The sequence below is a fragment of the Frigoribacterium sp. NPDC087798 genome (assembly GCF_044742985.1).
Taxonomy (GTDB): Bacteria; Actinomycetota; Actinomycetes; order Actinomycetales; family Microbacteriaceae; genus Frigoribacterium.
In genome coordinates this window covers 1-112,618 of record NZ_JBIUVP010000007.1, presented here as the reverse complement: position 1 = coordinate 112,618, position 112,618 = coordinate 1, and the positions used below count along the sequence as shown (strand labels likewise).

Here is a 112,618-nt window from a genome sequence, read left to right as displayed (position 1 = left end):
TACCAACGCGCCGCCGACGAGCGCCGGCATCTACGCTGTCATTCGGCCAGGCCCGATTCCGCCGGCCTTCAGGACCTCGAATCTGGCGGGTGGGAGGCGCGACTTCACGGAGCCACTAGCGCTCCTCGCTGACCAGTGGGTCGAAAAGTGCCAGGTCCTGTGCATCGGCTTGGCGAGGTCGAGGTCGCGCCGCACAGTCCTCCGACGTCGGCTCAGCCAGTACCGACGAACCGGCGCGGGAGCGGAAGACAACCACGCGGGCGGAGTTCGGGTGTTTCAGCTGGTAGACGCAGCTTATTTGAGAGTCTGTTGGCGCGCGTCTTCTGACTCGGCGGCGCTGCTGCGACAGCAGTGGGTCACGAGTGCGGTTGACTAGCCGGGATCGCGCGTCGGGACGGCCTAATTTTCGATGCTCCGCCATGATTAAGCGATGATCACCGTCGTCCCGGACACGAACGCGCTCTTCGGGCACGAGTGGATGACGTCGGTCGCGGGCAGGAATCTCGTCGATCTCGTGAAGTCGGGCAAGTGCCGGGTGGTGCTACCTCGGGTCGTCGTTGACGAACTCGATCGGCAGGATCGCAAGACCCTCAAGTCGAAGCGTGACAAGGCCAAGGTGGTGCTGAGCGAGGTCGGAGATGACATCAGCGCGACCGCGATCGACGAGGCGTTCGACCGCCTCGGAGCGAAGACGGATGCTTCGCGCGATAGGTTGCTCGCAATGAGCGGCGTGAGCGTGACCTCAGTCCCAGAGGACCGCACTCGGGCGCTCGTGGATCGCGATCTCGCAGCGCGCCGCCCGTTCATGGAGACCCTCGGCGGCAAGAAGTCCTACGGATTCCGCGACGCCGTGATCTGGGAGATCGTCCTGGACGTAATGGACGAGGACGCGACCGTAGACCCGGTTTTCTTCGTGTCGGCGGACAAGGGGTTCATCGACGACGACGATCCAAAGGAGTTGCATCGCCACCTGCTCGAGGATCTCGACGCACGAGGTATCGCCCGAGATCGCCTGGTACTGGCCGAGAAGGTCGCGAACGTCGTCGAAGACGTTCGTGCGGCGGTCGCCGAAGCCGAGGCACGGGCAGCCGAAGCGCTAGCCGCTTCGACGCCAACTGATGACGAGGCACATCGGTTGGCGTCTCTGCTTCGCGGGTACGCGTTCGACGCTACTCGTCGGGCCGAGCTGGTCCGCGTGGCTACAGAAGCTCTCGACGAGCTGGTTGGTCAGCCGATGGACGAACAACTGACCTACGGCGGCGACTACGGGCTGCCGGACTGGGTGCAGTTCGAGCTTCCCGAGATCGGAGGGGACCTCTCCATCTACGGATACGACCTCGATTCCGACTTCGAGTTCGATGCACCGGCCGGCGACACCGTTACAGGCCGGGCGGACGTGGTCCTCTCGATCGAAGCTGGGGACCTGTTCGGCGAGTCCGACGAGGTCCGAGCGCGACTCACCGTCGACATCGACATCGAGGACCCCGATGCTTTCGAGGTCACGTACATCGTCCTCGAGGACAGCCCCAGCCCGAGGCGACCGGCTGATCCGACGAGCGTGCAGCTCGACTTCGAGCTCGAGTCAGATCTCGGAGAGCCTCGTGACGCTGTCTGACCTCGCCACAGACGCGGTCGCAGTGCTGACCGGAGCCCGCTGGTCGATCACGGATGCACCGGCGTACGTGCCAGCGAGACCGGGCCTCTACGCGATCTACGGTGACGACCAGGCACACCGAGAGCTGGGCCTTCACGACGACGCAGAGGCCCGCAGCGCGCCGGACGTCCCGCTCTACCTCGGCAAGGCCGAGGAGAGCTTCGTGTCACGGGATCTGAAGGATCACTTCGCCGCGGTGCCCGGGAGCACAGCACGAACTGGCGGGTCGACCGTGCGTAGATCCTTCGCGGCGCTGCTTCGAAAGAGCCTCGACCTGCAGGGTGCGCCGAGGAGCCTCGAGAATCCGGGGTATTTCAGCGCGTACTCGCTGGCAGGCGACGGAGACGCGCGGCTCACCACCTGGATGCACGAGCGGCTGACGCTGGCGGTTTGGGCGGTGCCCGCCACGATGCAGGTCAAGCTCGCCGACGTCGAGACCGAGCTGATCCGCCACTTCACGCCCGTGATCAACCTCGACAAGAATCCGATCAAGCTCGTGCGGCTGAAGGTCGCGCGGAAGGCGATGGCAGCCGAGGCGGCAGCGTGGCGGCTCTCGCAGAGCTGAGGTTCACCACCACGCGCCGGCGTAGGTGGGCTTGTACACGGGGAACCCATCGTCGCCGCGGCCCTCGAAGAGGAACTCCGCGTCGACGAGGGCATGGAGCCATCTCCCGATCGTCTTGTACGTACCGGCGCCGAGGCGGATGCGGTGTTTGTAGAGCGTGTCTGCGACCGTCTTGGTGGTGAGGATCTCTTGCTCCTTGATCGCGACGTGGAAGAAGTACGCAATGCACTTCCACTGCTCCAGGTCGCCGAGCGTCCCGAGGTCTCGCTGCGCGCGACCCTCGACCAACGCAGAGATCAGCGGCATCGCAGGGTGCTCGCTGCCCCAGCGGGCCGGCGTGTCCAGCGCAGCGCGAATCTCGTCAGCCTGCTGCCCGCGGCGCTCCTTAGCCTTGCGGAGCCGGTCCTCACTCGTGGCCTGCTGGGCTTCGGCACGCTTGCGGGAGAGCTCCTGCTGCCGGGCGTAAAGACGGCGCTGCTCGTCGTTGTGCGCATCGAGGACGATCGCGTTCCGGATCAGCTCGTTGATCCGGTCGGACGTCAGCGCAGGCTCCCGCTGCGGGTCGCCGAGTCGGAACGAGGCTAGGTGGTGCATTTTCAAGGAACTGCCGTCTGCGCCGCCGAGGACTGGCACGCGCTCTCCTGGGCTGTAGCGGCCGAGCTCGGCCGAGAAAACTTCGCGGTGCGCGATGGTGATCGCCAGTTGCTCGGTGGTCGGGTTGATGAACAACAGCGGTGCACCGGTAGCAGCCACAGCCGCGAGTGCAGGGTTCGTCTTCAGGCGTCCGTCATCGTCGAGCTTTAGGTGGTTCGTGGTGTGGCCGAAGAGCCACGCGTCTCGGACCTCTCTGGCCTCGTAGCGGCGGTGTCGCTCTGTCCAGGCGTCGTTGGTGAGCGGCGAGTACTGCACCTCGAACGCAACACGGAGCCGCGACGGATGGGTGATCAGCACGTCTGCGCGGCTCTCGCCTTCGGGCGCGTGTACTCCTCGCCCTTGACGTGGCAGAGCGGGTAGTTGGTCGCGAGCCGCGCCTGGATGAGTGCGCACCCCTGGGAGTGGAAGAGTGACTCGAGGCCGTGGCCGCCGGTGCTGCCGAGGTGCCGCAGATGATCTCGCTTGACGGTGCTGTGGACCGTCGTGAGCTTCGCCGCGCATCCGGCTACAGGGCAGACGACGTGGTCGTTGACGTACTGGTCCTGCGCGTGTGCCTGGTCTTCTTCGAGGTAGAACGCTGCGCCGACGCTCTTGTCGAGGCCCCAGAGGAACCGGTCATCGCCCTGGGTCTGGAAGGCGGCCAACTGCACAGCGTGATCGAATGCGAACGGCGACGTGGTCACGAGTCGCACGTTAGTGAGAACGTGCGACATCGTCATCTTCGCGGATCATTGAGCGAGTGGCGTAAGGGAAATATGTTGCACTGCTGGGAGTGCACTGGCGTGACCGCTCTTGGCGCCGCGCCCAGAAGCTGGCTGCTCTCATTGCTGCCTTCGCGCGCGAAGTGTCGGGCTTGGTCGACGTCCGTCGGCGGGTCGACGAGAATGAAGGAGGCAGGCAGGGAAGCCTAGGTCAGGGGCAGTTGCGCCTCATGCCAGTCGCGGCAGAGGACAGGCGATGTCTTGCTGAAGGATAGGCCGCTTGATCGCTCTGTCGGACTCCGCACCGCTGCAGGCTTCGTAGAGTTCTTAAGACAGCCCACCAAAGTAATTCGCGAGAAGTCCGCCCGAATGGGCGGTCTTCTGTCTATCAACTCTGTCGGCGGGTCAAAGCTGTTAGCCGAGTCTCTCAAGCCTCCGCCGAGAAGGAGATGCTTTCAAGTTCGAGCAATTTGCTTAGCGTCTCCAGGACTTCCGCAGCCTGTCCTACAAGCAACGAAACAATGCGTCGGCGACTTAGCAGAACTGAGTTATGAATCTATTGGCTCCGATATATTAGATCGAGGGTAGCAATGGAGCACACTCGTTTGCTTCGTCCCCAAGAGCTCGACGCCATGACTTGCCATCTAAGTGCGTGGTGTTCGGATCGTCTGGAAGCGCTTGGACGACACGAAAGGAAACTAACTCTCCAGGTGCTGGAACAGGCCCACCCAGCTCAGTCGCAACCTGGCGGTGGCGAACGTAATCGCCCCCGGGGATCAAAAAACCTTCAGACCTGAGAGCGCTGCGGGCGCCCCCGTTATATCGGACGCGCTTCATGAAGTCATCTTGTTGAGCGACCGTTGCGACGGTGTTACGCCCGATCCGCTTACCTTCCACACGGCGGAACAATTCGTTGACGCGGCCTTGGCCTTTTAGCGATGATGCAAAAATCGCTGCGAGGTCCTCCGGAGGTGTGCCTAACAAGACGTTGGGTGGCAGTGGTTCACCCCAACGAAGCCAATTAACCTGTGTCAAGCCGAAGCTGTTCAAGCTACTTTTAGCATCGCGATTTGCTCCTATACGACGCCTCTCGGTATCGGCCCGGATGACGCCCAAAGCCCATTCGGACTTCTCATCATTGGCGGAGCACACCAACAGAAGTTCACCGAACGACTCGGGAGGAAGCATCCACCCACCCATTTTGAAGGAGTATTTGGCATCCACCTCGTGCCCGGCGATCTGGAAATCTAGTTTCTTTCCATCGTCAACCACATCATCAAATTCGCGCCGAAAGTTGATTTCGAAAAGAGTCCCGAAGTGAGTCTTCTCAGTCTTATGTAGCTGATCGACCCTGTAGCGCCCGGTGTGCTGACCGTCGTATAGCTGATCAAAAGTTGATCGCAAAACTCTCGCTGTCCTTGCCCCATCTGGATCAGCACTTGTCAACACGGCTACAACTTCTTGAAGCGCTGCGTCTTGGGACGGAGTGGCTGTGTCCAGCGTCATCCCGCCACCTCGAGCTTGTCAGTCGACGTGACCACTCTCCCATGGAGGGCGCTCCGTATGCGGAGCCCAATAGCTTCCGCAACGGGTGGGGGAAAGGCGTTGCCGATTTGGCGATAAGCAGCTGTCTTTCGACCAAAAATCTTCCAGTCGGCCGAGAAGCCTTGAACGGTGGCAGCCATACCGAGAGTCAACTTAGGAATGTGGTCTGCTGGAGTCTCGATGTTCGGAGCTTCGTCGGCGATGCCTTTGCCGTTGACCCCGAGGGCGAGCCATGCAGCCTTGGCTCTCGTTGGCCCAAGGTCTGCACCGCCATGCTTTTTGCTGCCGCCGACGAGCGTTGGTGCAACACGGTTGGCTCGAATGGCCCACGCCTCAGCCCCCGACCAGCCCTCAGCTGCCATGGCCGGAAGTAGTGCTTCGCCGACTGTTGTCGTGTGACCGTCGCGCACACCCCAGGAGAATTTTCTGAAGTAGCGCCGTTTCATTGCGACCAGGATAAATCTTGGACGGAGTTGGGGAACACCGAAGGACGCGGATTCCAATAGCTTCCAGTCAGCGTCGTAGCCAAGTGCGTCAAACTCTTCGAGGATCGAGCTTCGGTAGGGTGCAAAGCGCTGCGATGCGAGTCCCTTGACGTTCTCGAGCATGACGGCGGAAGGTTTTGCTTCTCGAACAAGTCGTAGAGCTTCAGGAAACAAATCCCGCTCGTCATCAGCGCCGAGTTGTTTACCCGCCACACTGAAGGGCGGGCACGGAACTCCCCCTGCGAGTAGGTCGATACCCCGGAAGGCCTTGCCATCTACCTCACGAACGTCGCCCTCAAACACGTTCCATTGCGGACGGTTGAGTCGGAGGGTGGCAGCAGCCGGCGGCTCGATCTCCACGGCCAGTTCGTGCTCAAAGCCGGCGCGTTCAAGACCCGAAGCTTGACCACCAGCGCCTGCGCAGATCTCGACACTCGTCAGTTGTTCCACTTCTGGCTCCCTACCCGTTTTGCTCTTACCCATTCTGGGCCACGGTGCCCGAGTATCGATGCAACCTCCGACATTGAGAGCAATGAGGGCTGCGTCCGCCTTCAAGCCACCTCGTATGGGCCGTTGCGAGACGGTGCTTGCTGATCAGACTCTTCAGTTGCGGCCTTGGGTTTAACGGCAGCAGGCTCTCCATCTGTGATGTCCAGGGCACCGGTCGGTGCTTCCACGCGGTTACGTGCGAGCGCGATCTAGTGCGATGTTTCCCTTGACCCTGCCCCAAGGGCATGGTCTCTACTTGGTCACACACCGGCACCGAGCCGGCGTGACCGAGAGGAGCCTCCCGTGGCCTGGAGCACACGCGAGCTGGCCGAGCTGGCTGGCACCACCGTCAAGTCGGTGCGGTACTACCACCAGCTCGGGCTGCTCGACGAGCCCGAGCGCAAGGCGAACGGGTACAAGCAGTACGAGGTGCGGCACCTGGTGCGCCTCCTGCAGATCACCCGTCTGACCGACCTCGGCGTCCCGCTCGCCCGGATCGAGTCGATCGGCTCGTCCGTCGACGACCCCGCCGGCGCCCTCCGCACGATCGACGCCGAGCTCGCCGCCACCATCGAGCGGCTGCAACGCATCCGCGCCGAGTTGGCGGCGATCCTCGAGAACCGCACCAGCGCCTCCTTGCCTGCCGGGTTCGCCGAAGCGGGACGCGACCTCAGCGAAGCCGACCAGTCGCTGCTGCTGATCTGGTCGAAGGTGTTCGACGACGGGGCGATGGACGACCTGAAGCAGATGCTGATCGACTCGCCCAAGACGGCTGCCGACGCCGAGCTCGACGAGCTCATCGACGACGCCGACCGCGAGACGCGGCGACGGTTGGGGGAGCAGTATGCTCCCGTGCTGGCGGCGGTGACCCAGCGGTACGAGTGGTTGGGTGCCCCGGGCGAGCGGGCTCCGCGGGGTGCGGCGTTCGCGCAGCAGACCGTGACCGAGGCGGTCGCCGAGCTCTACAACGGCGCTCAGCGCGAGGTGCTGTACCGGGCGTCGCTGATCGGTGCGGGCAAGCTCGACGCGCTGGCCGCGCTCGAGGCGGCACTCGATGCCGCCGATGAGGCGGCGGTTGCGCGGACGACCGGTGTCGGGGACGCGAGCGAGGCCGCAGAGCCGACCCGCGCCTCCTTAGCATTCGAGCGCGACGGGGGTGTGCGATGCCCCCCACCTCTCGCCGGCGCCGGCCGAAGCCCAGCGGTTGGTCACAGAGGTCAATGCCTCACGGCTTGCGCACCGTGAATTGCGCGGCACCGGTACCAGGTCTTGAACGGCCGTGCAGCTGCCTAGGACTTTGCAGGCGTCGTAATCCGAGTCAAGGCAATTCGTAGACGGCGATGCTCAACGTGATCTGATCGGCCTCAACGTTAGTCGCGTTGATAATCGCCGTGCGTCCGGACTCGAGACGAAGACACATGTCGTTGGACTCGAAGCGCGTGGCGTTCAGACGGGTCTCTTGTCGCCAGTCCGTCGCCGCACTGCATGTCTCGTAGCTGGCCACTTGTCCAGCGGGTAGCTGCAACCACCCGACTTCAGGATTGAACTTCATGACCCCGTCCTCGTAGGCAAGGCCCCTAAAGAGATAGGAAATGGGTTTCAGATCAAAATTCGGGAGAACGGACTCGAGATCCAATTCGTAGTCACTCGTCAACTTCAGCGTCTGCGTTCGCTGCAACGCTGGAATGTCTGCCGGGTCGAGGGCGGCGGGCACCGCCCGACGTAGGTCCAGATTTTCAGACTGCAACTCGCGAATCGACTTGTCAGCGATGTCGAGTCGAGCGGCTTTGTCGCTCACCTCGACCCGAAGATTTGCGATCTCGTCACTTTGCTCGGCCGTGCGAATCTTATAGAAGAAAGAGAAGAAGCCCCCGATCGCCACTGCGACCGTGAGAACGCCTGCCGTAACCTGCATCGCAGACGCTTTTCGGTTAAGGCGGGCCGTCTCGAGTTCTAAATCGCGAATTTTCACTTCGCTTCGAGACGTGGGGCCCTCATTCGTTTCCGACATATGAGTATCCTCCTAGTCATCTCGTCCGACGCCAACTAAATGGAGCGGATCAATCCCTGATTTGCCAGCGGCGGGCACGATCGGCCAGCTTGCTGGTCACGGACACCGACACCGACTTCGCTCGGTCAAGCGTCTCGTCGCCCAGTCGCTTGGCCGCGTCTACTCCGTCCTCGCCCCGGTCGAGAGCCTTGTCGCGCATTTCGACGACTGCCGTTGCCCAGCGCTTGGCCTCCTGCATGTCGTGGGAGTTCTCGATGCCGAGGCCGTCCTGGAAACGCGTGATCTCGGAGCCCACGTTGTTGCTCGATCGGACGATCGCACCGGACGCGATGGGATGCAGCAAGACCTTCGACGTCGCGAGCCCCGCTGCGGCTTCGAGGCGCTCCACCAGGAGCTCCGTCCGCTGTGTGATCACCTCGAGGCGTTTGTTCCGAGCTGCCGTGAGGCCGAGTCGGTGGCGATCGAGGTCGTCCGGCGACGCATCGAGGACGCGATCGAGTTCGAGCACGGAGAGCGCGTCCTGCAGCTGGAAGCAGCGAGCCAGCACGGCGAACCACTCCTGCGCTTTCGACTCGACTTCGCGGGTGGCGTCCTCGAGATCGGAGATCTTCTTTTTCTCGAGTCCCTCGGCCAGGGCGTCGAGTTGACGGAGGGCGTAGACCTGCGTGCGAGCGATGGTCGTCGAGGTGGTGTGGACCTTCGACCACGTGATCTCGGACACGCGTCCCACCTCGCCGCGAACCGTCATCGCATCGTCGATCACCAGATCGACGCCGACCATGTCGGCGAGAACCGCATCTTTCTGCGCACGGAGGACGTCATCGACCTTGGCGTCGATCTCTTCGAGATAGTCGCTGATCTCGTCCATCTGCTGCTGCATGGCGATCTGGGACATGAGGCCCGCGGCGCCGGCGAGCATGGCGGGGTTCGTCAGGGTTCCCACACCACCCCGGCTGAACTGGATGAGCCCTTTGATCTTGCCATTTTCCGTCAAGACACCCCGGCTCAGGCCTTTGCCTGTGCCCTTCATGACGCCGTACTTGTTCATGGCCGCAGCCGACTCCTTCGTCAGCTTGACCCATCGACCAGAGTTCTCGGCGATCTTCGCGCCAGCCTCGAGAGCGCCCGATGCGATGAGCGACGGCTTGACTCGACCTAGACCAAGGTCTCGTGACGTGAGCCCCTCGGCGGCGAGGAACCGGTCGACAGCTTCCGGGGGCCCGACGATGGCGACACCGTCTCCGTCACTGATCAGCTCGATGTCGTCACTCATGGGGATGCCTCCAGGGCGGGGGAGTTCGCGCCCTCGGGTGGGCGGTCACAGATCGGGTTTGAGTTGACAATAGTTCATGTGTTGCGTGCATCGTTGCAGTTGACAGACCCGGGGAATAGTGGCGGATGGGCTGGGGCGTGGGAGCGCTGCGGTGGGCCTTTACGTCCACAGAAATCGGCAGGACGCTGGCGACCAGTTTGCGTCTGCCTGGCATGGCGCCGGGCTAGCTCGTGAGTGCGACGGGAAGACATAGACCATGCTGGGGAAATGGAATGGAACTCATTTTGGCCGGACTTGTCCGTGGCGTTCATCGCAGCAATAGTCGGACTCGTCCTTGCAGCTCTTATCGGCTACGTGTCTTATCGCCGCGACCAGCGTGCAAAGAACAGGCAGCTTGTGGCCAACCTCGCCGATGATCTCGCGACACGGAGGGCATTCACCCCGACGAATCCCAAGCTCCGCAAGGTTGGCGTAGATGCCTATCGATGCTTGCAGAGCGTGCAACAAGCTCAAGAGCGTCTATCGCAAGTTCGCGATCAGATTCGTCCGGATCATGAGTTGCGCGAGATTCTGCAGGAAATGATCTTGGGGTGCGTCACATACAAAAACGCATTCGAGGTGGCTCCACGAGAATACGTATACGACCTGATGGCGCTTCGGCATGAGCTGATCGTGTGTCTTCGATCATTGGAAAAGCACATGCGCCTAAGCAAGAAGAAGCTTCCAGATCCCGGAACAGCTCAGGCAGGCTCCTTCCGAGCCTGGGAAAACCGCCCTTCCTCCCTCCGTAGGGCTTGACGCACTGTTCTGATCGTTGCTTCTCGTCCGGTTGTGCACATTGACGTGACGCCAGTGGTCCTCCTACGCCTTGGATCGGCTAACGGCCTTGCCCCCAAGCTGTCCAGCAGTCAGTTCGAACGTGTGCTCGTGATGGGAGACTCGGCGTTGTCGCTCGGCTGGATCGGGGTGGAAGAGTGCCTGCCTCCCCGGATGAATCGTGGCGTGAACCGAAATACGTCGCTTGAGACGGGGCTCGAGTGCAACGGCCCGTCGCCAGGCTTTCTCCGCATCACGGCCCTGGAGTAGCACGACATCGATCACAGGTGTGAGCTCCAAGAGCTCGAGCAAGACCAACGCTCCAGCCTTCGACTGCGCTGCGTTCGGCGCCGCGTTGATGTACCAGGGATATGCGTTACACGGCAGGACAACCCCTGAAGGGACGCCGAAGCGATCGAAGAGACGTGCCATTCGCTCGGCAGTCGGGTCGTCGTTCTCGACACTGATGAAGCCCCAACCGGTACCCAGCCGAGTGGCCGGGCCAGGGTCTCGCAGGATGCTGATCACTCGAGCATCGACGCCACCGTGATGTGGCGGAACGTAAGGTGCCCAGCCACGCCCATCACGATCTCGGATGGAGTCCACGAAGGCATTGATCGGAGCCACGTGGGGTGCGGTCAAGGCTCGTGATGCCTGGTCGGCGTGAAATGCGGGATCGGCCATTTGTCTTGCCATGCCGTGAACCTACTAAGCCGCCTTCCGTCACCGGGCCACCCGCGCCTCCTTGAGTTTGCGCCACTAGATAAAGTAGGTGAACCGAAGCGTCAGCCCCGCGAGCGGTACGTCGTCGCGACGGCGCCGGAGGCGAGGTCGTGGCGGGCGGTCGGGGTGAGGTCGAGGGGGTGGGGGAGGCCGGCGAGCAGGTAGGGGCCGTGGCCGGCGACCCAGGGGTAGACGGTGAACTCGTACTCGTCGACCAGGCCCCAGCCGACGACGTCGGTGGCGAACGTGGAACCTCCGAGGCGAAGCGGGCCCCCGGGACGGCTCTTCAGCTCTCGCACCGCCTCGCGCACGTCGCCGCCGAGCAGCTCGGCGTTCCAGTCGACGCTCGCGAGCGTCGTCGACGCCACGTACTTCGGGATCTCGTGGATGGTCCGCGCGAAGGGCTGCATCCAGTCGGGGAACGCCTCGGAGGCGGGTGGACGCCAGGACTGCTCCATCAGCTCGTAGGTGACCCTCCCCAGCACTAGGCCGTCGGCCTGCGCGAGAGCCTCCGTGGCGAGCTGGTGGACCTCGGCATCCGGCCGGCCCTCACTGTGGTCGATGCAGCCGTCGAGCGTGACGTTGATGGAGTACGTGAGGGTCCTCATGCCGGGGAGGCTAGCCCCGCGACGGAGGTGCCGCCAGAGGCGCGGGTGCTAGCGCCCGCCTGCCCAGTGCGTCGGCCGCGCGAAGCCCTCGGGCAGGCGCGTCGCCGCATCGCCCCGGGCGCTGTTCACCTGCATCTGCGTCAGGTAGATCGCCCCCGAGAGGTCCGCCCCACCGAGGTCGGCGTCCCGCAGGTCGACACCGAGCAGGTCGCACCGGTCGAGGTCGGCCCCGCGCAGGTCCGCCGCGATCGCGCTGCTGCCGCGGAGCGTCCGACCCCGCAGATCCGCCCCGGCCAGGGCCGCACCCATCAGGTCGCTCCCCGGCTCGAGCGTCGGCCCCTTGCCCCTCGACCGCCGAGGAGGCGCGGGCACGGACGCCCGGGCGACCTCGCTCGCCTGCACCAACAGCGGGCGCGCCGCGTCGTACTCGGCGTCGACGTCGAGGGCGGCGAGCTCGTCGGGGGAGCCGTCGGTCAGGCGCCGGACGTGCTCGAAGGCGGCGAGCCACGGGGTCGGGTCTGGGGTGGTGGCGGTGCGGCGGCGGCCGTGCTCGGCCGCCTGTGCGCGCTCGCCTTCGCGTGCGCGCTCGCGCTCGACCAGCGTGATCGCCTCGTCGAGGTACCAGAGCAGTTCGTGCAGCCGCCGCACGAGCGGAAACGTCCAGAACATCGCCTCACGCGTCGCGGTGTCGTCACGCCACGAGCGCCCGGCGAACGTCTGCTGGCTGACCTTCTGCCCCGCCCCGAAACAGTCGAACACCGTGCAGCCCTTGAACCCTCGCTCACGCAACTGCGGGTGGATGCGGCATGCGTCGTACTCGTCGAGGTTCGTGCAGGGGTCGCCGGCCGGCTTGTCGAACGGGAAGTCGGCGCTCTTCGTGAACGCCAGCGCGACGCAGCACAGGCCGAAGCAGTTCGCGCAGTCGGCTCCGAGGTCGGCGCGGCGGCCCAGCTCGATCCGTGTGCGGGTGCTCATCGCGTCAACGCTAACGGGCGCGGTGGGCTGGGGCGGTCGAACAGGGGTGGATCACTTGTCCCACACCGGGGCCGCAGGGAGACCCCGAGCCGCCCGCTCATCGGTGACGAGGTCGGTGATGAGCGCGGTCTTGGCGGCTGTGTAGGCGCGTCCGTCGTCGAGGCCGGCCAGCGCCTCCTTCAGGGTCGCGTAGCGCTGTCGCGCGACCGGGTCGCCCAGCAGGCGGTCGCGGAACAGCCGCTGGTTGCAGTCGTCCCACTGGTCGGGGCGGAAGGCGTGGAGGATGTGCGTGCGTCGCGCCCCGTCCAGCCGGACGTAGACCGCGTGGGTCTTCGGGCCCGCTGCGTGTCGTTCGAATCCGAGGTCGGTCAGGGCGGCACCCAGGGCGAACGGGTCGGTGCCGGGAGACGTACGGGCGGCGACGTCGATGATCGGCTTCGCGAGGAGGCCGGGGACGGCCGTGCTGCCGATGTGCTCGAGAGCGTCGACCCGGGTGCCGAGGGCGACCGCGAGACGCTCGGCCTCACGGCGGTAGTCGTCGGCCCAGGCGGGGGAGTGCGGCTGCAGATCGACCATCGGGGCGATCGTACGGGGTGTCACTCTCGGCGGGTCGGGGTCGAGTGGTCCTGGATCGTCGTTCGTGGGGAGGGGAAGGACGATACGGGACCATTCGATGACCGGTGGGGCGGGCGTGGACCGACCCGCGCCTCCTAGGGGGTGGTCGGGCGGAGGTCGGCGAGGGGGCTCGACCAGGCGACCTCGCGGGCGAGCTGGCCGGAGGCGCGGAAGAGCTGCACCTGGTGCGTGTCGGGGAGGGCCGCGGCGAGGGCGTCGCGGTCGGCGGGGGTGAAGCCGAGCTTCTGCCAGAACGGTCCGGAGCGGCGGGAGAAGAGCCAGGCGCGGTGGGCTCCGTGATTGGCGGCGTCGGCCAGGGCGTGGCGGGCGAGGCGGGAGCCCGCGCCGCGTGTGCGGGCGGCGGGGGCGACGGCGACGCTGCGGATCAGGGCGTGTCGGCCGTCGGCGCTCAGCTCGTAGCCGGTGCTGCCGACCACCGTGCCGGTGGCGTCACGGTCGACCCAGAGCCGGAGGCGCGGCGAGGGGGAGTCGAGACCGGCGAGCGTGAGGTCGGCGGCGGCGAGGAAGGCGCGGAGGTCGGCTCGGGCGTCGGCGTCGGCATCGGCATCGGTCGGGGCGATGCGGACGAGGGGCATGGGGACATTCTTCCTGGGGCTCGGTGGGTTCGTCGGGATCGAGTGGGCAGAAAGCGTCCTTCGGCGGCGGCGGAAGGACACCTTCTGCCCACTCGTTCATGCCGGGGTGGGTCACGGCGGCTCAGAACGGGCCGCGCGGGGGAGTCGCGTCCGGAGGCGGCGACCTAGCCTGGTGGGATGCTCGTCGTCGTTCCGCTCATCGTGTTCGCCGGGTGCGCCGTCGTCTTCGGTACAACGCTTGCCGCCGCCCGCGGCCGGCTCGGGGTGAACCACCTCGCCGGCATCCGGTTCCGGCACGTGATGGCGTCGCCCGAGGCGTGGCGGGCCGGGCACCGGGCAGCACTCGTGCCGGTGACGGTGGGGTGCGCGCTCGCCGTAGGGTCGATCGTGGTGCCGCTCCTCATGGGCCCGTCGGAGGACGCGATGGCCATCTGGGCGATCGGGAGCATGGTCGTGCTGCTGTTCGGCACGCTCGTCGGGGCGTGGCGGGCGGATCAGGCGGCCACGAACGTGCTCGGCTCGCCGTAGGCGCCCGTGACCCCGTGCTGGTGATCGGGTCGTCGAGTGGTCAGAAACTGTTCTTCCCACGCGGCGGAAGGACCTTTTCTGACCACTCGATCGGGCCCGCCGGCCCGGGCGCGGGCTGACCTCCCCAACGGGGGCTCGTCTGCGCGTCACGTGTCGCCCTACCGTGTGGGCAAGGGGGAAGACATGAGCGAGACCGTGGCGCGCGGAAGCGTGGCGATGACGTTGAAGGCCCGGCGGCCGGCCTACTCGGTGATGCAGGAGTGCCTGCGCGTCCAGACCGAGGCGCCCGCACTGACCCGGCGGCAGCGCCTCTTCGGGCACACGCCCCTGAGCGCCGATGCCCATAGTTGGTACCAAGGCGCCCTCGGCGAGATCGAGGTCGCCCGCGTGCTCGCTGAGCTCGGGCCCGAGTGGACCGTCCTGCACTCCGTCCCGGTCGGCTCGGGCGAGTCCGACATCGACCACGTCGTCATCGGACCGACGGGCGTCTTCACCGTCAACACCAAGCACCACGCCGGCAAGAAGGTCTGGGTCGGCGGCGGCTTGGTGACGGTCGGCGGACACCGGACCGACCACTCTCGCAACTCCCTTCACGAGGCGGCCCGCGCCTCCCGGTTGATGTCGAGGGCGGCCGACTTCGAGATCGTCGTCACGCCCGTCATCGTGCTCGTGGGCGAGGCCTCGCTGTCAGTCGGCAAGAAGGCGCCGACGGTCTCGGTGGTCGTGGCAGCCCGCCTGCGCAAGTGGCTGATGAACGGGCCGCGGGTGCACTCGCCCGAGGCGCTGGCCTACCTGGCCATGGTCGCCGAAGAACGCGGTACCTGGCACACGGAGGCGCTGGTGCTGACGGACACGCTCCGTCACGAGCACCGCTTCGAGCGCCTGCGCCGCGACATCGACGACGCGGCTCGGCGGCGTCGGCGGTGGCGGGTGGGCACGGCGCTCGGCGTTCTCGGGACGAGCGGGGGAGTCGCGATCGCGGTGGTGGCGACGGTCACGAGCACGGTCGTCTCGACCTTCGGGTAGGTGCCCTGCGCCGTGGGCCCTGAGCCGCGGGCCCTGAGGCCTTGGCCCAGAGACGGCAAGGCCGCCCGTGGCGATCCGGTACGTGCCGGATCACCGCACGAGCGATGACACCACGCGGGCGGCCGCCGCGGTCACGGCGGCAAGAGCTGCAGCGATCAGTGCGAACGCCGACCAGACGGCGAGGTCGGCGTGCTGCAGGTGCAGGCCGACGAGGAACGCGGCGAGCGCGACCACGGCGACGGCTGCCCAGACCGCCAGAGCGCGGGCACTCCACCGGCGCGCCCGGGTCGTCGTTCCGCCCGATGCCGACCAGGCCACTGCGAGAGCGGCCACGGTGAACAATGCGGGGATGAGGGCGACGAGGTTGATCACGGGAATCCGATCAGGAGGGTCGAGGCGGTCAGTCGACGAACATCCACCGCACGAGAACGATGAGCCCGAGCACGAGCGCCGTCGGCAGGGCGATGACTGAGAGCCCCCACAGCAGACCGCCGACGGTCAGCATGATCGTGAACCAGTCGATCGCCGGGGCGGTGGAATAGCGGGCGGCACCGCTCATGCCGGGCGCCACCTCGTTGATGACCATCAACCCGACGGCGGCGGCGACGCCCACGATGCCGAAGACGAGGGCGAGACGGCCGAGGCGGCGACGACGTCTGGCGGGAGATGAAGCGTCCATCTGCTGAGGCTAGGTGCTCGTCCGTGTCACCACCAGACCGGACGATCAGGAGGCGCGACCACCGCGGCCGGGACGCGCCATGACCAGCCGGTGCACGAGCATCACCACCAGCAGCGCGACCGCGAACCCGATCGAGAGGACCGCGATGAGCAGCAACGGGCCGCCGACCGTCTGCACCCCGTCGAACCCGTCGAAGCCGTCTGCCGACGAGACCGCGACGTACCTGACCGGCGCGGACGGGCGGGTGAACGTCCACCACGTGAAGGCCGTGTCCGACAGGAAGGCGAACACCCCGAGAAGCCCGAAGGCGAGAGCGGGTCGACCCAGCGCGAGGCGGGGCGTGGTCGGGGTGGCCATCAGCCGAGACTAGGGCGCGGCCCGGCTCCGGACGGAGTCCCGCTTCGAGGGGCACGCCGGTCCTCCGGGCCGACCGAACCGGGCGAGTGGGCAGAAGATGCTGCCCGGCGGTCCTCGACGAGCAGGTTCTGCCCACTCGAGCCGTCGCGGGGTGACGGACGCGGGCGGGCCGGCCCGCGCCTCCTGCTCGGACGTCGCCCTGCGAGTCGATCGAGTGGTCCGACAACGTTCTTCGTGGGGCGGGGAGGGACGATTGAAGACCACTCGACCGAGACGAGAGCGTGAACCCGAGGAGGCGCGGGTCGCGTCGGCGAGGCGCGCCCGTGTAACGAGTGGGTGAAGACTGCAGCCCGTGCACGCTGCCGCACGGGAACGCTCGCATCCGCGGCGGGGCGCGGAGAACGGGGGCTGCGGGGGAGCGCGGAGCCGCGCCTCCGGGGCTCCGGCGAGCTTTCCGCCGCCGCGAACCTCCCTTATCGTTCACCCGAACGATAAACGGAAGGCCATCCCCGCATGACACCGATCGTCCCCGAACACCGACACGCGCTCCGCCCGGCGCGAGACGCCGGCAGCGGCACCGACAGCCGCGCCGACCGCAGCACGGGCCCGAGCCGCCGCACCGTCCTCGCCGGCGCCGCAGGGCTCGCCGGCCTCGGCCTGCTCACCCTCGCCGGCTGCACCCCCGCCCGCAGCACCCCGACCATCCCCGAGGCCGCCGCCACCGGCACACCCGCCCGCGGCGGGCGCCTGCGCATCGCGCGCCCGGCCGCCTCCGCCGCCGAGACCCTCGACTCCGCCAGCTCGCTCTCGGCCTACGAGTACCTCGGTGCCCTGTACAACCGGCTCGTCAAGCTCGACGACGCCGGCGTCACCGTGCCCGACCTCGCCGACGACTGGTCCGCCAACGCCGACGGCACGAGCTGGACCTTCCGCCTGCGCGAGGGCGTCCGCTTCCACGACGGCCGCCGCTTCACCGCCGCCGACGCGATCTACTCGATCGAGCACATCCTCGACCCCGACACCGCCTCACCCCAGGGCGAGGTGCTCGCCGCCATGATCGGCCCCGGCGGCATGACCGCCGTCGACCCGCTCACCCTGCGCTTCGACCTGCTGACGCCGAACGCCGAGTTCCCCTCGCTGCTCACCGCGTACCAGTGCTACATCGTCCCCGAGGGCAGCGCCGACCCGAGCCAAGGCGGCGGCATCGGCCGCACCGGCATCGGCACCGGACCATTCCGCCTGTCGAGCTTCGAGCCCGCGGGCACCGGCAGCGTCGAGGCCTTCGAGGACCACTTCGCCGGCCGCCCGGTGCTCGACGGCATCGACTTCTTCTCGATCCAGGACACCACCGCCCGCGTCAACGCCCTGCTCGCCGGCCAGATCGACCTCATCAGCCAGACCAACCTCGACTTCGCCACCGCCCAGGTCGTCAGCGCCTCGGCCGGCGCCACCGTCGCCCGCGCCCCCGACGCCCAGTGGTACACGATCCCGATGCTCGCCACGAGCGCCGAGTTCAGCGACCCGCTCGTACGCCAGGCCATGAAGCTCGCCTACGACCCGCAGGCGATCGTCGCCACCGCCCTGCAGGGCACCGGTTCGCCCGGCTGGGACAACCCCGTGCCTCCCTCGCAGGCCGTCTGGCTCGACGACCAACGCGCCTACGACCCCGACCAGGCCCGCGCCCTGCTCAAGCAGGCCGGCCGCGAGGGGCTGAAGACCGAGATCTACACCTCCAGCTACGAATCCGTCTTCACCCCGATGGCGGTCGCCTACCGCGACGCCGTCCGCGACGCGGGCATCGACCTGACCGTGCGCAACGCCTCGTCCGACTCGTACTACACGCAGATCTGGATGCAGAAGCCGCTCATGGTCAGCTACTGGTTCACCGGACGCCCGATCGACCAGCTGCTCAACCAGATCTTCCGCACCGGATCGTCGTACAACGAGAGCGCCTGGTCGAACCCGACCTTCGACGGCCTGCTCGACGACGCCCGCGCCGAGATGGACGACACGCGCCGCATGACCCTCTACCAGGACGCCCAGCGCATCGTCGTCGAGGACTCCGCCGACATGACCCCCATGTTCGGCGACCGCCTCGTCGGCCTGTCCCGGAACGTCCTGAACTACCGCGAGTTCGGCTTCGAGTTCGACTACCTGCAGATCGGACTCCGCGCATGAGCCCCACACCGACCGCCAGCCGCCCGAGCACCGGCGGCCCGGCCGCCGGCGGCAAGACCGCCAGCAGCCCGCACACCGGCGGCCCGCACCCCACGTCCCCGCTCGCCGCGACCCTGATCGTGGTCGCCCGCCGCGTCGGCACCGCCCTGCTCACCGTGCTGCTCGCCTCGTTCTTCGTCTTCTTCGCGGTGCAGGCCCTGCCCGGCGACGTCGCGCAGCAACTGCTCGGTCAGGACGCCACCCCCGACGCCGTCGCCGCCCTGCGCGAAACGCTCGGCCTCGACCAGAACGTCTGGGTCCGCTACGGCCAGTGGCTGCTCGGTGCGGCGCACGGCGACTTCGGCGTCTCGCTGGTCAGCGGCCTGCCGGTCGGTCCCGACCTGCTGATCGCCTTCCGCAACAGCATGCTGATCGCGCTGCCCGCCATGATCGTCGGCGTCACCCTGTCGCTGACCCTCGGCGTCATCGCCGGCGTCCGCCGCGGCCGTCCGAGCGACCACGCGATCTCGCTGATCAGCCTGGTCGTCATGAGCGTGCCCGAGTTCATGGTCGCCACCGTGCTCGTGCTGCTGTTCGCCATCGCGCTGCCGATCTTCCCGGCGGTCGTCCTGCGCGGTCAGGACGCCACCGTCGCCGAACTGCTGCCCAGCATCTGGCTGCCCGTCATCGTGCTGACCCTCGCCATGGCCGCGTACATCGTGCGGACCGCCCGCTCGTCGACGATCGACGTGATGGCGAGCGAGTTCGTCACGACGGCCGAGCTCAAGGGCCTGTCGACGCGTCAGGTCGTCTGGCGTCACGCCGTGCCGAGCGCCCTGCTGCCGACGCTCAACGTCGTCGCACTGAACGTCGCGTGGTTGCTCGGCGGCGTCGTGGTCGTCGAGAACGTCTTCAACTACCCGGGCATGGGCAAGCTCATGCTCGAGTCCGTGTTCAACCGCGACCTGCCGACGATCCAGGCGATCGCGGTCGTCAGCGCCCTGGTCTACGTGGTGTGCAACCTCGCCGCCGACCTCATCGCGCTGGCCCTCGACCCGAGGCTGCGCACCCGACGGAAGGCCCGCTCATGAGCCCCGCACACGACCGGACCCCGCCCGCCGACAGCGGCGAGGGCGGCACCGGACACCGCACCGCCGAGGAGGCGCGGGTCGCCACGAGCGCGGACCCCGCCACCCCGGGCGCGCAGGTCGGCGGCCCGGCATCGGCCGGCCCGCAGGCCGCGGGCGGCTGGCCGAGGCGACTGCGCGCGAGCGCGACGTCCCTGACCAGCAGCCTCAGCGCCTCCTCGGCCCTGAGCATCGGGCTCGGCCTGATCGCGCTGCACGTCCTCCTGGCGCTGCTCGCCCCGGTGCTGACCGGCCACGACCCGGTCGCCACCGACTCGGGAGCCGCCCTGACCGGCACCAGCTGGGCCCACTGGCTCGGCACCGACCAGTACGGCCGCGACATCCTGTCGCGCACGCTGAACGGCGGCCGGTACGCACTCGTCGTCACCTTCCTCGCCACGACGATCGCGGTCGGCATCGGCACCGTGCTCGGTTGCGTCACCGCCTACGCCGACAACTGGTTCGACGAGGTCGTCATGCGCGTCGTCGACGCGCTGCTCAGCGTGCCGTCGATCCTGGCGCTGCTCGTCGTCGTGACCGTGTTCGACTCGGGCCTCTGGGTGATCGTGCTCGCCGTCACCGTGATCTACGCGCCGGCCGTGACCCGCGTCGTCCGCGGTGCCGCCCGCACCGTGATCACGCAGGACTACGTGACCGCCGCCCGCGCCCGCGGCGAGAAGCCGCTGAGCATCGTGTTCCGCGAGATCGTGCCCAACGTCACCGACGTGGTGCTCGTCGAGTACGCGATGCGCGCCTCCTGGATCGTGCTGCTCATCTCGACCCTGTCGTTCCTCGGGTTCGGCGCCAACCCGCCGACGCCCGACTGGGGCCTCATGGTGCAGGAGAACCGCACCGCCCTCACCGTCGTCCCGTGGGGCACGCTCGCCCCCGTCGTCGCCCTCGCCACGCTCGTCATCGGGCTCAACCTCAGCGCGGACGGGCTCAGCAAGTCGCTGGGCGTCGACCGCGCACAGAAGGGGGCGGTCTCGTGAACGAGCCCCTCACCACCGCCGGTACCACCGCAGGAGGCGCGGGTCGCCCCGTCGACGTCGCCCCCGATCCCGTCGTCCGCGTCGACGACCTCTCCATCTCGTACGCCGCCGGTCGCCGCGAGGTGCCGGTCGTGCGGGGCGTGAGCTTCGCTGTCGCCGCCGGACGCGCGCTCGGCCTGGTCGGCGAGAGCGGCAGCGGCAAGTCCACCGTGGCCCGCACCCTGCTCGCGCACCTGCGGCGTGGGTCGCGGGTCGTGTCGGGCAGCGTCCGCGTCGCCGGGGACGACGTCTTCGCCCTCGACGAGCGGGCGCGCCGGGCCCTGCGCGGTGGCACGGCGGCCCTGGTCGCCCAGAACGCCGGCCAGGCGCTGACCCCGTCGATGCGCGTCGGACGTCAGCTGCGGGAGGCGCTGGAGAGCCACGGCCTGCCCGGCGGCGACGACCGCGTGCTCGAACTCGTGCGTCACGTCCGGCTGCCCGATCCCGAGACGATCGTGCGGCGCTACCCGCACCAGCTGTCCGGCGGGCAGCAGCAGCGCGTCGCGATCGCCATGGCCATCGCGGCCCGGCCGAAGCTGCTGGTGCTCGACGAGCCGACGACCGCCCTCGACGTCGTGACGCAGTCGGCCGTCCTCGAGCTGATCCGCGACCTGGCCGTCGAACTCGGCATGGCGATCGTGCTGGTCAGCCACGACCTCGGCGTCGTGTCGACCATGGCCGACGAGATCGCCGTCATGCACGAGGGCAGGATCGTCGAGCACGCGCCGACCGCGTCGCTCTTCGCGGACCCGCAGCACGAGTACACCCGCGAGCTGCTCGCGAGCATCCCGCGCGTGCACGCCGACGCCAGCGCACCGCGTTCCGTGCACGGCACCGCGATCAGTCGGGGTGTGCAGCACGAAACGCGGCGCGACGCGCGTGCAGCACCCGCGGCACCTGACGCACCCGCCGCACCGCGTTCCGTGCACGACACCGCGACCAGTCGGGGTGTGCAGCACGAAACGCGGCGCGACGCGGAGGACGCAGCAGCAGGAGGCGCGGCGCAGGAACCGGGGACAGCACCCGGCACCGCGCTCGGCGAGGTGGTGACCGACGTCACCGCACCGCGTTCCGTGCACGGCACCGCGATCAGTCGGGGTGTGCAGCACGAAACGCGGCGCGACGCGGGGGACGCAGCAGCAGGAGGCGCGGCGCAGGACCCGAGGACCGCAGCCGCCACGGGGCCGGTCGTCACGGCGAGCGACCTCGTCGTCCGGTACGGGCGTGGCCTGCCCGCCGCGGTCGACGGCGTCTCGTTCACCATCGGCCGCCGCGAGACCCTCGCCGTCGTGGGGGAGTCCGGCAGCGGCAAGTCCACGCTCGCCACGGCCCTCGCCGGGCTGATCCCCGCCGAGTCGGGCCGGTTCGGCTTCCACGGGGCCGACGGGGTCGAGAGCGACCTCACCCGGCCCGTCGCCGGGCGCACGGCGACGCTGCGTCGGTCGATCCAGCTGATCTTCCAGAACGCCGACACCTCGCTCAACCCCCGCCGCACGGTCGGCGCCGCGATCGCCCGACCGTTGAAGCTCTTCACGGGCGAGTCGAGCCCCGAGCGCGTCGCCGAGCTGCTCGTCGAGGTCGGCCTGCCGCCCGAGTTCGCCTCGCGCCTGCCCGCCCAGCTCTCGGGCGGCCAGCGCCAGCGCGTCGGCATCGCCCGGGCGCTCGCCGCCGGCCCCGAGCTGATCATCGCCGACGAGATCACGACGGCGCTCGACGTCCGCGTGCAGGCCGGGGTGCTCGACCTGCTCGCGGGGCTCCGCGACGAGAAGGGGCTCAGCTGCCTCTTCATCAGCCACGACCTCGCGGTCGTCCGCGGCGTCGCCGACCGGGTCGCCGTCATGACCGGCGGCCGCATCGTCGAGGTGGGCCCGACCGAACGCGTCTTCCAGGGGCCGAACCACCCGTACACGCGCACCCTGCTCGACGCGACGCTCGACCCGGGCACGACCGAGCTGCCCGACGTCGGCGACGCACGGCCCCGCTGGCGGGACGCCGACGGCTGGGACGACCACGGCGGCGGACACCACGTGAAGCGCTGGGAGGCGATGTGAGCACGAGCGGCCGACCGGACCCGGGCCCCCGAGGCGACGAGCGGGGGGACGGTGCACGCGACCCGCGCCTCCTCGGCGACCCGCGCCTCCTGCAGGAGCCCGCGTGGGCCGGGGGAGTCCGCACCCTCGGAGCCCCGCGCGCCGACCTCGCCGACGCCCCCGGGCGGCAGGATTCCGACCGCCCGCACGGCAGCGGCCCGCTCGAGGTCGAGGTGCGCGACGAATGGGTGCCGATGCCCGACGGGACGCGACTGCACGCCCGCATCTGGGCCCCCGTGGTCGACGAGCCCGTGCCGGTGCTGCTCGAGTACCTGCCCTACCGGCTCGACGACTGGACGGCTCCGCGCGACAGCGAGCGGCACCCCTGGTACGCCGCGCACGGTTACGCGTCGGTGCGGGTCGACATCCGCGGCACGGGGTCGAGCGACGGCCTGTTCGACGACGAGTACTCGGTGCAGGAGCTCGACGACGGCATCGCCCTGATCGAGTGGCTCGCCGCCCGGCCCTGGTCGACCGGCGCGGTCGGCGCGTTCGGCATCTCGTGGGGCGGGTTCAACGCGCTGCAGCTCGCCGGGCGGGCTCCGGCGGCGCTCAAGGCGATCGTCACCGTCTGCTCGACCGACGACCGCTACGACAACGACGTGCACTACATGGGCGGCGCCGTTCTCGGCATCGACATGGCGTCGTGGGGCGGCACGATGTTCGCGTTCAACTCGCGCCCGCCGCGACCCGAGGTCGTCGGCGCCGACTGGGTCGCCCGCTGGCGCGAACGGCTCGAACACAACCGCCCGATGACGACGACGTGGCTCTCGCACCAGGAACGCGACGACTACTGGCGGCACGGCAGCGTCTGCGAGGACTACTCGGCGATCACGGCCGCCGTCCTCGCCGTGGGCGGCTGGGCCGACCCGTACCGCGACGCCGTGCTGCGGCTGGTCGAGAACGTCGACGCACCGGTCAAGGGCATCATCGGGCCGTGGTCGCACCAGTACCCGGACCGCGGGCTGGCGCCCGGCCCGGGCATCGGGTTCCTGCAGGAGACCCTGCGCTGGTGGGACCGCTGGCTGCTCGACTGCCCCAACGGCGTCGACGCGGAGCCCGCGCTGCGGGCCTGGATCAACGACTCCGAGCCGCCGGCGACGTACTACGCCGAGCGGACCGGGCGCTGGGTCGCGGCCTCGACCTGGCCCGCTCGCGAGACCGAGGACCGGGTCGTGCCGCTGGACTCGCTGCGTGGCGGGGCGGACGGCCCCGTCGTCGTACGGTCCCCGCAGAGCACCGGCCTCGACGCCGGACGCTTCTTCCCGTTCGGCAACGCGACCGACCTGCCGCCCGACCAGCGCGCCGAGGACGGCCGCTCGGTCTGCTTCGACCTGCCGGTCGACTCGCCGCTGGACGTCCTGGGCAGCGTCGTCGCCGACCTCGCCGTGGCGAGCGACGTGCCCGACGGCACCGTCGTCGTGCGCCTCTGCGACGTCGCCCCCGACGGTTCGTCGACCCTCGTCACCCGCGGCGTGCTCAACCTCAACAAGCGGCACGGACGCGACCGCGCCGACGACCCGATGGAGGCGCGGGTCGAGCAGGTCGTGCGCGTCGCCCTGGTCTCGACCGGGCACTCCTTCCCGGCCGGCCACCGCCTCCGGATCGCCGTGTCGAGCGCCTACTGGCCGTGGGTCTGGCCGCACCCCGTCGAGGCGACCCTCACGCTCGACCCCACGCGCAGCAGCGTGACGCTGCCCCTGTGGACGCGCGGGCCCGGCGACGGGTCGGCGGAGCACCCGGTCGACGACGGCGTCGCGTTCGAGGCGCCCGAGCGGGCCGAGCCCCTGGCCGTCCGCGCCCTGCGGCCGGCCACGGACCTGCCCCAGCGCAGCGTCTCGCACGACGTCGGCACGGGCGAGTGGGTGCTCGACGTCGACCCCGGCTACGGCGGCGGACGCGAGTACCCCGACGGCCTGGTCTTCACCGAGGACAGCCGCGAGACCTACCGCATCGTCGACGGCGACCCGCTGTCGGCGTCGGCCGAGTCGCGCTGGGCGATCGGACTCGAGAAGCCGACCTGGAAGGCGTGGCTCGAGACCACGTCGCGCGTCACGGCCTCGGCCGATGCGTTCCGGGTCGAGAACACCGTGCGCGCCTGGGCCCGGGACGGCGGGCCCGGGGCCGAGACGGTGCTCGTCGCCGACAGGTCCTTCGACGAGCTCGTGCCCCGGACGTCGGCGTGAGCGGCGCGGGCGGCGGCGGCGGCGCCGGCACTGGCGGCGCGGGCGGCGGCGGCATGAGCGGCGTGGCCACCGGCGGCGCGGGCGTGCGGCAGAAGCCGGTCGTCCGGCGGGCATCGATCGTCGAGGCCGCCCGTGAGGTGATCGTCCGCGAGGGCATGGGCGCGACCCGGCTGCGCGACATCGCCGCCGCGGCCGGGGTCTCGGTCGGCACCGTGACCTACCACTTCGACGGCGTCGCCGAGATCCTCAACGAGGTCGTCGTGCTCGAGACCGCGCGGTTCTACTCATCGATCATCGAGGCGGTCGACGTCGAGCCCGACCCGGTCGTCGGGGTGCGGATGCTCGTCGAGCCCCTGTTCGCCGACACCGACGCGACCGACGAGCACTGGCGGCTCTGGTCCGACTACTGGACGGCCGTGGCGCGCAAGCCCGCGGTCGCCGCCGAGTACGTCGAGCGCATCCGCGTGTGGGAGGCCTGCCTGACCCGCACGCTTCGCCGCGGGATCGATCAGGGCCGGTTCGTGACGGCCGACCCGTCGGCGCTCGCCCTCAAGCTCGCCGCCTACAGCGACGGCCTCGCGACCCAGCTCGCCCAGAAGGCCCCCGGCCTCACGCCCGGCCTCGCGCTGGACTGGATGTGGACGCTGCTGGAGCACGAGACCGGGGCGTCGTTCCGGGGCTGACCCGCGCCTCCTCGGCCTCACTCGTAGCGCAGCGACTCCACCGGGTCGGCCTTCGCGGCGCGCGCGGCGGGCAGCGTGCCGGCCAGGAACGCGATCACCATCACCACGACGATGATCAGCGCGATCGACACGGGGTCGAACGCGATCAGCGTCAGCCCGGGCAGGTTCGACAGCAGCGACCCGGCCAGGGTGGCGCTGACGACGCTGCCCGCGATCATCGCGACGCCCACGCCGATCGCGCTGCCGAGGAACCCGATGAACGCCGCCTCGAGGCTGAACAGGCCGAACACCTTGCCGCTGCCCATGCCCATCGCTTTCATCAGGCCGATCTCGCGGGTGCGCTCCTGCACGCTCATCAGCAGCGTGTTGACGATGCCGAAGCTCGCCGCGAGCAGGGCGATGATCGCGAAGGCGTTGAGCACGAGCACGATGCCGTCGATCACCGTCGTGAAGGTGCCCAGCTGGTCGGCGACGGTGGTGCCGGTGTAGCCGGCGGAGGCGAGACGCTCCTTGAGGTCGCTCACCTGCCGGTCGGACGCGTCCGCGGCGAACCGCACCGTGGCCTGCGCGTAGCGGTCGACCTGGTCGGCGGGCAGCCCGACGTTCTGCGCGTCGAACAGGGCCGTGCCGAGGGCCGCGTTCGGGGTGACCGCCGTTCCGGCGGGCGAGGCGATGCTCTCCTCGGCGACGCCGACGACGGTCGCGGTGACCGTGTGCTGCGTGCGCGTGGCGTCGGTCACGGCCAGCGTGACGGACCGACCCACGGCCGCCTCGTCGTCGCGGTACCCCAGGGGACCGACGTACGACGTCGGGACGACCACCTGCAGGTCGGTCGCGTCGTCGTCGGGCTGGGCGCCCGCCGTCAGGGTGAGCTGCTGCCCGGGCACGAGGGCGCTCGCCGAGACGACGTACTTCGTGCCGCTCTCGCCCTCGACGTAGTCGGTCGCGAGCGACTCGGTCGGCTGCACGGCGAGCACGCCGTCGACGCCCTCGAGGGTCGTCACGTCGTCCGGGGTCAGGGCGACGACGGTCGCCCCGGGGGCGCCGAACCCGCCCGCGGCGACGGTGTCGGGGTCGTACTCGGTCGGGCCCGAGTTCGCCGCGCCGAGACCCTGCGCGTCGTCGGAGGCCTTCGTGACCGTCATCGTGTCGGACGAGCCCACGGCCGAGACCGTGTCGTCGATGTAGGCGTTGATGCCGGTGCCCAGCCCGCTCGTCAGCGTCAGCGTGAAGGCGCCGACGAAGATCGCCAGGACGGTCAGGATCGTCCGCGTCTTCGACCGGAACGTGTTCGAGACGGCGGTCAGCAGCAGGTCGAGGGTCGTCATGCCGCCACCTCGGCCTCGTCGTCGACGATCAACCCGTCGCGGATCACGATGCGCCGGTCGCAGCGCGCCGCGAGCTCCTCGTCGTGCGTCACCACGATCAGCGTGATGCCGTTCTCGCGGTTCAACGAGAACAGGATGTCCTCGACGACCGCCCCGGTCGCCGTGTCGAGGTTGCCGGTGGGCTCGTCGGCGAAGATGATGCGCGGGTCGTTCACCAGCGCCCGCGCGATCACCGTGCGCTGCTTCTGACCACCCGACAGGTTCAGGGCCTTGTTCTTCGCCTTGTCGGCGAGCTCGAGCTGCTCGAGGGCCGCCAGGCCGCGACGACGGCGTTCGCCGCGGGGCACGCCCGCGATCTTCATGGGCAGCACGACGTTCTCGAGCACCGACGAGCTCGACGTCAGGAAGAACTGCTGGAACACGAAGCCGAACGTCTTGTTGCGCGTCCGGTTGAGGCGCCCTCCCTTGAGCGTGCTCGTGTCGACCCCCTCGAGCTCGACGGTGCCGGTCGTCGGGGCGTCGAGCAGGGCGAGCACGTGCATCAGGGTCGACTTGCCCGAGCCGCTCTTGCCGACGATCGCGACGCTCTCGCCCTCGGCGATGTCGAAGCTCACCCCCTTGAGGGCCTCGAACCGGTTCGGGCCGCGCCCGTACGAACGGTGGACGTCTCGGACCGAGATGATCGGCGCCATGGTGCTCCTGTCGCTGACGGCCCGGTGTCTCCGGGGCCGAGGTCCACCCTCGCGGGCCGCGCCGACCGGGTCGTCCCCCCACCGCGGACACCTGCCGGCCGTCGCGTACCGCACCTGCGGTACGCGACGTCGGGCCAGAGGGGGACTCGGCCGCCGGCGTTCCAGGGCACGATGGGGTCATGACGACGACGGACGGCAGGAGGCGCGAGCCCGCCTACCCGCGACCTCGCGTCCCCTGGTGGCTGGGCGACACGATCGCCGCGGTGCTCGTCGTCGGTGCGGCGTTCGCCCCCTTCCCCGTCGCGGGGTTCCGGCCGACCGGCGGGCTGGCCGTCGCGGTCGTCCTCGCCCCCGTCGTCCTGCTGCCGTTCCGTCGTCGACGCCCCGTCCCGGTGCTCGCCGCGATCGTCGGCCTGTTCGGCATCGCCGCCCTGCTCGGCACGCTCGCACCGGGCGTCGTTCTCGCCACCGGCATCGCCGTCTTCGCCGTGGCCGCGCGGACCCCGCGCCGCCGCACCATCGTCGTGACGGTCGCCACGGTCCTGGCCGTCGCCCTGCTCGGCCTGCTGGGGGTGGGGGGACGCGTCGTCGACCTGCCCGTGGTCCAGTTCACGCTCCTGGTCGCCTTCGCCGCCGCGGCGGGCGACGCCAGCCGCTCCCGACGGGAGTACATCGAGGCCGTCACCGAACGCGCCGAACGAGCCGAACGCACCCGTGAGGCCGAGGCCTCGCGCCGGGTGGCCGAGGAGCGGTTGCGCATCGCCCGCGACCTGCACGACGCCGTCGCCCACCAGATCTCGGTGATCAGCCTCAACGCGGGCGTCGCGTCGTCGGCGATCGAGACGCGACCCGAGAAGGCGGTGACGGCCCTCGCGACCATCCGCCGCGCCTCCCGGACCGTCCTCGGCGAGATCGGCGACCTGCTCGAGGTGCTGCGCGCCGGGGACTCCGAGCGGGTCGCGTCGCCGCAACCGGGCCTCGCACGACTCGACGAACTCGTGGCCGGGTTCGCCGACGCCGGCCTCGTCGTGAGCACGCGGGTCGAGGGCCCGCTCGCCGCGGTCACGGGCGCGGTCGACCTCGTCGCGTACCGGGTCGTGCAGGAGGGGCTGACGAACGCCGGCAAGCACGGTGCCGAACACCGTGCGCACGTGCTCATCGCTGTCGACGAGCACGAGGTGTCGGTCGTGGTGACGAACCCCGTGCCGGCGTCGAAGGACGCGCCCGAAGCGGTGGACGTCCGTGGCGGGTACGGGCTGCTCGGTCTGCGCGAACGCGTCGCCTCGGTGCGGGGCGTCGTCGAGACCGGGCCGACGCCGGGCGGCTTCCGGCTGGCGGCCGTGCTGCCGGTGACCCGTGGGGCCGACGTGGCCGGTTCGTCCGGCTCGGCCGGCTCGTCCGGCTCGTCCGGTGGGAGCGGGGGAGCCTCGTGACGACCGTGCTCGTCGTCGACGATCAGCCGCTGATCCGTCAGGCCGTGACCGACATCCTCGACGGTGAGGACGGGGTCGAGGTCGTGGGCGACGCCGTGAACGGCCGGGAGGCGGTGATGCGGGCGTCGGCCCTGCGGCCGGACGTGGTCGTGATGGACATCCGGATGCCCGAACTCGACGGCATCGGTGCGACGGTCGCGATCTGCGCCGACCCGCTGCTCGCCGGGACGAAGGTGCTGATCCTCACCACGTTCGAGGAGGACGAGTACCTCGTCGCGGCCCTGCGCGCCGGGGCGAGCGGGTTCATCGGCAAGGGCGCGGAGCCCGACGAGATCGTCCGGGCGGTGCGGGCCGTCCACGCGGGGGAGTCGCTGCTGTCGCCCGTCGCGACCCGCAGCCTCATCGAGAAGTACGTGCTGCCGGGTGGCGGCGGGGCGGGATCGGTCTCGGGGACGACGTCGTCAGGGGAGTCGTCGTCGCCGGCCGTGCCGGCCGGGCTCGCGCACCTCACCGACCGTGAGCGCGAGGTGCTGCTGCTCGTCGCCCGGGGTCGCGCCAACGCCGAGATCGCCGGCGACCTGGTCATCTCGCCGCACACCGCGAAGACACACGTCAACCGCATCATGACCAAGCTCGACGCCCACGATCGGGCGCAGCTCGTGATCCTCGCCTACGAGACCGGCTTCCTCGCGCCGGGCGCCGCGTAGCGGCCTTCCCTGCGCGCGAGGGGGCAGAAGATGTCCTTCCCCCGCGTGCGGAGGACATCTTCTGCCCACTCGGACGGAGGGGGACGAGGAGGCGCGGGTCAGGCGAGCGCCGCGGGGTCGAGACCGTGCTGCTCGACCTGGATCGCCTGCCGGATGGTCAAGGGGTAGATGCGCGACAGCTCGGGGTTCGACGGATCGCTCGAGATGTACGCCACGCTCTCGACGTGCTGCTCGAAGGCGTTGACCTTGTCGCGTGGCGCGCCCACCACGAGCTGGAAGCCCAGGGAGGTCAGTGCCGCCAGGGCCCGGCCGGTGTACTCGGCGTCGGCCTTGACGAAGCCCTCGTCGAGGACGATCGGCGCGTAGGTCGGCACCCGGTCGGTGCCGTCTCCCAGCCGGAACCGCAGGGCGGCCCCCAGCACGAACGCGATGAGCTCCTGCCCCTCGCCGCCGGACTTGCCGGCCACGCCCTCGTGCACGATCTGCGTTCCGTCGGCGCGGGTCTCGATCGCCCGGAACTGGTAGTGCTCCCGCGCGTCCAGCACCCGCCGGCGCCAGGCGTCACCGACCTTCGACTTCTCCTCGAGGTGGGCGAGGTCGCGGCGGAGCCTCAGGAATCGGCGCTCGACCTCGGACGCGTCCCGCGCCTCCGGGGCCCGTCCGTCCGCGGAGCGTGCCTCGGACGTGCCCCCGCTCCCGGCCCCGCCGGTGTGCTCGCGCAGCGTCCGCTTGAACTCGAGCAGGTCGCCGTTCGACACCGGCCGCGGCTCGATGTCGAGCGTCGAGCCCTGCCGGAACTCGATCGACCGCAGGGCCTGCGAGATGGGGCGGACGCCGCGGCGGATGACGTGGCCGTCCTCCTCGATCTGGACGAGCAGCGCCCGAAGGCTGTCGCCCACGTCGCTGCCGGCCCTCTCGAGCCAGCGCTGTCTCGCGTGCGGCAGGTCGTCCTCGACGAGCTGCCGGTGGATCGCCCGGACCGCCGGCAGGCTCTCGATCGTGGCGTCGATGCCCGCGGTGCGGTCGAGTTCGAGGTACCGCTCGAAGACGACGACGAGCGTCGACTCGGCGTTCGCCCGGTCGCGGTCGTGCGCGTCGACCTGGGCCCGCAGCTGGGACGCCGCGTCCCGGTACAGCCGCACGACGTCGGTCGCCTCACGCGGTGCCGCGAACGGCAGCGGGGCGAGGAGTGCCCGCTCGTCGTCGGTCAGGGGGTCGGCGTCGGCGGCGTCCGCGAACTCGTCCTCGATGTCGACGAGCGTCGCGTGCTTCTCGTCGAGCTGCGCGAGCACCTGGTCGATCTCGGCCAGGCGGCGCGTCGCGGCCGAGCGGTCGTCGTCGTGCTGCGCGGCCTCGGCCTGCAACGTGGCCAGTTCGGGACGCTCGACGGCGATGCGGTCCAGCTGGGCGCGCAGGTCGTCGAGCCTCGCCTGCGCGGGGGCGGTGTCGAGCTCGTCCCAGGTGAACTCCTTCGCGCGGGCGACGGCGTCGGCGACGCGGCGGCGTTCGACCGCCTCGGCCTCGATCGCGTCGTACTCGCCGCGGACCCGGGCCAGCACGGCCTCGAGGTCGACGATCTCGTCGCCGAGCTCGGCGATCCGGGCCGCGTTGTCGAGCCCGATCCACGAACGGGTCGACCGGTCGTCCTTGATCACGCGGTCCCGCGAGCCGGTGCGGAGGCCGCGCCGGGTCACGGCGCCGCGGGTGCCGGTCGGGCGGGGGCCGCCGAGGTCGTCGGGACCCTCGACGCAGAGCACGCTGCGGTCGGCGACGAGCTCGTCGTGGAGCCAGCCACGGAACGGGCTGGCAGGGTCGAGCCGCACCATGGCGGGCACGGTGCGGTCGACCGGGGTGAGCGTCGGCTCGGCCCCGGTGGTCGCCGGCACGAGCGTGACGCGTCCCCGCACGTCGTTCTCGTCCACCCAGCGGCGCACGGCGTCGAAGTGCGCGCGGTCCACGAGGAGGTGCGTGGCGAGGTCGCCGAGCACGCGCTCGATCGCGACGGCCCACCCGGCGTGCTCGGGCGCGACCTCGAACAGCTCACCGGCGTAGGGCAGCTCCGACACCGGCACGCCCGCCCCCTCGGCGATGCGCCGACGTCGCTCGATCGCGTCGTCGGGCACGTTGCTGCGGCGCTGTTCGAACGACCGCTTCTGCTTCTCGAGGGCGGCCAGCGAGCGCTTCGTCTCGCCGATGCGGGCGGCGAGGTCGCTGCGGGCGTCGGCGGTCGCGGCCCGGGCGGCCGCGTCGTCGGCCGCGAGGCGGTCGGCACGCTGCCGGAGCGCGGCGAGTTGTTCGTCGTCGCGGGGGAGGGACGCGCCGGTCCCGTCGAGCGCGGTGGCGAGCCGGCCGCGGGTGCGCTCGACGGCGGCGAGCTCGGCCTCGGCGGCGGCCACGTGCTCGCGGAGCGACTGCGTGGGGTCGCCCCCGAGCTCGCTGATCCGCGCCAGGGCCTGTTCACGGGACCGGAACGCGAGCTGCTCGTCCGCCTGGGCGCGCCTCCGGCGTTCGCCCTGCTCGCGCTTCTCGGTCGTGACGCGGTCGACCTCGCCGCTGACCCAGCTGCCGACGCGTTCGGCCAACCAGACGCGGAGCCGGCTGGGCCCGTCGTCGTCGACCAGCAGGCGGCGCTTGGCCGAGCCGTCGCGTCCGGCGAGCTCGTACCGATCGGCGAGCGACGGCACGGCCTCGAGCACGTCGAGCTTCTTGCGGGTCGTCTCGAACACGTCGTAGAGCGCCGAGGCCTCGCGGTAGGTGGCGAGCGTGGTCTCCCAGCGGCTGAGCGCCTGCGGCTGCACGAGCACGAACTGCTTGAACAGGTCGTCGATCGAGAACACGCCCTTCGACGCCTGCGCCCGACGCAGCAGGGTCAGGGCCTTGAGCTGCGACTCGTCGCTGCCGCCGATGCCGAGCTGACCGCACAACCGCACCCGCAGCTCCGGCTGCGACGAGGTCGCGAGATCGTGGGCGGGGTCGAGCAGGCGGGCGAGGGAGCCACGGGTCAGGGGGTTCTGACTCGTGCCCTCGCGCGTCACCTCGGTCAGGCGGCTGAGGTCGAAGCGGCCCTGCACGAGGAGGTAGACGCTCGCCTGGGTGACGTCGTCCTGGCTGGCGGTGTCCTCGCCGATCCAGGCGACGCGGACGGCCGTGACCGTCTGGCCGAGTTCGGTGGACCAGGTGATGGCCGCACCGCTCGGGAACGCCTGGCCGAGCGGACGCAGGAACCGCGTCGTCGTGCGGTCGGAGGCGGCGTCGCGCACCTCGTCGGTCTTGCCGCGTGCGTAGCTGTAGACCGTGCGCTCGGACCGCTGCCGGCTGTCGTCGCGGGCGGCGCGGTTGAACTCCTGCGGGTTGGGCATGATGACCGCGGCCATCGCGTCGAGCACGGTCGACTTGCCGCGGCCGGTCGGGCCGAGGATGGCGATGCCGCCGCGCCCCACGGGCATGCGGTGCAGGCCGGCGTAGCTGCCCCAGTTGAGCAGCTGCACCTGCTCGATGCGGTACTGGCCCGAGTGGAACATGCCGAGGTCGGGCGGGGTGTCGGCGATGCTCATGCCTGGGGTGCTTCCGGGTCGGTGTCGGTGTCGGTGTCGGCGTCGTGCGCGGGCGCGGGCGCGGGCGCGGGCGCGGGCTCGAGGTCGAGGTCGAGCGGGACGGCGGTCGGGTCGGGTTCGGCGTCGGGGGTGTCCTCCACCGTGTCCGCGGGGTCGTCGTCGGTGGGATCGGGTTCGACCTCGACCTCGACCTCGGGCTCGACCTCGGGCTCGTCAGCATCGACGTCGGCGTCGGCGTCGACCTCCGCTTCGGCCGCGTCCGCGTCGACGGGGATGCCGACCTCGTCCCCATCGGTCGGGTCGCCCTCGACGCCTGCCGCCTCGAGGTACACCCGCTCGAGGTGCGCGAGTCGGTCGGCGGTCATCAGCGGCACGATCGCGGGCGAGACCACGAACAGCTCGGCGTCGTCGGGCTCGGCCGTCAGCAGGTCGCGGGCGACGAGCGCGGCGATGGCGGCGTCGACCCGGCGGCGGGCGCGCACCTCGTCGGAGCCCGAGTCGTCGTGGTACCGACCGAGGAACTCGGCCACGGCGTCCTTCGAGATCACGACCGCCTCGTCTTGCCCGTCCGTGAAGGCGTGCTCCCGGCGGGCGAAGACCATCAGCAGCGAGGCGTCGCGCGACAGCGGCTTCTCGCGGCGCAGCAGAACGGGGACGTCGTCCTCGCCGCCCTGTCGCTTGAAGGCGACCTCGTGGTCGTGGTCGACGACCAGCACCAGGAACAGTTCCTCTAGCCGGGCCCGGATCTCGGGCTCGTGGGCGAGCAGGCCGGCCCAGGCCTCCTGCTGCCGGGCGCGGGACACGAACCGGTGGGTCAGCAGCGTGACGAGTGCCTTGCGTCCGGCCAGCGGCAGCGCGTCCGTGACGCCACCGGGCAACGCGTCGTCGGCGTCGCCGTCGTCGAAGGCGTCGCGGGAGGTGCGCGCCGAGTCGTCGGCGGAGGTGGTGGTCGCCTCGGCCGAGGAGGCGCGGGTCGCCTCGTCGACGCCGGTCTCGTCCGAGGGGGCTGCGGGGCTCATGCGAGGTCCTTCGTGCTGGTCGTGCCGGTCGTGAGGTCGGGGGCGTCGGGCTCGACTCCCGGCTCGGCCTCGGGCGGCCCCGCGGGGCCGCGCCGGAAGACGAGGCGGGGCAGCGTGACCTGCCGACCCGCGCCTCCTGACGTCGTGGGGTCGGCGGGATCGCCGACGAGCTCGACGGTCTCGGTGTCGTCGCCGACGACGCCGCGCTCGAGCGCCAGGTCGAGCATGCTGAGGACGAGCGCGAGGCGGCGGAACCCGGGCTCGGTCGCCTGGTAGACGTCGACGCTCGTGACCTCGTCGCGGTCGACGAGCAGCCGGTCGATCGTCGCCGACACGGCCGCCGTGCTCGTGCCCGAGGTGAGGCGGAGGGCGGCCCGGTCGGCCTCCGGCAGGGACGCGTCGCCGATGGTCACCTGCACGTCGACCGTCGGCCGCGCACGGTCGGTGTGCAGCTGCACCTGGCTGACGTCACGGACGTCGAGCGCCCCGAGGCCGAGCCCGTCGCCGTGCTCGACGGGCAGCATGGCGTGGCCCGGCCGGCGCTCGGCCCAGACGCCGCCCGCGTGAAGCGCCCGGTCGGCGAGGGTGAGCAGACGCTGCTGCTGGTCGGAGCCCGACCGGCTGAGGAAGCGCCGCAGCGAGGACGTCCACCGGCCGTACGTCTCTTGCACGCTCTGCTCTTCGGCGAGCAGCGAGGAGATGAGCGACTCGAGCTGCGTGCGCTGCCGCTCGGTGAGCTGTGCGGCCGCGTCGGGCTGCGCGAGGACCTTCTCGATGTCGGCGCGCATGACGTCGATCCCGCGCGACGACAGCATCTGGGCGAAGCCGCGGTAGGCGCGTCCCTCGGGGGTCTGCTCGAGCAGGTCGTTGTCGCGCAGGTACTGGTCGACGAGCGCGCCCTTGCCGACGTGTTCGGACGAGGCCCGGCGCGCGACCTCGCGGTGCCGCTGCTCGACCATGGCGCCGAGCTGGCGGAAGTCCTCGGGCAGCGACGCGGTCAGACGCACCACCTCGCGGACCTGACGGCGCAGCACGTCGGGAGCGGTGGGTTCGGTGCCGTGCCGCTCGATCTCGGCCTTGCGGCGCTCGAGCTCGGCGATCTGCTCGTCGAGCCGGGAGAGCTGCGACTCGCGGCTGGGGTCGGCGAGGCCCGCGAGCTGCCCGACGGCGTGGGCGATGCTGCCGAGGCGGGCCTCGCTGACGGCGTTGTCGCGCTCGACGAGGTCGCGCACGAGGCGCAGCGCCTTGAGCGCGTGCGGCGACAGGCGGTACTCGGCACGGGCGTCCGGTCCGGAGGCGCGGGTGCGGACGAGCCAACGGCTCTCGACCCAGCTGCGGCAGTACTCGGCCGGGGTGGTCTTCTGCTCGGCGGGGGCCGGCGTGGCGACGGGTGTCGGGGACGCGGGCCGCGCCTTCTCGGGGTCCCGCTCGGTCGTCGCCCGCTCGGACGCCGGGTGCTCGGGGGCGGCCCGCTCGGACGCCACCTGCTCGAGCGCGGCCTGCTCGGACGCGGCCTGCTCGGCGGCGTTCTGCTCGAGGGCGTCGGCGACCTGTCGGTGGAACCAGTCGGCCGACACCGGACCCTCGGCGTGTTCGAGGTGGCGGGAGAAGAGCGGCAGCATCCAGCGGGCGTTGTAGCCGCGGAGCAGGGCCCAGGTGGGGTCGTCTTCGTACGCCGCGCGCACGTCGTCGCGGCTCAGGGCGTCGTCGTGCCCCGACGGGTGGTTCACCAAGCAAGACCTCCGGCAGTCGTCGGACGACGATACCAACTGGTGACGCTCCGCTCGGCGACGGTGTCGCTCCTCGTCCGCAGCGGCCAGGATGGGGGGATGGGGATGGGCATGGGGATGGGCATCAGGTCGAGGCGGGGCGTCGTGGCGACCGTCGTCGTGGCCGTCCTCGCGCTCGCCGCCGGATGCGCCAGCTCGAGTGACCTGCTCCAACGGTTCGAGTCGCTCATGGACGGTGTCGACGGCGTCGTCGAGATCGAGACGGCCGGGACCGACTCTCCCCTCGGCGTCGCGGAGGCCCAGGCCACGGTCGTGGTCGAGGACGACCTCTCCGACGACGACCTCGAAGCCGTCGCCGAGCGCATCAGGCCGTTCGTGGCCCGCAACGTCGGCGACTCCTCCGGCTGGCGATTCGTCGACGTCCGGCGAGGCACCGTCTCGTTCGAGGTGCTCGCCGACGAGGGCGACACGGCGGCCCAGCTCGACCTCGCGCGTCGCGTCGCGGACGACGCGGTCTTCGCCGAGGTGTCCCTCGCCACGCACGCGTTCGGCGAGGACGGGGCGACCGGGGACGACTCGCCTCGGCGAGGGTTCGGGATCACGGTGGTCCCCTCGGACTCGTCGGACGTCGTCTCGGCCTGGCAGCGGGCACGCTCCCTTCGGGACGCCGCGGCCCACCTGGCCGACGTCGACGTGACGGCGTGGAGCCCGGACACCCGCCGGTTCGTGACCGAGAACGTCTCCGGGTTCCCCTCGGTCCTCGACGATCCCGCGACGTCCGACGTCGTCCTCGACGCCGCCGACCAGGCCCGTCTGCTCGACGCCGTGGGGGCTGCGGATCTCGGGGCCGGGCGGGTCGAGGTCCTACCGGAGGGCATCCGGGTCGACCTCGACACACCGAGCGTCACGGGTCACCACTCGCGCGACGAGGTGGCGGAGGCGTCCCCGCGAGCGGCACGGATCGCCGGCGTCCTCGTCGGGATGTCCGAGGTGCCCGGCACCTCGATCGGCTTCGTCTCGTCACCGGACGAACGGCGAGAGCTCGACGGCGACCTGTCCGCCGCCGAGTCGCTGGTGGACGTCGTCGCACCCGACACGGTCACCTACTCGGCGATCAGCGCCCGGTCGGTCGAGGTATGGACGTCGGGGCTCGAGGGCGCCGTGCCCGCGATGCAGGCCATCGGCGGTTCCGCGGCCGTGTCCGGGATGGACGAGATCCGCGTCTCGTCCGGTGGAGCAGACCGTCGGGGACTCTCGTTCTCGGGCCGGCCAGAGGCACTCGCCGTGCTCGCCACCGTCACGGGCGCCATCGTGGCCGCACCCCGGATCGAGGGCGTGGCCGTCACTGCCACGGAAGGCCGCCTCAGCATCGAGCTCGACGACGACGACGCCACCGGCGCCGCCCTGGCGGACGTCGTCGGCGCGGTTCGGACGGCACCGGCCGGGACCGTCGTGACGTTCCGGCGAGACGTGCGCGGGGCGGCCGACCTCGCCACCGAGACGGTCGGCCAGGCCGCGACGGGCGAGTGCTCGACGCTCGCCGACGACGATGCAGCACTGTGCGCGATCGTCCGGTCCGCATGGGGCGCGTGATGGTCGGTGCTGGCACCCCGGGCGCGAAGGGTGCACGATCGGACGATGACCTCGCCGATCGACCACGCCGACCCGTCACCCGTCGTGCACGTGCTGCACGACAACGCCGAGTGGCTGCCGCCGCTCGTCGCCGCGCTCGACGCCGCGGGGGTGCCCCACCGCGAGCACCTGCTCGACGGGACGTCCTTCGACCTCGCGGCCGCGCCTCCTGAAGGGGTGTTCTGGTCGCGGCTGAGCGGCTCGGCCCACACGCGCGGCCGGGGGACGGCCAAGGAGGTCGCGCGAGCGACCCTGCGCTGGGCCGAACGGCACGGGCGCCGGACCATCAACGGCAGCGGTGTCGTCGAACTCGAGGTGAGCAAGGTGGCGCAGTACCTGGCGCTGGCGTCCGCCGGGTTCGACGTCCCCGCGACGACCGCCGTGTTCGGCACCGCCGACCTCAAGGCCCGGGCACGCGAGCAGACGCTGCCGTTCATCACGAAGCACAACCAGGGCGGCAAGGGCCTCGGTGTGCGGCGCTTCGACGACCTCGACTCGTTCGACGCGTACGTCGACGGGCCCGACTTCGAGGTGCCGGTCGACGGGATCACCCTGCTGCAGGAGTTCCTGCAGGCCGAGGAGCCCTTCAACACACGCGTCGAGGTCGTCGGCGGGCGCTTCGTCTACGCGGTGCGCGTCGACACCTCGGCCGGCAGCTTCGAGTTGTGCCCCGCCGACGCGTGCGTCGTGCCCGACGGCGCCGACCCGGCCACGTTCGCGCCGTTCGCGGTGCGCCCGTCGGTCACCGCGGAGCACCCGCTCGTACGGCGACTCGAGGCTTTCGTCGCCGAGCACGGCATCGAGGTCGCCGGCATCGAGTTCATCGAGACCGTCGCCGGCCGCTTCGTGCCCTACGACGTCAACACGAACACCAACTACAACCCGGACGTCGAGCGGTCGTCGTCGGTGTCGGCCGCCGCGACGCTCGCCGCGTGGCTGGGCGAGGTGTTGGCGGCGGAGTACGCCGCGACCCCGGCCTAGAGCCGGTCGCCTGGACACCGTCGAGTGGACGCCGCGCCACGTCCTGCCGCGGTTCGTCGTCCACTCGGCGGTGTCCCGCGACGGGGTGTCTCGGGTCGCGGTGTCAGGGGCCGGCGATCAGGACGAGGAGTCCCCAGGCAGCGGGCAGCAGCGCCACGGCCATGACCACGTTGGCCACCAGGAGGCCGGTCACACGGGCCTCGCGCCCGGCGGGACGTGGGGCCCCGTCCGGCGCTGATCCTTCACGGAGGGGCGCCGAGGGGCGGATGGCCCGCAGACAGGCGACGGCGCCGATCACCCCGGCCAGCGGCACGAGCACGACGGGAACCCACCGGAGGGCATCGTCGGAGCCCCAGGGGACCGCCACGGCGACCACCGCCGCGATCAGCCCCACGACCAGTGCGACGATGCCGATCCGCGTGGCCACGTCAGCCCGGTCGGCCGCACGCTCGTCGGACGTCATCGGCCCGCTGTGCTGGTCGTACTCGGCCTCGAGCTGCAGGACTTCGTCGACGACGTCATCCGGCCACGGTACCGACCTCACCCGGGCCTGTGGACGACCGCGTGGGCTCATCTGGTCCGGTCCGCTCTGCTGGTCCATGGGAGACGCCCATTCTGCGGCGGGCGGAGAGTAGTTCGGCTTCTACCTTTCCTGCTGCTTCTCGGAGCGGATCGTGTTCCCAGACCCGAACCACCGACCAGCCATCTCGCTCGAGGCGGGAGGTCGTCGCCACGTCGCGTCGGCGGTTGCCGAGCAGCTTGTCGAGCCAGTAGTCGCTGTTGCGACGGGGAATGTGTGTGTGCTCCTCGCAGTAGTGCCAGAAGCAGCCATCCACGAACACCGCGACTCGGAGTCGCGGAAAGGACAGGTCGGGTCGACACCGGGTCCCGTCGATCGTGCGGTCGACGAAGTACCGCCAACCCCGGGAGTGGAGCGCCCTCCTGAGGGCAAGTTCCGGGGCGGTGTCCTTCCGGGCGATCCGGCTCATCCTCTGGCTGGTGCCGGCGTCGCAGTCGAGTGCATCAGTCCTCGGCGCGCGCATCGAGATCGATTCGTCGTGGGTCGTCATGGCCTGTCACACCTCGTCCTCACGCTCTCGGGCCCGGCGTCCGAGGTCGGCGACGTCGGCGGCTCAAGACAAGTCCTGTCGGCTCGCGAGGTCGCGGAACGAATGCCGAGGCAGGGTCGTGTATTAGCCGTCCTCGTCGAACGCGATCTGCCCCCAGGAGGTCGAAGACAGCAAGCTCCGGGCGCGCTTCGACGGACCGGTCGGCGTCGTCGAGCGAGACGACCGAGAGCGGTGCGCCTAAGGCGCCGTTCGCCTCGTGATCGCGGATGAGTCTCGGGTGGAGCAGTTCGTGGAGGTCGCATCCCGCTTCGATGATCATGCGTCGACGTTATGGACGGGCTCGAAGTCACAGGGCGGTGGCTCGTCCTCCTCGGGAAGGTGACCCGCGACGGGCTGCATGTGGGCGAGTCGTTCTTGGTGCCTGCACGAGGTGAACAACGGGCGAGTGGGCAGAAATGGTCCTTCGTCGGGCCGGGAAGGTCCGTTTCTGCCCACTCGACGAGCACGACCCGAGCCGACGTCGAACGGGGTCAGCGACGTGCAGGAGGCGCGGACGGGGCCGGCGACGTCACCAGCGCCACGGCCGCCAGGCCCGTTAGCACGGCCGCACCGATCGTCACGGGTGCGAGCGGCCCGGCGAACGCCGCCGCGAGCCCCTGCGTCGTGCCCAGGCCGACGACGAGCTGGCCGACCACCAGCAGCACGAGGCCGAACGCGGAGCCGAGCAGGCTCACCCGGGCCAGGTCGTGCAGTCGGCGGGAGTCGTCGGCGAGGCGGCGCGTTCCCGGCGTTCCCGGCAGGCCGGCCGAGAGCCGACGTCTCATCCGGACGAAGAGCACGAGCGCGACGACCGACAGCAGCAACGGGATCGCGCTGCCGATCGTGAGGGCGGTCTGCACGACGCCGAACAGCGCGTCGGTGCCACCGGGGGAGGGCGGGGTACTCATCGGACTCCGTTCGGCGGGGACGGTGGGTTCACGGGCGAGTTCGTGGTGGACGGGCGACTCAGGCGGACCGGGGACGACGAACTCGCCCGTGCGCGACCGCTGGTCGCCGACGAACCGCCCGGACACGACGACGCCGACCAGGCGGAAGGCGAGGTCGGCGTCGTGGGCCGTGCGGCCGGGTGTCTAGTAGCGGGGCTTGCGGGCGGGCCGCTCGCCACCCTGCGACCGGTCGGGGCGGTCGTCGCGGCGAGGCGCGCCTCCTCGGCGGTCGGGCTTGATCTCGATGAGCTTGCCGCTGATGCGGGTGTCGCTCAGACGGTCGAGCATGTCGCTCGAGACGTCCGAGGCGAGCTCGACGACCGAGAAGTCGGGGCGGATCTGGATCGCCCCGAAGTCGTCGCGGCTCAGGCCGCCCTCGTTCGCCAGGGCACCCACGATCTGACGCGGCTCGACACGGTGACGGCGACCGACCTCGATGCGGTAGGCGGTCATCGGCTTCGACGTCCGCGGGCCACGCTCACGGCGCTCACCCCGGTCGTCGTCGCGACCAGCGCGCGGGGCGCGGTCGTCGCGCTCGCGCAGCGGACGCTCGTCGCGCTGCGGGCGCTCCTCCTTCGGGTCGAGCAGCAGGGGCGTCTCGCCCTGGGCGACCACGGCGAGTGCGGCGGCGACATCGGCCTCGGGCACGTCGTGGTGCTCGACGTAGTGGCTGATGATGTCGCGGAACGCCGAGATGCGGCTGTCCTGCGACAGGGCCTCGGTGATCGCGTCGTCGAAGCGGGTGAGGCGCGTGCTGTTGACGTCCTCGACCGTCGGCAGCTGCATCTGCGTGAGCGGCTGGCGGGTGGCCTTCTCGATCGCACCCAGCAGACGACGCTCGCGCGGCGTGACGAAGCTGATCGCGGCACCGCTCCGGCCGGCACGGCCGGTGCGGCCGATGCGGTGCACGTACGACTCGGTGTCGATCGGGATGTCGTAGTTGACGACGTGGCTGATGCGGTCGACGTCGAGACCGCGGGCCGCGACGTCGGTCGCCACGAGGATGTCGAGCTTGCCGCTCTTCAGCTGGTTGACCGTGCGCTCGCGCTGGGCCTGGGCGACGTCACCGCTGATCGCCGCGGCCGAGTAGCCGCGGGCACGCAGCTTCTCGGCGAGGGTCTCGGTCTCGCTCTTCGTGCGGACGAAGATGATCATGCCCTCGAAGTTCTCGACCTCGAGGATGCGCGTCAGGGCGTCGACCTTCTGCGGGTACGACACCATCAGGTAGCGCTGGGTCGTGTTGACCGAGGTCGTGGTCTTGGCCTTGACCGTGATCTCTTCGGCGTCGTTCAGGTACTGCTTCGAGATGCGACGGATCTGGGGCGGCATGGTGGCCGAGAACAGGGCCACCTGCTTGTCGTCGGGGGTGTCGGCGAGGATCGTCTCGACGTCCTCCGCGAAGCCCATCTTCAGCATCTCGTCGGCCTCGTCGAGCACGAGGTACTTGAGTTCGCTGAGGTCGAGGGTGCCCTTGGCGAGGTGGTCCATGATGCGGCCGGGCGTGCCGACGACGACGTGGACGCCGCGGCGGAGCGCGCTCAGCTGGACGCCGTACGCCTGGCCGCCGTAGACGGGCAGGACGTGGACGCCGCGCATGCCGGAGGCGAACTGCTCGAACGCCTCGCAGACCTGCAACGCGAGTTCGCGCGTCGGCGACAGGACGAGGGCCTGCGGCTTCTTGGCCGACACGTCGAGGCGCGAGAGGATGGGCAGGGCGAAGGCCGCGGTCTTGCCGGTGCCGGTCTGCGCGAGCCCGACGACGTCGCGGCCGTCGAGCAGGGTGGGGATCGTGGCGGCCTGGATGGCCGAAGGGGTCTCGTAGCCGATCTCGCGGATGGCCTTCAGGACCTGGTCGCTCAAGCCCAGATCGGCGAACGTCGGCGTCGTGTCGGCTTGCTCTGTGGCGTCGCTCGGGGCTTGCTCGGTGGTGTCACTCATGGTGCAACGGTAGCTTGTCCGGGCCCTCTGCTGTTGCTCCCGTCCGCGAGGCGGGCCGAGTCAGGTCGGCGCGAGGGGCAGCACCGTCGCGACGAGCGTGGTCACGACGACCACCGTGGTCAGCGCGGAGGTCGCGACGGCGAGTCGGCGCAGGGCCCGGGACCGGCCCGGCCGTCGCCCGACCGTGGCCGACACGAGGGCCGTCACGGCGAAGGCCGCCGAGGTCAGGCCCACCACGGGCGTCGACGCCCGGTGACCTCGAGCGAGGTCCAGCGGCAACCCGGTGGCTCCCTCGTCCAGCTCGCCCCAGCCCCACGCGACGTACCCTGCGGCGGCCACCGCCGACAGGGCCAGCGCGAGCGCGGGCTGGTGGGGGATCGGCTCGCGGTGGACGGAGACGCTCGGTGGGCCTCGTCGAGGGGGACGCCGGGGGCGGAGGATCGGGTCGCCGGGGTCGAGGGTGTCGTCGAGCAGGAGTCGGCCCCGACGGCGGAGCACGATCACCTCGTCGACCGGACGGGGTTGCCACGAGTCCGGCTTCTGCTCCTTCGCAGGGGGCGACACGGTCGTTAGCCTACCGGTCGTCAGCCGAACGGGCGGGCCTCCGTGTCGGCGGCCCGAAGTAGTCTTCTCGACGACCGATCCCGCCCGCGACACCCCGAAGGACGATGTGCAACCGACGTACCGCACCGCCAGCGGTCGACTCTTCCAGGCCGACTGCCTCGAGGTCCTCGCCGAGCTCGACGACGAGTCCGTCGACCTCGTGTTCGCCGATCCGCCGTTCAACCTGGGCAAGGTCTACGGCGCGGGCATCGACGACTCGCTTGACGAAGACGCCTACCTGGCCTGGTGCGGTCGGTGGATCGCCGAATGCGTCCGCGTGCTCCGGCCGGGCGGTTCCTTCTACCTGTTCAACCTCCCTCGCTGGAACATCGAGCTGGGCCACGTGCTGAACGGCGAGGGCATGACCTTCCGTCACTGGGTCGCGGTCGACATCAAGTACGGTCTGCCGATCCCCAACAAGCTCTACCCGTCGCACTACTCGCTGCTCTACTACAGCAAGGGCAAGCCGTCGCGCTTCGTCCGGCCCCGCCTGCCGATCCAGGTCTGCCGGCACTGCGGCCGGGACATCAAGGACTACGGCGGCCACCGCAGCAAGCTGCACCCGGACGGGATCAACCTGACCGACGTCTGGCTCGACATCCCGCCGGTGCGACACCGGGCGACGAAGACCCGCGGGGCGAACGAGCTCAGCGAGAAGCTGCTCGAGCGCGTGTTGACCATCAGTTCCGAGCCCGGCGACCTCGTCCTCGACCCCTTCGGCGGGTCGGGCACCACCTACGCCGTGGCCGAGAAGATGCACCGACACTGGATCGGCGCCGAGATCGGCGACGTCCAGCCGATCATCCGCCGCCTCGAGGGCGAGGACGCCCAGGTCGAGCTGCCGGGGCGCGGCGATACCGGGCGCGGCGACACGGGCCGTGGCGACGCCGGGCGCGGGGTGACTGCCGGGGCCGAGCGCTAGCCGTTCGAGGTCGCCGCGTCTGCCGGGGGCTCCGCGGATCGGACCGGAGTCGAGAGAGCGACCCCGGGCAGGCGGGGTGCCGTGGGGTCCGCGAGGCGCGGGCGTTCAGGGGTGGGGCTCGGCTTCGAGACCGTCTCGGTGGCCGACGGGACCACGGGGATCGGTGCGGTGGGCGCGGGCGACGCGACCGACGGCTCCGCGACGCGTGGCGCCGCGATCGACGGCTCCGCGACTGGTGCCTCCGCGGCGACCGTCGGGACGATGATGCTGATCGGCGTCGTGTCCGTGTGGACCGACTGCACCCGCACGCGCTTGGCCCGGCGCAACCACCGGCGCGCGCCCGGGGTCGCGAGCAGGCTGCCGAGCACGAGTCCCGCGCCGATCGCGAGGGTCGTCAGCATCGAGAACACGAAGTCGACCTCGGCGCCGTCGTTGCCGGCCATGAAGTTGAGCAGCGACGACGCGACGGCGAGCGACGGCAGCAGCGACCCGCAGAACGCCGGCACGGCGATGACCGTCGCCGCCGTCCGCAGACGGGCCGCGGCCACGGTCGAGAGCGCTCCGAGCAGGGTGGCCGCGACGAACGTGGCCCCCATGAGCGGCAGGCCGAGCTGGCGCAGGGTGAAGAGCGAGAGGTTGCCGACCAGGGCGACGCCGATCGTGATCGGGATCATGCGTGCGGTCGACCCCTGCGCGATCGAGTTGGCCGACGCGGCGGCGAAGCTCGAGATGAGTGAGAGCCAGAGCGGCAGGGCCTGCAGGGTGATGTTCGTCGGGTCGACCTCGATGTCCGCGAACCGTGCGGTCACGGCGAGTCCGGCCGGGATGCCGCACACGACCCCGGCGACGATCAGCCCGATCACCAGGGCGCGCCCGACCGCCATCGACCGGAAGCCCGAGATCGCGTCCTGGGCCCAGGTGACGATCGTGGGGTGCGGCAGGACGAGCACGACCACGGCCGCGACCAACGCCGCCGCGCCTCCCGGGGTCAGCAGCCCCGCCCAGATGCCGAGCGTGCCGAGTGCGGCGGTGGATGCGGCCTGCAGGCCGATGACGAAGAACTGGGGGATGCCGCGGGCGGTCAGCCCCCGGCCGGACGTCATGATGCCGATCATCACCACGAACGCGCCGACGGCGGCCTGCCACGTGCCGCCGGCCTGCAGCGTCACGGAGACGCCCAGCAGGCCCATCGCCAGGTCGGTCATCCATGAGGGCCACCGGGGCGGGGACTTCAAGACCTCGACGAGGCCGGCCACCGCCTCGGTCATGTCGCGGTCGTCGTGCAGCAGGTCGTCGACGATCTGGTAGACCCTCGACAGCCGGTGCAGGTTCGAGCCCTCGGCGTAGATGACCCGGGTCTTGACCAACGGGTTGACGCCGGCCGGGGCGTACTGGATGGTGATCGCCGTGCCCGTGATGTCGAGTTCGAGCGGGGCCAGGTTCCACTTGGTGCTCACGGCCACGATCGCGACCTCGGTGCTGCGGACGTCGGCACCCGACGACAGCATGACGTCGCCCAGGTCGAGGCAGAAGTCGACGATCTGACGGGGCGAGTAGAGGTCGCCGCCGATGCCGTGCTCGGGCGTCGTGCCCTCGTAGATGGTGCCGCGCAGTCGCGCCCGGACGTCGCGCAGTTCGTGCTGGTTGACCAATCGTGACTGGGCGGGCCCCTTCGGCCTGCCCTTCGGGGCCTTGGGCACCCGCGGCGGTCGGGGCTTGACCGGGGTGGGCCGCTCAGGGCGCCTGGTGTCCGACACGCTGACCTCTTCCTCGCTCACGACCGGCGGGCCGGGGCACCGCCGAGGCGGTCCCCGCGGACCCGTCCGTCGAGTCTAGGAGGCGCGGTGCCGGACGTCCGGTCCGGACGCGTCGAGCAGGTCGTCGCCCCTAGGACGCGTGGTCGGCGTCGTCGTCGTCGCCGCGCTCGGCCCGCGCCTCGCCCGCGTCGCCCCGCTCGCGACCGGCGTCGGCCATGTCACGGTGACCGTGGTCCGCGCGCATGGGGGCGTCGTCGCGGTCCCGCTCGGCGGCGTGCGCCCGGGCGTCGCGTTCGGCCTGCGCGACGAGCTCGGGGTCGTCGTCCATGTCGTCCTGCCCGCCGGCGAACGGCGACTGCGTCTGGGCCACGATGGCCTGCGAGGTCGAGCCGAGGATCACTCCCGGGTCGACTCCCTTCTCGTGGGCGAGGGCGGCGGTGAGGCCGGCCGCGAGGCTGCCGCCGGCGGTGCCGAGGGTCGCCATGACGTCCTCCTGTCGAGGCGTCAGCGGTTCGTCGGTCAGCTCGGCGACGACCTCGCGGAGGTTCTCGTCGCTGGCCTCGACGGCCTCGGGGTCACCCTGCGTGATGGCCGCGGCCTGGGACACGATGGCGAGCGCGAGGGCCGCCGCCTCGTCTTCGGGCGTGCGACCGGTGGGCTCGTTCGTGTCCTGATCCATGGGCCGACCGTACGCCCGGGCCGCGTGGGGCCTGTCAGGCGGGAGGGGCGGGGTACGTCGGTGTGGACGCGCCGGCCGGGAATGCCGGGAGGCGCGATCGGCTTGGACCACGGATGAGCACCACCGAGACCCCCCAGACCGACAGCACCCGGCCCGCCGCCCCGACGGTTCCGGGCACCGCCCTCGTGGTGGGCGCCAGCGGCATCACCGGCACCGCCCTCGTCGAGCAGTTGACGCGCGAGGGGTGGGACGTCCTGGCCCTCTCGCGCCGCGCCTCCTCGTCCGACGGGGTGACGGGCATCTCCGCCGACCTGACGAGTGCCGAGAGCCTGCGCACGGCGCTGGCGGACGCGAAGCCGACCCACGTGTTCTTCGCCGCCTGGCAGAAGCGCGACACCGAGGCGGAGAACATCGCGGTGAACGGCGCCATGGTCCGCGACCTGCTGGCCGCCCTCGACCACGCCCCCGTGCGACACGTGTCGCTCGTCACCGGGCTGAAGCACTACCTCGGCCCGTTCGAGGCCTACGGCACGGGCGACATGCCCGACACGCCGTTCCACGAGGACGAGGAGCGCCTGCCCTACCCGAACTTCTACTACGCGCAGGAGGACGAGCTCTTCGCCGCCGCGGAGCGCCAGGGGTTCACCTGGTCGGTTCACCGCTCGCACACCGTCATCGGGTTCGCCGTCGGCAACGCCATGAACATGGGGCTGACCATCGCCGTGCAGGCCGCCCTGAGCAAGCGCCTCGGCCGTCCGTTCACGTTCCCGGGCAGCGAGACGCAGTGGAACTCGCTCGTCGACGTCACCGACGCGGGCGTCCTCGCCGAGCAGATGATCTGGGCCGCGACCGACCCCGCCGGTGCCGACGAGCCGTTCAACGTCGTCAACGGCGACGTGTTCCGCTGGCGCTGGCTGTGGCCCCGCCTCGCCGGCCACCTCGGCATCGACCCCGCGCTCGTCGAGGGCTTCGAGGGCGAGCCGCGTCCGCTCGAGCAGCAGATGGTCGGCCTCGAGCAGGAGTGGCGCGACCTCGTCGCCGAGCACGACCTCGCCGAGCCCGACCTGTCGCGCGTCGCCTCGTGGTGGCACACCGACGGCGACCTCGGCCGCGACATCGAGGTCGTCACCGACATGGGCAAGGCCCGCGACGCCGGGTTCACCCGGTACCGCCGCACCGAGCAGGCGTTCGTCGACCTGTTCGAGCGCTACCGCGCCGCCCGCCTGATCCCGTAGGTCTCGATCCGCCGAGGAGGCGCGGTGCCGGTGGCGAGACCGGTGCCGCGCCTCCTGCCGTCTACGCACGGGGGTCGGCGCGCTCGGCGTCGGCGATCGCGTCGCTCGGCACCGGCTTCCCCCGCCGCGACACGAAGGTCACGAGCCAGAGGACCACGCCGATCGCGAGCAGGCCGCCGGCGATCGTGTACTGCTCGGCGCCGCGACCGGAGGACACCGGCAGCACCAGCCAGAGGCAGGCCACGACGCCGACGATCGGCAGGACCGTGCCCGCGCGGAAGTGTCCGTGCGACACCGTGTCGCGACGCAACACGAGGACGACGACGTTGACCAGGGCGAACACCGTCAGCAGCAGCAGGGACGTCGTGCCGCCGAGCACGGCCACGATCGGCGACTCGGGCGAGAGCGAGACGTAGCCGATCAGCACCAGGCTGAGCGCCGTCGTGAAGACGATCGACGCCCACGGGGTCTGCCGCTTCCGGTGCACCCTGCCGAGGAAGCCCGGCAGCACGCCCTGCTTGCTCATGCCGTAGAGCAACCGGCTCGCCATCATCATGTTGATCAGGGCGCTGTTGGCGACGGCGAACATCGAGATGAACGGCAGCAGCCCGCCGATCGGGAAGTCCGGGGCGGCGGTGTTCACCACGGTGACCAGGGGGGTCTCGTTGTCGGCCAGGTCGCCGATCGGCACGATCGCCACGGCGCAGATCGAGACGAGCACGTAGATCACGGCGGTGATGCCGAGGCCGGTCAGCATGACCCTGGGGAAGACGCGGCTCGGGTCCTTGGTCTCCTCCGCCATGTTGACCGAGTCCTCGAAGCCGACCATGGCGAAGAAGGCGAGCGACGTCGCGGTGCTGACGCTCAGCAGCAGCGACTTGTCGCCCGGCGTCTCGAAGAGCACCACCTGGCCCCAGTCCGCGTTGCCGCCGGCGATGAACCAGAACCCGATCAGGATCACCATGACGAGGCCCGACAGCTCGATCAGGGTGAGGACGACGTTCGCCTTGACGCTCTCGCTGACCCCGCGGAAGTTCACGGCCATCACGAGCAGCATGAACGCCATCGCGATCAGCATCACCGCCGAGTTCGACAGCTCGACGCCGATGCCCGCCGCCAGGTTGGCCGCGAACGCCCGTGACGCCGTCGACGCGCTCGTGATGCCCGAACACATCACCACGAAGCACACGATGAACGTCACGAAGTGGATGCCGAACGCCTTGTGCACGTAGAGGGCCGCACCGGCGGTCTGCGGGTACTTCGTCACGAGCTCGAGGTACGAGAACGCCGTCACGAGGGCCACGGCGAACGCGATCAGGAACGGCAACCACGCCGCACCGCCGACCTCGGCCGCGACCTGCCCGGTCAGGGCGTAGACGCCCGTGCCGAGGATGTCGCCGACGATGAACAGCAGCAGCAGCTTCGGACCGATCGCCCGCTTCAGCTCGGTGGGGCTCTCGCCCGTGTCGGTCGTGGGCGGCTGCGCCTGGTTCGCGGATCGCTGGTTCGCGGACCGTGGGTTCGGGGGCTGCTGGTTCGTCGTCGACATGCTGACCTCCGGGGCGCATCGGTGTGTCTCGGGCGTTCCGGTCATCCTGCTCCCGCCGGAGCGGCAGCGGAAGAGGCGGCCGGACATCGTCACACCCCCGACACAGAGGCGGCGTCCACCCGACACCAGGAGGCGCGTCCCCGGTCCCCGGGACGCAGGCGGTTCCCGAGCCACGCGTCGTACCCTGAGCCCATGTCGGTCCGCCTGTCCCCACCCGAGTCGTCGACGTCCGGCCCCGCACCGACGCCCGGCCCCACCGACCCGATGACCCCCCGCGCCGCCGGGCTGTGGGCCGCCCTCGCCGGCATCGTGTCGATGGCCGCGTTCCTCGCCGCCGCCGAGGTCGTCGCCCTCGTCACCGGGCCCACCGGCAGCCCGCTCTTCGCCGTCGGCTCGGCCGTCGTCGACCTCGCCCCCGCCGGCGTGAAGGACGCCATGGTGTCCCTGTTCGGCACCGGCGACAAGGTCGCCCTCTTCGTGCTGATGGGCGTGCTGCTCGTCGTCATCACCGGCGCGGCCGGCTACGGCGAGTACCGCCGTCAGCCGATCGGCAAGATCGCCTTCGTGGTGGGCGGGGCGCTCGCCGTGATCGCGGTCCTGACCCGCGCGGACGCCGGCCAGGTCGATGCCATCCCGAGCCTCGTCGGCACCTTCGCCGCCGTGCTGCTGGTCGACAAGCTGGCCTCGCGCCTCCGTCGGTGGGTCCGTTCGACGTCGGCCGGGTGGGCCGAGCAGACCCAGCCCGTGCCGCCCTTACGCGGGCCCGGGCTCGAACGCCGGTCGTTCCTCACGTACACGGTCGTGGCCGGCGTGGCCGCCGTCGTCGTCGGCACGGGGGCCCGCGTCGTGAACGCCGGCCGGGCGAACGCCGCGGCCCTGCGGCGCGCCCTGACGTTGCCCCGCGCGAGCGTGACCGAGGCCGCGGTCCCGGCCGGCGCCTCCTTGGACGTCGAGGGCATCACGCCCTACGTCACGCCCGCCGCCGACTTCTACCGCATCGACACGGCCCTGCAGGTGCCGTCGATCGACCCGGCCGACTGGAGTCTGCGCATCCACGGCCTGGTCGATCGCGAGGTGACGATCTCGTTCGACGAGCTGCTCGCCCTGCCGCTCGAGGAGCACATGGCGACCCTCAGCTGCGTCTCGAACGACGTCGGCGGCGACCTGATCGGCAACGCGCTCTGGCTCGGCTACCCGATCCGCTCGCTGCTCGAGCGCGCGGGGCCGAACGGCGGCGCCGACATGGTGCTGTCGCGCAGCATCGACGGCTTCTCGGCCGGTACGCCGCTCGACGTGCTGCAGGACGACGGCACGGACGCCCTGCTCGCGGTCGGCATGAACGGCCAGCCGCTGCCGATCGAGCACGGCTTCCCGGTGCGGATGGTCGTGCCCGGCCTCTTCGGCTACGTGTCGGCGACCAAGTGGGTCGTCGAGATGGAGGTCACGCGGTTCTCCGACGCCCAGGGCTACTGGACGCCTCGCGGCTGGGACGCCCTGGGGCCGGTCAAGCTCGAGTCGCGCATCGACGTGCCCCGCGACGGGGCATCCGTCGACGCCGGGACGGTCTCGATCGCGGGGGTGGCGTGGCAGCCGCACACGGGCGTCGAGGCGGTCCAGGTGCGGATCGACGGCGGCTCGTGGCTCGACGCGACCCTGGCCGACTCGGTCTCGGCCGACACGTGGCGCCAGTGGGTCCATCGCTGGGACGCCGGGGCCGCGGGCTCGGGGTCGCACACGATCGACGTGCGGGCGCAGGGCGCGGACGGCACCTGGCAGCGCGAGCAGTACGTCCAGCCGGCTCCGAACGGGGCCGAGGGCTGGCACCGCGTGACCGTCGAGGTCGCCTGACCCGGCGGACGAGGAGGCGCGGGTGCCAGGGTGGGAGGTCGCGGCCCGTCCGCCGCGCGGCCCGCTCCCGGGGCCGCCGCCCGATCGAAGGGACCACCATGTCCACCACCGTCCACCTCGAACTGCACGTCGACCCCGCCCGGCTCGACCTCGCCCACGAGATCGCCCGCGAGACCCTCGTCGCCACGCGCGCCTGGCCCGGCTGCCAGGGGCTCGAGGTGCTGATCGACGACGCCGACCCGTCGGTCATGATCGTCGTCGAGACGTGGGCCTCGTCGGCCGACCACGACGCCTACGTCGCCTGGCGCGCCACGCCCGAGGGGGCCAATCGCCTGCCCGAGGTCTTGCTCGCGCCGCCGACCACGCGGACCTTCGCCGAGACGGTGTCGCTGGCCTGACGCCCGCCTCGGCCCGGCCCGGCTCGGGTCAGGCGTCGAGCAGGCCGCGGATGTCGTCGGCGGTGAGCGCCGCGCTGAACACGGCGTCGTCGTCCATCACGGCGTCGAAGAGCTGCGACTTCTGGGCCTGGAGGGCCAGGACCTTCTCCTCGATGGTGTCGTTCGCGATCATCCGGTAGACCATCACGTTGTCGGTCTGCCCGATGCGGTGCGTGCGGTCGACCGCCTGGGCCTCGGTGGCCGGGTTCCACCACGGGTCGAGGATGAACACGTAGTCCGCCTCGGTCAGGTTGAGCCCGAACCCGCCCGCCTTCAGGCTGATGAGGAACGCGGGTGCGTCGCCGGTCTTGAACCGGTCGATCACCTCGGCCCGACGTCGGGTCGACCCGTCGAGGTACTCGAACGCGACGCCACGCTGGTCGAGCCGGGCGGCGACCTTGTGCAAGAACGTCGTGAACTGGCTGAAGATCAAGGCGCGGTGCCCCTCGGCGACCACGTCCTCGAGTTCGTCGAGCAACTGGTCGAGCTTCGCCGAGGGGATGTCGGCGTAGGCCTCGTCCACGAGTGAGGCGTCGAGCGAGAGCAGGCGCAGCAGGGTGAGCGACCGGAAGACGATGAACCGGTTGCGGTCGAGGTCGTCCATCAGGCCGAGCAGCTTCTGTCGTTCACGCTGCAGGAAGGCGTCGTAGAGGTCGCGGTGCGCGGGGTCGAGGTCGACGCGGAGGATCTGCTCCTGCTTGGCGGGCAGGTCGGACGCGACCTGTTCTTTCGTCCGGCGCATCATCAGCGGTCGGATGCGCCGGCGGAGCTTCTGGAGCAGGTCGGGTGCCTCGCCCGTGGCGATGGGCTTGACGTAGTCGTCGGCGAAGCGGACGCTGCTGCCGAGCAGTCCGGGCGCCACCACGTGCAGCAAGGACCACAGGTCGGTCAGGCTGTTCTCGAGCGGCGTGCCGGTGATGGCGAGCTTGAACGGCACGTCGAGGTCGACCGCGCACCGGTGGGCCTGCGAGGCACGGTTCTTGACGAACTGTGCCTCGTCGAGGATCAGCCCCGCCCACCCTTCGGCCTGGTAGGCGGCGAAGTCGAGGCGGAACAGGGCGTACGAGGTGACGACGACGTCGGCACCCCGGGCGAGGTCGTGCACCGAACCGCGACCGCCCTTGGCCTGCGTGGCGGTCACGGCGCGGACGGTCAGCCCTGGTGTGAAGCGGGCGGCCTCGGCCACCCAGTTCGACACGACCGACGTCGGGGCCACGACGAGGAAGGGCGCGGGAGGAGCGCCGGGACCGTCGGCCGCGGCCGGGGCCGCCTCGGCCGTGGCCGCTAGCGGGTCCGGGGCCGCTGCCGGGCCCGCGGCGGCTGCCGGGCCGCCTGCCCGCATCCGTTCGGTCTCGCGCACGTGCGCGACGAGGGCGAGCGTCTGCAGGGTCTTGCCGAGGCCCATGTCGTCGGCCAGCACCCCGCCGAGCCCCTGCTCGTGGAGGAAGGCGAGCCAGTCGAACCCCTCGTGCTGGTACGGGCGGAGGGTCGCGTCGACCGTGGCCGGCACGGGGGTCGCCGTGGCGGCTGCGAGGCCGCCGGCGTCGGCCAGGGCGAGCAGTCCGCCGACCGACCGCTGCCACTCGGCGGCGGGCACCGTCTCGTCGGCGAGTTCGTCGAGCTCGGACCAGAGGCTGGCCTGGTAGCGGTTGATGCGTGGCGCGACCTCCCATTCGTCGAGTGCCGACGCCTCGTCGATGAGCCTCTTGAGCTCGTCGAAGGCCGGGTGGTCGAGGGACAGGTACGAGTGGTCGACCAGCAGCAACTTCTTGCGCCCCTTCGCGAGGGCGGTGATGAGCGGCGTGAAGGGCACGGTCCGTCCCTCGACGGTGACCAGCACGCCGAGGTCGAACCAGTCGCGCTTGTCGGTCGGCATCGTGGTGATGGTCAGTCGGGGCTCGTCGGTCAGCTCGTGGTAGTCGGGCCGCGTGCCGACGAGGTCGACCTGTACGTCGGGTCGCGCCTCGAGTGCCGGCAGCGTGCCGGTCGCGAACTCGGCTGCGGTCACCCCCTTCAGCACCTGGTCGCGGGGGACGACGTCGAGCTCGGTGAGGTCGGGGACGGGGGAGTGGGCCGTCAGCGGTCGGGGTGCCCCGTCGATCGTCCACCGCCAGGTCAGGCGGATGGTCTGCCCCTTCTCGAACCCGACGGTGAGCGTCAGCACGGGCGGCACGATCGTCGGGAACTCGATCGACGCGTCCGAGCTGACGACGTCGACGCGCCGGCGGAGGGTGGGGTAGTAGTCGCGGAGGAATTCGTCGGAGTCGGCGGCCGGGACCACGACCTCGGGCGTGATGGTCAGGAACCGCCGTTGCTCGTCGTCGAGCGGCCCCGCGGTCGGCGCGAGCGTGAAGGTCGGGGCGGGTTCGTGGGCGACGCACCACACCCCGTGGTCGGCGATGACGCCGGTCGACTCCGCGCGGCGGGCCACGCCGTCGACGGTGACCCCGGCGGTCAGCAGCATCGAGCCGTCGTCGCCCCGCACCGCGTCGACCGTGACGCGGGCCTCGTCGCCGACGACGACGTCGGTCGCGCGCTTGCCCGTCACGAGCGAGATGCCCAGGCGACCGGCCTCGGCCAGCAGCGGCCACAGCAACGGGCTGGCGAAGTCGTCGACGAACAACCAGTCGGCGTCGCCCGGCGTGTAGGTCGAGACCGCCGACCGGTGGAGCGCCGCGAACTGGCCGAACCAGGCGTGCTGATCGGGCTCGATGGCCAGCCGGTTGAGCTGGTACGGCAGCGACGTCCAGGTCAGGTTGCCGCGCACCCAGTTGCCCGTGCCGCTCAGGGTGACCGGCCGCACGCCGAGTCGCTGCACAGTCGGTCCGCCCTGCCGCCGGGCCGAGGGCGCGACCGCGCGCCCCCGGGTCGAGTGCGCCCGGTCGCGCAGTTCGAAGAGCAGACCCATTCGCGTCGTCCGGACCGAGGAGGCGCGGGTCGGCTGCCCGATCGCCCCCACCGTCGACCGCCAGTCGCTCGCTCCCGTGCCGGACCGGGCCGCCCCGAGCGCGGTCACGCCCCCGGTCGTCAACTCGTCGACGGTGGGGGCCGGGGCGCTGCGATCGGCCACGGCCCGGGAGTTGCTCTGCAACAGCGTCGCCGCGACGTGCTTGCAGTCGCTGCCGATCGGGCAGGTGCAGCGGCTGCGGACCGGGCGGCTGTACTCGCCGCGAGTCGCCCGCAGGTCGACGACGACCTGGTAGGGCGTCGACTCGGCCCCTCGGACGGTGCCCTCGAGGCGCTCGTCCGCCGGGTGCCAGGCGGTGTCGAGCACGGCTCCGTCGCGGACGTATTCTTTCGCCCGGTTGAAGGCGCGCGGCCCGACGAGCCGGATGACGTCGACGGCGTCGACCATCGGCACGGCCGTCGAGTGGACGGGGCCGTCGGCGTCGCCGTCACCGGCCGGGAAGCCGTCGTGCACGTCGAACTCGTCGCCCAGGTCCATGCCGCCCATGATGTCAGCCGCCGCCGACACCTCCGGCTCGCTCCCCAGGTGTCGTGGTCCTCCCCGGGATCGTCCGCCGGCCCCCGTCGTCCCGCCCCCAGGGCGTTCGTCGTCCACACCCCCGGACGCGTGGCTAGGTGTCGGGGCGCAGCGGTGCCACACTTGACCCGTGGGGCCCACCCCGCACCACCCCGTCGGCACAGCAGCTGGCCCGCACCATCCCGCTCGTCCCGTCGCCCCGCGTCATCGTCCTGCCCGAAACGTTCCCGCCTCACCGGCACCGAGCCGTCGTCGCCCCGGTGCCTCTCACCCTGCCCGCACGCTCGAAGGGATCGGCACCCCGTGTCCATCGTCACGCCCCGCGACGCCTCGCGCCTCTCGCACCTCCGCGCCCTGCTCTTCGACCTGGACGGCGTCCTGACGCCGACCGCCGAGGTCCACATGCGCGCGTGGGCCCGCCTCTTCGGCGACTACTTCGCCGCGCACGACCTCGCGCCCTACACCGAGGCCGACTACTTCGAGCACGTCGACGGTCGGCCCCGTTACGACGGCGTCCGGGCGATGCTCGCGGCCCGCGACGTCGTCCTGCCCGAGGGGTCACCCGACGACGACCCCGAGGCCGAGACGGTGTGCGGTCTCGGCAACCGCAAGAACGCGGCCTTCGCCGCCGAGCTCGCCGAGAACGGCGTCACGCCGTACCCGGGGTCGGTGGCCTTCCTCGACCGGGCCCTCGCCGAGGGCGTCCGGGTCGCCGTGGTCTCCAGCTCGCGCAACGCCGTGCCGGTGCTCGAGGCCGCGGGCCTCCGCGACCGCTTCGACGTGATCGTCGACGGCGTCGTGGCCGCGGCCGAGGGCATCGCCGGCAAGCCCGCCCCCGACACGTACCTCGAGGGCGCCCGCCGCCTCGGCCTCACCGCCGACGACTGCGTCGTCGTCGAGGACGCGCAGTCCGGCGTCGAGGCCGGTCGCCGGGGTTCCTTCGGCCTCGTGCTCGGGGTCGACCGCGGAACGGGTGCGCAGACCCTGCTCGACTTCGGGGCCGACCTGGTGGTCGACGACCTCGGCGAGCTGGTCGAGGCGCTCGACCGAACCCGCGCCTCCTCGGCTCCGAATCCCGACCAGGCGACACCGGGCACCCCCTCGACCAGCAGCAGCACCACCGGCACCACGGAGGCACAGTCGTGAACCACATCACGTCCGACCCGCTCGACCGCTCGCGGTTCCCCGTCGACGAGTGGGCATTCGTCGAGGACGAGTACATCCAGGGCGACGAGGGCCTCACCGAGACCGTCTTCGCGGTCGGCAACGGGTACCTCGGCCTCCGCGGCAACCCCGACGAGGGGCGCGGCGGTCACTCGTTCGGCACCTTCGTCAACGGCTTCCACGAGACCTGGCCCATCCGGCACGCCGAAGAGGCCTTCGGGTTCGCCCGGGTCGGCCAGACGATCGTCAACGTGCCCGACGCGAAGGTCATCCGCCTCTACGTCGACGACGAACCGTTCGTGCTCTTCGAGGCCGACATCCTCCGCCACACGCGACGCCTCGACTTCCGCGACGGCGTCCTCACCCGCGAGATCGACTGGCGCACGCCCTCGGGCAAGCGCGTCCTGGTGACCAGCCGCCGTCTGGTGAGCTTCGAGGACCGCCACCTCGTCGTCATCGAGTACGAGGTCACGATGCTCGACTCGTCGGCGTCGCTGCTGATCTCGAGCCAGATCCTCAACCGTCAGGACATGGGCGACCAGTACCACGCCGGCATGCGGGCCGCGGCCGAGGCGTTCGACCCGCGCAAGGCCGAGTCGTTCGACGACCGGGTGCTGCAGCCCGTGCTCAACCGCAACGGCGGCACGCGGGCCGTGCTCGGCTACCGCACGACGAACTCGGGCATGACGATCGCGGTCGGCGCCGAGCACCGCATCGAGACCGACGCCGAGTGGGACCAGTCCTCGCAGATCGACGACGACATCGCCAAGCACGTCTACCGCGTGAAGGCGCAGGCCGGCCAGAAGGTCCGTCTGACCAAGACGATCACCTACCACACGAGTCGCGGCGTGCCGCCTCGCGAACTGGCCGACCGGTGCGACCGCACCCTCGACCGGGCCGCCGAGACGCCCACGGCCGAGATCTTCGAGCACCAGCGCGCCTGGCTCGACGACTTCTGGCAGCGCAGCGACGTCCAGGTCGCCGGCCAACCCGAGATCCAGCAGGCCGTCCGCTGGAACCTCTTCCAGCTCGCGCAGGCGACGGCCCGGACCGACGGTCAGGGGGTCGCGGCCAAGGGCGTGACGGGGTCGGGCTACGGCGGACACTACTTCTGGGACACCGAGATCTACGTCCTGCCGTTCCTGACGTACACCTCGCCCAACGTGGCCCGCAACGCCCTGCGGTTCCGTCTCGGCATGCTCGACGCCGCCCGTGACCGGGCCGTCGAGTTGAACCAGCGCGGCGCCCTGTTCCCGTGGCGCACCATCAACGGGCTCGAGTCGAGCGCGTACTACGCCGCCGGCACGGCCCAGTACCACATCGACGCCGACATCAGCCACGCCCTCAGCCAGTACGTCCAGGCGACCGGCGACGAGGACTTCCTGCAGAGAGGTGCCGTCGACATCCTCGTCGAGACGGCGCGACTGTGGGCCGACCTCGGCTTCTGGCGCTCGAACGGCGACCAGCGGTTCCACATCGACGGCGTCACCGGGCCCGACGAGTACACGACCGTCGTCGACGACAACCTCTACACGAACGTCATGGCGCGGGCGAACCTCCGGGCGGCCGTCCGGGCGGTCACCCGTCTGAAGGACGACTCTCCCGTCGCGTTCGACCGGATGGTCGACCGCCTCGGCCTCGAGGAGCACGAGATCACGGGGTGGCAGCTCGCCGCCGAGGCGATGCACATCCCGTACGACGACCACCGGGGCATCCACCCGCAGGACGCCCAGTTCCTCGACAAGGAGCTCTGGGACCTCGAGGCCACCCCGGCGAACAAGCGACCGCTGCTGTTGCACTACCACCCGCTGGTGATCTACCGCTTCCAGGTGCTCAAGCAGGCGGACGTCGTGCTCGCGCTCTACCTGCAGGGCGACGAGTTCACGCCCGAGCAGAAGCTGCGCAACTTCGAGTACTACGACGCGCTGACGACGGGCGACTCGACCCTGTCCGGCGTCGTGCAGTCGATCATCGCGGCCGAGGTGGGCCACCACCAGCTGTCGCAGCAGTACTTCCTGTCGTCCCTGTACGTCGACCTGGCCGACCTGCACAAGAACACGTCCGACGGCGTCCACGTGGCGTCGACCGGCGGCATCTGGAGCGCGCTGGTCAACGGGTACGGCGGCATGCGCGACTGGCTCGGCTCGATCACCTTCGACCCGCGCCTGCCGGCCGACTGGGACGAGCTCTCGTTCCGCGTCGCGATCAAGGGCAGCCGGGTGCGCGTCGACCTCGCCCAGCACGAGATCGTCTTCACCGTCGAGACGGGCGACGCCGTGACGCTGTCCGTCCGCGGCGACGAGTTCCGGGTCACCCCCGAGGCTCCGGTGCGGGTGGCCCTCGAGGGCCAGGGGCCGCGCATCACCACGCGCGTCCCCACGACGAGCGACCTCCGCGGGCTGATGCGCGCCGACGGTTCCGTCATCACGGCGTCGATCCCGACGATCAGCGTCGACCGCTACGACGAGGACGAAGCCGCGTCCTGACCGACGCGACGTCCGTCGCCCGGACGACCCGCGCCTCCCCGGCCCCGAGGGCTGAGGAGGCGCGGGTCGTCCGGGCGAGGGGGTCGCGTCAGTGCACCGGGACCGGTGCGTCCACGGCGGGCGAGGCCGACGCGTCCACGTCGTCCGACTGCGGGACGCGGCGACGGAACAGCAGGGCCGCGATGACCGCGCCGACCGCGAAGAACCCTGCTCCCCACCAGTACGCCGTGGCGTAGCCGGTCACGGCGGCCTCGGCCGCGACGGCTCCGGTCGCGGGCAGGTGGTCGGCCACGTAGTTCGCGGCCGCGGTCGCCGCCAGGGTGTTGAGCAGTGCCGTGCCGATCGACCCGCCGACCTGCTGGCTCGTGTTGACCATGGCCGAGGCGACGCCCGCGTGTCCGCGGTCGACGCCGAGCGTGGCGGTCTGGATCGACGCGGGCATGATCGAGCCCATGCCGAAGCCCAGCACCATCAGGGCCGGCAGCACGTTGGCGGCGTACATGCTCTCGAGGTCGAGCCGGGTGAGCAGCAGCATGCCGACCACGCCGAGGGTCATGCCGAACGGCACCATGATCTTGGGCCCGAAGCGCGGCACGAAGATGTTCGTCGACAGCTGGGCCGCGAGGACGAGCATCGCGATCATGGGCAGGAAGGCCAGGCCGGTCTTGGTCGGCGTGTACCCGAGCGAGGTCTGCAGGTAGTACGTCACGAACAGGAAGATGCCGAACATGCCCGCACCCGCGATGGTCACCGACGCGTAGGCGGCACCCCGGTTGCGGTCGAGCACGATCGACAGGGGCAGCAGGGGGTGCTCGGCCCGGCGCTGCCACGCGACGAACGAGGTGAGCAGCACGACGGCCGCCGCCAGGAAGCCCCAGGTCAGCGGCGAGTCCCAACCCTGCGTCTCGGCGTTCGAGAAGCCGTAGACGAGCGAGAAGAGCGCGCCGGAGACGAGCAGCGTGCCGGGCACGTCGAGCTTGGGTCGCGGTCCGGTGCGGGTGACGTGCGACACGAAGATCGCGGCCCCGACGATCGCGACGGCGGCGATGACGACGTTGATGTAGAGGTTCCAGCGCCACGAGGCGTACTGGGTCAGGAACCCGCCGAGCAGCAGGCCGATGGCTCCGCCGGCACCGGCGATCGCCCCGAAGACGCCGAACGCGCGGGCGCGCTCCTTCGGGATCGTGAAGGTCGTGGTCAAGACGGCGAGGGCGGTCGGGGCGAGCAGGGCGCCGAACGCGCCCTGCAGGGCGCGGGCGAAGACGAGCAGCCCGAAGGTGCCGGCCGCACCGCCGAGGGCCGAGGCGAGGGCGAAGCCGATCAGGCCGATGATGAACGTGCGCTTGCGGCCGATCAGGTCGCTGACGCGGCCGCCGACGAGCAGCAGGCTGCCGAAGGCGAGCGAGTAGGCGGTGATGATCCACTGCCGGTCGCCGTCCGAGAAGCCGAGGTCGGTCTGGGCGGCGGGCAGCGCGATGTTCACGACGGTCGAGTCGAGGACGACCATCAGTTGGGCGAGGGCGACGGTGGTGAGGGTCCACCAGCGCCGGGACGGCGGCGGGGTCGCAGAGGACGAGGAGGCGCGGGTCGCGCCGTCAGGGGAGGTGGAGGCCTGAGACATGAGCGCGAGCATATACGAGTCTCGCCAGTTTCGGATACAGGCAGTTTCGTAAACATCCGAGGTAGAGTCGCCCCCATGACCGACAGGGAAGGCGTGGCGACGACGCCCGCCGAGACCGACCCCGCGACCCCCTCGCGACCGGGTCGCAAGCGCGACCACAGCCGTGACCCCGAGATCCTCCGGTGCACCATCGACGTGCTCGCCGAGACCGGTTTCGAGGGCATGACCATCGAGATGGTGGCCGCGCGCGCCAAGGCCGGCAAGGCCACGCTCTACCGCCGCTGGGCCTCGAAGGGCGAGCTCGTCGTCGACGCGGTGGCCTGCCTCAAGCAGGGGGCCGTCGACCTCGACGGCCTGCCCGACACCGGCACGCTGCGCGGAGACCTCCTGGCGATGATCAAGCCGCACAGCATCGACGACGCCGAGAAGAAGATGCGGGTCATGGCGGGCGTCGTGACGATGCTCTCGACCACGCCCGAGCTGGCCGAGGCCGTCGACGCCGCGATCGTCCAACCCCGTGCCGAGGCCAACCGCCTGCTGCTGCGCCGCGCCCTCGAGCGAGGCGAGATCGCGGCCGACACCGACATCGAGGCACTCGCCCTCGTCACCCCGTCGATGGTGTCGTACCGGGTGCTCGTCCTCCGGAAGCCCGTCGACCGTGACTACCTCGTCGGGCTCATCGACGGCGTGCTGCTGCCCGCCGCGGGGGTGCGCCAGACCGCTCGGGTCTGACTCCACGGCCGACGGGGCCGCGCCTCCTCGTGACCCGTTCATGTGAAATCCTCATGAAGAGGCGGGCAGAACCGGGCCACGCCCGTACTGTGCAGGCATGAGCGCAGAGCTGACGCTGGGGGCGGAAGAAGAACTGCACCTGATCGACCTCGAGACGGGGCGTCTGTCGGCCAGGGCGCCGCACCTCCTCGCCCGGCTGCCTGCCGACCGCTACGGGGCCGAACTGCAGCGCACCACGATCGAGACCAACGTCCCGGTCGTGACCACGCTCGACGACCTGCGGCGCGAGATCCTGACCCTCCGTCGGGACCTCGTCGAGGTGACGACCGCCGAGGGGCTCGCCATCGGCGCCGTCGGCACGGCCCCGCGCAGCGAGGTCGCCGACTTCGAACTGACGACGACCGGGCGCTACGGGCGCATGCACGAGCAGTACCGCCTGCTCGTGGACGAGCAGCTGATCTGCGGCCTGCAGATCCACGTGGGCGTCGCCGACCGCGACCTCGCCGTGGACGTCGCCGGGCGGATCGCCCCGGTGCTACCCGCCCTGCTCGCCCTGAGCGCCAGCTCGCCCTACCTCAACGGCCAGGACACCGGTTACGCGAGCATCCGCTCGCTCATCTGGCAACGGTGGCCGAGCGCCGGGGCGACCGGCCCGATGGCCGACGCCGCCGAGTACGACCAGCTGCTCGCCGACCTCATCGGGTCGGGCGTGATCGCCGACAGCGGCATGGCCTACTTCGACGTCCGGCCCTCCAGCCACGCGCCCACCCTCGAGCTGCGCACCTGCGACGCCTGCCCGTTGGTCGACGACGCGGTGCTGATCGCCGGCCTCTACCGCGCCGCGGTGCGCCGGGCCGAGACGGACGTCGAGGCCGGCCGCCCCGCCCGGCACCGGGCGGCGCCGCTGCACCGGGCCGCGATGTGGCAGGCGGCGCGCAGCGGGCTCGCCGGCGAGCTGCTCGACCTCGAGCAGCACCCCTCGCGGTTGCCCGCGGCCGAGGCCGTCCGGCAGCTCGTGACCCGGCTGCGACCACAACTCGAGGAGTTCGGCGACTGGCAGACCGTGTCCGACCTCGCCGAGGCCACGCTCGCCCGGGGCAACTCGGCCGACCGGCAGCGCGCCGCCTTCGCCGAGAGGGGACGGCTCGACGACGTGGTCGACCTGGTCGTCCGCGAGACGCACGGCCCCGCCGCCGGGCTCGACGACCCGGCGCCGACCCTCGTGGGGTACCGGTTCCGTGCCGGCGACGAGGCGATCGGCCCGGGACTCCACCCCCGCCCGGCCTACCGGGACGTCGCCGGCTTCTTCCAGCAGCTCGGCGCGACCGAGGCCCGCGCCCGCGCCGTCGCACGGGACGCCTGGTGCGAGCGGGCCGGTCTCGGGTTCGGCGTCGGCGGCGACCACCGGGCGTTCCACTGCGACCTCGTGCCCCGCATCGTCACGCGGCACGAGTGGAGCCGCCTCGAGGCCGGCCTGACCCAGCGCGCCCGGGCGATCGAGGCGTTCCTCCGCGACGCCTACGGTGAGCGCCGGGTCGTCGCGGACGGCGTGCTGACCCACGAGCAGGTCGTCGGCGCGGCGGGGTGGCGGACCGAGGCCACCCGGCTGCCCGCGGACGCCGTGCGCGCGGCGGTGCAGGGTTTCGACCTCGTGCGCGACGAGCTCGGTGGCTGGCGCGTGCTCGAGGACAACGTCCGGGCACCGAGCGGGGCCGCGTTCTCGATCGCCGTGCGACGGCTGCTCGACGAGGTGGTGCCGGACGCTCCGCGCCCGGCCGGGCTGCTCGACCCGACGAGCGTGTTCTCGGTGCTGAGGGCGACGTTGCTGGCGCACGCCGCGCCTCCTCGGGGCGGAGGCGAGCCGGTCGGCGCGGTCCTCAGCGAGGGCCCCGCGAGCCCGGCCTGGTACGAGCACCGCACCCTCGCCGAGGGCGCGGGGCTGCTGCTGCTGCAGGCCGACGACGTCGAGGTGCAGGAGGCGCGGGTCGTCGACCGCAGGACCGGCACCGTCGTCGACGCGCTCTACCTGCGGCTCGACCGCGAGCTGGTCGACGTGCACGCGCCGCACGACCCGTTGCTCGGCGAGCACCTGATGGACGTGGCGGCGGCGGGCGACGTCGTGCTCGCCAACGCCCCCGGCAACGGGCTCGTCGACGACAAGGCGATGTACTGCGCGGTACCCGACCTCATCTGGTACTACCTGGGCGAGCGTCCGCTGCTCGAGTCGGTGCCGACCTACCGGACGGGCGACCCGGCCGAGCGGCTCGCGGTGCTCGACCGGGTGGGCGAGCTCGTCACGAAGCCGGTCGACGGCGAGGGGGGTCGCGGTGTCCTGATCGGCCCGTCGGCCAGCGCGGCGGTCGTGGCCGAGCGTCGGGCCGAGATCGCCCGGGACCCGTCCGGCTGGGTCGCGCAGGAGGTGGTGACGTTGTCGTCGCACCCGACCCTGACCCCGACCGGGCTGCAGCCGCGGCACGTCGACCTCCGCTGCTTCGTGTACCTCACCGGCACCGGGGCGGGCGAGAGCGTGCTCGCCGACCTGGCGCTGACCCGCGTGGCGCCCGAGGGCAGCATGATCGTCAACTCGTCGCAGGGCGGGGGCGCGAAGGACACCTGGATCGTGGGCGTCTGACCCGTCGGCGTCCCCGAGGGAGGCGCGGTGTCGGCCCGTGCCCCGTCACCGGTCAGAAGGGCCCGGCGGCCTTCGCGATCGCCTCGAACAGGGCGGTCGTGTCGTCGTCGCGGCGCTTGACCGACGTGCCGATCGTGCCACCGGGGGAGTGGACCTCGGCCGAGACCCGGCTGCTCTTGTCGGACGCGGCGAAGTCGAGCCTCACGGTGTCCGTGCCGCTGGCCGACGCCGACCGACGCAGAAGCGTGGCCCCCGTCTCGTCGGCGTCGCGCAACGAGAACGTGGGGCTCGCCTGCAGTGCTCGACGCACGAGGCCGGGCAGCATCGCCACCGGCAGCTTCAGGTCGAGCGTCGCCCGGGTCACCTCGGGGTCGCCTCGGACGATCTGGGGTCCACGCGTGTCGGCCATGGTCGGAGCGTAGTGCCGACGGACGGCTCCGTCGATCACCCGGGGGCAGTGGACCATGAGGATCTCTCGCCCACCTGCGTCGTCCCCCTACGCTGGGCCAGTGAGTGAACAGACCCTTCCGCCTGGCTCGGGCGGCGTCCCCTTGCCCCCGCCACCCTCGGCCGACGAGATGCGGGCGACGAGCGAACGGATCGACGAGCTGACCCGGGTGTCCGAACTGCGGGGCATCGACGACACCGACGCCCAGGCCGACCTCTGGGACGCCCTCTTCGCCCTCGACCGCTGGTGGTTCATCGCCCGTGGCGAACTGCCCGACGTGCAGCCCCTGGTGGCCGACGTCGACTTACGTCCGATGGTCCTGGCCTTCACGTCGCCCGAGCGGGCGCGGCAGCACGGCTTCGCGCGAGGGCTGTCGGACGAGGAGGCCGGCCGGCTCCTCGCCCTGCCGTCGAGGGGCTTCGTCGACGATGCCGTCGCGCGGGAGCGCACCGGCGTGTTCGGCGTCCTCTTCGACGTCGAGGGGAAGGGACCCTATGCACCCCTGGGTGCACTCGACGCCATGCGGAGGTTCGGCGTCGATCGGCGGGCGCGGCGCACGGCAGACGCGAACGGCTCGACGTCCACGCCGCCGGCCGGTCCGGACCGCTTCGCCCGCCCGACGGACGCGCCGGTGCTCGTGGTCGCCCACGACGGTCGGCGGCTCCGGCGTCAGCTGGTCGGTTCAGGCATCGGAGTCCTCCTCGCCCTCGCCCTGCTCGCCGCCCTCGTGACGTGGGCGATCACCAGCACCGCGCTGCTCTGGTTCGTGGTCGCCCTCTGGATCTTGCCCACGTTGTTGCCGATCGCGACGTTCTCCGAGTACGTCGGAGCCGTGCGCCGCCGTGGCCGGCCGTCCTTGTCGGTCCACGCGTCGGCGATCGTCATCGACGGCAGCGTCGTCGTGCCGTGGGACTCGGTCACCCGGGTGAGCTGGGTCGACGGGCCGTCAGGCCCCCTGGCCGGCGCGGGCGGGAGGTCGGTGCGACGGCTGTCGATCGTCGCCCGTCTGTTCGCGATCGGCGACGGGAAGCGGCTCGTCAACTTCCACCTGCGGGACCACGACGAGGTGCGTCGGCACGCCGGCAGCGAGGGGACGACGCGACTGGTCGACCCGACCAGCGCAACGCCGTCGCTTCCGGCGGACGCCGCCCACGCCTACGTCGTCCTCACCGACGCCCTCGGGTCGACCGACTTCGCCGCCATGACCGGCGTGTTGCAGCGCCTGGTCGAGGACCGCGGGCTCGGCTGGTCCCGCGCGGTCGAGTAGGCGACAGGCCACCGCGGAGCCGCGTCGGGGTCGCAGCGGGCACCGCCGCCGCACCCGGGCCTCACCCGGCCGGCCGCCCTACGCTGGACCGATGCCGAGCCCCGACCCTTCCGACCCCCGCCGTCCGTCGAGCCGTCGCGGCCCGTCGGGCACCGCAGCACTCACCTGGGGAGTCGTGCTGCTCGCGATCGCCGTCGTCGGGTCGCCGATCGGCGCGTCGGTGCTGCTCGTCGGGCTCGTGGCGCCCGGTCGGCAGTCGTCCGTCGACGTCGTGGTCGCCCTCGCCGTGGTCGCCGTCCTCGTCGCCGGCGGCATCGTGCTCGTGAGGATCGGTCTGGGACAGCGCCGTCGAGCCCGGCTCGAGAAGGTCGTCGACCGGGCCGCCCCGCCGGCGGGACCGATGCCGGTGACGCGGCCCGCGCCTCCTCGGGTGGCTCCCGGCAGCGCGGCACCGGTCGTCGTTCCGCCCCCTGTGGTCGACGCGACGCCGGTGCGGACCACGGCCGTCGTGGTCGACGACCCGGTCGCCCTGTGGCGCTCGGCGTTCCGACTCGAGGCCTGGTGGTTCGTCGACCGCGGCACGGCCGGGGCCTCGAGGCCCTTCGCCGTCGTGGACGAGGGCACCCCGACCCTGCTCGCCTTCACCTCGCCCGAGCGCGCTCGGGACGCCGCCCTCGCCCGCGGCCTCGACGCGTCGTCGGCCGACCGGCTGGTCTGGCGCGCGCCCGCCGACTTCGTGGCCGACGTCGGCACCTACACGCGTGCCGGGTTGAGGCGTCTCGCCCTCGACCCCGACCAGCACGGGGCATCCGGCACCCTCGCGGCGCTGCCCGAGATCGCACGGCTCGTCCGGCGCTGACCCGCAGGGCAGGCCGTCCGCTCAGTTCCAGCGGTAGCCGTGCTCGGGTCGGCCCGGGCTGCCGTACCGGGGCTCGCGGGTCGCCGCCCCCGTGTCGGCGAGGTGCTCGAGGTACCGGCGGGCGGTCACCCGCGACACCCCGGCGGCGTCCGCCACCTCGCCCGCCGACGGTGACCCGCCGCGACGCAGCACCGCCACGACCTGCTCGAGCGTGGCCGGCGCGAGGCCCTTGGCCAGCGTCGGTGCCGGTGCCCGGCGCAGGGTGGCGAACCCCGAGTCGACGTCCGACTGGGTCACCTGTCCCTGCCCGGTCGCCAGCGACTCGCGGAACGCCCGGTAGGCCCCGAGCCGGTCGGCGAACGTCGCGAAGGTGAACGGCTTGATCAGGTACTGGACGATGCCGAGCGACACCGCGGTCCGCACCACGGAGGCGTCCCGCACGGCCGTGATCGCGATGACGTCCACGCTCGACCCCGCCGCCCGCAGGGCCCGGCAGAGCTGCAGACCGTGCGTGTCGGGCAGGTTCATGTCGAGCAGCACGAGGTCGAGACCCCGCCCGTGGGGGCCGCCGAGCGCGCGGACCGCGTCGAGGGTCTCGCGTCCGTCCCGCGCCCGGCCGACCACCTCGAAGCCGTCCAGCCGGTCGAGGTACGCGACGTGCGCCTCCGCGGTCAGGGGCTCGTCCTCGACGACGAGCACGCGGACCCGGTCGACGGACGAGGAGGCGCCGGTCACGACCGCACCCCACCCCGACGTCGGGCGGTGGTGTCGACGTCGTTCGGCCGCCGGTCGGGCAGCAGCACCGAGAAGGTGGTCCCGTCGGGCCCCGTGGAGACGTCGAGCCGACCGCCGACCCGACCCACGGCCTGGCGGACGAGCGCGAGGCCGATGCCCCGTCCGCCCGCCGACGTCGGCTTGGTGCTGAACCCCCGCCGGAAGGCGAGCTCGACGTCGTCGAGCCCCGGACCGTCGTCCTCGACGTCGAGCTGGACGCCGCCCTCGACCCGGGCGACGGTCACCTCGACCCGGGGCGGACGGGCCGGGCGGCCGGTGGGATCGGGGGAGGGGGCCGGGGCGTCGAGGGTCGGGGCGACCGCGTCGAAGGCGTTGTCGACGAGGTTGCCCAGGATCGTGACGAGGTCCCCGGGCTCGACGTCGATCGTCCCCAGGTCGGGCTCGACGTCGACGCGCAGGTCGATCGACCGTTCGCGGGCCTGCGCCGCCTTCCCGAGCAGCAGGGCGGCGAGCGTCGGCTCGTCGATCGAGGCCACGACCCGGTCGGCGAGCCGCTGGCCGAGGTCGAGCTCGTCGGCCGCGAACCGGAGGGCCTCGTCGCCACGCCCGAGCTCGATCAGCGACACGATCGTGTGCAACCGGTTCGAGAACTCGTGGGTCTGCGAGCGCAGCGCGTCCGAGAGGGTGCGCATGGTCTCGACCTCGCCGGTGAGGTGGGTGAGCTCGGTGTGGTCGCGCAGGGTCGTCACGGTCCCGAGCGTGCGGCGGGAGCGCGGGCGGGTGGCGCCGGTGACCGGTGCCGCGCCTCCTGACGGCGTCGCGCCTCCTCGTCCGGTCGAGGGCGACGGGTGGGACGGGCCCTCGGTGGGTTCGGTGACCTCCTGGTTCACGACCAGCACGCGGTCGTCGGTCACGTGCACCTCGTCGGAGGCGCGGCGTCCGGAGGCGAGCAGCTCACGGAGCGAGTCGGGCAGCTGCAGGTCGGTCAGCGGGACGGGAGCGGCGATGCCCCCGGGGGGCAGGTCGAGCAGTTCGGCCGCCTGGTCGTTGTAGAGCGTCAGTCGGCCGCGGTCGTCGACGAGCACGAGACCTTCGCGCACGGAGTGCAGGACGCCCTCGTAGTACGCGAACATCCGGGCGAGTTCCTCGGGGCCGCGGCCCCAGGTCACCCGCCGCAGGTACCGGCTGAGCAGCCACGAGACGACGCCGCCGAGCACCACGGTCGCCCCGGCGGCCGCGAACACGAGCGGCAGCCGCTCGCCGACCGACTGCGTGATGGTGTCGACCGTGACCCCGGCCGACACGAGGGCGACGACCTCGCCGTCGCCCTCGATCGGCACGACCGCGCGCACCGACGGGCCGAGGGTGCCGGCGTAGGTCTCGGTGAACGACTCCCCGCGGAGGGCCGGGGCGATCGTGCCGACGAACGGGCGGCCGATCTCGTCGGGGTCGGGGTGCGTCAGGCGCGTGCGGTCGGGCCGCATGATCGTGACGAAGTCGGTCGACGTGTCGCTCATCAGGGCCACGGCGTAGGGCTGCAGACGGGCGCTCGGATCGGACGTCCCCAGCGCGTCGACGACGTAGGGGTTGTCGGCGATCGAGGTGGCGAGCGCCAGGCAGGCCCGTGCCGCCGAGCGATCGGCGTCGTCGCGGGCCGACCGGATCGTCCAGGCCGTCGCCAGCAGGGTCACGGCGACGACGAAGACCACGAGCAGGGCGAACAGCCGGGTGGCGATGCTCCACCGGGTGGGGTCGACGGTCATCTCGGGCGGGCTCCTCGCTGCGCTGCGGCCGGCGTCCATCATGACGCACCACCGGCGCGACCAGTATGACCACAACGTCGACGTCCACCCGGCGACCGACGAGAGTCGCGGCGACGAACCCCGCACGACCGTCGACGACGAAGCCGCCGGTCACGAGCTCGAGGAAGACCCCCATGGCAAAGACGCACAAGGGCCCGCAGACCCCCACACCCGGCGGAACGACGACGACGGGCGGCGTCCGCCCCCGGCGCCGGATCGACCGCTCGCACTGGCTCTACATCGCGGTGATCGTGGCCGTCGCGGCCGGCATCGTCGTCGGCCTCACGGCACCCGAGGTCGCCGTGCAGCTGAAACCGATCGGCACCGCCTTCGTGTCGCTCATCTCGATGATGATCGCGCCGGTGATCTTCTGCACGATCGTGCTCGGCGTCGGCTCCATCGCCAAGGCCGCGACCGTCGGCAAGGTGGGCGGGCTGGCGCTCGGCTACTTCATCGCGATGTCGACCTTCGCCCTGGCCATCGGCCTCGTGGTCGGCAACCTGATCCACCCGGGCGAGGGCCTGATGATCGGCTCGACCGGATACGAGGCGCCCGCCGCCGAGGAGGCCGGTGGCACGGCGGGCTTCCTGCTCGGCATCATCCCCGAGACGCTGGTGTCGTCGCTGACCAGCGGCTCCATCCTGCAGACGCTGTTCGTGGCCCTGCTCGTCGGCTTCGCCCTGCAGCGCATGGGCGATCGCGGCGCGACCATCCTCGAGGGCGTCCGCAACCTGCAGGTGCTGGTGTTCCGCATCCTCGCGATGATCATGTGGGTCGCCCCGATCGGTGCGTTCGGTGCGATCGCCGCGGTGGTCGGCGAGACCGGCGTCGCCGCCATCGTGGCGCTCGGCACCCTGATGGTCGCCTTCTACATCACGTGCATCCTCTTCGTCGCCGTCGTGCTCGGCACGATCCTCAAGCTCGTCACGGGCGTCAACATCTTCCGGGTGATGAAGTACCTCGGACGTGAGTACCTGCTGATCGTCTCGACCTCGTCGAGCGAGGTCGCGCTGCCCCGCCTCATCGCCAAGATGGAGCACCTCGGCGTCTCGAAGCCCGTCGTCGGCATCACCGTGCCGACCGGCTACTCGTTCAACCTCGACGGCACCGCGATCTACCTGACCATGGCGTCGCTCTTCATCGCCAACGCCATGGGCACGCCGCTCAACGTCGGTGAGCAGGTCTCGCTGCTGCTGTTCATGATGATCGCCTCGAAGGGAGCCGCCGGCGTCACGGGTGCCGGCATCGCCACCCTCGCGGGAGGCCTGCAGGCACACCGGCCCGACCTGGTCGACGGCGTCGGCGTCATCGTCGGCATCGACCGGTTCATGTCCGAGGCGCGCGCCCTGACCAACTTCACGGGCAACGCCGTCGCGACGATCCTCGTCGGCACCTGGACGAAGCAGATCGACAAGGACCGCGTCGAGACCGTGCTGTCGGGTCGCGCGCCCTTCGACGAGGCGACCATGAACGCAGACGGTCACGGCGCCTCCTCGGGGTCGGACTCGGGCTCGGGTTCGGACTCCGCTTCGGCCGGCCCGGCCGCCGCGCGCCTGCTCGACGGTCGCGCGGGTGGGCTGGGCTCGCTCGAGGGCACCTCGCCCGACCGCATCTCGACCGGCTCGTTGCACGCCATGGTCGGCACCGACGGTCGGCGTGCCGATGAGCACCTCGCCGACGCCGCCGCGGACGACGAGTCCCGTCGCGGGTAGGACCCGCCTCGGACCCCGGATCGTCGCCGAGACCCCCGTGCGTAGGCGGGGGTCTCGGCGACGTCCCGGGGTCTCGCCGTCGGCCCGCCGACCCGCGGCGGGTGCAGCGTGCAACATCCGTGTCGGAGGCGTACCGTCGCACCCGATGTGCGGTCACGCCCCGCGGTCAGAGCCGACCGACCGGGCCCCGCAGGACGGAGCCACCATGCTCGCCGGACGCCTCGACGTCAGCACCCGCCACTTCTCGGTCACCGAGGTGCCCACCCCCGACGCCGGCCCGGGGCAGGTGCGCATCGCCGTGGCCGCGGCCGGCGTCTGCCTGAGCGACGTGCACCTGATCCAGGGGTCGCTCACGCCGCTGCACCTGCCGGGCGACACCGTCACCCTCGGCCACGAGGTGGCCGGCACGGTCGACCAGGTGGGCGACGGCGTCACGCACGTCGCCGCCGGCGACCGCGTCCTGCTGCAGGCCGGTGAGGAGCGCGACGGCCAGGTCTTCACCCGCGGCGTCGACTACGACGGCGGGTGGGCCGAGTTCGCCGTGGCCCGCGCCGACACGGTCGTGAAGATCCCGGACTCCCTGCCGTTCGAGCAGGCCTGCTTCATCCCCGACGCCGTGTCGACTCCCTGGGCTGCGCTCACCACGACCGCCGACACCCGGCCCGGCACGGCGGTCGGCGTCTGGGGCGTCGGCGGCCTCGGCGCCCACGCCGTCCAGCTGCTCTCCCTGCTCGGCGCCGCGCCGATCGTCGCGGTCGACCCCCTGCCCGGTGCCCGGGCCCGGGCGCTCGAGTTCGGTGCGGACCTCGCGCTCGATCCCGCCGACCCGGACTTCGCCGCGGCACTCGGCCGGGCGACCGGTGGCCGCGGACTCGCCCGGGCCTTCGACTTCGCGGGGGTGCCCGCCGTGCGCGAGCAGGCCATCGCCTGCCTCGGATACCGGGGACGGTTGACGCTCGTCGGCCTGTCGGACCAGCCGATCACGATCACCGACGGCACGAAGTTCAGCTTCCTGCAGCAGCAGGTCCTCGGCCACTACGGCTCCGAGCCCGCCGACGTCACCACGCTCGTCGCGCTGGCGGCCCGGGGGAGGCTCGACTTCGCGAAGTCGGTCAGCGCGACCGTGCCCCTGGCCGAGGCCGAACGGGCGGTGCAGATGCTCGAACGCAAGGAAGGCGACCCGATCCGGATCGTGCTGGTCCCGTGAGCGACGCGACCCGCGCCTCCTCGGTCCCGGACGAGGGCGACGACCGCCCCGCCGGTGGTGACGGCCGCCCCGCCGGTGGTGACGACCGCCCCGCCGGTGGTGACGACCGCCCCGCAGGTGGGGACGACCGACCCGTCGTGGGAGGCGTCGAGCACGTCGACCTGCTCGTCGTCGGCGCCGGCCTGTCCGGGGTCGGCGTGGCGGCCCAGCTCCGCCGGGACTTCCCCCGTCGCAGCCTGGCCGTCGTCGAGGCCCGCGCGGCGATCGGCGGCACCTGGGACCTCTTCCGCTACCCGGGGGTCCGATCGGACAGCGACATGTTCACCCTCGGCTACGGGTTCCGACCCTGGCGCGACGCGCGGGCGATCGCCCCGGGCGAGGCGATCAGGGAGTACGTCCGTGACACGGCCGACGAGACGGGCGTCGCCGGGCTGATCCGGTTCGGGCACCGCGTGGTCGCGGCCGACTGGGTTTCCGCCGAGGCCCGGTGGACCGTCACGATCGAGGTCGCGAGCACGTCGGCAGCGGACGCGTCGTCCGCCGCCGGCGAGGAGTCGAGCGCAGGAGGCACGGGTGCCGTCCCGACGTCCCGGCGCGTCACGATCACGTGCTCGTTCTTGTTCGTCTGCTCGGGGTACTACCGCTACGACGAGGGCTGGTCGCCCGCATTCCCGGGGCAGGACTCGTTCGCCGGACGCGTCGTGCACCCCCAGCACTGGCCGGAGGACCTCGACGTGAGCGGCAAGCGCGTCGTCGTGATCGGATCGGGGGCGACGGCGGTGACCCTGGTGCCCGCCCTCGCCGAGAGCGCCGAGCAGGTCACCATGCTGCAACGTTCGCCGACCTACGTGCTGTCCCTTCCCTCGCGACGGAAGGAGCCCCGCGCCTGGCGTCGGCTGCTGCCGCAGGCCGTCGACGACCGGCTGATCCGGTGGCGCAGCATCGGCATGGCGCTGCTCAGCTTCCAGACGAGCCGGCGCTCTCCCGAGAAGATGAAGGCGTTCCTCCGGGCGCAGGTGGCCCGGCGCCTGCCGGACGACTTCGACGTCGACCGGCACTTCCAGCCGAGCTACGACCCGTGGGACCAGCGCCTCTGCATCACCCCGGACGGCGCGCTGTTCCGGGCGTTGCGCTCGGGGTCGGCGTCGATCGTGACCGACGACATCGACTCGTTCACGGCCGGTGGCGTCCGGGTCGCGGGTCGCGACGGCCAGCGGGCGCACGAGCTGCCCGCGGACGTCGTCGTCACGGCGACGGGGCTCAACCTGCTGCTGTTCGGCGGCATGCGGTTGTCGGTCGACGGGGTGGAGGTCGACCCGGCGACCCGGCTGACCTACAAGGGGTTCATGCTCTCGGGGGTGCCGAACCTGGCGTTCGCCATCGGGTACACGAACGCGTCGTGGACGCTGAAGATCGACCTCGTCGTGCACTACGTCGCCCGGCTGCTGCGTCACGCCGACCGTCACGGGTACCGGTCGGCCGTGCCGATCGCGCCGGAGCGGCCGGGACCGACGAGCCCGCTGATCGACCTGACGAGCGGGTACGTGTCGCGCGGGGTGCACCTGATGCCCCGGCAGGGATCGCGGTCACCCTGGCGGATGCACCAGAACTACCCTCGCGACGTCTGGTTGATGCGGCACAGCACCCTGACCCGGGACGGCGTGCGGTTCGAGCGCTGAGCGAGCCCCGGCGGTCTCGCGTCGGACGACGCGGCGGCCCGCCGGGGACGACTCAGCCGACCACCGCGAGGGCGAAGGGCAACACGGCGGGGGCCCCTGCGCGGCGCAGGTCGCGTCCGGCCACCGTGAGCGTCCAGCGGCTGTCGACCAGGTCGTCGACGAGCAGCACCGGCCCGGACACGTCGGCGAGGGCCGCGGCCAACTCGGGGCCGACCTCGAAGGACTGCCAGACGTCGGCCAGACGGTAGACGCTGTTGCCGCCCTGGCCGCGGCCGGCCGAGGGGCGGGCGCTGCCGAGCGTGCCGAGCAGCGGCAACCGCCCGACGGTGCTGATCGCCTCGGCGAGCGACCCGACGAGCTGCGGCCGTGACGTCGACGGCATCGCCACGACCCCCACCGGCCGTTCGGCCCACGGCCACTCCTTCAGGACGCGCACGACCCCGTCGAGCAGGTGCTTCGACAGGGGCGCGTCGGGAGCGGTCGCCGCGAAGACCTCGCGGAGGGTGTTGCCCCACCCGAGGTCGGTCAGTCGGGCGAGCGCCCGCCCCGGCTCGACCCGTTCGCCCTCGGGGATCTTGCCCTTGACGGCGACCCCGGCCCGGTCGGCGCCCGTGGGCCACTGGGCCCGGGGGTCGATCTCGACGCCGACCCGGTCGAGGGTGCTCGCGGCCGAGGTCGCCGCCTCGCCGGCGATGTCGGTCGGGTACCAGGTGCCCGCGCAGACGTCGCACCGCCCGCAGGGCTCGGCGGCCGGATCGTCGAGGTCGACCTGCAACATCTGCATGCGGCAGGTCTCGCCGCGCTCGAACGCGAGCATCGACTCTTGCTCGGCGACCCGGGCCGCGGCGATGCGGTCGTAGCGTTCGGCGTCGTAGACCCAGGGCTCGCCCGTGCTCACCCAGCCGCCCTGGACCCGGCGGACGGCACCGTCGACGTCGAGCACCTTGAGCATCAGTTCGAGCGGGGTGCGCTTGACGTCGACCCGCGCCTCGAGGGCGGGCGTCGACAGCGGTGTCTCGCCCAGCTCGGCCAGCACGGCCGCCGCCCGCGCCTCAGAAGGCATCGAGGCCGTGGCGAAGTACTGCCAGATCTCGGCGTCCTCGGTGCCGGGCAGCAGCAGCACGTCGGCGTTGTCGGTGGCGCGACCCGCTCGGCCGATCTGCTGGTAGTACGCGACGGGCGACGACGGCGCGCCGAGGTGGATCACGAAGCCGAGGTCGGGTTTGTCGAAGCCCATGCCGAGGGCGCTCGTGGCGACCAGTGCCTTGAGGTCGTTGCCCTTTAGGCGCTGTTCGAGCTGTTCGCGTTCTTCGGGGTCGGTGCGGCCCGAGTACGACCGCACGTCGTGCCCGGCCTCGCGCAGCAGGCGGGCGGTGTCGTCGGCGGCCGAGATCGTGAGCGTGTAGATGATGCCGCTGCCGGGCAGGTCGGCGAGGTGGCTGAGCAGCCAGCCGAGTCGATCGCGCGAGGTCGGCAGCTGCAGCACCCCGAGACGCAGGGAGGCGCGCGCCAGCGACCCCCGGATCGTCAGCACCTCGTCGCCCGGCCCCACGGCGAGTTGCTCGGCGACGTCGGCCACGACGCGAGCGTTGGCCGTGGCCGTCGTCGCCAGGACGGGCACGCCCGTGGGCAGGGTGCGGATGAGGTCGGCGAGGCGACGGTAGTCGGGCCGGAAGTCGTGGCCCCAGTCGGAGATGCAGTGCGCCTCGTCGACGACGAGCATGCCGAGCCGGGCGATGAGGACGGGCAGCTGCTCGTCGCGGAAGCGCGGGTTGTTGAGTCGTTCGGGGGAGACGAGCAGCACGTCGATCTCGTCGTCGACGAGCTGCTGCTGGACGTCGGACCACTCGTGGGCGTTCGCCGAGTTGACCGCGACGGCCCGGACCCCGGCCCGGGCGGCTGCGGCGACCTGGTCGCGCATCAGGGCGAGCAGGGGGGAGACGAGCAGCGTCGGGCCGGTGCCGCGTCGACGCAGCAGCAGGGTGGCGATGAAGTACACCGCCGACTTGCCCCAGCCGGTGCGCTGGACGACGAGGGCTCGACGACGATCGGCGACGAGCGCCCGGATGGCCTCGAGCTGGCCGTCGTGGAAGACGGCGTCGTCGCGCCCGGTGAGCGCCCGCAGCAGGTCGAGTGCCTCGGCGTCGATGTCGGTCGCGGTGCTCGTCGGTGTCATGGCCCCATGCTCGCAGAGGCCACCGTCACCCGCCGGACGGACGGAGGGCGCGACCACCCGACGTCGGGGGTCGCGCCCTGGGGACGAGACGAGGGAGGCGGGTCAGCCCGCCGAGGAGTCCGAGCCCGGCTCGGCCGGGGGAGTGGCCCGCTTGCCCAGCTCGACCGCCACGAACGAGGCGATGACGCCGGCGACGAGGGCGAAGACCGTTCCGCCGGCACCCCACGACTTCTTGCCGAAGAGCTGGTCGACCGACGGCCCGCCGGGGCCCGAGGCCAGGGCGGCGGCGGCGGCGATCAGGACGGCGTTGTACTCGTAGCCGCCCTCGGTCACCCACGGGCCCTTGGAGAGATGCACCTTGCGGACGGCGGTGACCATCGTGCCGACGATGCCGGCGGCGGCGAGCGGGGTCGCCGCGCCGAGGGCGAGGGCGGCACCGCCGGCAGTCTCGGTGACCGCGACCAGACGGGCGTTGCGGGCGGCGGGGTGCATCCCCGTGCCGGCCATCATCTGCTCGGTGCCGGCGAGTCCGGGACCGTCGAAGGCGCCGGTCAGCTTCTGGAGTCCGTGGCCGACGAAGAAGCCGCCGACGGTCAGGCGGAGGAGGGTGGATGCGAGGCTCATGCACCGTTCCTACCCGGTGTGGGCCGTCGCCGTCCGCGGCGGGGAGCGTCCGGTCCGCCCGCTCGTGTCAGGATCGGGGGATGCGCGCCGTCCAGTACGACCAGTTCGGGTCGATCCCGACCATCGTCGACCTCCCGGCACCCGTGCCGCCCGCCCACGGCGTCGTGGTCCGCGTCGCGGCCACGGGGGTGTGCCGGAGCGACTGGCACGCCTGGAAGGGTCACGACGACTCGGTGCGCCTTCCCCACGTGCCGGGCCACGAGTTCGCGGGCGTGGTGACGGCGGTGGGTGCCGACGTCGCCCGGGTCGCCGTCGGCACCCGCGTGACCGCCCCGTTCGTCTTCGCCTGCGGCACGTGCGACGAGTGCCGTGCCGGTGCCACCCAGGTCTGCTCGCGTCAGCAGCAGCCCGGCTTCACCCTTCCCGGCTCGTACGCCGAGTCGCTGGTCGTCCCGCACGCCGACGTGAACGTCATCGCCCTGCCGGACGAGGTCGGCTTCGTCGAGGCGGCGGCGCTCGGCTGCCGCTTCGGCACGGCGTACCACGCCCTGCACGCCCGGGCCCGCGTCCGGGCGGGTGAGTGGGTCGCCGTCTTCGGCTGCGGCGGAGTGGGTCTCTCGGCGGTCGCCGTGGCGGTGGCCGCCGGTGCTCACGTCGTCGCGTCGGACATCTCGCCCGCCGCCCTCGAACGGGCCGCCGACCTGGGTGCCGAGACCGTCCCCATGGACGACCTCGCCGTCGACCGGGTCCGAGCCCTCACCGGCGGAGGCGCCGACGTCGCCCTCGACGCGTTCGGCAGCCGGGTGACGTCCGCGGCGTCCGTCGCGTCCCTTCGTCCGCGGGGTCGACACGTCCAGGTGGGCCTGCTGCTCGACGACGAGGCCGCCCCGGTGATCCCGATGGGGCGGGTGATCGCCGACGAACTCGAGCTGTTGGGCAGTCACGGCATCTCGGTGGGCGAGTACGCCGCGATGCTCGACGACGTCGTCGCGGGTCGACTGCGTCCGCAGGAGTCCATCGGTCGGATCATCGCCTTCGACGACCTGCCCGACGCCGTGGCCGCCATGGACCGGCCGGCGACCACCGCCGGCATGACGGTGGCCGTGTTCTGACCCGATCTACCGCAGTCGTCGAAGGTTGGTGACGCTCAGCCAGATCAGGCAGAGCATGCCGATCAGCGTGAAGTACGACCCCGACTTCCCCGGATCGAGGACGATCAGGACGATCGAGGCCGCCGCGATCGTCACGGCGACGGCGAGGAGGACGCGCCACGTGGTGCGACCCGTCGGGGGCGGGGGATTCGACGTCATGCTCCATGCTGTCATCCCTCCCCGGCGTCCGCGAGGGGCCCGGCACGGGAGGATGGCCCCATGACTGCACTCCAGGGAATCAACGTCGCGGCCGAACTCCGACAGGTGACCGAGCACTGGACGCCGCGGGTGGTCGGGCAGGTGAACGACCAGTACGTGAAGGTCGCGAAGCTGCTCGGCGAGCTCGTCTGGCATGCCCACGACGCCGAGGACGAGATGTTCCTCGTCGTCTCGGGCACCTTGCGCATCCAGCTCCCCGACGACCACGAGGTGGTGCTCACCCCCGGGCAGTTCCACGTCGTGCCTCGGGGGGTGCCGCACAACCCCGTCGCCGACGACGAGGTCGAGATCGTGCTGATCGAGACCACCACGACGGCCCACACCGGTGACGTCGTCGTCGACCGCACCGTGCCCGTCCACCGTCAGGTCGGCGACTTCCGCTGACGGCGACCCCGAGGAGGCGCGGGCTGCCTTCCCGAGGACACGGCAGGTCAGCCGCCGCGGGTCCACTCCGCGACGAGCGAGACGGTGTGGGCGTACTCGGCCAGCCGGGGCCGGTTCAGGAAGGCATGTCGGGTGCCCGGCAGGACGTGGTGCCGCACGTCGACCCCCGCGTCGGCGAGCTCCCCGGCGAACACGTCGCCCGAGGCGCGCATGTTGTCGCGCTCGGCGGCCACCACGAGCGTCCGGGGGAATCCCGTGAGGTCGTGCCCTCCGGGGAAGGCGAGACGGTCGGCCAGCGCGGTCGGCGAGCCGGCGTAGTTGCGGTTCATCACGTCGAGCGCCCACCTCGCGTGGCTGAGTCCCCGGTGGCCGCCCGACCGGTGTCGTGCCTCCGCCATCGGGGGATGCGCCGGGTGGAAGAAGCCGTAGGCGAAGACGGCGCCGACCGGAGGGCGACCCTCGTCGATCGTGCGGAGGGTGGCCGCCGCGGCGAGGCACGCCCCCGCGCTCGCGCCTCCGACGATGACGCCCTCGGGCGACCGGTCGGCCACCTCGCCGTAGGCCGTCGCCACGTCGTCGAGTGCCCCCGGGTACCGACTGCGCGACGGCATCAGCCGCCCGGCCACGAGACCGAGACCCGGAGGAGGCGCGAGGCGGTAGTCCACCGTGGCGACCCTCACCCCGCGTGCGGCGAGCGACCGCGCCACGTCGTGCGCCTCCGGCTGGTCGAGCCCCCCGCGGAAGAACCCACCGCCGTGCAGCCACAGCAGCGTCGGCCCGGTCGGGGCCGACGTCCTCGGCCAGGGCTCGTACCAGCGGACGGGCACGGGGCCCCGGTCGGTCCCGCCACCCGGAGCGGCGAGTAGTCGGCTCATGCCCCGCCGACCGCGTCGTCGGGCAGGACCAACAGGTCGAGGTGGTCCCGCAACTGCTGCACGACGTCGATGCGGTCCGGGTCGAGCAGCCACTGGAGCTGGATGCCGTCCCACAGGGCCACGAGCCCGGACGCCGCCCGGTCGGGGTCGACCCCGGGGCGCAACCGGCCCCGCGCCTCCAGCGCTCGCAGGGCGTCGCCGTACTCGGCACGCAGACGCTCGAAGCGCTCCCGCACGTAGTCGCTGCCGGGGTTGCCGGTCGTGACCGCCTCGCCCGCCAGCACCGCGTAGAGCGCGATGAGCCCGGGCACCGTCTCGTTGTGTCGCGCCTGCCCGAGGACGGTCCCGATCAGGTCACCCCGGTCGGGAGGCTCGGCCGAACGGTCCGAGACCGTGTCGCGACGTTCGAGCACCGCGAGCAGCAGCGCGCTCTTCGACGGGAAGTAGTGCAGCAGGCTCGTCTGGCTCATGCCGACGACGTCCGCCACGTCACGGAGCGACCCGCCGACGTAGCCCTTGGTCGAGAACACCTCGAAGGCCGCCTCGACGATCGCGAGCCGGCGTTCGGCCGACTTCGCGTACGGGCCGCGACGCGTGGGACGAGAACCGTCGGCGCCACCCGCGGGCGCGCCTCCTGGGTCGCTCGTCGTCGAGCCGGTCGTCGTCATGATCGGCCACTCTACGACCTCCCGGCCACCTCGCCCGTGAAATTCGAGCGACCACTCGAATTTGTGTTAGCGTCGCTGACGCCACGGCCCCACGACGAAGTGAGATGAACATGAGCCCGATTTCCCGACGGCAGTTGCTCGGCCTGGGGGTGACCGCCGGCGCCACTGCCATGCTCGCCGGCTGCGCCACGCCCGGGACGACCTCCGTGAACTCCCTGCCGACCATCCCCGCGGCCGACGGCCCGGTCAAGCTCCAGTACTGGGCCTGGCTCAAGGGCCTCGACCAGGTCACCGCCCTGTACAACAAGAGCCAGTCGCGCGTCCAGGTCGAGACCGTCTTCATCCCCGGCGGCAACGCGGGCGGCTACCAGAAGCTGTACTCGGCGCTCGCCGCGGGGGCCGGGCCCGACATCGCCCAGGTCGAGCTGCGCTCGCTGCCCGAGTTCCTCCTCGCCAACGGCGTCGTCGACCTGAAGCGCTACGGCGCCGACCAGTACGCCGACCTCTACGACCCCACGCTGTGGAACCAGGTCAGCTACACCGACGGCGTCTACGCGATCCCTCAGGACAGCGGCCCGATGGGCATGTTCTACCAGCCCGCCGTCTTCGACACGGTCGGCGCCGGCGTGCCCGCCACGTGGGACGAATGGGCCGCGGTCGGCACCGAGCTCAAGGGGGCCGGCGTGCTGATGGACTCCTTCCCGCTCGCCGACGCCTCGCTCTTCGCCGCCTACGCCACCCAGGCCGGCGCCTCGTGGCTGCGCGCCGAGGACGACGGCTGGGTCATCGACATGACCGACGAGGCGACCCTGACCGTCGCCCGGTTCTTCGACAAGGCGATCGACGACGGCATCGTCACGACCGCCTACGGCGCCTACACGCCGGCCTGGTTCTCGGCCGCCAGCGCGGGCACGATCGCCTCCGTCGCGACCGGCTCGTGGGGTGACGCCCTGATCGAGGGCGTCAGCGGCGCCGAGGGCAAGTGGAAGTGCGCCCCGCTGCCCACCTGGCAGACCGGCTACGCGTCGAGCTTCCTCGGCGGCTCGACCGCCGCGATCCTCGCGAACAGCCAGCACCCCCAGGAGGCGCTGGACTTCGCCGTCTGGATGACCACGACCCCCGAGGGCATCAACGCCCTCATCGAGTTCTGCGGCATCGGTTGGTCGCCGGCCCGCGACGTCGTCGGCTCGCTGCGCGAGCAGCCCAGCCCGTTCTTCAGCGGTCAGAACTACAACCAGGAGGTCTTCGTGCCCGCCACGAAGGAGTCCTCGCAGAACCAGGACTGGAGCTGGTGGCCCATCACCCAGCAGTCCTTCAACATCCTGAGCGACGGGTTCCGGGGCAAGGCGTCGGGCGGCACGCTCGTCGACGCCGTGGCCCAGGCCGAGAAGGACATCATGGCGGTCTTCCAGAACAAGGGCCTCACCATCCGTAAGGCGAACGCATGAGCGCCGCGACCGACACCAGGCCCGACGCGGCGACGGACTCGACCCGCGCCTCCTCGGGGCCCCGCCGCAGCAGCTCGAAGGGCGCCGTCAAGCGGGCGCCCTGGGTGCTGCTCGCGCCGTTCCTGGCGCTCTTCGCCCTGACCTTCGTGATCCCGATCGTCATCGCCCTCTTCTCGAGCTTCACCAAGGTCACCCGCAGCGGCCTGTTCGGCGAGGGCGGCGTGACCAGCGGCTTCGCCGGCTTCGACAACTACGCCCAGGTCATCGGCGACCCCAACTTCGTCGCCTCGATCGGCCGCATGTTCCTGTTCGGCATCGTCCAGGTGCCGGTCATGCTCATCCTCTGCACGGTGCTCGCGCTGCTGCTCGAGTCGGCGTCGGCGAAGTGGCCGGGCGTGTTCCGCGCCGCGTACTTCCTGCCGTACGGCGTGCCCGGCGTCATCGCGACCATCCTCTGGTCGTTCCTGTACGTGCCCGGTCTCAGCCCGATCATCGACATCGGCGAGGTCTTCGGCGTCACCCCCGACTTCCTCGGGGCGAACACCGTGCTGTGGTCGATCGCGAACATCGTGACCTGGAGCTACACCGGCTACAACATGCTGATCATCATCGCCCAGCTCAAGTCGATCCCGGTCGAGCTGTACGAGGCCGCCAAGGTCGACGGTGCGTCGTCGTTGCGCGTCGCGTTCAGCATCCAGCTGCCGCTGATCCGACCGGCCCTGCTGCTCACCGCCGTCTTCTCCATCATCGGCACCCTGCAGCTGTTCGCCGAGGCCCAGGTGCTGCAACGCGTCTCGCCGGCGATCGACAGCCAGTACACGCCCAACCTCAGCGCGTACACCACGGCCTTCGCCTACAACGACTACAACGTCGCGGCCGCCCAGTCCGTGCTGATCGCCCTCGTCGCGTTCGCGCTGTCGATCACGTTCCTCAGCATCACGAACAGGAAGCAGAAATGAGCCTCTCGACGAAGGGCGCCGAGCACGCCACCGAGACCGAGTCCATCGTGACGGCACAGGGTCGCGGCCGCGGTGCCGAGAAGCCCGCCCGCCGCCGCGCCCGGAGCGCCGGCCCCGACCGCACGGCCGGACGCTCGAAGGCGTCCACCATCGTCGTCACGGCCGTCCTGGTCGTGGTGGCGCTGTACTTCCTGGTGCCGGTCTACTGGGTCGTCGTCGCGGCGACCAAGACCACGCCCGACCTGTTCGGCACGTTCGGCTTCTGGTTCGCCCCGACCTTCTCGCTCTGGGACAACCTCGGCCAGGTGCTGACCTACGGCGACGGCATCTTCGTGCGGTGGGTGCTCAACTCGGTGCTCTACGCCGGCGTGGGAGCCCTGATCGCGACGTACTTCGCCGCGGCCGGCGGCTACGCGCTCGCCAAGTACGAGTTCCGCGGACGCAACGTCGTCTTCGGCACGATCCTCGGCGGCGTGCTCGTGCCCGGCACCGCCACGGCCCTGCCCCTCTTCCTGCTGTTCAGCCAGATGGGCATCGCCAACACCTACTGGAGCGTGCTGCTGCCGTCGCTCGTGTCGCCGTTCGGCCTGTTCCTCTGCCGCATCTACGCGCAGGCCACGGTCGACACGTCGCTCATGGAGGCCGCCCGCCTCGACGGCGCCAGCGAGCTGCGCATCTTCCACACCCTGGGACTGCGCATCCTCACCCCGGCGCTCGTCACGGTGTTCCTGTTCCAGCTCGTGGGCATCTGGAACAACTACTTCCTGCCCCTGGTCATGCTGAGCGACGTGGACAAGTTCCCCGTCACGCTCGGCCTCAACAACTGGCTCAGCCAGACCGACCGCCTGCCCGAGTTCTACCAGCTGACGACCGGCGGCGTGCTGCTGTCGATCATCCCGCTGGTCATCGCCATGGTCGTCCTCCAGCGCTTCTGGCGCGGCGGCCTCACCGAAGGAAGCGTCAAGTGACCCCCAGCACCACACCGTCCACCGTCTCCGCCGACTACCTCACCGACACCGGCCCGGGTCAGGGTGCCCGCACCCCGGCGCGGTCGTGGCTGCACACCGACGCCCCGACGCTGTCCCTCGACGGCACCTGGTCGTTCCGCCTGCTGCCCGGCGCCCCCGGCACGCTGGGCGGCCGCGGCGTGCTGCCCGAGGGCGAGCCCGTCGACGGCGTCGGCGCGATCGACCTCGACGAGTCGTCCTGGGGCGAGATCGAGGTGCCGTCGCACTGGGTTCTCGGTGGCGACGGTTCGCGCGGCGCCCCGATCTACACCAACGTGCAGTTCCCGTTCCCGACGGAGCCGCCCTTCGTGCCCGACGCGAACCCGACCGGCGACCACCGCCGGACGTTCGAGCTGCCGTCGTCCTTCGACGGCGCCGAGCGCGTGCTGCTGCGGTTCGACGGCGTCGAGTCGCGCTACGTGGTGTGGCTGAACGGCGTCGAGATCGGCATGGGCGTCGGCAGCCGCCTCGCCCAGGAGTTCGACGTCACCGACGCCCTGCACCCGGGCGAGAACGTGATCGCGGTGCGCGTGCACCAGTGGTCGGCGTCGAGCTACGTCGAAGATCAGGACCAGTGGTGGCTGCCCGGCATCTTCCGCAGCGTCACGCTGCAGGCCCGCCCGGTCGGCGGCCTCGACGACGTCTGGCTGCAGACGCCGTTCCACGGCACGGCCGGTCAGGGCGAAGGAGGCGCGGCGATCGTCCCCGAGATCACCGCCGGCGAGGCCGCCTACCCGATCACCCTCTCGGTGCCCCAGCTCGGCGTCGAGGTGACCTGGGCCACCCCGGCCGACGTCGCGCCCGTCGCGCTCGACGCGGTCGAGCCGTGGTCCGCCGAGACCCCGCGCCTCTACGACGCGACCGTCTCGAGCGCGGGCGGCGCCGAGACCGTCTCGTTGCGCCTCGGCTTCCGCACGGTCCGCATCGTGGGCGACCAGTTCGAGGTCAACGGCCGCCGCGTCGTGTTCCACGGCGTCAACCGCCACGAGACCCACCCCGACCGTGGCCGCGTCTTCGACGAGGAGTGGTCGCGCCGCGACCTCGCCCAGATGAAGCGGTTCAACGTGAACGCGATCCGCACGTCGCACTACCCGCCGCACCCGCGCCTCCTCGACCTCGCCGACGAGCTGGGCTTCTGGGTCGTCCTCGAGTGCGACCTCGAGACCCACGCCTTCGAACGCCAGGAGTGGATCGGCAACCCCAGCGACGACCCGGACTGGCACGACGCCTACGTCGACCGCATGGTGCGCACCGTCGAGCGCGACAAGAACCACCCGAGCATCGTCCTCTGGTCGCTCGGCAACGAGGCGGGCACGGGCCACAACCTCGCGGCGATGGCGGCGTGGACCCACGCCCGTGACGGGGGCCGTCCCGTGCACTACGAGGGCGACTACACGGGCGCCTACACCGACGTCTACTCGCGCATGTACTCGTGGATCGACGAGACGCGCGCCATCGGGTCGGGCGACGAGTCCGTCCCGCTGCTCGGCTGCACGCCGGCCGAGGCGGCGCGCCAGCGCTCCAAGCCGTTCCTGCTCTGCGAGTACGTCCACGCGATGGGCAACGGCCCCGGCGCGATCGACGAGTACGAGGACCTGGTCGACGCCCACCCGCGCCTGCACGGCGGCTTCGTCTGGGAGTGGCGCGACCACGGCCTGCGCACGCACACGGCCGACGGCGTCGAGTACTTCGGCTACGGCGGCGACTTCGGCGAGGTCGTCCACGACGGCAACTTCGTCATGGACGGCATGGTGCTGAGCGACGACACCCCGTCACCGGGCCTGTACGAGTGGGCCCAGGTCGTGGCCCCGATCCGCCTGCGCTTCCAGACGCCCACCGGCGACGGTCGATCGGTGCTCGTCGTGTCGAACCTCCGGCACTCGGCCGACGCCTCCGACGTCGTCTTCCGCTGGGTCGCGTCACACGACGGCGAGGAGGTGCGCTCGGGCACGCTCGACGTGGTCGGCCTCGACGGCGGCGCCCTGGCCGCCCACGAGACGGTCGTCGTCCCGCTGCCCGAGGTGCCCGTGTCGGGCACCGGCGAGACGTGGTTCACGGTCACCGCCGAGCTCGCCGACGCCACCGTGTGGGCGGACGCGGGTCACGTGCTCTCGACCCAGCAGCTCGACCTCACGCCGGCACCGGTGCGGGTCGCGACACCGCGCCCCGCAGTCGTGGGCGACGTGCGCGACCACGTGGCCCGCGCCTCCTCGGGGCGCGTCGAGCTCGGTCCGGCCGTCTTCGACGACGGGCGGCTGGTCTCGCTGGCCGGGCGCCCGGTCGACGGCGCCCGTCTCGAGCTGTGGCGCGCGCCGACCGACAACGACCGCGGCGAGTGGCTGACGCCGAAGGACCGCGACCGCGACGTGATGCGCAACCGCCACCGCGTCGACCTGTACGAGGTCGGCGTGCTGCCCAGCTCACAGGACACCTGGCTGCTCGCCGGGCTCGACCGGCTCACCGCGCGCGTCGAGTCGGTGAGCGTCGCGCCGGACTCGGTCCGGGTGCGGACGCGCTACGCCGCGGCCGACACGCGCAACGCCGTGACGACCGACGAGCAGTGGCAGCTCGTCGGTGACGACCTCTGGCTGTCGGTCGACATCGTCCCGACGGGGTGGTGGGACATGGTCTGGCCCCGCGTCGGCGTGCGCTTCGACCTGCCGGGCGACGTCGACCACGCCTCGTGGTTCGGCACCGGTCCGCGCGAGTCCTACCCCGACAGCCGTCACTCGGCGTTCGTCGGTCGCTACGAGTCGGGCATCGACGACCTGTCGGCCGGGTACGCCCGCCCACAAGAGACGGGGCACCGCAGCGACCTGCGCACGCTCGACCTCGGCCCCGCCGGTCGGCCGTGGCTGCGCGTCGAGGCGGTGCCGAGCGCCACGGGCGGACGACCCGGCTTCACGCTGAGCCGCCACACGGCCCAGCAGATCGGCGTGGCCGAGCACCCGCACGAGCTGCCCGCGAGTGACCGCACCCACCTGTACCTCGACGCCGCCCAGCACGGCGTCGGGTCGCGGGCGTGCGGGCCGGACGTCGCGTCGCGGCACGTGCTGCGTCCGGGCGCCCACCAGCTGCGCCTGAAGTTCAGCGCGCTGTAGCGGGCCGACCCCGCCGAGGACGGGCGGGTCCGTGCCGGGCGGGCGTCTCAGGACGCCCGTGCCGGACGGACCCGCCCGTCCTGCGTGCGGCCGCGTCCGCGTGCCGCCCGGGCGGCGCCGACCTCAGCCGTCCCGGCGCGTCGCGCGGACGACCACGTCGGCCACGTGCCAGACCTCACCGTCGGGGCCCGTCATGTCACGCGGGCGCACCTCGGCGACGTCGACCCGCCACGAGTCGGGGGAGAGCCCGCCGACCACCTCGCCGACGGTGAAGAGCATGCCCGGGTCGCCGTGCTTCCCGGCGCCGCCCGGCAGGGCGTCGACGTCGTGGCCGACGATCAGCAGGGTGCCGCCCGGTGCCACGCCGTCGGCCAGTGCCGGGAACAGCCGCTCGCGGTCGGTGGGCGGCAGGTGCATGAAGTGCGCCGTGACGAGGTCGAAGGAGGCGCGGGTCGGGCTCCACTCCGTCAGGTCCGCCTGCTGCCAGGTGAGGTGGGCCGGGTCGACGTCCTCCTGCTCGCGGGCGAGCGCGGCCGCCTTGTCGAGGGCGTTCTGCGAGATGTCGACGCCCGTGACCCGCCAGCCCCGCGAGGCGAGCCAGAGGGCGTCGCCGCCCTCGCCGCTGCCGACGTCGAGTGCGCGACCGGGCGCCAGCTGGGCGACCTCGGCGACGAGGGCGGCGTTGGGGCGTCCGCTCCAGGCGCGGCCGGGCTGCCCGTAGCGGTCCTCCCAGTAGTCACGGTCGAAGACGGGGTGGGCGTGCCCGTTCCCGTGTCGCTCCTGCCTCTGCTCCTGCTCGTGCTCGTGGTGGTGCTGCTGCTGCCCTTGCTCCGCCTCGCTCATGCGTCGATCCTCTCCCCGGTGCGCAGGGCGGCGACGGCCGCCGCGACCTCGTCCGTCACCAGGTCCATGTTGATCGCTGCACCGGCCATCGTGCCCGCCGCGGCCGCCGCGACGACCTGCGCCATCGGCTCGGTGACGTTGCCGGCGAGCCAGACCCCCGGCACGGACGATCGGCCGGTGAGCGGCTCGATCGTGGCGAGGTGGGTGCCGACGCCGGCGGGGTGCTCGGTCGCCTCGAGTCCGAGGTCGGCGAGGAAGTCCGCCCTCGAGCGCACCCGGGCCATGACGGCCAGGGCGCCGACGTCGACCGTGCGACCGTCGTCGAGCGTCACGCCGGTGAGGGCGTCGTCCTCGACCCGGAGGCGCGCGACCGGGCCGTCGACCACGGTGACCCCGCGGGCCCGCAACTGCTCGGCCTGCTCGTCGTCGGGGGTGAACGAGGCGTTGGTGAACAGGACGATCTCGCGGCTCCACTGCCCGAAGAGCAGGGCCTGGTGCATCGCGAACGGGCTCGTGGCCAGCACGCCGATCACGCGGTCCTGCGCCTCCCAGCCGTGGCAGTACGGGCAGTGCACGGCGTCGCGGCCCCAGCGCTCGGCGAGGCCGTCGACGGCGGGCAGCTCGTCGACGAGGCCGGACGTCACCAGGAGGCGCCGGGCGCGCACCTCGGACGCGTCACCACCCCTGCCGGTGACGGTCACGACGAAGGGGGCGACGGGGTCGTCGTCGCGACGGACGCCGGTCACGGTGCCCGACGTGATCGCGCCTCCGTACGCCCCGACCTCGGCGCGACCGAGGCGGGTGAGCTCGCGCGGGGCGACGCCGTCGCGGGTGAGGAACGCATGGACGCCCTCGGCGGGAGCGTTGCGGGGCCGGTCGTCGTCGACGACGAGCACGGTGCGGCGGGCGCGGACGAGCGACAGGGCGCCGCTGAGTCCGGCGGCACCGCCGCCGATCACGACGACGTCGTGGACGACGTCGTGGACGGCGTCGACCGAGTCAGTGTTCTGGTTCATGGTGTGACCTCCTGACCCGATCCTGCGACCTGGGTCGTCGGGCTGGCAAGCTCTGTTGCCGAAGTGGCAAGATGACCGGCATGGACCACCCCACGAACGCCCCCGGTGCCGACGCCCCGAGCACCGACGACGTCCTCGCCGCGGTCGGCCCGCGCCTGCGTAGCCTGCGCGCGCGGCGCGGCGTGACCCTCGCCGAACTGGGGGAGCGGACCGGCATCTCGGTCAGCACCCTGTCCCGGCTCGAGTCCGGGCTCCGGCGGCCCACCCTCGAACAGCTGTTGCCGCTCGCCCGCGAGCACGGGGTTCCGCTCGACGACCTCGTCGGCGCGCCCGAGACCGGCGACCCCCGCGTGCACCTCAAGCCCCGGCAACAGCACGGCATGACGGTCGTGCCGCTCTCGCGCGGGGGCGGCGCGATCCAGGCCTTCAAGATGGTGATTCGTGCGGCCTCGCCTCGGAGCGAACCCGTGCTCCGCACGCACGAGGGCTACGACTGGCTGTACGTGTTGCGTGGACGCATCCGGCTCGTGCTGGGCGACCTCGACCTCGTGCTGCCCGCCGGCGAGGCGGCCGAGTTCGACACGCGCACGCCGCACTGGTTCGGCCGGGCCGACGACCGGGCCGTCGAGGTGCTCAGCCTGTTCGGTCGGCAGGGCGAGCGGCTGCACCTGCGGACCGCGCCCGGCTCGCCCGCGTGAGGCGTCCCGGGGTGTCGGTGGCGCCTCCTAGGCTCGGGGCGGGCGTCCAGGCCGCGTCCCGACAGAAGGAGTCCGCGTGTACCTCGACGACGACCGGGTGGTCACCAGCCCGTCCGACCTGACGACTTGGTCCGCGTGCGAGTGGTCGTTCCTCCGACGGCTCGACGCGAAGCTCGGCCGGGTCGATGCCGTCGCCGACGCGTCCGACGACATGCTCGACCGCACGGCCCGGCTCGGCGACGCGCACGAATTGCGCTACCTCGAGGCGCTGCGGGCGACCCGTGACGTCGTCGAGTTCGACCGTCCGGCCCCGTCGGGCTACGCGGCGGCCGCCGAGGAGGCGCGGCTCGCCATGGCCTCCGGGGCCGACGTGCTCTTCCAGGCGACGTTCTTCGACGGATCGTTCATCGGCTTCAGCGACTTCGTGGTGCGCACCGACGACGGCACCTACGAGGTCTACGACACGAAGCTCGCCCGCCACGCGAAGATCCCCGCGCTGCTGCAGGTCGCGGCCTACACCGACCAGATCCGGGCGCTCGGGCTGCCGTCGGCCGACACCGTGCGCCTCGTGCTCGGCGACGGCAGCGAGAGCGTGCACGACGTCGCCGACGTGCTGCCGGTCTACCGGGTCCAGCGTGACCGGCTGCGGGCCGCCCTCGCCGAGCGGCTCGCCGCCGAGGGGCCGCTCGCCTGGGGCGACCCGGGCGTCACCGCCTGCGGGCGCTGCACGGCCTGCCAGGCCCAGGTCGACGAGCACCGCGACCTCGTGCTCGTCGCCGGCCTGCGCGGCGAGCAACGTCAGCGGCTGCACCTGGCCGGCGTCGCCACGATCGACGAGCTCGCCGGGTCGGACGGGCCCGTCGCCGGCATCGGGGCGACGGCCCTCGCCCGGCTGCGGGGGCAGGCCCGGGTGCAGCTCGCCACCGAGCGCGACCACACCGGCGCGCCCGCGGTCGAGGTCGTCGACGCCGACGCCCTGCGGACGATCCCGCGGCCCGACGCCGGCGACGTCTTCTTCGACTTCGAGGGCGACCCGCTCTACACCGAGGGCGACGGGCGGGCCTGGGGCCTCGACTACCTCTTCGGGCTGGTCGAGGCCGACGGCACCTTCCGGGCCTTCTGGGCTCATGACTTCGCGGGCGAGCGGCAGGCGCTGATCGACTTCCTCGACTACCTCGCCGAGCGCCGCCGGCGATTCCCCGACCTGCACGTGTACCACTACGCCTCGTACGAGCGCAGCCACCTGCTCTCGCTGGCGGCGCGCCACGGCGTCGGCGAGGACGCGGTCGACGACCTGCTCCGCGACGGCGTGCTCGTCGACCTCTACCCGGTCGTGCGGCAGGCGTTGCTCGTCGGGTCGCACAGCTACTCGCTCAAGAAGCTCGAGCCGCTCTACATGGGTGACGATCTCCGGCAGAGCGACGTCAAGACGGCCACCGCCAGCATCACGATGTACGTCGACGCCATCGCCGAACGCACCACCGGCGACGCGTCGCGGGGTGACCAGATGCTCGACGAGGTCCGCGACTACAACGAGTACGACTGCCGGTCGACCCTGCGGCTGCGCGACTGGTTGCTCGAGCTGGCCGACCGGCACGGCACCCGGGGTGACGACCCCGACGGCCCGACCGCGCCCGACCCGCTCGAACTCGCCCGCGTGCCCCGCGAGCCGAACCCGGTCGCCGTGGGCCTCGCGGCGCACGTGGCCGACGTCGACCCGCTCGACCGCACCCCCGACCAGACGGCCATCGCCCTCGCGGCGTCGGCCATCGACTACCACCGCCGCGAGGCCAAGACGTTCTGGCAAGAGCACTTCGACCGCCTCCGCAACCCGGTCGACGACTGGGCCGACACCCGCGACGTGTTCGTGGTCGAGACGGCGTCGGTCGAGCGCGAGTGGCAGAAGCTTTCCCGGGCCCGCAAGCTCAGCCGCGAGGTGCGGCTGCGCGGCCGCCTCGCGCCCGGCAGTCGCCTGGGCGAAGGAGGCGCTCCCTACGCCGTCTACGACGCTCCCGTCCCGCCCGGGGTCGCCTCGCTCGGCCCCGGGCTGCGGGGTGCCGTCGGGTCGACGGTGGTCGAGGCCGGCCCGAACGGCGACCGGCACGAGGTCGTGCTGCTCGAGCGCGTCACCGGCGACGACGACCGGCACGACGCGTTCCCGGTCGCGCTGACGCCCGCCGCGCCTCCCCGGGCCACTCCGCAGCCCGAGGCGATCGCCGAATGGGGTGGGCACGTGCTCGACGCCCTGCCCGAGATGCTGCCCGACCCGGCGTTCGACCTGCTGCGGCGGCAGCCGCCGCGTCGGCGGTCGGGTGGCGGGCCCGCACGCGTGGTCGGGAACGACACCGTCTCGGCCGTCGTCGAGACCCTGCTCGACCTCGACCGCTCGTACCTCGCCGTCCAGGGCCCTCCCGGCACGGGCAAGACCTACGTCGGTTCGCGGGTCGTCGCCCGGCTCGTTCGTGAGCACGGTTGGCGCGTGGGGGTCGTCGGGCAGTCGCACGCCGTGGTCGAGAACGTCCTGCGGGCGGCCATCACGGCCGGCGTCGATCCCGAGCGCGTGGGCAAGGTGCCGAAGTCGGGCACGACCGCCGAGCAGGCCGACGAGCAGCCCTGGCGTGCCCTGAAGTCCGGCGGTGAGGCCGCGTTCCTCGCCGAGGCCGACGGTGGCGCGGGCGGTGCCGGGGTCGACGGCGGCGGGCAGGCCGTGGGGGCCGTGTTCGGGGCGACGGCCTGGGGGTTCGCCAACGCCGACAAGGTGGCCCGCGCCTCCCTCGACCTGCTGGTCGTCGACGAGGCCGGGCAGTTCTCCCTCGCCTCGACCGTGGCGGCCTCGGTCGCCGCGACGCGGTTGCTGCTGCTCGGCGACCCGCAGCAGCTGCCGCAGGTCAGCCAGGGCAGCCACCCCGAGCCGGTCGACGAGTCGGCCCTCGGCTGGTTGGCCGACGGCCACGACGTGCTTCCGGCCGAGTACGGCTACTTCCTCGCCACCACCTGGCGCATGCATCCGGCGCTGTGCGCCCCGGTCAGCGAGCTGTCCTACGGCGGGGCACTGACCGCCCATGCCTCCGACCGCCGGCTCGAGGGCGTCGCACCCGGCCTGCACGTCGAACCGGTGACGCACGTCGGCAACACGACCTCGTCGGTCGAGGAGGCCCGGGCGGTCGTCGAGATCGTGCGGTCGGTCGTCGGGCTCGACTGGTCGGACGCCGACGGCACCCGGCCCCTGACCGCGGCCGACGTCATCGTCGTCGCGCCGTACAACGCCCACGGCGCCGTGCTGCGCGAACACCTCGACGCGGCCGGCTTCGACGAGACGCCCGTCGGCACGGTCGACCTGTTCCAGGGGCAGGAGGCCGTCGTGGCCGTCGTCTCGCTGGCGGCGTCGAGTGCCGCCGACATCCCGCGCGGGCTGGACTTCCTGCTGATGCCGAACCGGTTGAACGTGGCCTTGTCGCGGGCGAAGTGGGCGGCGTTCCTGGTGCACTCCCCGCTGCTCGCGACGGGCTTGCCCACCTCGATCGCGGGGCTCGGGCTGCTGAGCGGGTTCCTGCGCCTGACCGGGCAGGGCCAGCCGGCCGTCGAGGGTTGAGCCTGTCCGTGCGGAGGGGCTGGCGGTCGGGCTAGCGGACGGGGCGCCGCGTCAGCACCTCGGCGCCGTCCTCGGTGATGGCGATCGTGTGCTCGCTGTGGGCCGTCCGGCAGCCCGTCGCGCTGCGCAGCGTCCAGCCGTCGGCGTCCGTGACGAGCTCGTCGGTGTCGGTCATCACCCACGGTTCGAGCGCGAGCAACAGCCCGGGCCGCAGGCGGTAGCCCCGCCCCGGGCGCCCGGTGTTCGACACGTGCGGGTCCTGGTGCATGGTCGAGCCGATGCCGTGGCCGCCGAACTCGACGTTGATCGGGTAGCCCGCGTCCGACAGCACCGAGCCGATCGCGTGCGACAGGTCGCCGATGCGCGCCCCCGGCCCGGCCGCCGCGATGCCGGCCTCGAGCGCCCGCTCGGTCGTCTCGATCAGGCGGACGCTCTCGGCCGGACGGGAGTCGCCCACGACGAAGCTCACGGCCGAGTCGGCCGCCACCCCGTCGAGCACGACGGCGAGGTCGAGCGTCAGCAGGTCGCCGTCGTCGAGTCGTCGGTCGTGCGGCAGCCCGTGCAGCACGGCGTCGTTCACGGCCGTGCAGACGTAGTGGCCGAAGGGGCCCCGGCCGAACGACGGCGCGTAGTCGACGTAGCACGAGACCGCCCCGGCCTCGTCGATCATCGTCTGGGTCCACGAGTCGACGTCGAGCAGGTTCGTGCCGACGGTCACCCGGTCGCGCAGCGTCTGCAGGATGGTGCCGACGAGTGCGCCGGTCGCCCGGGCCCGTTCGATCTCGGAGGGGTTCAAGATCTCGATCATGGGTGTCCTGCCGTTCGCGTGCCGAAGATCATCCCGGTAAAGGTATCCCACTCGGGCCTCCGGCGCACTACGCTCGGGGCATGGTCCGTCTGCCGCTCACGCCCGCCGAGATCGAACGCGGTCGCCGCCTCGGGGTGCTGCTGAGGCGGGCCCGTGGCTCCCGGCCGATGCTGCAGGTCGCCCTGGACGCCGGGCTGTCGCCCGAGACCCTGCGCAAGATCGAGACCGGTCGCGTGGCGACCCCGGCCTTCTCGACGATCGCCGCGATCGCCGCCGTCGTCGGGTTGTCGCTCGACGACGTCTGGGCCGAGATCACGCGCGACGGGGCCGGGGGAGCAGCGGACGCACCGTCCGTCGTCGACGCGGCCCGCGCCTCCTGACCCCGTCGGGGTGTCGCCCACGTGTCGGGGCGACAGGCACGTCGTGACGGCTCGGTCACCCGAGGAGGCGCGGTGTCAGCCCTGCGGACGCGCCAGCGACCCGAGGTCGAGCCGGGTCGAGACCTCGTGCCAGACGGCGTCGGCGAGTTCGTCGGTCGAGCGGTCGGCGTCGACCGTGACGACGACCTCGTCGGCCTGCTCGATGGCCTCGGCGTAGCGTTCGCGGGCTGCCCGGAGTCGCTCGTCGACCTCGAACCGGTCGGTGGTCGTGCGTCCGCTGGCGAGGCGCTCGAGGGCGACCTCGGGCGAGACGTCGAGGTAGATCGTCAGGTCGGGCAGCATCAGGTCGGTGCTGATGGAGTTCGACGAGGCGATCCAGTCGCTGCCCACGTCGGACGCCTGGTAGGCCTGTGACGACAGGTGGTACCGGTCGCAGAGGACGGTCGTGCCCCGCTCGACGATGCCGAGCATGCCGTCGTGGGTATTGGTGATGTGGTCGAGGCGGTCGGCGACGAAGAGCGACGCGATGACGCGGTCGTCCAGGTCGACCCGGCGGTTGAAGCCGTTGCGGATCAACGTGCCGACGGGGCCGTTCGTCGGCTCGGCCGTCTGGTGCACCGGCACCCCCGCGTCCTGGAGGCGGGCGGTGAGCAGACGCGCCTGCGTCGACTTGCCCGACCCGTCGATGCCCTCGAACACGATGAACGCCCCACGGGCTGCCTGATCCGTCACCCGGCGAGCCTATCGATCGTCGCCCCCGTCGCGGGACGGACCGCGACGCGGACGTGTGCCGACGGAGGCAGCCCCAGGAGGCGCGGTGAGGTCCCCGATCCCGCCCTCGACGTCTCCGGTCAGCACACGGTGGTGAACGATGCAGGGTGCGCGGTCACCGGTGATCGGTGCGGGGCTGAGTGGTGACGACGTGAGTCGTAGCGCTGCCCTCCGCGCCTGCAGGGTGACCGGGATGACCGCCGGTCGCGGTTCGTGCTCGCCCCGGTGACGTCTACCGACTCACCGCGCAGGTCAGTTCTGCAGTTCGGCCTCCCAGTTGGTCTTCTGGATCTCGACGTCGAGTTCGCGGAGGTCCTTGGCGACGGCGTCGGCACGGTCCCGCAGCTCGGCGACCGGCAGGGCCGAGAACATCCGTAGCTCGCTGCGCAGCTGGCGGTAGCCGCCGGAGGCGCCGCGGGCCGCGTCGGAGGCGGTCACGAGCAGGGCGTGGGTGGCGCGCAGGGTCTCGCGGCGGGCCAGGGCAGCGGTCATCGTGCTGCCGTCGGCGAGGGTCGTGCGGGCGTTGGTGAGGTTGATGCGCACGACGAGCGACTCGAGGACGGCGAGGGTGTCGACCGCCTGGCGCAGCAGCTCGGCGGCGTCCTCGGTGGGCTCTTCGCCCTCCTGGTAGCGGGCGTTCGCGGTGACGCGATCACGCAGCTGGTCGACCCGGCGCTGGGCGTCGGACCGTTGCAGGAGGGCTTCGGCGAGCTTCATGATGAGAAATCCTACGCAGGTCGGGTGCGCGGCGCGTCGTGCGTGTCGCCGACGCCCGGTCGCCGGTCGTTCATCGGGACACCTTCGCGGGCCGTTCTTGGCCGTCTGAGGGCAAGTAGCTCCTGACCTGCGGATTCGCGTATGCCTGTCCCGCAAAAATGCCCGGTGATGGGGGTCTAAACGCTACAGTCGTCAGATGCTCATCGGATACGCCCGTGTCTCGACCTCGGGGCAGGACCTCGCAGCACAACGTGACGGTCTCAGGGCGCTAAGTGTTGATGATGATCACATCCATGTTGACCACGGTCTGTCGGGCACCACTCGCGCTCGGCCTGGCCTCCGCGAGGCGCTGGCAGCGTGCCGTGCTGGCGACGTCCTGGTCGTCACGAAGCTCGATCGCCTCGCCCGCTCACTGCGCGACGCGACGGACATCGCGGACGAGCTGACGAAGAAGGGCGTGGCCCTAAACCTCGGGGGAGCGGTCTACGACCCCACGGACCCTGTCGGCCGACTGCTCTTCAACGTGCTCGGCATGGTCGCCGAGTTCGAGGCCGACCTCATCCGAGCCCGCACCCGTGAGGGCATGGCGATCGCCAAGGCCGCTGGCAAGCTCCGTGGCCGTAAGCCGAAGCTGACTTCCTCGCAGGAGAAGCACCTGATGCAGCTGCATCGCACAGGCGCCCACACGACGAGCGAGATCGCGGAGCTATTCGGCGTCGCCCGCTCGACGGTCTACCGCGCGATTCAACGGGGGGAGCAGTCGTGAACGCGTTTGATGAGGGCTCGGCCTCCGAGCCTGTCCACTTCGAGCTGAGCGATGACGAGCGAACGTTGCTATGGCAAGGCCTCGGGCAATGGGGAGGCCCTGCTGATCTCACGGATGCGATGGCCGTCGCGATGGGGTTCACCAGCACGGCTGGTTTTTTCGAGGAGGAGGAGAGGTTGTCGGCTGCGCTGAAGGCGAAGGCTGCGCTGCCTCCGGAGGATTGGCGACGCATCCTCTTGGCAACTGAGATCGTGTTCGCCTCGGCCATCGTCGGAGCCGGCTCCTTGTGGCAGACGGTCACGGGCTTGGATGACGAGTCCACTTTTCGCATCCTCCGGAGCCTGCAGCAACGGTTCCCGGCGTCTTTCTGGTGATGGCCTCTCGATCCTCGACACTCCTGCCTTGAGAGGGCCGATAAGGGATGGCGAACCGGTCGGAGCGGTAGACTGACAGCAACAAAACCTCTACCGGCTCGGTGGAGGTTTTCTTGTATGACCACTCTCAAGCCGCCCACCATCTCCACCGCTGACGAGCGGCACCGCCCCGAGCTCGAACAGCTCTGGACCATGTTCCGCCACGAGATGTCCGCGTTCACCGGCACACTTCCTGACGAGCGCGGCCGCTTCCGGCAGGAACGACTCGACGCCGGCCTCTCGCAACCGGGCTGGTCGGCCCACATCTTCCGCTCGGGATCGCACCCGGTCGGGTTCGCGGTCCTGCGCGGGCTCGACGCTGACGAGCACATAATCAGCAGCTTTTTCGTCGCGCACGGCGCGCGGCGTTCTCGCATCGGACAAGTCGCCGTGACAGAACTGACCGCGGCACACCCTGGGCGGTGGGCCGTTGCCTACCAAGAACGCAACGACGTCGCAGCGAGGTTCTGGCGCAAGGTAGCGAGTGAGATCGACCCAACGTGCAGCTTCGAACAGCGCGATGTCCCTGGCCGCCCGGAGATGCCGGCCGACTCCTGGGCTCGGTTCAACGTCCGATAGACGATCGTCGTGCGCACGCGCCTTGCCAGCTCTCGGGCTACAGGTAGTTCTCGTAGTGCAACCAACGATCGGCGCGGTGCGTCAACCCGGCAGCTCGGAGGTCCTCTTCTCGATCTCGTAGCGTTTCGAAACCGACAGAGGCGATGTCATTGATGAGCTGGTCCTGTTTGCGGTCGAGCCCTGGCGTGTGGTCGCCCCGAATGGACCGCACCCACTCAAGAGCCTCAAGTAGCTCAACTACGGGCATTTCCCTGAAGCGTGTTTCTGCGTCTGGCGATTCCGGGGGCGCCTCATTGCCTCTCTTGGGCATACGACCGGGTCGAATCCTTCTGCTCACACGCGCGAGCCTATTCGTCAGCTACGTAGGGGAGGTAGCTAGCGCAACGCACCCGGCAGAATCCCTCGACCAGTTCAGGCCGCCGCTGTCTCGATAGCCCATCCACCAACGGACTGGGGGGCGACCGGAACTCGTCGCGCGGTGTCCTCCGTGCAGGCCTATAGGCTCCGACCGTGCAACCAGAGACGGTGCTTCTCCACGACGCGACGAGACCGAGCTGGACGGGGTCGGGGCCGCGGCCGATCCGTGCGCGTGTCTGGCCGAGCCGCCGAAGAGGGCCGGCTGCGACCGTCTTGTTGTCCCATGGCACCGGCGGCGCCGGGGAAGACCTCGATTGGCTGGCAGCGCCGTTGAACGAGGCAGGCTTCCTCGTTGCTTCCGTCGACCATCACGGCAACAGCTACAACGACGAGTACCTCGTCGAGGGCTTCACCTTGGTTTCTGAGCGGCCGACAGACATCAGCTATCTCCTGGACCACGTGCAGGGCCATTATGACGTCGACGAGCGCCGGATCGGCAGCGCCGGCTTCTCCCTCGGGGGCTACACAGTCGCCGCTCTGCTCGGTGCTCAGATCGACACTTGGGTCATGAGCGCCCTCTTTGCCGGACACGTCGCTGCCCCGCACGTGCCCGAGTTCCCGGACCTCATCGAGGCGCTCCGCGCGAAGTACTCGATCGAGCAACTCGAGCTGCTGGCCCAGTCCGCTGCGCGTCCCGTCCGTGATCCTCGCGTGCGCGCCGGGGCCCTCTTCGCACCCGGCATCGCAGAGGTCCTCACGCCTGCGTCTCTGAGGATGATCGAGGCGCCCGTGCTCGTGCGCTGGGGCGACGTCGACGACATCACGCCCCCTGCGGAGAACGCACACGTGTACGCCGATCTCATGCCTCGAGCGGAGGCGGGCAGCGTCGGCGCGACCGCAGGCCACTACGTCTTCCTCGGTGACCGAGAGGATCCTTCCCACGTCCGGGAGGCTGCCGCCTCGGACGCAGTCGACTTCTTCACCCGTCACCTCTAAGCCAGACCGAAGAGGAGGCAGGGCGATGAGCGACACATCGACCCGCTTCACCGTGCCGGGACCGGCTGAACGAGGGAGGTAGGAGCGCCCGATAGGGGATCGTTGACTGCGAACCATTCCGCTGGGATGCTTCTCGGAACCGACGGAGGTCGTCATGTTCGAGGAACGCGGGTGGTTTTCCGAGGCTGACGCGAGAGCGCTAAGGCCCGCCGACTCGGTGAACGACGTCGATCATCGTGGCGATCCTCCCCAGTCCGAGCACCGGCCTGAACCCGTCCGCCTCCGTCCACTCGATCGCCTGTTGCGCGGCTTTCCTTGGCATGACCGGATTCACCGACTGCGCCATTAGCTACTAACCCGCGTCCGCCCGTTAGCCGATCGATCAGCAGACCGGTAGGACTCGCTACCGGGGCGCTTTGCCAAGACTGATCCAAATGACCGTGCCACCGCCGAGTAGGCAGATCGTCGCGATTAGAGGGGGCAACCACGAGACGAAGCCCGTGGCGGCGGCGAAAATCGTAAAGGCGAGGAACAAGATGGCAATGGGTCCAAGAATCCAAGCGAGCATGCGCCTGTACCTGTTCACGGTCGACCCCCAAAAGGTTCCTTCGTCGCTCAGGACGATATCCGTCAGTGACCGCGGTCGCGCGTCGGAAACGACCGTGGTGCCCGATAGACGATCCCCCTACCGCTGGCCTCGGCTAAGCCATTACTCAGGGGTCTGTGCGTGACTCCTTCGAGCTATCCAGGTGTGAACATCGCCGCAACTACGGCTTGTTGGCAAGGAAGCCGCGTAGTCCAATCACGAACAGAACGCACGAAGGCCCAATGAGCAATAGGCCGACCAACCAGACCGGTAAACCTCGAGTCGTGATGTCCGACCAATCGGGGTTGAAGATAAGCCAGGCCGCGCCAAAAGCCCCGAGCCCCAGACCGAAGACCATCGTCCCGATATTTTGCTTTTCGGTTCGCGGTTCTGATGGCTTTCCCTGCGGCATAGGCCGATCCAACCATGAGGCGTGGGAGCGGTGTCCCGTTAGGCGATCCGTGCCTGGAATGCTTGCGAGGTCGGGTCAGGTTCGTCGTTCCATGCAGATCAGGTCAGGACGCGGGTCCCATGAGGCAACGGCTTGAAAGCCGCGTCGGGAGTAGAGCCTGATCGCGTCATCGCGCCACCTCCACACTGTCAGCCGGAGCGGGTGCTGCTCGTCACGTGTCAGCGCTGCGTTGAGGAGTGCGGATCCTGCGCCAGTTCCGCGAGCAGCTGGATCGACCCACACTCTCTTCAGTTCGTCCGCGTCCTGGCCGCCAAGGACCACAGCGACGCCGACTAGGTGGCCCTGCAACCCAGCCACGTACACGTCGGCAGGGGCATACGCGGAGCAAGACTCGTCGACCTCATGGCGGTACTTCTCAGGCAATGGCGTCGGACCGTGGGTGCCGTCTAGGTGCTCGGCCTTTCCCGCTCGGTCTGGATGAGGTAGTCGGCGACGAGCTTTCCTATCTGCGCTGCGTCACTTCCGGTGAGATCCGCACGACGAACGGTCGGCACGAGTTGCTCGGGGGTGGACATGCCACCATCATTTCGTGCCGCGCGGAACAAACGTGCACTGCCCGATAGGGGATCGTCATCCGTACCAACCTTGGGTGCCGGCCGCTTTCGAGAGGCGCGCATCCTCGGACGTGTCGGTCAAACGCCAACCGTAGGGAGCGGTCTGGACATAACTGTCACCGTCTTTCTCCACTCTTGTGCGCCCGTCCGAGAGCCCGCTAGTGAAGACCTCCTCGTCAATCCAGATGAATAGCTGGCTGACCCACCCTTGGGCGTCTTCGGGAGGTGCGAAGAGCCAATACTGGAGTTCACCGCTGGATGGGAGGGCGATCAGAAGACGCGCGGAGTGGCCGTCCCGCTGAACGAGTTCGACATCGAGGTGACCGGGCAAGGCCCGGATGTCCCTCATTTCATAGTCGAGATATGCCAGGTCCGATCCCGCAGACCGACACTTTCCGACAGCCATGCGCATCGCGGTCAGGATCTCATCATCGGTGAGCATGCACTAAGCCTGTCACCTCGCCTCGGTGGTCAGTTGCGATGAGAGTGGTGGAGCAGCGGAGCAGGTGTCCGATAGCCGATTGACTACAGGGCACCTTGTTCATCTATCCATCGGCGAATCGCCATCGCCGCGGCACGCCTCGACTTCGCACCGCTGCTTCGTGTGACTGTGTCTCCGGGAGTGCTAAAGGCCCAAACCTCGAAAGACCGACCAAGACTGTCTCCGGAAACCCTGTAATTGATGATCAAGGGGGCTTCGCTCACGTCGGTGATCCATGCTCGTTTAATTGTTCGGGAGAAAAGAAACCCGTAGGAGATCAGGCGATCGCTATGCAGGTAGAGACCAACATGAAGTGCTCGGACTCCGAGCCAAGACCCTGTCAGTAGCAGCACCGCCGCAACCACGTAGACGGCCTCGTTGCCGGATGCCAGGAAGGCGAAGCTTGTGCCAGCGGCAATGGCGATGGCCCCGAGCGCCAGCATGCCGATTCTGGTGCGTCGGGCCGGCCGCAGCGTTAGGGCTGGCTTCATTTTTTCTGATGTTTCAGGACGAGCCCCACAATGACAGCTCCGATCACGGACAGGCCGAAGATAGACCAGCCAGCTAACGGGTAGGCGTCGAAGAAGGGATTCATGTCCTTTTCATACCTCAGGACCGTCTGGCGGGGCGACTCGTTGAGTGGCCAGTTCCTGGAGCGTCGACTGTCCCATTTGGGGATCGGTCAGCGGTCGGTGCCCTAGGGGCCCGTCCCGCGGATCGTCCCTCCGGCTCAGGCCCCTAACAGAGAGACGGGCAGGGGAGGCTGGCTGTGAGCAGGAACATGCTCGCGTGGGAGGCCACAGCAGCAGCGCCAGTCAGCCAGAGCGCCGGAACAAGTGCGCGGTGGTCACGTAGCATGCGGCGCCCAGAAAGTGCGGACGCCAGGAGCCACAGCGACAACTGCACGCCTACCAGAATTGGCCTAGCCCACAGGAAGACGTCGCCCATGATGTCGCGCCAGAGAACTGCGACGACGATGACGACCAAGGTCGCTGCGAAGCCGACGATCAGGACCGTGATCGCTCCCGCGTCGAGACTGGCTGGGAGTCGCGGCGGCGCCAGCGGCTCGGCGGTGCTCATGACCCGAGACTAGACGGCTCGTCAATGTCGCCGACAGCCCCGTAGAGCTTCACAAGAAGGTGCCCGTTAGACGATCCCTCACCCAAACCCCGCACGGGGCCCTAACCTCAGGGCATGACTGTGTTCTGGCCCGCTCTCATCGTCGGTATTGTGCTGCTGGTCTCGGGTGCTCTTGTCCTCCGGAACTCAGCCTTTCTCGCGTCTTGGCTGGGAAAGACGAGTGGTCGAGTGCCCGGTCGCGAGGAAGTTGATGGTGCCTACACCTCACGCAACGCCAAGGCCGCCGGCATCGGCTTTGTGGCCATTGGCGCATTAGGCATCGTTCTTAGCTTCCTGAACCTAAATTGGTAGGGATAGTGTCCCGTAAGCCGTCGCCAACCGGAGCGGTCAGCAACGATTGGTTCTAGGTGTGGCAGCGGCGGGCTTGGATCAGCTACTCGCAAACGGCGACCGGTTCGAAACGGGGTTTTAAACCGGTCCGGGTTTTTGGATAGCTCGCAGGCCGGGCGCCCCTTAGACGGTCCCGAGTCGGGCGGTCACCAGTTTGACGAGCGCGCGTCCTCTGGGAGTTACTTGGGCAGGGAGAGTCCCACAACTATCAGCCCGTTGGTTGGCACAGGGCAGTCTTCGAGCCCGTCAAAGGGCAACACGGTCCCAGCTGCGTCCGCTGTTGCTGTGGAAACGCCGGCCGTCATGCCGTTCGGACCTTCTAGGTTCACCAGCTCGCCGTGGGGAACTCGACTTCGAGCCTGAATTTCGAAGCCCTGATCTTCGAGCGCTTGAATTGCTTTTGGCGCGTTTGCCTCATCGTCGAGGACGACCTGTCGGAGGTACCTGTTTCCGGTCTGATCAAAGGGCCCAGGCTCGTACGTGAAGTTGCATTTCAGGTCGCCTAGTTCGTGGAGGCCTAGCTCGTCGATTTGCTCGTTGATGGCCGTCACCTGCGGCGCCGTAGTTGAGGTGCACCCGCCAAGAACCGAGACCAACGCGACGGTCATAGGGACGAGTGCTGTCTTCCTCATGAAAACTCCAACGGTTTCGGACTGACCACATTGTTCATGACCTGTACTTGGGCTCGTGCTGTTCGCTACACCCCCCCAGCAGCCGAGACCAGGCCGATGGGGGGAACGGTAATCGCCGCCCGTTAGAGGATCGTTCACCGAGATCAGTTTCGGACTGACCTATCGAGACAGCCGGCGCCCCGTAGCTGCGGGGGAGTGGCTAGCCCCCGCCGTTGGTCGGTGACCGATCGGCTATTGCGACGCCAGTCCTAGTCTGGATGCCGCTTGGGCGACGACTGGTCCTCGTCGGCGTCGAGCGTCTGCAACGGCGCGTTGAACCTGCGCCGGATCGGCCTCTGGACGCGTTGGTGACCCAGCGTCGAACGGGGGGTGAGGGTCGTACTCCATCGTCAGCTGCACGGAACGTGCCGTGTCGTCGTCGTACACCTCCGCGGCGACGGTCAGGGCGAAGTCGATGCCACTGGTCACCCCGCCGCCAGTGATAATGCGACCGTCACGGACCACCCGCCCATGCTCGGGCACTGCTCCGATGGTCTCGAGCAGCGAGTGGGATGCCCAGTGCGTCGTCGCCCGCTTGCCGATCAGCAGCCCTGCAGCACCGAGCACGAAGGCTCCGGTACACACGCTGGTGACGTAGCGTGTCTGCTCAGCCTGCCGCTTGACGAAGTCGATGGCTCGCTCGTCGTCGAGCAGGTCGAACGCACCTTGCCCTCCCGGGATCAGGAGCACGTCCGCCTGCGGGGCTTCGTCGAACGTCACCGTCGGCACGATCGCGAATCCCGAGTCGGTGGCGACCGGTTCGCGGTCGCGCCAGGCCAGGTCGATGGTCGCACCGGGCAGTCGTGAGAAGAGCTGCACCGGGCCGGTCAAGTCAAGCTGCGTCACGTTCGGGAACAGCAGCGCGACGAATCTGACGTGGGTGCTCATGTGTACATCCTCGCTAGACCGTGGAAATCCCGGAAGCCGATCGCCTACCGGACGCCGACTGGGGCCCGCAAAATGGCTGCATGACAGCAGCGGGCGACGATGAGCAGGGCCGACACGACCGGCAGGAAGCTCCCGAGCATGAGGAGCTGGGCCGACGTCGCTAGCGCGTAGCTTCACCCGCTACGACGCCCTCGTGGCCCGGTCCGAGGCGCTAGCGATCCGCGCAGGTTCGTCTTTGGCGGGGGACCGCAGCGCCACCCCGTACAGCTCGGTCCCGGACCAGGTGCGGGCCGGCCTCGGCGTCGCCCTTGACCACCTGCACGCGTTCAAGATCATCGTCACGGACGGCGGAGCCGTCCTGCCTTTCGCCATGTTCACACTCGTCAGGAGCGCCTACGAGGCCACGGGCACGGCCCTGTGGCTCCTGCACCCGGCGTCCCGCGACGACCGAGTGCTCCGCTCGCTGAAACTTGCCCGCGAGAACCGTCGTCTGGTTCACGTTGCCATGCAGCAGTTGGAGCGAGACGACCCGGGCTGGGCAAAGACCCTTGCCGCCCTCGAACGGGACAGGGATGCTCGGCCCGGCCTAGTCGGCGTCGACCTTCGAGACGTCGAGAGGGTGACGGCCCGTCTTAAGGACATAGGCCCCCTGTTGCCCTCTTTGTTCCAGTCGCCGTTGACTCTTTGGCAGACCTCTAGCGGCATGGCTCACGCCAACGGCTCGATGATTCTGCTCATGCTCGACCGCGAGCAGATCGGGCCGTCCGAGCACGGCGGCGCGGACTTCATGATGACGCCGAGTCTGCTTGCTTTAGCCGGCTACTTCGACGCCGCCCTCGACATGATCGAGACGGCCCTCGACCTCTGGGACCGCAGAAACTGACTCTTCGCGCTGCGCTGACGGAGGCTGGCCGTACGCTGCCGCCCGCGGGAGTTCAGGGGTCCGGTGAGGTCGCAGCGAAGATTCTGCGCCGGCCGATTCCGACCCATCCGTTTGCAGTGCCGCCGATCCCCGGCACGTTCGGTGTCTGGCAAGTCCGCCGGGTGCGCTCCGCGCCCCTTGGCTACGTCCTCTCGCGGGCCGAGCTGGGGGGCATCGTCTATCACTGCTACGCCCACGGCCGAGACGATGCCGGCGGCCGCCCCTGGCTACGCCGAGAGGACAGCCTGAACAGCGCCGTCGCGTGGATGATCCAACACGAGGCCAAGCTGTCGGCCCTGACGGGCCGGCTGCACCCCGAGCCAGATGAGTGGCCGTCGTGACCGCGGGTAGCGCCCGGGCATGAGCTGGTTCGTCAGGCACCGCCCCGAGGGCGACACGAGCGCCGAGGCCGTGGCCGTGGAGGTCACCGCACCGACGCCGGCGGACGCGATCGACAATGTGTGCGCCACGCTCCCTGAGGATCGCATCGTGACCTCGGTCGCTCCCTACTGAGCCCGGGAGAGCCGTCAGGGGCCGCGCGTAGCTTGGCTCCGGTCAGCTTCCCCCCGAGCTGGCCGAGAGCTGCCGGGCGGTCCCTAATCCGCTAGGCAGCAGCAGCCCCCGCATTCCGGCTCCCCCAGCCGGGCGGGGGCTTCTTCGTGCGCCCTGATCGTTCTCGAGTCCTGTGCCGGCCGACGAGCGCTCGTGTCAGATGACGGCGTAGGCGATGGTCGCGGCTGCGACGATGCCGGCCGTGCAGAGCGTCATGATTGCGCGCCGAGACGCGGGGCGGTTGGCGCGAATGTCTTTCACCATGAGCACGATCGCGACCACGGCGATGACCACCATGACGGCGACGCCTAGGAGGATCACGACTCGCATCATCACGGGTCGACAGTAGCGAACGGCCCGCTTTGCGGTCCGGGGGAGTCGTTGCGCTCCCAGGGAGCCGCTGCGCGGCGCTCAATGCCCTTCGGGCACCTCTTTCTGCCGTGAAGCCTTCGGCGGCTCGGTCGCTGCTCTCCCTCGTAGCCACCTCCGGGTCTTCGTTCAAGTGGCTACGCCATCCGCTCCTCCGAGATTTTCGGCACGCGGTCGCAAGCTCCCTTATTTCGCGACCAAATTTTCTCCCGCTAGCTCATCCGCCACAGCCACCAGGGCATCCCAGTCATAAGAATCGGCCTCGCGCGGGCGAAGAAAATTCACCCGGATCCGTAACGGCTCCTCCGTCCCCACGAACAAAGCGTTCCCCGAGGCTTTCGCTAGCTCGCCCTGGATATCGAGCAACGTGCCCGGGCCTTCGAGGTCGTGGGCCTTGAGCTGCTTTCGGGCGGTGGCGATCGACTTCGACAGGATCTTCCGGGTGGTGGCGTCGAGGTTACTCGTGCCCCATTCCCTCGCGAGGGTGTGAAGGCCGGCAAGGAACTGAGCCGCCTCGGCGTAGACGACGTCGTCCCGACTGGAGACGCGGGTAAAGCGGTTCGCCTCGATCTCGACCAGACCGTAGGTGCGCAGCTGCGCGATTGCCTCCCGCACCGGTGTGCGCGACACCCCCAACCACTTCACCAACTGGTCATCGTTTAACCGCTCGCCCGGCTCGAGAGTGCCATCGACGATGGCGGCAAGCATCTTCTCGAAGACAACATTGCGGAGGAGACGGCGGGGGCTTGCTTCAGTAGTGGCTGTAGGAATCGGCATGCACCAATTCCTGAACATAGCACGTCTGGTATGCCAGTTTGTTCAGCATTATTCTCATAGTGGGGCCAACGCCGTCGGTTGACCAGCAGCCTGTTGGATAGCGATTAAGTGGGACTGCAAGTGCGCGATGGAGGGCGTCAGGTCGTCGGGATTCTGTGATTCGGGGTGGGATTGTGGCTGTCCTCGGACTAGGGTTGGGGCATGGCAACGATCGAGCTCAAGGCGTACACCGCATCCGTTCGGACGGACATGCCCGAACTCGTGGGGGCGCTCCGCGATGTGCTCGGGGCACAGCTCGTGGCCTACATTGCCGGCGTCAAAGAAACCCGCGCGGTCCGTCAGTGGGCAGAGGACGACGGTCGGCACCCGCAGCCCAAGCAGGAGCAACGCCTCCGCCTCGCCTACCGGGTGGCAGCTCTGCTGCTCGATCAGGACGCCCCTCGGGTGGTGCAGGCCTGGTTCCAAGGTATGAACCCGCAACTCGACGACGTCGCACCGGCACGCTTCATTCGCGAGACCGACGGTGACGATGCGAAAGTCCTGGCCGCCGCGCAGAGCTTCGCCGCGAACGGATGATCGATCCGAACCACCTGCACCACACCTCCGCGCCCTCGCCGGTGTGGCGTGTGGGGCGCCGGCCGAGCCCCTGGGACTGGGCACCCTGGCGCTACGCCTCCGCGGACACCGGCACATTCCCCGGTCGCTGGGACTCACCCGAACCGCACACCTACCGAACGACCTACGCCGCCACCGAACCCCAAGGCGCCCTCCTCGAGGTCCTCGCTCGTTTCCGACCGGACCCCTCCCTCGTAGTCGCCATGACGGAGATCGATACGGACGAAGCCGATCAGGCTCTCTATCCCACGCAGCCGGCCGGCACGGTTCCGGCTGAGTGGTTCGCCGCGCGATTGCTCACGCGGGCATCTCTCGCCGGGAATTACCTCGACATCGCCCACTCCGAGACCGTTGCCGGCCTCTGGGGCGAATTCGCCCACATCGCGATCGCCGAGCAGGGCCTGGCGGACTTCGACGGATCCGCGCTCCAGAACGCCCAGGTGCGCCCACTGACTCAAGCCATCAGCGCCCGGGTGTACCGAATGACCACCATCGACGACGTCCCGCTCTTCGACGGCATCCGATTCCTCTCGCGATTCGGCGCCGACCAGGAGCTCTGGACCGTCTTCGAGCAACCCGACGACACCTCCACCAGCAAGCTACTGAGCGAGATCCAGACGACGAACGTCTCCGAGAGCGATCAGGACGTGGCCAAAGCCATGCAGACACTCGGACTCACGCCCGACGAGGACTGAGCGCGAACGCCTCAGTATCCGGCACGGCGATCACTAGGCCTGCTTCCTGCGTGGCCCGCGCAAGGTTGGACTGATCGCGGGGGAGTGGCGACATAAGGGCCATTATCGGCCGAGGAGACGCTCAGCCAAGTGCGGATCGCTTTCGAAAGCTGCACCTTTGCAAGATTGTCTCTCGGACTACTTAAGTGAGACGCCGCGGCACTGGCCTGGCGGGGTGTCGTGGCTCTATAGAGGCCATCTGGACGCATATTGAACAGGCGCCGTTCTGCTCGCGGGGCTACATGCGGTGCAGAAAGATGAAGCGAGCTGCGGCGTTACACGCGAGATAGGGGAGTACATGTTCGAGGCGATCGAAAAGATTGATCGTGTTGGCGTCTTAAATGGCTTTGAGGCAAGTGGGCACGGTCTCGCGCGACTGACTTTGGTCTACGCCGGTAACGGCTGCGGTAAGAGCACTCTCGCCGCCGTTTTCGCGTCCGCGGCAACGGGGGACGCATCTTCTCTTAAGGACCGGCAATCCCTTTCTGCGACGAGCGGTCCTCATGCGAGATTGCGTGTCTTGGGGGGACAAGGGCGCACTCTGAACGGGGGGACATGGGCTGGCCCTGTGCCAAAAACGCACGTGTTCGACACGGAGTTCGTGGATAGGAATGTGCACACCGGCGGCGAAGTAAGCCCGGCCCACCGGCAAGGTTTTCTGGAAACGGCTATTGGCCAATCTGCCGTTGACGAGCAGGCGCGCCTCGAAGCAGCCAAGGAGGCCGTGAACGAGGCGAAGGCGGAGATGCAACGCTGCGAGGCCGAGCTGCTTGCCATGGCTCGTGCGATCGATCCTGCCGTCACCTTCCAGGCGTTCCAGCAGATGGTTGTGGTGCCGGGGGTAGATGCCGCAGTCGAGGCCGCCGAACTGCGGCTGACGGCCGGGAAGAACGTCTCGAGCATTCTGGCCCTTCACCCGCCGGTCGAAGTCGCCGATGTCTCTCTGGATCTTGCGGATGTGTTCGAAGCGCTCGTGGAGGGAATGTCCGCCTTGCATGGGGAAGCAAGGCGCCGGGTGGCCGAGCACATCAATCATCTCGATGTCGCAGCAGCAAACGGGACCGTGGAGTCGTGGTTGCGCGTCGGTGTTGAGTTGGCCCCTGCTGGTGAATGCCCGTTCTGCGGACAAGACACATCCGGTGTCGCTCTTGTGGATCTCTATGCAGAGTTCTTTGACGCCGCCTACGAGCGACTTCGCCAACGTATGGAGCGCGTCAGGGATCGGTTGGGCAGTGAGGAGAGGGCGCGAGTACGCGAACGGCTCGTAGCTGACTATGACCGGGCACGAGAAGCCCTCACCGCCTGGGGGAGTCACCTTCCGATGCCTCAGCTCCCCGAGATCACCACGGTCCTCACGACCTTGTCTGCGTTCGGTGAGCTGTTTGACGAGGTGTTGATAGAAAAAACAGAGCACTTTGATCAGCCCGTTTGCTTGGGAGATAGGCGATCTATCCTCGAAACCTACGTTCTCGACCTTCCAGTGTTGATCGAGGAGGTGAATGCGGTGATCCGGGCAGCGCGCGTAGATATCGAGGCCTACCGGAACTCGTTGTCCTCCCAGGGGGTGCCTCAGCTTGTGGCGTCAGTGGCTGCGGCCCGGCTGCAGCAGCTGCGAGGGAGCGACAATGCTGCCCGGCTCTTTGCTCAGCGGAAAGGGGCGAAGAAGGAGATGGTGGAGAGGGACGGCGAGGCGTCCGCGGCTCGACAAGCCAGCAAAGAGGCTATGAACACAACCCTTGCCCGCCTCGAAACCGACATCAACTGGCATCTGAATAAAATGCGGGCTGCGTTCAGTATTGAGAAGGTTGCCTCGACGTACGCAGGCGGCGGAACTGGTCGCAGCAGCTATGGGTTGCAGTTGAGAGGGCAGTCCATTGACATCGCGCGAGGAAAACCCCCATTTCGTCTGGCGCTCAGCGAGGGAGACAAGCGAAGCCTCGCCTACGCGTTCTTTTGCGCGACAGTGCTCCGAACGCCGGATCTCAGCGGGCAGGTCGTTGTAGTCGATGACCCGGTTACCAGCTTGGATAAGCACCGCCGCGAGCACACAACGAACACGCTGGAGGAAATGTCGCGAAGGGGGGCTCAGGTCATCGTTCTCGCACACGACGCGACCTACCTCCGTCAGGTTCGAGAATTGCTGACCAAAAAGCCGGACAACCAAGGGAACCCACGTGCGTCTGTGGAGTTGCAGCTGCAGCGTACAAGTTCCGGGAACTCCAGCCTCGACGCGCACAATCTCGATCGAGAGTGTGAAAGCAAGTACTTCCGCAACTATCGGCTAGTTCGCACATTCGTTGAGAACCGAGCCGAGGACGGCGTCTTCACCTCCCATCTCGATGCAGGGAACGCGGTGAGGCCCCTTCTGGAGTCCTACCTGCACCGTCGCTTCCCGGGTAGCGTGCCGAATCAAACCCTAGGAAAAGTCATCGGTCTCATTCGCTCTGCACCAGACCTAAGTGTCCTGGCCTACGCCAAGCCCCTGGCCGACGAGCTTGAGGAAATAAATCGCTTCTCCTCGCGCTTCCACCACGACACCGATTCAGACTTTGCGGGGGAACAGCCCGATCGACATGAAATTCAGGCCTACGCAACGCGCGCACTGAATGTCGTTCACGGAGACCCAAGTGCAGTGATTGGTTTCGATCCTCGAGCCTGAAGGTGTCTCAGTTCCTTTGTCTCAGAGGGGTCAGGAATTCCTCGATGTCGGTAGATGGGCCTGTGGGCGCCGTCATGGGTCTCACGGGTCGAGCAAGAACGCAGCCGTAGCGCTGAACACGCGCTTGCGCGAGCGCCGCTGCGCGAGCCTATTGATCACTTTCGGGGCGGGGCGGGAGGCTCATCTGGCAAGGGGTCATCTAGCTTCCGGTTTCGGCGTAAAATGCGACGCCCCGGGCGGATACATGTGCGACATCTCCAGTCACAACCGTGACGCCACGACTACCACTTCCCTAGGCTGACATAATCAACATTATCAGCATGTGGTCGACATCTATGGGGTGCCCTAATACTGGTCAAAGCTCTCATGCGAATCGTCAAGGGCGGACCTGATCCGGGTTATCTAGCGGGGGGCGGGCCGGTGAAGTGTTCCTGCTTACCGAGCTAGGGATTCCCGACTACAAGCAATCGAAGATCGTGACGCAGGCGGTCGGCAACTTCCCCATCGGCTACCGATTCCACGATGCCGCGGTTGGCGACGGAATCAACCGCATTCTCTACGAGTCCAGGGTTGGGTACGTTTCGGGTTGGTTCGCCTCTAGGCAAATTGCGCGGGACAGCACCCTTGTCGAGAACGTCGGCGGAATTGAATGGCACTTCTTCGCAAGTGCGCGAACGGGCAAGATCGGCATGTCCCAACCCACGCTGGACATGATGAAGGAGGCAGGGGTCGAGGTCTTCATCCACCTCCCCCGATGACCCATGAACAACAGAGACATCTCCCCTGCTCAAGCCCAGGAGTGGTTGCAGTACAACCGTGCTGCCGGCCCTCAACGGCTACATTCACTCGCTCGGTGGGTAGCAAATACCGACGGACCGTTGGATCAGCTCGACTCGACCCTCGAGTCGCTGGACACCCTGTGGGCTTGGTTTCTCGACTTCATGGTGGAAGGACTTGCAAGACAGATCTCCCCCGACGCGAGGAGCGATCGGGACACCGCGTTTGACGTCACACCGACAAATGGGCCGGCAGACCTCGCCGCGGAGGCTCTCGCCGAATACACCCTGCAAGTTATTCGGCAGACTCACCCAGACGCGGAATGGAGCCTCCATCCGCACGAGGCCTCCTCTGGCCCGATGCTCTTCGAGAACGAGGTCGGCGTAACGACCCGCGGTGAGTGGCATTTTCTCCACGCCTTGACTGGAAACCTTGTCCTTCGTGCGCTGCGAGGTGTACCGCAAGCTCTCACGGCTACCAGGCTGCGGGACATCGTCGTAGAAGATTTGCCAGGCATGATCAGTGAACAACGAAAAGCTCCCCGATTCATGCTTCGCGATGCTCTGAACTTTGTCGGACCCACCCTCGAACCCCCGCACTTCTCGTCAAGTGATTCCGACCGTCCCAGCGCTGCAACCGCTCCGCCCACAACCGAGCAGATTGACGCTCTTGCCCTCATTCACGTCTCAGGTCATTGGGAGGACGAGAGGGCTTTGCCCCCCTTGGACGAGGCTGACTTCACCAATCTTTTCGCTGAATTTGACCTCGTCGACCCACCCCGGCACCTGCTGGGGAACCTGAAGAGAGGCGACATGCAACTCACGGGAGTTGCTGGATCGTTGATGATTGAGACCCTGGCGGCAGGAGGTCGCCTGCGGTCCGTAGCTTTCGAGCTGACAAATGCAGACGCCGTGGCCTACGAGATGCTGCTTCGTCGCCTTCGTGCCTTCACGACGGGACGACAGTTGCAAATAGTTCGGGCCGACGATGGTTCAGCAATTTCGCCGTAGCTAATAACTTCTTGCGTGACCTAGATTGCACTGTCTCCGTGAGGAGGAGTGTCTTGACCGGCCATGGTAGGTGCTTTCTTGACGTCGCGCACCGCGATGCCGAGCTGTGGTGCAACCTCGCTGCGGGTGATGCGCGAAGCGAGCGTCCTCTGCATGACGTGCCTGAGCAAGAGCGAGAAAAGCCCCACAACTATCTGGTAGATGGGTGGCTGGTCGCGCCTGTCCGGCAGCTTGTCCTCCGACATGCACCAGGCGTGACACCGCGGCGCATGCACGGCAATCGAGGGTTTCGATAGGGGATCGTCATCCGTACCAACCGTTGGGGCCAGCGGCTTCGGAGAGGCGTGGCTGGTGCTGTTGCGAGCATACGCACACGACTTCAGTTCAACGCGATTTCTTTTGCTCGGTCCGGCCCGATAGGGGATCGGTCACCGGTCGAGGCGGCCCAGGCATCATTGGGGCATGAGAGCGGGGACAGTCACCTACAGGCAGACCCTCGCTGGTGTCTTGGCTGTTCTCAGCGATGTCGACCCGTATGGTCTCGAGCCTGGTTCGCCGGAGGGTGCTCCGCCGGATGAGTACGAGATGGAGGCAATCGACCTGGTTCGCATTCTTCTTAAGGCCGGCGCCGTCACGACCCAAGATGTCGAGGCGGTCTGGATGCGCTGGTTCTCTGAGTCGCTCGTCCTTCGACTCGGACCGCCCCGAATGGCACAACTGGTCGATCGACTTAACCGACTCGTGGACGGCGCCCGGTAGGGGATGGCCTGTCGGAACGGTCACGTGGCCGCGGACCATGGGTCGGGGACGCCTTGACCGGATCCGAGCTGGTCCATGAAGGTGTTGTGTACGCCGATGAGTTCCCTCATCGGTACCGTCCCCTTACTGACGGTGGCGACGTCCTTTCCCTCTGTGGTGAAGGGGGGAGGGTAGAGATGCAAGCCGTCGGCCAGGTTCAAGGCGGCGAGGTCGTCTTGCCATCGTGGCCATCGGAGCGTCTCGTAGAACTTCGTGATAGCCCCTGCGAGCAT

At 70.3% G+C, this 112,618-nt stretch carries 101 protein-coding genes; 50 read left to right on the top strand and 51 right to left on the bottom strand.

Translation table 11 applies throughout. The features are described 5' to 3' along the window. Positions 1 to 430: 430 nt before the first annotated feature. A complete protein-coding gene (locus ACIOSR_RS14990) occupies positions 431 to 1,615 on the top strand; it encodes a PIN domain-containing protein (RefSeq protein ID WP_402753052.1) in 1,185 nt (394 codons plus the stop codon). Further along, positions 1,602 to 2,219 carry a GIY-YIG nuclease family protein gene (locus ACIOSR_RS14985; protein WP_402753051.1) on the top strand — a complete coding sequence of 206 codons (618 nt, stop codon included), beginning with the start codon at positions 1,602 to 1,604 and terminating at the stop codon, positions 2,217 to 2,219. Before ACIOSR_RS14990 ends, ACIOSR_RS14985 begins: the two co-directional genes overlap by 14 nt. A gap of 3 nt (positions 2,220 to 2,222) precedes the next feature. Here the strand turns inward: ACIOSR_RS14985 and ACIOSR_RS14980 are convergent, their stop codons facing one another. From ACIOSR_RS14980 to ACIOSR_RS14965, 4 genes are all read right to left on the bottom strand, one after another. Further along, the gene (locus tag ACIOSR_RS14980) at positions 2,223 to 3,170 is read right to left on the bottom strand and encodes a hypothetical protein (protein ID WP_402753050.1); all 948 of its coding nucleotides are present in this window, start codon (positions 3,168 to 3,170) and stop codon (positions 2,223 to 2,225) included. Continuing rightward, positions 3,164 to 3,523: a hypothetical protein gene (locus tag ACIOSR_RS14975; RefSeq protein ID WP_402753049.1), complete on the bottom strand. Its 360-nt coding sequence runs from the start codon at positions 3,521 to 3,523 to the stop codon at positions 3,164 to 3,166. The genes ACIOSR_RS14980 and ACIOSR_RS14975 overlap by 7 nt, the downstream gene beginning before the upstream one ends. 624 nt (positions 3,524 to 4,147) lie before the next feature. Further along, positions 4,148 to 5,080 (bottom strand): NaeI family type II restriction endonuclease, encoded by a 933-nt coding sequence (locus ACIOSR_RS14970; protein WP_402753048.1) that lies wholly within the window; start codon positions 5,078 to 5,080, stop codon positions 4,148 to 4,150. After that, complete coding sequence (locus tag ACIOSR_RS14965) at positions 5,077 to 6,054, bottom strand: DNA cytosine methyltransferase (protein ID WP_402753047.1); 978 nt, start codon at positions 6,052 to 6,054, stop codon at positions 5,077 to 5,079. The genes ACIOSR_RS14970 and ACIOSR_RS14965 overlap by 4 nt, the downstream gene beginning before the upstream one ends. 342 nt (positions 6,055 to 6,396) lie before the next feature. On the opposite strand from ACIOSR_RS14965, the gene ACIOSR_RS14960 reads away from it, so the two are divergent. Then, a complete protein-coding gene (locus tag ACIOSR_RS14960; RefSeq protein WP_402753046.1) occupies positions 6,397 to 7,338 on the top strand; it encodes a MerR family transcriptional regulator in 942 nt (313 codons plus the stop codon). A 73-nt stretch (positions 7,339 to 7,411) separates the two neighbouring features. Here ACIOSR_RS14960 and ACIOSR_RS14955 read toward each other — a convergent pair whose 3' ends face one another. Both ACIOSR_RS14955 and ACIOSR_RS14950 read right to left on the bottom strand, forming a co-directional pair. After that, entirely contained in the window at positions 7,412 to 8,104 is a 693-nt protein-coding gene (locus ACIOSR_RS14955; RefSeq protein WP_402753045.1) for a hypothetical protein, read from the bottom strand. 49 nt (positions 8,105 to 8,153) lie between these two features. Continuing rightward, positions 8,154 to 9,377: a hypothetical protein gene (locus ACIOSR_RS14950; protein WP_402753044.1), complete on the bottom strand. Its 1,224-nt coding sequence runs from the start codon at positions 9,375 to 9,377 to the stop codon at positions 8,154 to 8,156. A 267-nt stretch (positions 9,378 to 9,644) separates the two neighbouring features. Here ACIOSR_RS14950 and ACIOSR_RS14945 point away from each other — a divergent pair, with 267 nt between their 5' ends. Continuing rightward, positions 9,645 to 10,175 (top strand): hypothetical protein, encoded by a 531-nt coding sequence (locus ACIOSR_RS14945; protein WP_194593589.1) that lies wholly within the window; start codon positions 9,645 to 9,647, stop codon positions 10,173 to 10,175. Positions 10,176 to 10,978: 803 nt separating this feature from the next. On the opposite strand, the gene ACIOSR_RS14940 is transcribed toward ACIOSR_RS14945, so the two are convergent. The 4 genes from ACIOSR_RS14940 to ACIOSR_RS14925 form a co-directional block, all read right to left on the bottom strand. Continuing rightward, positions 10,979 to 11,524: a dihydrofolate reductase family protein gene (locus ACIOSR_RS14940; protein WP_402753043.1), complete on the bottom strand. Its 546-nt coding sequence runs from the start codon at positions 11,522 to 11,524 to the stop codon at positions 10,979 to 10,981. Between the two features lie 48 nt (positions 11,525 to 11,572). After that, positions 11,573 to 12,499: a pentapeptide repeat-containing protein gene (locus tag ACIOSR_RS14935; RefSeq protein WP_402753042.1), complete on the bottom strand. Its 927-nt coding sequence runs from the start codon at positions 12,497 to 12,499 to the stop codon at positions 11,573 to 11,575. A gap of 51 nt (positions 12,500 to 12,550) precedes the next feature. Continuing rightward, entirely contained in the window at positions 12,551 to 13,075 is a 525-nt protein-coding gene (locus ACIOSR_RS14930) for a GrpB family protein (protein ID WP_402753041.1), read from the bottom strand. A gap of 134 nt (positions 13,076 to 13,209) precedes the next feature. Further along, positions 13,210 to 13,710 carry a GNAT family N-acetyltransferase gene (locus tag ACIOSR_RS14925; protein ID WP_402753040.1) on the bottom strand — a complete coding sequence of 167 codons (501 nt, stop codon included), beginning with the start codon at positions 13,708 to 13,710 and terminating at the stop codon, positions 13,210 to 13,212. A gap of 177 nt (positions 13,711 to 13,887) precedes the next feature. Here ACIOSR_RS14925 and ACIOSR_RS14920 point away from each other — a divergent pair, with 177 nt between their 5' ends. Then, positions 13,888 to 14,238 (top strand): SdpI family protein, encoded by a 351-nt coding sequence (locus ACIOSR_RS14920; protein ID WP_402753039.1) that lies wholly within the window; start codon positions 13,888 to 13,890, stop codon positions 14,236 to 14,238. 183 nt (positions 14,239 to 14,421) lie between these two features. Continuing rightward, entirely contained in the window at positions 14,422 to 15,264 is an 843-nt protein-coding gene (locus ACIOSR_RS14915) for a nuclease-related domain-containing protein (protein WP_402753038.1), read from the top strand. Positions 15,265 to 15,354: 90 nt separating this feature from the next. Here the strand turns inward: ACIOSR_RS14915 and ACIOSR_RS14910 are convergent, their stop codons facing one another. From ACIOSR_RS14910 to ACIOSR_RS14900, 3 genes are read right to left on the bottom strand one after another with little or no spacing between them, the layout of a single operon-like run. Continuing rightward, the gene (locus ACIOSR_RS14910; protein ID WP_192123866.1) at positions 15,355 to 15,636 is read right to left on the bottom strand and encodes a hypothetical protein; all 282 of its coding nucleotides are present in this window, start codon (positions 15,634 to 15,636) and stop codon (positions 15,355 to 15,357) included. A gap of 28 nt (positions 15,637 to 15,664) precedes the next feature. Beyond that, positions 15,665 to 15,943: a hypothetical protein gene (locus ACIOSR_RS14905; protein WP_157489944.1), complete on the bottom strand. Its 279-nt coding sequence runs from the start codon at positions 15,941 to 15,943 to the stop codon at positions 15,665 to 15,667. 45 nt (positions 15,944 to 15,988) lie between these two features. Continuing rightward, entirely contained in the window at positions 15,989 to 16,300 is a 312-nt protein-coding gene (locus tag ACIOSR_RS14900; RefSeq protein ID WP_402753037.1) for a hypothetical protein, read from the bottom strand. Positions 16,301 to 16,813: 513 nt separating this feature from the next. Between ACIOSR_RS14900 and ACIOSR_RS14895 the strand changes: the two genes are divergently transcribed. Genes ACIOSR_RS14895 through ACIOSR_RS14870 form a run of 6 tightly spaced genes read left to right on the top strand, consistent with a single transcriptional unit; the run spans position 16,814 to position 25,574 of the window. Further along, the gene (locus ACIOSR_RS14895) at positions 16,814 to 18,478 is read left to right on the top strand and encodes an ABC transporter substrate-binding protein (protein WP_267659578.1); all 1,665 of its coding nucleotides are present in this window, start codon (positions 16,814 to 16,816) and stop codon (positions 18,476 to 18,478) included. After that, positions 18,475 to 19,548 (top strand): ABC transporter permease, encoded by a 1,074-nt coding sequence (locus tag ACIOSR_RS14890; RefSeq protein ID WP_402753036.1) that lies wholly within the window; start codon positions 18,475 to 18,477, stop codon positions 19,546 to 19,548. Before ACIOSR_RS14895 ends, ACIOSR_RS14890 begins: the two co-directional genes overlap by 4 nt. After that, the gene (locus ACIOSR_RS14885; RefSeq protein WP_402753035.1) at positions 19,545 to 20,576 is read left to right on the top strand and encodes an ABC transporter permease; all 1,032 of its coding nucleotides are present in this window, start codon (positions 19,545 to 19,547) and stop codon (positions 20,574 to 20,576) included. Before ACIOSR_RS14890 ends, ACIOSR_RS14885 begins: the two co-directional genes overlap by 4 nt. Next, positions 20,573 to 22,666: a dipeptide ABC transporter ATP-binding protein gene (locus tag ACIOSR_RS14880; RefSeq protein ID WP_402753034.1), complete on the top strand. Its 2,094-nt coding sequence runs from the start codon at positions 20,573 to 20,575 to the stop codon at positions 22,664 to 22,666. Before ACIOSR_RS14885 ends, ACIOSR_RS14880 begins: the two co-directional genes overlap by 4 nt. Continuing rightward, positions 22,663 to 24,891: a CocE/NonD family hydrolase gene (locus ACIOSR_RS14875; protein ID WP_402753033.1), complete on the top strand. Its 2,229-nt coding sequence runs from the start codon at positions 22,663 to 22,665 to the stop codon at positions 24,889 to 24,891. Before ACIOSR_RS14880 ends, ACIOSR_RS14875 begins: the two co-directional genes overlap by 4 nt. After that, complete coding sequence (locus ACIOSR_RS14870) at positions 24,888 to 25,574, top strand: TetR/AcrR family transcriptional regulator (protein ID WP_402753032.1); 687 nt, start codon at positions 24,888 to 24,890, stop codon at positions 25,572 to 25,574. The genes ACIOSR_RS14875 and ACIOSR_RS14870 overlap by 4 nt, the downstream gene beginning before the upstream one ends. A gap of 17 nt (positions 25,575 to 25,591) precedes the next feature. On the opposite strand, the gene ACIOSR_RS14865 is transcribed toward ACIOSR_RS14870, so the two are convergent. Together ACIOSR_RS14865 and ACIOSR_RS14860 are read right to left on the bottom strand one after the other, a co-directional pair. Continuing rightward, on the bottom strand, positions 25,592 to 26,902 hold the full coding sequence (locus ACIOSR_RS14865; protein WP_402753031.1) for an ABC transporter permease: 1,311 nt from the start codon (positions 26,900 to 26,902) through the stop codon (positions 25,592 to 25,594). After that, a complete protein-coding gene (locus ACIOSR_RS14860; RefSeq protein ID WP_043595759.1) occupies positions 26,899 to 27,594 on the bottom strand; it encodes an ABC transporter ATP-binding protein in 696 nt (231 codons plus the stop codon). Before ACIOSR_RS14860 ends, ACIOSR_RS14865 begins: the two co-directional genes overlap by 4 nt. Positions 27,595 to 27,773: 179 nt before the next feature. Here ACIOSR_RS14860 and ACIOSR_RS14855 point away from each other — a divergent pair, with 179 nt between their 5' ends. Further along, entirely contained in the window at positions 27,774 to 29,027 is a 1,254-nt protein-coding gene (locus ACIOSR_RS14855; RefSeq protein ID WP_402753030.1) for a sensor histidine kinase, read from the top strand. After that, positions 29,024 to 29,734: a response regulator gene (locus tag ACIOSR_RS14850; RefSeq protein ID WP_402753029.1), complete on the top strand. Its 711-nt coding sequence runs from the start codon at positions 29,024 to 29,026 to the stop codon at positions 29,732 to 29,734. Before ACIOSR_RS14855 ends, ACIOSR_RS14850 begins: the two co-directional genes overlap by 4 nt. Before the next feature lie 98 nt (positions 29,735 to 29,832). Here ACIOSR_RS14850 and ACIOSR_RS14845 read toward each other — a convergent pair whose 3' ends face one another. From ACIOSR_RS14845 to ACIOSR_RS14835, 3 genes are read right to left on the bottom strand one after another with little or no spacing between them, the layout of a single operon-like run. Further along, on the bottom strand, positions 29,833 to 33,288 hold the full coding sequence (locus ACIOSR_RS14845; protein ID WP_402753028.1) for an ATP-binding protein: 3,456 nt from the start codon (positions 33,286 to 33,288) through the stop codon (positions 29,833 to 29,835). Beyond that, positions 33,285 to 34,307: a DUF4194 domain-containing protein gene (locus tag ACIOSR_RS14840; protein ID WP_402753027.1), complete on the bottom strand. Its 1,023-nt coding sequence runs from the start codon at positions 34,305 to 34,307 to the stop codon at positions 33,285 to 33,287. Before ACIOSR_RS14840 ends, ACIOSR_RS14845 begins: the two co-directional genes overlap by 4 nt. Beyond that, positions 34,304 to 36,037 (bottom strand): DUF3375 family protein, encoded by a 1,734-nt coding sequence (locus tag ACIOSR_RS14835; protein WP_402753026.1) that lies wholly within the window; start codon positions 36,035 to 36,037, stop codon positions 34,304 to 34,306. Before ACIOSR_RS14835 ends, ACIOSR_RS14840 begins: the two co-directional genes overlap by 4 nt. A gap of 144 nt (positions 36,038 to 36,181) precedes the next feature. On the opposite strand from ACIOSR_RS14835, the gene ACIOSR_RS14830 reads away from it, so the two are divergent. Next, positions 36,182 to 37,630, top strand: coding sequence for a hypothetical protein (locus tag ACIOSR_RS14830; RefSeq protein WP_402753025.1), 1,449 nt, complete (start codon positions 36,182 to 36,184; stop codon positions 37,628 to 37,630). A 45-nt stretch (positions 37,631 to 37,675) separates the two neighbouring features. Then, complete coding sequence (locus ACIOSR_RS14825) at positions 37,676 to 38,650, top strand: RimK family alpha-L-glutamate ligase (protein ID WP_402753024.1); 975 nt, start codon at positions 37,676 to 37,678, stop codon at positions 38,648 to 38,650. Positions 38,651 to 38,753: 103 nt separating this feature from the next. On the opposite strand, the gene ACIOSR_RS14820 is transcribed toward ACIOSR_RS14825, so the two are convergent. The 5 genes from ACIOSR_RS14820 to ACIOSR_RS14800 all read right to left on the bottom strand — a co-directional run bounded on the left by ACIOSR_RS14820 (position 38,754) and on the right by ACIOSR_RS14800 (position 43,208). After that, entirely contained in the window at positions 38,754 to 39,194 is a 441-nt protein-coding gene (locus ACIOSR_RS14820; protein WP_402753023.1) for a hypothetical protein, read from the bottom strand. After that, on the bottom strand, positions 39,169 to 39,720 hold the full coding sequence (locus ACIOSR_RS14815) for a very short patch repair endonuclease (protein ID WP_402753022.1): 552 nt from the start codon (positions 39,718 to 39,720) through the stop codon (positions 39,169 to 39,171). The genes ACIOSR_RS14820 and ACIOSR_RS14815 overlap by 26 nt, the downstream gene beginning before the upstream one ends. 530 nt (positions 39,721 to 40,250) lie before the next feature. Beyond that, positions 40,251 to 40,667 (bottom strand): hypothetical protein, encoded by a 417-nt coding sequence (locus ACIOSR_RS14810; RefSeq protein WP_402753021.1) that lies wholly within the window; start codon positions 40,665 to 40,667, stop codon positions 40,251 to 40,253. Between the two features lie 183 nt (positions 40,668 to 40,850). Next, on the bottom strand, positions 40,851 to 42,644 hold the full coding sequence (locus ACIOSR_RS14805; protein ID WP_402753020.1) for a DEAD/DEAH box helicase: 1,794 nt from the start codon (positions 42,642 to 42,644) through the stop codon (positions 40,851 to 40,853). Between the two features lie 60 nt (positions 42,645 to 42,704). After that, positions 42,705 to 43,208 (bottom strand): hypothetical protein, encoded by a 504-nt coding sequence (locus ACIOSR_RS14800; RefSeq protein WP_402753019.1) that lies wholly within the window; start codon positions 43,206 to 43,208, stop codon positions 42,705 to 42,707. Positions 43,209 to 43,314: 106 nt separating this feature from the next. Here ACIOSR_RS14800 and ACIOSR_RS14795 point away from each other — a divergent pair, with 106 nt between their 5' ends. Beyond that, positions 43,315 to 44,169, top strand: coding sequence for a site-specific DNA-methyltransferase (locus ACIOSR_RS14795; protein ID WP_123569944.1), 855 nt, complete (start codon positions 43,315 to 43,317; stop codon positions 44,167 to 44,169). Here the strand turns inward: ACIOSR_RS14795 and ACIOSR_RS14790 are convergent. Both ACIOSR_RS14790 and ACIOSR_RS14785 read right to left on the bottom strand, forming a co-directional pair. After that, positions 44,166 to 45,926: a threonine/serine exporter family protein gene (locus ACIOSR_RS14790; protein WP_402753018.1), complete on the bottom strand. Its 1,761-nt coding sequence runs from the start codon at positions 45,924 to 45,926 to the stop codon at positions 44,166 to 44,168. The genes ACIOSR_RS14795 and ACIOSR_RS14790 overlap by 4 nt on opposite strands. Before the next feature lie 130 nt (positions 45,927 to 46,056). Further along, a complete protein-coding gene (locus tag ACIOSR_RS14785; RefSeq protein WP_173150736.1) occupies positions 46,057 to 46,605 on the bottom strand; it encodes a hypothetical protein in 549 nt (182 codons plus the stop codon). A 113-nt stretch (positions 46,606 to 46,718) separates the two neighbouring features. On the opposite strand from ACIOSR_RS14785, the gene ACIOSR_RS14780 reads away from it, so the two are divergent. Beyond that, complete coding sequence (locus ACIOSR_RS14780; RefSeq protein ID WP_402753017.1) at positions 46,719 to 47,840, top strand: SDR family oxidoreductase; 1,122 nt, start codon at positions 46,719 to 46,721, stop codon at positions 47,838 to 47,840. A gap of 61 nt (positions 47,841 to 47,901) precedes the next feature. Here the strand turns inward: ACIOSR_RS14780 and ACIOSR_RS14775 are convergent, their stop codons facing one another. Then, positions 47,902 to 49,389 carry an APC family permease gene (locus ACIOSR_RS14775; RefSeq protein WP_402753016.1) on the bottom strand — a complete coding sequence of 496 codons (1,488 nt, stop codon included), beginning with the start codon at positions 49,387 to 49,389 and terminating at the stop codon, positions 47,902 to 47,904. Positions 49,390 to 49,581: 192 nt separating this feature from the next. Here ACIOSR_RS14775 and ACIOSR_RS14770 point away from each other — a divergent pair, with 192 nt between their 5' ends. Beyond that, complete coding sequence (locus ACIOSR_RS14770) at positions 49,582 to 51,237, top strand: molybdopterin-dependent oxidoreductase (RefSeq protein ID WP_402753015.1); 1,656 nt, start codon at positions 49,582 to 49,584, stop codon at positions 51,235 to 51,237. Positions 51,238 to 51,335: 98 nt separating this feature from the next. Continuing rightward, complete coding sequence (locus ACIOSR_RS14765; RefSeq protein WP_056044807.1) at positions 51,336 to 51,635, top strand: putative quinol monooxygenase; 300 nt, start codon at positions 51,336 to 51,338, stop codon at positions 51,633 to 51,635. Between the two features lie 28 nt (positions 51,636 to 51,663). Here ACIOSR_RS14765 and ACIOSR_RS14760 read toward each other — a convergent pair whose 3' ends face one another. Further along, the gene (locus ACIOSR_RS14760; protein WP_402753014.1) at positions 51,664 to 55,119 is read right to left on the bottom strand and encodes an SNF2-related protein; all 3,456 of its coding nucleotides are present in this window, start codon (positions 55,117 to 55,119) and stop codon (positions 51,664 to 51,666) included. A 342-nt stretch (positions 55,120 to 55,461) separates the two neighbouring features. Between ACIOSR_RS14760 and ACIOSR_RS14755 the strand changes: the two genes are divergently transcribed. Both ACIOSR_RS14755 and ACIOSR_RS14750 read left to right on the top strand, forming a co-directional pair. Next, positions 55,462 to 56,304 carry an HAD family hydrolase gene (locus ACIOSR_RS14755; protein ID WP_371740296.1) on the top strand — a complete coding sequence of 281 codons (843 nt, stop codon included), beginning with the start codon at positions 55,462 to 55,464 and terminating at the stop codon, positions 56,302 to 56,304. Then, a complete protein-coding gene (locus ACIOSR_RS14750; protein ID WP_056044802.1) occupies positions 56,301 to 58,808 on the top strand; it encodes a glycoside hydrolase family 65 protein in 2,508 nt (835 codons plus the stop codon). Before ACIOSR_RS14755 ends, ACIOSR_RS14750 begins: the two co-directional genes overlap by 4 nt. An 88-nt stretch (positions 58,809 to 58,896) precedes the next feature. Here ACIOSR_RS14750 and ACIOSR_RS14745 read toward each other — a convergent pair whose 3' ends face one another. Continuing rightward, entirely contained in the window at positions 58,897 to 60,429 is a 1,533-nt protein-coding gene (locus ACIOSR_RS14745) for an MFS transporter (RefSeq protein ID WP_056044896.1), read from the bottom strand. Between the two features lie 75 nt (positions 60,430 to 60,504). Here ACIOSR_RS14745 and ACIOSR_RS14740 point away from each other — a divergent pair, with 75 nt between their 5' ends. Next, positions 60,505 to 61,161, top strand: coding sequence for a TetR/AcrR family transcriptional regulator (locus tag ACIOSR_RS14740; RefSeq protein ID WP_056044801.1), 657 nt, complete (start codon positions 60,505 to 60,507; stop codon positions 61,159 to 61,161). Positions 61,162 to 61,258: 97 nt separating this feature from the next. Next, on the top strand, positions 61,259 to 63,793 hold the full coding sequence (locus ACIOSR_RS14735; protein WP_402753013.1) for a glutamate--cysteine ligase: 2,535 nt from the start codon (positions 61,259 to 61,261) through the stop codon (positions 63,791 to 63,793). A gap of 52 nt (positions 63,794 to 63,845) precedes the next feature. Here ACIOSR_RS14735 and ACIOSR_RS14730 read toward each other — a convergent pair whose 3' ends face one another. Continuing rightward, positions 63,846 to 64,202, bottom strand: a complete 357-nt coding sequence (locus ACIOSR_RS14730) for a hypothetical protein (RefSeq protein WP_402753012.1) — start codon at positions 64,200 to 64,202, stop codon at positions 63,846 to 63,848. A 100-nt stretch (positions 64,203 to 64,302) separates the two neighbouring features. On the opposite strand from ACIOSR_RS14730, the gene ACIOSR_RS14725 reads away from it, so the two are divergent. Further along, on the top strand, positions 64,303 to 65,508 hold the full coding sequence (locus ACIOSR_RS14725; protein WP_402753011.1) for a hypothetical protein: 1,206 nt from the start codon (positions 64,303 to 64,305) through the stop codon (positions 65,506 to 65,508). A 91-nt stretch (positions 65,509 to 65,599) separates the two neighbouring features. Further along, a complete protein-coding gene (locus tag ACIOSR_RS14720) occupies positions 65,600 to 66,367 on the top strand; it encodes a hypothetical protein (protein ID WP_402753010.1) in 768 nt (255 codons plus the stop codon). Positions 66,368 to 66,388: 21 nt separating this feature from the next. Here ACIOSR_RS14720 and ACIOSR_RS14715 read toward each other — a convergent pair whose 3' ends face one another. Continuing rightward, on the bottom strand, positions 66,389 to 67,102 hold the full coding sequence (locus ACIOSR_RS14715; protein ID WP_056044794.1) for a response regulator: 714 nt from the start codon (positions 67,100 to 67,102) through the stop codon (positions 66,389 to 66,391). After that, positions 67,099 to 68,865 (bottom strand): ATP-binding protein, encoded by a 1,767-nt coding sequence (locus ACIOSR_RS14710; protein WP_402753009.1) that lies wholly within the window; start codon positions 68,863 to 68,865, stop codon positions 67,099 to 67,101. Before ACIOSR_RS14710 ends, ACIOSR_RS14715 begins: the two co-directional genes overlap by 4 nt. Positions 68,866 to 69,038: 173 nt before the next feature. On the opposite strand from ACIOSR_RS14710, the gene ACIOSR_RS14705 reads away from it, so the two are divergent. The 3 genes from ACIOSR_RS14705 (at position 69,039) to ACIOSR_RS14695 (ending at position 73,502) form a co-directional block, all read left to right on the top strand. After that, positions 69,039 to 70,616, top strand: a complete 1,578-nt coding sequence (locus ACIOSR_RS14705) for a cation:dicarboxylate symporter family transporter (protein ID WP_402753008.1) — start codon at positions 69,039 to 69,041, stop codon at positions 70,614 to 70,616. A 205-nt stretch (positions 70,617 to 70,821) separates the two neighbouring features. Next, positions 70,822 to 71,823: an alcohol dehydrogenase catalytic domain-containing protein gene (locus ACIOSR_RS14700; RefSeq protein WP_402753007.1), complete on the top strand. Its 1,002-nt coding sequence runs from the start codon at positions 70,822 to 70,824 to the stop codon at positions 71,821 to 71,823. Further along, positions 71,820 to 73,502, top strand: coding sequence for a flavin-containing monooxygenase (locus ACIOSR_RS14695; RefSeq protein ID WP_402753006.1), 1,683 nt, complete (start codon positions 71,820 to 71,822; stop codon positions 73,500 to 73,502). Before ACIOSR_RS14700 ends, ACIOSR_RS14695 begins: the two co-directional genes overlap by 4 nt. A 52-nt stretch (positions 73,503 to 73,554) precedes the next feature. Here ACIOSR_RS14695 and ACIOSR_RS14690 read toward each other — a convergent pair whose 3' ends face one another. Together ACIOSR_RS14690 and ACIOSR_RS14685 are read right to left on the bottom strand one after the other, a co-directional pair. Beyond that, positions 73,555 to 75,678, bottom strand: coding sequence for an ATP-dependent DNA helicase RecQ (locus ACIOSR_RS14690; RefSeq protein ID WP_159825185.1), 2,124 nt, complete (start codon positions 75,676 to 75,678; stop codon positions 73,555 to 73,557). 102 nt (positions 75,679 to 75,780) lie between these two features. After that, a complete protein-coding gene (locus tag ACIOSR_RS14685) occupies positions 75,781 to 76,302 on the bottom strand; it encodes a DoxX family protein (protein WP_173150750.1) in 522 nt (173 codons plus the stop codon). Positions 76,303 to 76,382: 80 nt separating this feature from the next. Here ACIOSR_RS14685 and ACIOSR_RS14680 point away from each other — a divergent pair, with 80 nt between their 5' ends. Beyond that, complete coding sequence (locus ACIOSR_RS14680; RefSeq protein WP_402753005.1) at positions 76,383 to 77,414, top strand: alcohol dehydrogenase catalytic domain-containing protein; 1,032 nt, start codon at positions 76,383 to 76,385, stop codon at positions 77,412 to 77,414. Positions 77,415 to 77,420: 6 nt separating this feature from the next. Here the strand turns inward: ACIOSR_RS14680 and ACIOSR_RS14675 are convergent, their stop codons facing one another. Next, a complete protein-coding gene (locus ACIOSR_RS14675; RefSeq protein WP_173150752.1) occupies positions 77,421 to 77,612 on the bottom strand; it encodes a hypothetical protein in 192 nt (63 codons plus the stop codon). Between the two features lie 60 nt (positions 77,613 to 77,672). On the opposite strand from ACIOSR_RS14675, the gene ACIOSR_RS14670 reads away from it, so the two are divergent. Continuing rightward, entirely contained in the window at positions 77,673 to 78,056 is a 384-nt protein-coding gene (locus ACIOSR_RS14670; protein ID WP_402753004.1) for a cupin domain-containing protein, read from the top strand. A gap of 47 nt (positions 78,057 to 78,103) precedes the next feature. Here ACIOSR_RS14670 and ACIOSR_RS14665 read toward each other — a convergent pair whose 3' ends face one another. Both ACIOSR_RS14665 and ACIOSR_RS14660 read right to left on the bottom strand, forming a co-directional pair. Then, on the bottom strand, positions 78,104 to 78,931 hold the full coding sequence (locus tag ACIOSR_RS14665; RefSeq protein WP_402753003.1) for an alpha/beta hydrolase: 828 nt from the start codon (positions 78,929 to 78,931) through the stop codon (positions 78,104 to 78,106). Further along, positions 78,928 to 79,599 carry a TetR/AcrR family transcriptional regulator gene (locus ACIOSR_RS14660; RefSeq protein WP_277959202.1) on the bottom strand — a complete coding sequence of 224 codons (672 nt, stop codon included), beginning with the start codon at positions 79,597 to 79,599 and terminating at the stop codon, positions 78,928 to 78,930. Before ACIOSR_RS14660 ends, ACIOSR_RS14665 begins: the two co-directional genes overlap by 4 nt. Positions 79,600 to 79,709: 110 nt before the next feature. On the opposite strand from ACIOSR_RS14660, the gene ACIOSR_RS14655 reads away from it, so the two are divergent. The 4 genes from ACIOSR_RS14655 to ACIOSR_RS14640 are packed head-to-tail and all read left to right on the top strand — an operon-like array spanning position 79,710 to position 86,114. Then, positions 79,710 to 81,047, top strand: coding sequence for an extracellular solute-binding protein (locus ACIOSR_RS14655; protein WP_056044890.1), 1,338 nt, complete (start codon positions 79,710 to 79,712; stop codon positions 81,045 to 81,047). Then, the gene (locus ACIOSR_RS14650) at positions 81,044 to 82,006 is read left to right on the top strand and encodes a carbohydrate ABC transporter permease (RefSeq protein ID WP_056044767.1); all 963 of its coding nucleotides are present in this window, start codon (positions 81,044 to 81,046) and stop codon (positions 82,004 to 82,006) included. The genes ACIOSR_RS14655 and ACIOSR_RS14650 overlap by 4 nt, the downstream gene beginning before the upstream one ends. Further along, on the top strand, positions 82,003 to 82,974 hold the full coding sequence (locus ACIOSR_RS14645; RefSeq protein ID WP_402753002.1) for a carbohydrate ABC transporter permease: 972 nt from the start codon (positions 82,003 to 82,005) through the stop codon (positions 82,972 to 82,974). Before ACIOSR_RS14650 ends, ACIOSR_RS14645 begins: the two co-directional genes overlap by 4 nt. Next, positions 82,971 to 86,114 (top strand): glycoside hydrolase family 2 TIM barrel-domain containing protein, encoded by a 3,144-nt coding sequence (locus ACIOSR_RS14640; RefSeq protein WP_402753001.1) that lies wholly within the window; start codon positions 82,971 to 82,973, stop codon positions 86,112 to 86,114. The genes ACIOSR_RS14645 and ACIOSR_RS14640 overlap by 4 nt, the downstream gene beginning before the upstream one ends. A gap of 123 nt (positions 86,115 to 86,237) precedes the next feature. Here ACIOSR_RS14640 and ACIOSR_RS14635 read toward each other — a convergent pair whose 3' ends face one another. Continuing rightward, positions 86,238 to 86,957 carry a class I SAM-dependent methyltransferase gene (locus tag ACIOSR_RS14635; RefSeq protein ID WP_402753000.1) on the bottom strand — a complete coding sequence of 240 codons (720 nt, stop codon included), beginning with the start codon at positions 86,955 to 86,957 and terminating at the stop codon, positions 86,238 to 86,240. Next, the gene (locus tag ACIOSR_RS14630; RefSeq protein ID WP_402752999.1) at positions 86,954 to 87,973 is read right to left on the bottom strand and encodes an FAD-dependent oxidoreductase; all 1,020 of its coding nucleotides are present in this window, start codon (positions 87,971 to 87,973) and stop codon (positions 86,954 to 86,956) included. Before ACIOSR_RS14630 ends, ACIOSR_RS14635 begins: the two co-directional genes overlap by 4 nt. An 80-nt stretch (positions 87,974 to 88,053) precedes the next feature. Between ACIOSR_RS14630 and ACIOSR_RS14625 the strand changes: the two genes are divergently transcribed. Together ACIOSR_RS14625 and ACIOSR_RS14620 are read left to right on the top strand one after the other, a co-directional pair. Continuing rightward, positions 88,054 to 88,671 carry a helix-turn-helix domain-containing protein gene (locus ACIOSR_RS14625; protein WP_402752998.1) on the top strand — a complete coding sequence of 206 codons (618 nt, stop codon included), beginning with the start codon at positions 88,054 to 88,056 and terminating at the stop codon, positions 88,669 to 88,671. 76 nt (positions 88,672 to 88,747) lie between these two features. Beyond that, positions 88,748 to 92,263 carry a TM0106 family RecB-like putative nuclease gene (locus tag ACIOSR_RS14620; protein WP_402752997.1) on the top strand — a complete coding sequence of 1,172 codons (3,516 nt, stop codon included), beginning with the start codon at positions 88,748 to 88,750 and terminating at the stop codon, positions 92,261 to 92,263. A gap of 31 nt (positions 92,264 to 92,294) precedes the next feature. Here ACIOSR_RS14620 and map read toward each other — a convergent pair whose 3' ends face one another. Next, positions 92,295 to 93,071, bottom strand: coding sequence for a type I methionyl aminopeptidase (gene map, locus ACIOSR_RS14615; protein ID WP_402752996.1), 777 nt, complete (start codon positions 93,069 to 93,071; stop codon positions 92,295 to 92,297). 80 nt (positions 93,072 to 93,151) lie between these two features. On the opposite strand from map, the gene ACIOSR_RS14610 reads away from it, so the two are divergent. Continuing rightward, complete coding sequence (locus ACIOSR_RS14610; protein WP_402752995.1) at positions 93,152 to 93,451, top strand: helix-turn-helix transcriptional regulator; 300 nt, start codon at positions 93,152 to 93,154, stop codon at positions 93,449 to 93,451. 75 nt (positions 93,452 to 93,526) lie between these two features. On the opposite strand, the gene tmk is transcribed toward ACIOSR_RS14610, so the two are convergent. Both tmk and ACIOSR_RS14600 read right to left on the bottom strand, forming a co-directional pair. Then, a complete protein-coding gene (tmk, locus tag ACIOSR_RS14605; protein ID WP_402752994.1) occupies positions 93,527 to 94,183 on the bottom strand; it encodes a dTMP kinase in 657 nt (218 codons plus the stop codon). Positions 94,184 to 94,474: 291 nt separating this feature from the next. Continuing rightward, positions 94,475 to 94,939: a DIP1984 family protein gene (locus ACIOSR_RS14600; protein WP_056044753.1), complete on the bottom strand. Its 465-nt coding sequence runs from the start codon at positions 94,937 to 94,939 to the stop codon at positions 94,475 to 94,477. Between the two features lie 196 nt (positions 94,940 to 95,135). On the opposite strand from ACIOSR_RS14600, the gene ACIOSR_RS14595 reads away from it, so the two are divergent. The 4 genes from ACIOSR_RS14595 (at position 95,136) to ACIOSR_RS14580 (ending at position 98,050) form a co-directional block, all read left to right on the top strand. Continuing rightward, a complete protein-coding gene (locus ACIOSR_RS14595) occupies positions 95,136 to 95,705 on the top strand; it encodes a recombinase family protein (protein ID WP_402752993.1) in 570 nt (189 codons plus the stop codon). Further along, positions 95,702 to 96,079 (top strand): hypothetical protein, encoded by a 378-nt coding sequence (locus tag ACIOSR_RS14590; protein WP_173154436.1) that lies wholly within the window; start codon positions 95,702 to 95,704, stop codon positions 96,077 to 96,079. The genes ACIOSR_RS14595 and ACIOSR_RS14590 overlap by 4 nt, the downstream gene beginning before the upstream one ends. Positions 96,080 to 96,196: 117 nt before the next feature. After that, on the top strand, positions 96,197 to 96,697 hold the full coding sequence (locus tag ACIOSR_RS14585) for a GNAT family N-acetyltransferase (protein WP_173154439.1): 501 nt from the start codon (positions 96,197 to 96,199) through the stop codon (positions 96,695 to 96,697). A 510-nt stretch (positions 96,698 to 97,207) separates the two neighbouring features. Next, positions 97,208 to 98,050 (top strand): alpha/beta hydrolase family protein, encoded by an 843-nt coding sequence (locus ACIOSR_RS14580; RefSeq protein WP_402752992.1) that lies wholly within the window; start codon positions 97,208 to 97,210, stop codon positions 98,048 to 98,050. A 1,073-nt stretch (positions 98,051 to 99,123) separates the two neighbouring features. On the opposite strand, the gene ACIOSR_RS14575 is transcribed toward ACIOSR_RS14580, so the two are convergent. The 5 genes from ACIOSR_RS14575 to ACIOSR_RS14555 form a co-directional block, all read right to left on the bottom strand. Continuing rightward, a complete protein-coding gene (locus ACIOSR_RS14575) occupies positions 99,124 to 99,471 on the bottom strand; it encodes a GNAT family N-acetyltransferase (RefSeq protein WP_402752991.1) in 348 nt (115 codons plus the stop codon). A gap of 23 nt (positions 99,472 to 99,494) precedes the next feature. Beyond that, on the bottom strand, positions 99,495 to 99,623 hold the full coding sequence (locus tag ACIOSR_RS14570; RefSeq protein ID WP_402752990.1) for a hypothetical protein: 129 nt from the start codon (positions 99,621 to 99,623) through the stop codon (positions 99,495 to 99,497). 55 nt (positions 99,624 to 99,678) lie between these two features. Continuing rightward, positions 99,679 to 100,104, bottom strand: a complete 426-nt coding sequence (locus ACIOSR_RS14565; protein ID WP_402752989.1) for a hypothetical protein — start codon at positions 100,102 to 100,104, stop codon at positions 99,679 to 99,681. 83 nt (positions 100,105 to 100,187) lie between these two features. Then, a complete protein-coding gene (locus tag ACIOSR_RS14560) occupies positions 100,188 to 100,586 on the bottom strand; it encodes a hypothetical protein (protein ID WP_402752988.1) in 399 nt (132 codons plus the stop codon). Positions 100,587 to 100,881: 295 nt separating this feature from the next. Beyond that, a complete protein-coding gene (locus ACIOSR_RS14555) occupies positions 100,882 to 101,223 on the bottom strand; it encodes a hypothetical protein (RefSeq protein WP_402752987.1) in 342 nt (113 codons plus the stop codon). A gap of 114 nt (positions 101,224 to 101,337) precedes the next feature. Between ACIOSR_RS14555 and ACIOSR_RS14550 the strand changes: the two genes are divergently transcribed. Next, complete coding sequence (locus ACIOSR_RS14550) at positions 101,338 to 101,574, top strand: hypothetical protein (protein WP_402752986.1); 237 nt, start codon at positions 101,338 to 101,340, stop codon at positions 101,572 to 101,574. A gap of 218 nt (positions 101,575 to 101,792) precedes the next feature. Here ACIOSR_RS14550 and ACIOSR_RS14545 read toward each other — a convergent pair whose 3' ends face one another. Then, positions 101,793 to 102,245, bottom strand: coding sequence for a hypothetical protein (locus ACIOSR_RS14545; protein WP_402752985.1), 453 nt, complete (start codon positions 102,243 to 102,245; stop codon positions 101,793 to 101,795). Positions 102,246 to 102,476: 231 nt separating this feature from the next. Continuing rightward, positions 102,477 to 103,172, bottom strand: a complete 696-nt coding sequence (locus ACIOSR_RS14540) for a DJ-1/PfpI family protein (RefSeq protein WP_402752984.1) — start codon at positions 103,170 to 103,172, stop codon at positions 102,477 to 102,479. Positions 103,173 to 103,365: 193 nt separating this feature from the next. On the opposite strand from ACIOSR_RS14540, the gene ACIOSR_RS14535 reads away from it, so the two are divergent. After that, on the top strand, positions 103,366 to 104,055 hold the full coding sequence (locus ACIOSR_RS14535) for a hypothetical protein (protein ID WP_402752983.1): 690 nt from the start codon (positions 103,366 to 103,368) through the stop codon (positions 104,053 to 104,055). A gap of 399 nt (positions 104,056 to 104,454) precedes the next feature. Next, on the top strand, positions 104,455 to 104,607 hold the full coding sequence (locus ACIOSR_RS14530) for a hypothetical protein (protein ID WP_402752982.1): 153 nt from the start codon (positions 104,455 to 104,457) through the stop codon (positions 104,605 to 104,607). 195 nt (positions 104,608 to 104,802) lie between these two features. On the opposite strand, the gene ACIOSR_RS14525 is transcribed toward ACIOSR_RS14530, so the two are convergent. Both ACIOSR_RS14525 and ACIOSR_RS14520 read right to left on the bottom strand, forming a co-directional pair. After that, the gene (locus ACIOSR_RS14525; RefSeq protein ID WP_402752981.1) at positions 104,803 to 104,967 is read right to left on the bottom strand and encodes a hypothetical protein; all 165 of its coding nucleotides are present in this window, start codon (positions 104,965 to 104,967) and stop codon (positions 104,803 to 104,805) included. Positions 104,968 to 105,201: 234 nt separating this feature from the next. Next, positions 105,202 to 105,792 carry a GntR family transcriptional regulator gene (locus tag ACIOSR_RS14520; RefSeq protein ID WP_402752980.1) on the bottom strand — a complete coding sequence of 197 codons (591 nt, stop codon included), beginning with the start codon at positions 105,790 to 105,792 and terminating at the stop codon, positions 105,202 to 105,204. A 201-nt stretch (positions 105,793 to 105,993) separates the two neighbouring features. Between ACIOSR_RS14520 and ACIOSR_RS14515 the strand changes: the two genes are divergently transcribed. From ACIOSR_RS14515 to ACIOSR_RS14495, 5 genes are all read left to right on the top strand, one after another. Continuing rightward, the gene (locus ACIOSR_RS14515) at positions 105,994 to 106,368 is read left to right on the top strand and encodes a hypothetical protein (protein ID WP_402752979.1); all 375 of its coding nucleotides are present in this window, start codon (positions 105,994 to 105,996) and stop codon (positions 106,366 to 106,368) included. After that, a complete protein-coding gene (locus ACIOSR_RS14510; protein WP_402752978.1) occupies positions 106,365 to 107,102 on the top strand; it encodes an RES family NAD+ phosphorylase in 738 nt (245 codons plus the stop codon). The genes ACIOSR_RS14515 and ACIOSR_RS14510 overlap by 4 nt, the downstream gene beginning before the upstream one ends. Before the next feature lie 622 nt (positions 107,103 to 107,724). After that, entirely contained in the window at positions 107,725 to 109,800 is a 2,076-nt protein-coding gene (locus ACIOSR_RS14505; RefSeq protein WP_402752977.1) for an AAA family ATPase, read from the top strand. Between the two features lie 425 nt (positions 109,801 to 110,225). Continuing rightward, positions 110,226 to 110,558: a hypothetical protein gene (locus ACIOSR_RS14500; protein ID WP_402752976.1), complete on the top strand. Its 333-nt coding sequence runs from the start codon at positions 110,226 to 110,228 to the stop codon at positions 110,556 to 110,558. Between the two features lie 120 nt (positions 110,559 to 110,678). Next, on the top strand, positions 110,679 to 111,587 hold the full coding sequence (locus ACIOSR_RS14495) for a hypothetical protein (RefSeq protein ID WP_402752975.1): 909 nt from the start codon (positions 110,679 to 110,681) through the stop codon (positions 111,585 to 111,587). A gap of 779 nt (positions 111,588 to 112,366) precedes the next feature. Here ACIOSR_RS14495 and ACIOSR_RS14490 read toward each other — a convergent pair. Further along, positions 112,367 to 112,618 (bottom strand): DUF2625 family protein (locus ACIOSR_RS14490; RefSeq protein WP_402752974.1); only part of this gene is annotated, 252 nt, incomplete at its 5' end.

What these genes read in the sequence shown, in the direction of transcription:
- ACIOSR_RS14990 (WP_402753052.1), top strand. Translation starts at nt 431, where the DNA reads ATGATCACCGTCGTCCCGGACACGAACGCGCTCTTCGGGCACGAGTGG.
- ACIOSR_RS14970 (WP_402753048.1), bottom strand. Translation starts at nt 5,080, where the DNA reads ATGACGCTGGACACAGCCACTCCGTCCCAAGACGCAGCGCTTCAAGAA.
- ACIOSR_RS14955 (WP_402753045.1), bottom strand. Translation starts at nt 8,104, where the DNA reads ATGTCGGAAACGAATGAGGGCCCCACGTCTCGAAGCGAAGTGAAAATT.
- ACIOSR_RS14950 (WP_402753044.1), bottom strand. Translation starts at nt 9,377, where the DNA reads ATGAGTGACGACATCGAGCTGATCAGTGACGGAGACGGTGTCGCCATC.
- ACIOSR_RS14945 (WP_194593589.1), top strand. Translation starts at nt 9,645, where the DNA reads ATGGAATGGAACTCATTTTGGCCGGACTTGTCCGTGGCGTTCATCGCA.
- ACIOSR_RS14940 (WP_402753043.1), bottom strand. Translation starts at nt 11,524, where the DNA reads ATGAGGACCCTCACGTACTCCATCAACGTCACGCTCGACGGCTGCATC.
- ACIOSR_RS14935 (WP_402753042.1), bottom strand. Translation starts at nt 12,499, where the DNA reads ATGAGCACCCGCACACGGATCGAGCTGGGCCGCCGCGCCGACCTCGGA.
- ACIOSR_RS14930 (WP_402753041.1), bottom strand. Translation starts at nt 13,075, where the DNA reads ATGGTCGATCTGCAGCCGCACTCCCCCGCCTGGGCCGACGACTACCGC.
- ACIOSR_RS14925 (WP_402753040.1), bottom strand. Translation starts at nt 13,710, where the DNA reads ATGCCCCTCGTCCGCATCGCCCCGACCGATGCCGATGCCGACGCCGAC.
- ACIOSR_RS14920 (WP_402753039.1), top strand. Translation starts at nt 13,888, where the DNA reads ATGCTCGTCGTCGTTCCGCTCATCGTGTTCGCCGGGTGCGCCGTCGTC.
- ACIOSR_RS14915 (WP_402753038.1), top strand. Translation starts at nt 14,422, where the DNA reads ATGAGCGAGACCGTGGCGCGCGGAAGCGTGGCGATGACGTTGAAGGCC.
- ACIOSR_RS14905 (WP_157489944.1), bottom strand. Translation starts at nt 15,943, where the DNA reads ATGGACGCTTCATCTCCCGCCAGACGTCGTCGCCGCCTCGGCCGTCTC.
- ACIOSR_RS14900 (WP_402753037.1), bottom strand. Translation starts at nt 16,300, where the DNA reads ATGGCCACCCCGACCACGCCCCGCCTCGCGCTGGGTCGACCCGCTCTC.
- ACIOSR_RS14895 (WP_267659578.1), top strand. Translation starts at nt 16,814, where the DNA reads ATGACACCGATCGTCCCCGAACACCGACACGCGCTCCGCCCGGCGCGA.
- ACIOSR_RS14890 (WP_402753036.1), top strand. Translation starts at nt 18,475, where the DNA reads ATGAGCCCCACACCGACCGCCAGCCGCCCGAGCACCGGCGGCCCGGCC.
- ACIOSR_RS14885 (WP_402753035.1), top strand. Translation starts at nt 19,545, where the DNA reads ATGAGCCCCGCACACGACCGGACCCCGCCCGCCGACAGCGGCGAGGGC.
- ACIOSR_RS14865 (WP_402753031.1), bottom strand. Translation starts at nt 26,902, where the DNA reads ATGACGACCCTCGACCTGCTGCTGACCGCCGTCTCGAACACGTTCCGG.
- ACIOSR_RS14860 (WP_043595759.1), bottom strand. Translation starts at nt 27,594, where the DNA reads ATGGCGCCGATCATCTCGGTCCGAGACGTCCACCGTTCGTACGGGCGC.
- ACIOSR_RS14855 (WP_402753030.1), top strand. Translation starts at nt 27,774, where the DNA reads ATGACGACGACGGACGGCAGGAGGCGCGAGCCCGCCTACCCGCGACCT.
- ACIOSR_RS14845 (WP_402753028.1), bottom strand. Translation starts at nt 33,288, where the DNA reads ATGAGCATCGCCGACACCCCGCCCGACCTCGGCATGTTCCACTCGGGC.
- ACIOSR_RS14840 (WP_402753027.1), bottom strand. Translation starts at nt 34,307, where the DNA reads ATGAGCCCCGCAGCCCCCTCGGACGAGACCGGCGTCGACGAGGCGACC.
- ACIOSR_RS14825 (WP_402753024.1), top strand. Translation starts at nt 37,676, where the DNA reads ATGACCTCGCCGATCGACCACGCCGACCCGTCACCCGTCGTGCACGTG.
- ACIOSR_RS14815 (WP_402753022.1), bottom strand. Translation starts at nt 39,720, where the DNA reads ATGACGACCCACGACGAATCGATCTCGATGCGCGCGCCGAGGACTGAT.
- ACIOSR_RS14810 (WP_402753021.1), bottom strand. Translation starts at nt 40,667, where the DNA reads ATGAGTACCCCGCCCTCCCCCGGTGGCACCGACGCGCTGTTCGGCGTC.
- ACIOSR_RS14805 (WP_402753020.1), bottom strand. Translation starts at nt 42,644, where the DNA reads ATGAGTGACACCACCGAGCAAGCCCCGAGCGACGCCACAGAGCAAGCC.
- ACIOSR_RS14785 (WP_173150736.1), bottom strand. Translation starts at nt 46,605, where the DNA reads ATGGATCAGGACACGAACGAGCCCACCGGTCGCACGCCCGAAGACGAG.
- ACIOSR_RS14780 (WP_402753017.1), top strand. Translation starts at nt 46,719, where the DNA reads ATGAGCACCACCGAGACCCCCCAGACCGACAGCACCCGGCCCGCCGCC.
- ACIOSR_RS14775 (WP_402753016.1), bottom strand. Translation starts at nt 49,389, where the DNA reads ATGTCGACGACGAACCAGCAGCCCCCGAACCCACGGTCCGCGAACCAG.
- ACIOSR_RS14770 (WP_402753015.1), top strand. Translation starts at nt 49,582, where the DNA reads ATGTCGGTCCGCCTGTCCCCACCCGAGTCGTCGACGTCCGGCCCCGCA.
- ACIOSR_RS14765 (WP_056044807.1), top strand. Translation starts at nt 51,336, where the DNA reads ATGTCCACCACCGTCCACCTCGAACTGCACGTCGACCCCGCCCGGCTC.
- ACIOSR_RS14760 (WP_402753014.1), bottom strand. Translation starts at nt 55,119, where the DNA reads ATGGACCTGGGCGACGAGTTCGACGTGCACGACGGCTTCCCGGCCGGT.
- ACIOSR_RS14745 (WP_056044896.1), bottom strand. Translation starts at nt 60,429, where the DNA reads ATGTCTCAGGCCTCCACCTCCCCTGACGGCGCGACCCGCGCCTCCTCG.
- ACIOSR_RS14740 (WP_056044801.1), top strand. Translation starts at nt 60,505, where the DNA reads ATGACCGACAGGGAAGGCGTGGCGACGACGCCCGCCGAGACCGACCCC.
- ACIOSR_RS14735 (WP_402753013.1), top strand. Translation starts at nt 61,259, where the DNA reads ATGAGCGCAGAGCTGACGCTGGGGGCGGAAGAAGAACTGCACCTGATC.
- ACIOSR_RS14730 (WP_402753012.1), bottom strand. Translation starts at nt 64,202, where the DNA reads ATGGCCGACACGCGTGGACCCCAGATCGTCCGAGGCGACCCCGAGGTG.
- ACIOSR_RS14720 (WP_402753010.1), top strand. Translation starts at nt 65,600, where the DNA reads ATGCCGAGCCCCGACCCTTCCGACCCCCGCCGTCCGTCGAGCCGTCGC.
- ACIOSR_RS14710 (WP_402753009.1), bottom strand. Translation starts at nt 68,865, where the DNA reads ATGACCGTCGACCCCACCCGGTGGAGCATCGCCACCCGGCTGTTCGCC.
- ACIOSR_RS14705 (WP_402753008.1), top strand. Translation starts at nt 69,039, where the DNA reads ATGGCAAAGACGCACAAGGGCCCGCAGACCCCCACACCCGGCGGAACG.
- ACIOSR_RS14700 (WP_402753007.1), top strand. Translation starts at nt 70,822, where the DNA reads ATGCTCGCCGGACGCCTCGACGTCAGCACCCGCCACTTCTCGGTCACC.
- ACIOSR_RS14690 (WP_159825185.1), bottom strand. Translation starts at nt 75,678, where the DNA reads ATGACACCGACGAGCACCGCGACCGACATCGACGCCGAGGCACTCGAC.
- ACIOSR_RS14685 (WP_173150750.1), bottom strand. Translation starts at nt 76,302, where the DNA reads ATGAGCCTCGCATCCACCCTCCTCCGCCTGACCGTCGGCGGCTTCTTC.
- ACIOSR_RS14680 (WP_402753005.1), top strand. Translation starts at nt 76,383, where the DNA reads ATGCGCGCCGTCCAGTACGACCAGTTCGGGTCGATCCCGACCATCGTC.
- ACIOSR_RS14675 (WP_173150752.1), bottom strand. Translation starts at nt 77,612, where the DNA reads ATGACGTCGAATCCCCCGCCCCCGACGGGTCGCACCACGTGGCGCGTC.
- ACIOSR_RS14670 (WP_402753004.1), top strand. Translation starts at nt 77,673, where the DNA reads ATGACTGCACTCCAGGGAATCAACGTCGCGGCCGAACTCCGACAGGTG.
- ACIOSR_RS14665 (WP_402753003.1), bottom strand. Translation starts at nt 78,931, where the DNA reads ATGAGCCGACTACTCGCCGCTCCGGGTGGCGGGACCGACCGGGGCCCC.
- ACIOSR_RS14660 (WP_277959202.1), bottom strand. Translation starts at nt 79,599, where the DNA reads ATGACGACGACCGGCTCGACGACGAGCGACCCAGGAGGCGCGCCCGCG.
- ACIOSR_RS14655 (WP_056044890.1), top strand. Translation starts at nt 79,710, where the DNA reads ATGAGCCCGATTTCCCGACGGCAGTTGCTCGGCCTGGGGGTGACCGCC.
- ACIOSR_RS14650 (WP_056044767.1), top strand. Translation starts at nt 81,044, where the DNA reads ATGAGCGCCGCGACCGACACCAGGCCCGACGCGGCGACGGACTCGACC.
- ACIOSR_RS14645 (WP_402753002.1), top strand. Translation starts at nt 82,003, where the DNA reads ATGAGCCTCTCGACGAAGGGCGCCGAGCACGCCACCGAGACCGAGTCC.
- ACIOSR_RS14635 (WP_402753000.1), bottom strand. Translation starts at nt 86,957, where the DNA reads ATGAGCGAGGCGGAGCAAGGGCAGCAGCAGCACCACCACGAGCACGAG.
- ACIOSR_RS14630 (WP_402752999.1), bottom strand. Translation starts at nt 87,973, where the DNA reads ATGAACCAGAACACTGACTCGGTCGACGCCGTCCACGACGTCGTCCAC.
- ACIOSR_RS14625 (WP_402752998.1), top strand. Translation starts at nt 88,054, where the DNA reads ATGGACCACCCCACGAACGCCCCCGGTGCCGACGCCCCGAGCACCGAC.
- map (WP_402752996.1), bottom strand. Translation starts at nt 93,071, where the DNA reads ATGATCGAGATCTTGAACCCCTCCGAGATCGAACGGGCCCGGGCGACC.
- ACIOSR_RS14610 (WP_402752995.1), top strand. Translation starts at nt 93,152, where the DNA reads ATGGTCCGTCTGCCGCTCACGCCCGCCGAGATCGAACGCGGTCGCCGC.
- ACIOSR_RS14600 (WP_056044753.1), bottom strand. Translation starts at nt 94,939, where the DNA reads ATGAAGCTCGCCGAAGCCCTCCTGCAACGGTCCGACGCCCAGCGCCGG.
- ACIOSR_RS14595 (WP_402752993.1), top strand. Translation starts at nt 95,136, where the DNA reads ATGCTCATCGGATACGCCCGTGTCTCGACCTCGGGGCAGGACCTCGCA.
- ACIOSR_RS14585 (WP_173154439.1), top strand. Translation starts at nt 96,197, where the DNA reads ATGACCACTCTCAAGCCGCCCACCATCTCCACCGCTGACGAGCGGCAC.
- ACIOSR_RS14570 (WP_402752990.1), bottom strand. Translation starts at nt 99,623, where the DNA reads ATGTCCACCCCCGAGCAACTCGTGCCGACCGTTCGTCGTGCGGATCTC.
- ACIOSR_RS14565 (WP_402752989.1), bottom strand. Translation starts at nt 100,104, where the DNA reads ATGCTCACCGATGATGAGATCCTGACCGCGATGCGCATGGCTGTCGGA.
- ACIOSR_RS14560 (WP_402752988.1), bottom strand. Translation starts at nt 100,586, where the DNA reads ATGCTGGCGCTCGGGGCCATCGCCATTGCCGCTGGCACAAGCTTCGCC.
- ACIOSR_RS14555 (WP_402752987.1), bottom strand. Translation starts at nt 101,223, where the DNA reads ATGAGCACCGCCGAGCCGCTGGCGCCGCCGCGACTCCCAGCCAGTCTC.
- ACIOSR_RS14550 (WP_402752986.1), top strand. Translation starts at nt 101,338, where the DNA reads ATGACTGTGTTCTGGCCCGCTCTCATCGTCGGTATTGTGCTGCTGGTC.
- ACIOSR_RS14545 (WP_402752985.1), bottom strand. Translation starts at nt 102,245, where the DNA reads ATGAGGAAGACAGCACTCGTCCCTATGACCGTCGCGTTGGTCTCGGTT.
- ACIOSR_RS14540 (WP_402752984.1), bottom strand. Translation starts at nt 103,172, where the DNA reads ATGAGCACCCACGTCAGATTCGTCGCGCTGCTGTTCCCGAACGTGACG.
- ACIOSR_RS14530 (WP_402752982.1), top strand. Translation starts at nt 104,455, where the DNA reads ATGAGCTGGTTCGTCAGGCACCGCCCCGAGGGCGACACGAGCGCCGAG.
- ACIOSR_RS14520 (WP_402752980.1), bottom strand. Translation starts at nt 105,792, where the DNA reads ATGCCGATTCCTACAGCCACTACTGAAGCAAGCCCCCGCCGTCTCCTC.
- ACIOSR_RS14515 (WP_402752979.1), top strand. Translation starts at nt 105,994, where the DNA reads ATGGCAACGATCGAGCTCAAGGCGTACACCGCATCCGTTCGGACGGAC.
- ACIOSR_RS14510 (WP_402752978.1), top strand. Translation starts at nt 106,365, where the DNA reads ATGATCGATCCGAACCACCTGCACCACACCTCCGCGCCCTCGCCGGTG.